The sequence below is a fragment of the Pseudomonas sp. Seg1 genome (assembly GCF_018326005.1).
GTDB lineage: Bacteria > Pseudomonadota > Gammaproteobacteria > Pseudomonadales > Pseudomonadaceae > Aquipseudomonas.
This window is the reverse complement of the sequence record NZ_AP021903.1, coordinates 2,649,186-2,762,365: the sequence shown is the minus strand read 5'-3', so window position 1 is coordinate 2,762,365 and position 113,180 is coordinate 2,649,186. Positions and strand designations below refer to the sequence as shown.

Annotated in this window: 113 protein-coding genes and 1 pseudogene (2 of these 114 cut by a window edge); 54 read left to right on the top strand and 60 right to left on the bottom strand. The window is 59.5% G+C overall.

The window, feature by feature from the left end; translation table 11 throughout:
* A protein-coding gene (locus KI231_RS12355; protein ID WP_213028408.1) for a LysR family transcriptional regulator crosses the window boundary here: on the top strand, positions 1-296 show its 3' portion. The gene continues 598 nt to the left of window position 1, outside the view; 296 of the gene's 894 nt are visible here — the last part of the coding sequence; the start codon falls outside the window, past its left edge; the stop codon is at positions 294-296.
* Here the strand turns inward: KI231_RS12355 and KI231_RS12350 are convergent.
* From KI231_RS12350 to dnaQ, 3 genes are all read right to left on the bottom strand, one after another.
* Positions 262-876 (bottom strand): GNAT family N-acetyltransferase, encoded by a 615-nt coding sequence (locus KI231_RS12350; protein ID WP_213028407.1) that lies wholly within the window; start codon positions 874-876, stop codon positions 262-264. The two genes, KI231_RS12355 and KI231_RS12350, sit on opposite strands and share 35 nt — an antisense overlap.
* Before the next feature lie 14 nt (positions 877-890).
* Positions 891-3,146 carry an Orn/Lys/Arg family decarboxylase gene (locus tag KI231_RS12345; protein ID WP_213028406.1) on the bottom strand — a complete coding sequence of 752 codons (2,256 nt, stop codon included), beginning with the start codon at positions 3,144-3,146 and terminating at the stop codon, positions 891-893.
* Positions 3,147-3,392: 246 nt separating this feature from the next.
* Complete coding sequence (gene dnaQ, locus KI231_RS12340) at positions 3,393-4,151, bottom strand: DNA polymerase III subunit epsilon (RefSeq protein ID WP_103303506.1); 759 nt, start codon at positions 4,149-4,151, stop codon at positions 3,393-3,395.
* 188 nt (positions 4,152-4,339) lie between these two features.
* On the opposite strand from dnaQ, the gene KI231_RS12335 reads away from it, so the two are divergent.
* A complete protein-coding gene (locus KI231_RS12335; RefSeq protein ID WP_213028405.1) occupies positions 4,340-4,645 on the top strand; it encodes a DUF2388 domain-containing protein in 306 nt (101 codons plus the stop codon).
* A gap of 120 nt (positions 4,646-4,765) precedes the next feature.
* Here the strand turns inward: KI231_RS12335 and rnhA are convergent, their stop codons facing one another.
* Entirely contained in the window at positions 4,766-5,236 is a 471-nt protein-coding gene (gene rnhA, locus KI231_RS12330) for a ribonuclease HI (RefSeq protein WP_064390484.1), read from the bottom strand.
* Positions 5,237-5,327: 91 nt separating this feature from the next.
* Positions 5,328-6,086, bottom strand: coding sequence for a class I SAM-dependent methyltransferase (locus KI231_RS12325; protein ID WP_103303504.1), 759 nt, complete (start codon positions 6,084-6,086; stop codon positions 5,328-5,330).
* 66 nt (positions 6,087-6,152) lie between these two features.
* Between KI231_RS12325 and gloB the strand changes: the two genes are divergently transcribed.
* From gloB to fabI, 8 genes are all read left to right on the top strand, one after another.
* Positions 6,153-6,920: a hydroxyacylglutathione hydrolase gene (gene gloB / locus KI231_RS12320; RefSeq protein ID WP_213028404.1), complete on the top strand. Its 768-nt coding sequence runs from the start codon at positions 6,153-6,155 to the stop codon at positions 6,918-6,920.
* Positions 6,921-7,019: 99 nt separating this feature from the next.
* Positions 7,020-8,483: a transglycosylase SLT domain-containing protein gene (locus KI231_RS12315; protein WP_213028403.1), complete on the top strand. Its 1,464-nt coding sequence runs from the start codon at positions 7,020-7,022 to the stop codon at positions 8,481-8,483.
* Between the two features lie 290 nt (positions 8,484-8,773).
* On the top strand, positions 8,774-10,606 hold the full coding sequence (locus KI231_RS12310; RefSeq protein WP_213028402.1) for an extracellular solute-binding protein: 1,833 nt from the start codon (positions 8,774-8,776) through the stop codon (positions 10,604-10,606).
* Positions 10,603-12,444, top strand: a complete 1,842-nt coding sequence (locus tag KI231_RS12305) for an extracellular solute-binding protein (protein ID WP_213028401.1) — start codon at positions 10,603-10,605, stop codon at positions 12,442-12,444. The genes KI231_RS12310 and KI231_RS12305 overlap by 4 nt, the downstream gene beginning before the upstream one ends.
* Before the next feature lie 4 nt (positions 12,445-12,448).
* Positions 12,449-13,522 (top strand): microcin C ABC transporter permease YejB, encoded by a 1,074-nt coding sequence (locus tag KI231_RS12300; RefSeq protein WP_095190979.1) that lies wholly within the window; start codon positions 12,449-12,451, stop codon positions 13,520-13,522.
* 1 nt (position 13,523) lies between these two features.
* Positions 13,524-14,543, top strand: coding sequence for an ABC transporter permease (locus KI231_RS12295; protein WP_095047909.1), 1,020 nt, complete (start codon positions 13,524-13,526; stop codon positions 14,541-14,543).
* 1 nt (position 14,544) lies between these two features.
* Complete coding sequence (locus tag KI231_RS12290) at positions 14,545-16,155, top strand: ABC transporter ATP-binding protein (RefSeq protein ID WP_213028400.1); 1,611 nt, start codon at positions 14,545-14,547, stop codon at positions 16,153-16,155.
* Between the two features lie 19 nt (positions 16,156-16,174).
* Positions 16,175-16,969 (top strand): enoyl-ACP reductase FabI, encoded by a 795-nt coding sequence (gene fabI / locus KI231_RS12285; RefSeq protein WP_007910591.1) that lies wholly within the window; start codon positions 16,175-16,177, stop codon positions 16,967-16,969.
* Positions 16,970-17,215: 246 nt separating this feature from the next.
* Here fabI and KI231_RS12280 read toward each other — a convergent pair whose 3' ends face one another.
* From KI231_RS12280 to KI231_RS12265, 4 genes are all read right to left on the bottom strand, one after another.
* Positions 17,216-18,181 carry a GGDEF domain-containing protein gene (locus KI231_RS12280; protein WP_103303497.1) on the bottom strand — a complete coding sequence of 322 codons (966 nt, stop codon included), beginning with the start codon at positions 18,179-18,181 and terminating at the stop codon, positions 17,216-17,218.
* Between the two features lie 62 nt (positions 18,182-18,243).
* Positions 18,244-18,822 carry a hypothetical protein gene (locus KI231_RS12275; RefSeq protein WP_213028399.1) on the bottom strand — a complete coding sequence of 193 codons (579 nt, stop codon included), beginning with the start codon at positions 18,820-18,822 and terminating at the stop codon, positions 18,244-18,246.
* Position 18,823: 1 nt separating this feature from the next.
* Complete coding sequence (locus KI231_RS12270) at positions 18,824-20,986, bottom strand: xanthine dehydrogenase family protein molybdopterin-binding subunit (protein WP_213028398.1); 2,163 nt, start codon at positions 20,984-20,986, stop codon at positions 18,824-18,826.
* Positions 20,987-20,999: 13 nt separating this feature from the next.
* A complete protein-coding gene (locus KI231_RS12265; RefSeq protein WP_003224136.1) occupies positions 21,000-21,455 on the bottom strand; it encodes a (2Fe-2S)-binding protein in 456 nt (151 codons plus the stop codon).
* Positions 21,456-21,712: 257 nt separating this feature from the next.
* Between KI231_RS12265 and KI231_RS12260 the strand changes: the two genes are divergently transcribed.
* Positions 21,713-22,543 (top strand): alpha/beta fold hydrolase, encoded by an 831-nt coding sequence (locus tag KI231_RS12260; RefSeq protein ID WP_213028397.1) that lies wholly within the window; start codon positions 21,713-21,715, stop codon positions 22,541-22,543.
* Between the two features lie 160 nt (positions 22,544-22,703).
* Here KI231_RS12260 and KI231_RS12255 read toward each other — a convergent pair whose 3' ends face one another.
* Positions 22,704-23,096, bottom strand: a complete 393-nt coding sequence (locus KI231_RS12255; RefSeq protein WP_213028396.1) for a GFA family protein — start codon at positions 23,094-23,096, stop codon at positions 22,704-22,706.
* Between the two features lie 635 nt (positions 23,097-23,731).
* Here KI231_RS12255 and KI231_RS12250 point away from each other — a divergent pair.
* Together KI231_RS12250 and KI231_RS12245 are read left to right on the top strand one after the other, a co-directional pair.
* Positions 23,732-24,094, top strand: coding sequence for a DUF6124 family protein (locus KI231_RS12250; RefSeq protein WP_213028395.1), 363 nt, complete (start codon positions 23,732-23,734; stop codon positions 24,092-24,094).
* A 100-nt stretch (positions 24,095-24,194) separates the two neighbouring features.
* Positions 24,195-24,863, top strand: a complete 669-nt coding sequence (locus tag KI231_RS12245) for a class I SAM-dependent methyltransferase (RefSeq protein WP_213028394.1) — start codon at positions 24,195-24,197, stop codon at positions 24,861-24,863.
* Between the two features lie 140 nt (positions 24,864-25,003).
* Here KI231_RS12245 and KI231_RS12240 read toward each other — a convergent pair whose 3' ends face one another.
* The gene (locus tag KI231_RS12240; protein ID WP_213028393.1) at positions 25,004-25,246 is read right to left on the bottom strand and encodes a transmembrane sensor/regulator PpyR; all 243 of its coding nucleotides are present in this window, start codon (positions 25,244-25,246) and stop codon (positions 25,004-25,006) included.
* A 280-nt stretch (positions 25,247-25,526) separates the two neighbouring features.
* Here KI231_RS12240 and KI231_RS12235 point away from each other — a divergent pair, with 280 nt between their 5' ends.
* The 3 genes from KI231_RS12235 (at position 25,527) to KI231_RS12225 (ending at position 29,546) form a co-directional block, all read left to right on the top strand.
* Positions 25,527-26,051, top strand: coding sequence for a sigma-70 family RNA polymerase sigma factor (locus KI231_RS12235; protein ID WP_103303488.1), 525 nt, complete (start codon positions 25,527-25,529; stop codon positions 26,049-26,051).
* Positions 26,052-26,055: 4 nt separating this feature from the next.
* A complete protein-coding gene (locus tag KI231_RS12230) occupies positions 26,056-27,018 on the top strand; it encodes a FecR domain-containing protein (RefSeq protein WP_249412122.1) in 963 nt (320 codons plus the stop codon).
* A gap of 86 nt (positions 27,019-27,104) precedes the next feature.
* A complete protein-coding gene (locus KI231_RS12225) occupies positions 27,105-29,546 on the top strand; it encodes a TonB-dependent siderophore receptor (protein WP_213028391.1) in 2,442 nt (813 codons plus the stop codon).
* A gap of 13 nt (positions 29,547-29,559) precedes the next feature.
* Here KI231_RS12225 and KI231_RS12220 read toward each other — a convergent pair whose 3' ends face one another.
* Entirely contained in the window at positions 29,560-30,897 is a 1,338-nt protein-coding gene (locus tag KI231_RS12220) for an XAC2610-related protein (RefSeq protein ID WP_213028390.1), read from the bottom strand.
* 148 nt (positions 30,898-31,045) lie between these two features.
* Between KI231_RS12220 and KI231_RS12215 the strand changes: the two genes are divergently transcribed.
* Entirely contained in the window at positions 31,046-31,549 is a 504-nt protein-coding gene (locus KI231_RS12215; RefSeq protein WP_213028389.1) for a VOC family protein, read from the top strand.
* A 35-nt stretch (positions 31,550-31,584) separates the two neighbouring features.
* Positions 31,585-32,418, top strand: a complete 834-nt coding sequence (locus KI231_RS12210; protein WP_213028388.1) for an AraC family transcriptional regulator — start codon at positions 31,585-31,587, stop codon at positions 32,416-32,418.
* Positions 32,419-32,602: 184 nt separating this feature from the next.
* Here the strand turns inward: KI231_RS12210 and KI231_RS12205 are convergent, their stop codons facing one another.
* The 3 genes from KI231_RS12205 to KI231_RS12195 form a co-directional block, all read right to left on the bottom strand.
* Positions 32,603-33,190 carry a LysE family translocator gene (locus tag KI231_RS12205; protein ID WP_213028387.1) on the bottom strand — a complete coding sequence of 196 codons (588 nt, stop codon included), beginning with the start codon at positions 33,188-33,190 and terminating at the stop codon, positions 32,603-32,605.
* A 133-nt stretch (positions 33,191-33,323) separates the two neighbouring features.
* Complete coding sequence (locus tag KI231_RS12200; protein ID WP_213028386.1) at positions 33,324-34,424, bottom strand: polyamine ABC transporter substrate-binding protein; 1,101 nt, start codon at positions 34,422-34,424, stop codon at positions 33,324-33,326.
* Between the two features lie 292 nt (positions 34,425-34,716).
* Positions 34,717-36,156, bottom strand: a complete 1,440-nt coding sequence (locus KI231_RS12195; protein WP_213028385.1) for a purine-cytosine permease family protein — start codon at positions 36,154-36,156, stop codon at positions 34,717-34,719.
* A 324-nt stretch (positions 36,157-36,480) separates the two neighbouring features.
* Between KI231_RS12195 and KI231_RS12190 the strand changes: the two genes are divergently transcribed.
* On the top strand, positions 36,481-36,966 hold the full coding sequence (locus KI231_RS12190) for a flavin reductase family protein (RefSeq protein WP_213028384.1): 486 nt from the start codon (positions 36,481-36,483) through the stop codon (positions 36,964-36,966).
* Between the two features lie 157 nt (positions 36,967-37,123).
* Positions 37,124-38,167, top strand: a complete 1,044-nt coding sequence (locus KI231_RS12185) for an LLM class flavin-dependent oxidoreductase (RefSeq protein WP_213028383.1) — start codon at positions 37,124-37,126, stop codon at positions 38,165-38,167.
* A gap of 112 nt (positions 38,168-38,279) precedes the next feature.
* Here the strand turns inward: KI231_RS12185 and KI231_RS12180 are convergent, their stop codons facing one another.
* The 8 genes and pseudogenes from KI231_RS12180 to KI231_RS12145 all read right to left on the bottom strand — a co-directional run bounded on the left by KI231_RS12180 (position 38,280) and on the right by KI231_RS12145 (position 43,004).
* Positions 38,280-38,771: a hypothetical protein gene (locus KI231_RS12180; RefSeq protein WP_213028382.1), complete on the bottom strand. Its 492-nt coding sequence runs from the start codon at positions 38,769-38,771 to the stop codon at positions 38,280-38,282.
* A 580-nt stretch (positions 38,772-39,351) separates the two neighbouring features.
* A complete protein-coding gene (locus tag KI231_RS12175; protein ID WP_213028381.1) occupies positions 39,352-39,588 on the bottom strand; it encodes a hypothetical protein in 237 nt (78 codons plus the stop codon).
* Positions 39,589-40,008: 420 nt separating this feature from the next.
* A complete protein-coding gene (locus tag KI231_RS12170) occupies positions 40,009-40,443 on the bottom strand; it encodes a hypothetical protein (protein WP_213028380.1) in 435 nt (144 codons plus the stop codon).
* A complete protein-coding gene (locus KI231_RS12165; protein ID WP_213028379.1) occupies positions 40,437-40,877 on the bottom strand; it encodes a hypothetical protein in 441 nt (146 codons plus the stop codon). The genes KI231_RS12170 and KI231_RS12165 overlap by 7 nt, the downstream gene beginning before the upstream one ends.
* A gap of 225 nt (positions 40,878-41,102) precedes the next feature.
* Positions 41,103-41,414 (bottom strand): DUF7957 family protein, encoded by a 312-nt coding sequence (locus KI231_RS12160; RefSeq protein WP_213028378.1) that lies wholly within the window; start codon positions 41,412-41,414, stop codon positions 41,103-41,105.
* 356 nt (positions 41,415-41,770) lie between these two features.
* Positions 41,771-42,039, bottom strand: a pseudogene (locus tag KI231_RS30320) (winged helix-turn-helix transcriptional regulator); the annotation flags it as partial.
* A gap of 27 nt (positions 42,040-42,066) precedes the next feature.
* Positions 42,067-42,324 (bottom strand): hypothetical protein, encoded by a 258-nt coding sequence (locus KI231_RS12150; protein ID WP_213028377.1) that lies wholly within the window; start codon positions 42,322-42,324, stop codon positions 42,067-42,069.
* A gap of 230 nt (positions 42,325-42,554) precedes the next feature.
* Positions 42,555-43,004 carry a winged helix-turn-helix transcriptional regulator gene (locus KI231_RS12145; protein WP_103303469.1) on the bottom strand — a complete coding sequence of 150 codons (450 nt, stop codon included), beginning with the start codon at positions 43,002-43,004 and terminating at the stop codon, positions 42,555-42,557.
* A gap of 175 nt (positions 43,005-43,179) precedes the next feature.
* Here KI231_RS12145 and KI231_RS12140 point away from each other — a divergent pair, with 175 nt between their 5' ends.
* The 5 genes from KI231_RS12140 (at position 43,180) to argE (ending at position 48,301) form a co-directional block, all read left to right on the top strand.
* A complete protein-coding gene (locus KI231_RS12140) occupies positions 43,180-43,998 on the top strand; it encodes an alpha/beta fold hydrolase (protein WP_213028376.1) in 819 nt (272 codons plus the stop codon).
* Between the two features lie 340 nt (positions 43,999-44,338).
* Complete coding sequence (locus KI231_RS12135) at positions 44,339-45,658, top strand: flavin-containing monooxygenase (protein ID WP_213028375.1); 1,320 nt, start codon at positions 44,339-44,341, stop codon at positions 45,656-45,658.
* A 57-nt stretch (positions 45,659-45,715) separates the two neighbouring features.
* A complete protein-coding gene (locus tag KI231_RS12130; protein WP_038367990.1) occupies positions 45,716-46,132 on the top strand; it encodes a RidA family protein in 417 nt (138 codons plus the stop codon).
* A 343-nt stretch (positions 46,133-46,475) separates the two neighbouring features.
* Positions 46,476-47,153 (top strand): DUF1028 domain-containing protein, encoded by a 678-nt coding sequence (locus KI231_RS12125; protein ID WP_213028374.1) that lies wholly within the window; start codon positions 46,476-46,478, stop codon positions 47,151-47,153.
* Positions 47,150-48,301 (top strand): acetylornithine deacetylase, encoded by a 1,152-nt coding sequence (gene argE / locus KI231_RS12120; protein ID WP_213028373.1) that lies wholly within the window; start codon positions 47,150-47,152, stop codon positions 48,299-48,301. Before KI231_RS12125 ends, argE begins: the two co-directional genes overlap by 4 nt.
* Before the next feature lie 18 nt (positions 48,302-48,319).
* Here the strand turns inward: argE and KI231_RS12115 are convergent, their stop codons facing one another.
* Complete coding sequence (locus tag KI231_RS12115; RefSeq protein WP_103303464.1) at positions 48,320-49,231, bottom strand: LysR family transcriptional regulator; 912 nt, start codon at positions 49,229-49,231, stop codon at positions 48,320-48,322.
* Between the two features lie 366 nt (positions 49,232-49,597).
* On the opposite strand from KI231_RS12115, the gene KI231_RS12110 reads away from it, so the two are divergent.
* Entirely contained in the window at positions 49,598-51,013 is a 1,416-nt protein-coding gene (locus KI231_RS12110; protein WP_213028372.1) for a purine-cytosine permease family protein, read from the top strand.
* A gap of 99 nt (positions 51,014-51,112) precedes the next feature.
* A complete protein-coding gene (locus KI231_RS12105) occupies positions 51,113-51,736 on the top strand; it encodes a glutathione S-transferase family protein (protein ID WP_213028371.1) in 624 nt (207 codons plus the stop codon).
* A gap of 6 nt (positions 51,737-51,742) precedes the next feature.
* Here KI231_RS12105 and KI231_RS12100 read toward each other — a convergent pair whose 3' ends face one another.
* Positions 51,743-52,243 carry a winged helix-turn-helix transcriptional regulator gene (locus KI231_RS12100; protein WP_213028370.1) on the bottom strand — a complete coding sequence of 167 codons (501 nt, stop codon included), beginning with the start codon at positions 52,241-52,243 and terminating at the stop codon, positions 51,743-51,745.
* Positions 52,244-52,342: 99 nt separating this feature from the next.
* Between KI231_RS12100 and KI231_RS12095 the strand changes: the two genes are divergently transcribed.
* Positions 52,343-52,981, top strand: a complete 639-nt coding sequence (locus KI231_RS12095; protein ID WP_103303460.1) for a cysteine hydrolase family protein — start codon at positions 52,343-52,345, stop codon at positions 52,979-52,981.
* Positions 52,978-54,555, top strand: a complete 1,578-nt coding sequence (locus tag KI231_RS12090; RefSeq protein ID WP_213028369.1) for an aldehyde dehydrogenase (NADP(+)) — start codon at positions 52,978-52,980, stop codon at positions 54,553-54,555. Before KI231_RS12095 ends, KI231_RS12090 begins: the two co-directional genes overlap by 4 nt.
* 77 nt (positions 54,556-54,632) lie before the next feature.
* On the opposite strand, the gene ptrR is transcribed toward KI231_RS12090, so the two are convergent.
* Positions 54,633-55,511, bottom strand: coding sequence for a putrescine utilization regulator PtrR (gene ptrR / locus KI231_RS12085; protein WP_103303458.1), 879 nt, complete (start codon positions 55,509-55,511; stop codon positions 54,633-54,635).
* 103 nt (positions 55,512-55,614) lie between these two features.
* On the opposite strand from ptrR, the gene KI231_RS12080 reads away from it, so the two are divergent.
* Positions 55,615-57,006 carry an aldehyde dehydrogenase family protein gene (locus tag KI231_RS12080; RefSeq protein WP_213028368.1) on the top strand — a complete coding sequence of 464 codons (1,392 nt, stop codon included), beginning with the start codon at positions 55,615-55,617 and terminating at the stop codon, positions 57,004-57,006.
* Positions 57,007-58,005: 999 nt separating this feature from the next.
* Here the strand turns inward: KI231_RS12080 and KI231_RS12075 are convergent.
* Positions 58,006-59,541: an MFS transporter gene (locus tag KI231_RS12075; RefSeq protein ID WP_213028367.1), complete on the bottom strand. Its 1,536-nt coding sequence runs from the start codon at positions 59,539-59,541 to the stop codon at positions 58,006-58,008.
* A gap of 264 nt (positions 59,542-59,805) precedes the next feature.
* Here KI231_RS12075 and KI231_RS12070 point away from each other — a divergent pair, with 264 nt between their 5' ends.
* Genes KI231_RS12070 through KI231_RS12060 form a run of 3 tightly spaced genes read left to right on the top strand, consistent with a single transcriptional unit; the run spans position 59,806 to position 62,034 of the window.
* Positions 59,806-60,705, top strand: a complete 900-nt coding sequence (locus KI231_RS12070; RefSeq protein WP_213028366.1) for a LysR family transcriptional regulator — start codon at positions 59,806-59,808, stop codon at positions 60,703-60,705.
* Between the two features lie 46 nt (positions 60,706-60,751).
* Entirely contained in the window at positions 60,752-61,348 is a 597-nt protein-coding gene (locus KI231_RS12065) for a paraquat-inducible protein A (protein ID WP_213028774.1), read from the top strand.
* On the top strand, positions 61,345-62,034 hold the full coding sequence (locus KI231_RS12060; protein ID WP_213028365.1) for a paraquat-inducible protein A: 690 nt from the start codon (positions 61,345-61,347) through the stop codon (positions 62,032-62,034). Before KI231_RS12065 ends, KI231_RS12060 begins: the two co-directional genes overlap by 4 nt.
* Here KI231_RS12060 and ydiJ read toward each other — a convergent pair.
* Positions 61,967-64,993 carry a D-2-hydroxyglutarate dehydrogenase YdiJ gene (gene ydiJ / locus KI231_RS12055; protein ID WP_213028364.1) on the bottom strand — a complete coding sequence of 1,009 codons (3,027 nt, stop codon included), beginning with the start codon at positions 64,991-64,993 and terminating at the stop codon, positions 61,967-61,969. The genes KI231_RS12060 and ydiJ overlap by 68 nt on opposite strands.
* A 159-nt stretch (positions 64,994-65,152) precedes the next feature.
* Between ydiJ and KI231_RS12050 the strand changes: the two genes are divergently transcribed.
* Positions 65,153-66,037: a LysR substrate-binding domain-containing protein gene (locus KI231_RS12050; RefSeq protein WP_213028363.1), complete on the top strand. Its 885-nt coding sequence runs from the start codon at positions 65,153-65,155 to the stop codon at positions 66,035-66,037.
* 203 nt (positions 66,038-66,240) lie between these two features.
* Here KI231_RS12050 and KI231_RS12045 read toward each other — a convergent pair whose 3' ends face one another.
* Both KI231_RS12045 and KI231_RS12040 read right to left on the bottom strand, forming a co-directional pair.
* The gene (locus tag KI231_RS12045; RefSeq protein WP_213028362.1) at positions 66,241-66,846 is read right to left on the bottom strand and encodes a DUF6338 family protein; all 606 of its coding nucleotides are present in this window, start codon (positions 66,844-66,846) and stop codon (positions 66,241-66,243) included.
* A 268-nt stretch (positions 66,847-67,114) separates the two neighbouring features.
* A complete protein-coding gene (locus KI231_RS12040) occupies positions 67,115-68,317 on the bottom strand; it encodes an NAD(P)/FAD-dependent oxidoreductase (protein WP_213028361.1) in 1,203 nt (400 codons plus the stop codon).
* Between the two features lie 291 nt (positions 68,318-68,608).
* Here KI231_RS12040 and KI231_RS12035 point away from each other — a divergent pair, with 291 nt between their 5' ends.
* Positions 68,609-69,157 (top strand): RrF2 family transcriptional regulator, encoded by a 549-nt coding sequence (locus tag KI231_RS12035; protein ID WP_213028360.1) that lies wholly within the window; start codon positions 68,609-68,611, stop codon positions 69,155-69,157.
* Positions 69,158-69,231: 74 nt separating this feature from the next.
* Here the strand turns inward: KI231_RS12035 and KI231_RS12030 are convergent, their stop codons facing one another.
* Entirely contained in the window at positions 69,232-69,567 is a 336-nt protein-coding gene (locus tag KI231_RS12030) for a hypothetical protein (RefSeq protein ID WP_103303447.1), read from the bottom strand.
* Positions 69,568-69,767: 200 nt separating this feature from the next.
* Between KI231_RS12030 and KI231_RS12025 the strand changes: the two genes are divergently transcribed.
* Positions 69,768-70,007: a hypothetical protein gene (locus KI231_RS12025; protein WP_103303446.1), complete on the top strand. Its 240-nt coding sequence runs from the start codon at positions 69,768-69,770 to the stop codon at positions 70,005-70,007.
* Between the two features lie 59 nt (positions 70,008-70,066).
* Here KI231_RS12025 and KI231_RS12020 read toward each other — a convergent pair whose 3' ends face one another.
* Positions 70,067-70,264, bottom strand: a complete 198-nt coding sequence (locus KI231_RS12020) for a DUF2188 domain-containing protein (protein ID WP_103303445.1) — start codon at positions 70,262-70,264, stop codon at positions 70,067-70,069.
* Between the two features lie 222 nt (positions 70,265-70,486).
* Here KI231_RS12020 and KI231_RS12015 point away from each other — a divergent pair, with 222 nt between their 5' ends.
* Complete coding sequence (locus tag KI231_RS12015; protein WP_103303444.1) at positions 70,487-70,849, top strand: NUDIX hydrolase; 363 nt, start codon at positions 70,487-70,489, stop codon at positions 70,847-70,849.
* Between the two features lie 3 nt (positions 70,850-70,852).
* Here the strand turns inward: KI231_RS12015 and KI231_RS12010 are convergent, their stop codons facing one another.
* From KI231_RS12010 to KI231_RS12000, 3 genes are all read right to left on the bottom strand, one after another.
* A complete protein-coding gene (locus KI231_RS12010; RefSeq protein ID WP_103303443.1) occupies positions 70,853-71,095 on the bottom strand; it encodes a DUF1652 domain-containing protein in 243 nt (80 codons plus the stop codon).
* Positions 71,096-71,205: 110 nt separating this feature from the next.
* The gene (locus KI231_RS12005; protein ID WP_213028359.1) at positions 71,206-72,105 is read right to left on the bottom strand and encodes a polysaccharide deacetylase family protein; all 900 of its coding nucleotides are present in this window, start codon (positions 72,103-72,105) and stop codon (positions 71,206-71,208) included.
* A 131-nt stretch (positions 72,106-72,236) separates the two neighbouring features.
* Complete coding sequence (locus KI231_RS12000) at positions 72,237-73,184, bottom strand: ABC transporter substrate-binding protein (RefSeq protein ID WP_213028358.1); 948 nt, start codon at positions 73,182-73,184, stop codon at positions 72,237-72,239.
* Between the two features lie 293 nt (positions 73,185-73,477).
* Between KI231_RS12000 and KI231_RS11995 the strand changes: the two genes are divergently transcribed.
* The 4 genes from KI231_RS11995 to KI231_RS11980 all read left to right on the top strand — a co-directional run bounded on the left by KI231_RS11995 (position 73,478) and on the right by KI231_RS11980 (position 76,701).
* Entirely contained in the window at positions 73,478-74,464 is a 987-nt protein-coding gene (locus KI231_RS11995; protein WP_213028357.1) for an aliphatic sulfonate ABC transporter substrate-binding protein, read from the top strand.
* 61 nt (positions 74,465-74,525) lie between these two features.
* On the top strand, positions 74,526-75,368 hold the full coding sequence (locus KI231_RS11990; protein ID WP_213028356.1) for an ABC transporter permease: 843 nt from the start codon (positions 74,526-74,528) through the stop codon (positions 75,366-75,368).
* Positions 75,369-75,415: 47 nt separating this feature from the next.
* Positions 75,416-76,096, top strand: a complete 681-nt coding sequence (locus tag KI231_RS11985; RefSeq protein ID WP_213028355.1) for an SOS response-associated peptidase — start codon at positions 75,416-75,418, stop codon at positions 76,094-76,096.
* A gap of 332 nt (positions 76,097-76,428) precedes the next feature.
* On the top strand, positions 76,429-76,701 hold the full coding sequence (locus KI231_RS11980) for a hypothetical protein (RefSeq protein ID WP_213028354.1): 273 nt from the start codon (positions 76,429-76,431) through the stop codon (positions 76,699-76,701).
* 44 nt (positions 76,702-76,745) lie between these two features.
* Here the strand turns inward: KI231_RS11980 and KI231_RS11975 are convergent, their stop codons facing one another.
* The 3 genes from KI231_RS11975 to KI231_RS11965 all read right to left on the bottom strand — a co-directional run bounded on the left by KI231_RS11975 (position 76,746) and on the right by KI231_RS11965 (position 77,968).
* Positions 76,746-76,895 (bottom strand): hypothetical protein, encoded by a 150-nt coding sequence (locus KI231_RS11975; protein WP_177431380.1) that lies wholly within the window; start codon positions 76,893-76,895, stop codon positions 76,746-76,748.
* Positions 76,896-76,958: 63 nt separating this feature from the next.
* Positions 76,959-77,270, bottom strand: a complete 312-nt coding sequence (locus KI231_RS11970; protein WP_213028773.1) for an AzlD domain-containing protein — start codon at positions 77,268-77,270, stop codon at positions 76,959-76,961.
* The gene (locus tag KI231_RS11965) at positions 77,270-77,968 is read right to left on the bottom strand and encodes an AzlC family ABC transporter permease (protein WP_213028353.1); all 699 of its coding nucleotides are present in this window, start codon (positions 77,966-77,968) and stop codon (positions 77,270-77,272) included. Before KI231_RS11965 ends, KI231_RS11970 begins: the two co-directional genes overlap by 1 nt.
* A 133-nt stretch (positions 77,969-78,101) precedes the next feature.
* Between KI231_RS11965 and KI231_RS11960 the strand changes: the two genes are divergently transcribed.
* Positions 78,102-78,488: a DUF2784 domain-containing protein gene (locus KI231_RS11960; protein ID WP_103303434.1), complete on the top strand. Its 387-nt coding sequence runs from the start codon at positions 78,102-78,104 to the stop codon at positions 78,486-78,488.
* Here the strand turns inward: KI231_RS11960 and KI231_RS11955 are convergent.
* Positions 78,485-79,012 (bottom strand): DUF3087 domain-containing protein, encoded by a 528-nt coding sequence (locus KI231_RS11955; protein ID WP_213028352.1) that lies wholly within the window; start codon positions 79,010-79,012, stop codon positions 78,485-78,487. The genes KI231_RS11960 and KI231_RS11955 overlap by 4 nt on opposite strands.
* Before the next feature lie 224 nt (positions 79,013-79,236).
* On the opposite strand from KI231_RS11955, the gene ppnN reads away from it, so the two are divergent.
* A complete protein-coding gene (gene ppnN / locus KI231_RS11950; protein WP_103303432.1) occupies positions 79,237-80,610 on the top strand; it encodes a nucleotide 5'-monophosphate nucleosidase PpnN in 1,374 nt (457 codons plus the stop codon).
* A gap of 206 nt (positions 80,611-80,816) precedes the next feature.
* Here the strand turns inward: ppnN and KI231_RS11945 are convergent, their stop codons facing one another.
* Both KI231_RS11945 and KI231_RS11940 read right to left on the bottom strand, forming a co-directional pair.
* A complete protein-coding gene (locus tag KI231_RS11945) occupies positions 80,817-82,229 on the bottom strand; it encodes an FAD/NAD(P)-binding protein (RefSeq protein WP_213028351.1) in 1,413 nt (470 codons plus the stop codon).
* Positions 82,230-82,793: a helix-turn-helix domain-containing protein gene (locus KI231_RS11940; RefSeq protein ID WP_213028350.1), complete on the bottom strand. Its 564-nt coding sequence runs from the start codon at positions 82,791-82,793 to the stop codon at positions 82,230-82,232.
* 85 nt (positions 82,794-82,878) lie between these two features.
* On the opposite strand from KI231_RS11940, the gene KI231_RS11935 reads away from it, so the two are divergent.
* The 7 genes from KI231_RS11935 to KI231_RS11905 all read left to right on the top strand — a co-directional run bounded on the left by KI231_RS11935 (position 82,879) and on the right by KI231_RS11905 (position 90,123).
* A complete protein-coding gene (locus KI231_RS11935; RefSeq protein ID WP_213028349.1) occupies positions 82,879-83,814 on the top strand; it encodes a DMT family transporter in 936 nt (311 codons plus the stop codon).
* Positions 83,815-84,065: 251 nt separating this feature from the next.
* A complete protein-coding gene (locus tag KI231_RS11930) occupies positions 84,066-86,984 on the top strand; it encodes a monovalent cation/H+ antiporter subunit A (protein WP_103303427.1) in 2,919 nt (972 codons plus the stop codon).
* Complete coding sequence (locus tag KI231_RS11925; RefSeq protein WP_008085854.1) at positions 86,984-87,328, top strand: Na+/H+ antiporter subunit C; 345 nt, start codon at positions 86,984-86,986, stop codon at positions 87,326-87,328. The genes KI231_RS11930 and KI231_RS11925 overlap by 1 nt, the downstream gene beginning before the upstream one ends.
* Positions 87,325-89,004 carry a monovalent cation/H+ antiporter subunit D gene (locus KI231_RS11920; protein ID WP_213028348.1) on the top strand — a complete coding sequence of 560 codons (1,680 nt, stop codon included), beginning with the start codon at positions 87,325-87,327 and terminating at the stop codon, positions 89,002-89,004. The genes KI231_RS11925 and KI231_RS11920 overlap by 4 nt, the downstream gene beginning before the upstream one ends.
* Complete coding sequence (locus tag KI231_RS11915; protein ID WP_213028347.1) at positions 89,001-89,489, top strand: Na+/H+ antiporter subunit E; 489 nt, start codon at positions 89,001-89,003, stop codon at positions 89,487-89,489. The genes KI231_RS11920 and KI231_RS11915 overlap by 4 nt, the downstream gene beginning before the upstream one ends.
* Positions 89,486-89,764, top strand: a complete 279-nt coding sequence (locus tag KI231_RS11910; RefSeq protein ID WP_007910754.1) for a K+/H+ antiporter subunit F — start codon at positions 89,486-89,488, stop codon at positions 89,762-89,764. The genes KI231_RS11915 and KI231_RS11910 overlap by 4 nt, the downstream gene beginning before the upstream one ends.
* On the top strand, positions 89,761-90,123 hold the full coding sequence (locus KI231_RS11905) for a Na+/H+ antiporter subunit G (protein WP_127926814.1): 363 nt from the start codon (positions 89,761-89,763) through the stop codon (positions 90,121-90,123). The genes KI231_RS11910 and KI231_RS11905 overlap by 4 nt, the downstream gene beginning before the upstream one ends.
* 160 nt (positions 90,124-90,283) lie before the next feature.
* On the opposite strand, the gene KI231_RS11900 is transcribed toward KI231_RS11905, so the two are convergent.
* Entirely contained in the window at positions 90,284-90,724 is a 441-nt protein-coding gene (locus KI231_RS11900) for a DUF3995 domain-containing protein (RefSeq protein WP_213028346.1), read from the bottom strand.
* Between the two features lie 93 nt (positions 90,725-90,817).
* Between KI231_RS11900 and KI231_RS11895 the strand changes: the two genes are divergently transcribed.
* Positions 90,818-91,222: a DUF2946 domain-containing protein gene (locus KI231_RS11895; protein WP_213028345.1), complete on the top strand. Its 405-nt coding sequence runs from the start codon at positions 90,818-90,820 to the stop codon at positions 91,220-91,222.
* Between the two features lie 74 nt (positions 91,223-91,296).
* Positions 91,297-93,429, top strand: coding sequence for a TonB-dependent receptor (locus KI231_RS11890; protein ID WP_213028344.1), 2,133 nt, complete (start codon positions 91,297-91,299; stop codon positions 93,427-93,429).
* Between the two features lie 115 nt (positions 93,430-93,544).
* Here KI231_RS11890 and KI231_RS11885 read toward each other — a convergent pair whose 3' ends face one another.
* From KI231_RS11885 to KI231_RS11875, 3 genes are all read right to left on the bottom strand, one after another.
* Positions 93,545-94,561, bottom strand: coding sequence for an ABC transporter substrate-binding protein (locus KI231_RS11885; protein WP_213028343.1), 1,017 nt, complete (start codon positions 94,559-94,561; stop codon positions 93,545-93,547).
* A 127-nt stretch (positions 94,562-94,688) separates the two neighbouring features.
* On the bottom strand, positions 94,689-94,886 hold the full coding sequence (locus KI231_RS11880) for a hypothetical protein (RefSeq protein ID WP_213028772.1): 198 nt from the start codon (positions 94,884-94,886) through the stop codon (positions 94,689-94,691).
* A gap of 8 nt (positions 94,887-94,894) precedes the next feature.
* A complete protein-coding gene (locus KI231_RS11875) occupies positions 94,895-95,344 on the bottom strand; it encodes a hypothetical protein (protein ID WP_213028342.1) in 450 nt (149 codons plus the stop codon).
* Between the two features lie 423 nt (positions 95,345-95,767).
* On the opposite strand from KI231_RS11875, the gene KI231_RS11870 reads away from it, so the two are divergent.
* Together KI231_RS11870 and KI231_RS11865 are read left to right on the top strand one after the other, a co-directional pair.
* Complete coding sequence (locus KI231_RS11870) at positions 95,768-96,043, top strand: hypothetical protein (RefSeq protein ID WP_103303418.1); 276 nt, start codon at positions 95,768-95,770, stop codon at positions 96,041-96,043.
* A gap of 48 nt (positions 96,044-96,091) precedes the next feature.
* A complete protein-coding gene (locus KI231_RS11865; protein WP_103303417.1) occupies positions 96,092-96,328 on the top strand; it encodes a DUF2789 family protein in 237 nt (78 codons plus the stop codon).
* A 6-nt stretch (positions 96,329-96,334) separates the two neighbouring features.
* Here KI231_RS11865 and KI231_RS11860 read toward each other — a convergent pair whose 3' ends face one another.
* The 15 genes from KI231_RS11860 to KI231_RS11790 form a co-directional block, all read right to left on the bottom strand.
* Complete coding sequence (locus tag KI231_RS11860; RefSeq protein ID WP_103303573.1) at positions 96,335-96,538, bottom strand: hypothetical protein; 204 nt, start codon at positions 96,536-96,538, stop codon at positions 96,335-96,337.
* A gap of 112 nt (positions 96,539-96,650) precedes the next feature.
* The gene (locus KI231_RS11855) at positions 96,651-97,874 is read right to left on the bottom strand and encodes a methyl-accepting chemotaxis protein (protein WP_475231162.1); all 1,224 of its coding nucleotides are present in this window, start codon (positions 97,872-97,874) and stop codon (positions 96,651-96,653) included.
* Positions 97,875-98,479: 605 nt separating this feature from the next.
* A complete protein-coding gene (locus tag KI231_RS11850; protein WP_103303415.1) occupies positions 98,480-98,884 on the bottom strand; it encodes a TraR/DksA family transcriptional regulator in 405 nt (134 codons plus the stop codon).
* A gap of 327 nt (positions 98,885-99,211) precedes the next feature.
* Complete coding sequence (locus KI231_RS11845; RefSeq protein ID WP_103303414.1) at positions 99,212-100,234, bottom strand: ABC transporter permease; 1,023 nt, start codon at positions 100,232-100,234, stop codon at positions 99,212-99,214.
* A 169-nt stretch (positions 100,235-100,403) separates the two neighbouring features.
* On the bottom strand, positions 100,404-101,969 hold the full coding sequence (locus KI231_RS11840) for a sugar ABC transporter ATP-binding protein (RefSeq protein ID WP_103303413.1): 1,566 nt from the start codon (positions 101,967-101,969) through the stop codon (positions 100,404-100,406).
* 70 nt (positions 101,970-102,039) lie between these two features.
* Positions 102,040-102,966: a sugar ABC transporter substrate-binding protein gene (locus KI231_RS11835; protein ID WP_103303412.1), complete on the bottom strand. Its 927-nt coding sequence runs from the start codon at positions 102,964-102,966 to the stop codon at positions 102,040-102,042.
* A gap of 111 nt (positions 102,967-103,077) precedes the next feature.
* On the bottom strand, positions 103,078-104,130 hold the full coding sequence (locus KI231_RS11830; RefSeq protein WP_213028340.1) for a Gfo/Idh/MocA family protein: 1,053 nt from the start codon (positions 104,128-104,130) through the stop codon (positions 103,078-103,080).
* A 160-nt stretch (positions 104,131-104,290) separates the two neighbouring features.
* Positions 104,291-105,151, bottom strand: a complete 861-nt coding sequence (locus KI231_RS11825) for a sugar phosphate isomerase/epimerase family protein (protein ID WP_213028339.1) — start codon at positions 105,149-105,151, stop codon at positions 104,291-104,293.
* A 161-nt stretch (positions 105,152-105,312) separates the two neighbouring features.
* Positions 105,313-106,323, bottom strand: coding sequence for a bifunctional inositol 2-dehydrogenase/D-chiro-inositol 1-dehydrogenase (gene iolG, locus KI231_RS11820; protein WP_103303409.1), 1,011 nt, complete (start codon positions 106,321-106,323; stop codon positions 105,313-105,315).
* A gap of 29 nt (positions 106,324-106,352) precedes the next feature.
* Entirely contained in the window at positions 106,353-108,284 is a 1,932-nt protein-coding gene (gene iolD, locus KI231_RS11815; protein WP_213028338.1) for a 3D-(3,5/4)-trihydroxycyclohexane-1,2-dione acylhydrolase (decyclizing), read from the bottom strand.
* A 48-nt stretch (positions 108,285-108,332) separates the two neighbouring features.
* The gene (locus tag KI231_RS11810; protein ID WP_213028337.1) at positions 108,333-109,154 is read right to left on the bottom strand and encodes a TIM barrel protein; all 822 of its coding nucleotides are present in this window, start codon (positions 109,152-109,154) and stop codon (positions 108,333-108,335) included.
* A 25-nt stretch (positions 109,155-109,179) separates the two neighbouring features.
* Positions 109,180-110,679 (bottom strand): CoA-acylating methylmalonate-semialdehyde dehydrogenase, encoded by a 1,500-nt coding sequence (locus KI231_RS11805; RefSeq protein ID WP_213028336.1) that lies wholly within the window; start codon positions 110,677-110,679, stop codon positions 109,180-109,182.
* 30 nt (positions 110,680-110,709) lie between these two features.
* Entirely contained in the window at positions 110,710-111,519 is an 810-nt protein-coding gene (gene iolB / locus KI231_RS11800) for a 5-deoxy-glucuronate isomerase (RefSeq protein ID WP_213028335.1), read from the bottom strand.
* Complete coding sequence (gene iolE / locus KI231_RS11795) at positions 111,519-112,409, bottom strand: myo-inosose-2 dehydratase (protein WP_103303404.1); 891 nt, start codon at positions 112,407-112,409, stop codon at positions 111,519-111,521. Before iolE ends, iolB begins: the two co-directional genes overlap by 1 nt.
* A 430-nt stretch (positions 112,410-112,839) precedes the next feature.
* On the bottom strand, positions 112,840-113,180 hold the 3' end of the coding sequence (locus KI231_RS11790) for a bifunctional 5-dehydro-2-deoxygluconokinase/5-dehydro-2-deoxyphosphogluconate aldolase (protein ID WP_213028334.1). 1,597 nt of this gene lie beyond the right edge of the window; 341 of the gene's 1,938 nt are visible here — the last part of the coding sequence; its start codon lies off the right edge, out of view — the gene reads right to left on this strand; the stop codon is at positions 112,840-112,842.

Below are 113,180 nucleotides of genomic sequence, written 5' to 3'. Positions count from 1 at the left end.
TGAGCCCGGCGCTGGAAAACAAACTCCAGGCCCTGCGCCCGGCACCGAGCATCCAGACCCGGGTGCAAACCCACCAGATGATGCGCAGCATGGTCGAGGCCGGCGAAGGCCTGGCCATCGTCGACCCATTCACGGCCCTTGGCGCCCGCAGCGCAGGCCTCGATGTGTGCCCGTTGTCACCGGCCGTGCCGATCAGTGTCTACGCGCTGACCTTCAAACACGCACCCACCCCCGCAGCCATTCACACCCTGTTGGCGATCCTCACGGAACAAGCCGAGGCGATGCTGTCGAGTTGACCGCGTGTTCCAGCGGATTATCGAACAATCGATACCAGAACAGCGCCACTTCGGCGGTATTCGGGTCGATGCCGCGGTAACGTAACTGGTCAATACCGCCGATCACGTAGCCACACCGTTCATACAACCGGCAGGCTCCGAGGTTATTGTTCTGGGTTTCCAGCATGATCCCCGGCAACTTCTTCTTGCGGCTCCAGAACTGTGCGACATCGAGCAACGCCTTCGCCACACCGTGACGACGTGCCGGCGCGTGCACGGCCAGTTCATCGATATGGGCAAAGCCGTTCCAGTTGGTGCTGATCACCAGATGGCCGACCGGCTCGTCATCGAGGTAAGCCATGAAAATCGCGCTGTCGGCGGCTTTATGGAAACTGCTGAATTCCTCGGGATCGATGCCGTAGCACTTGCGGTACGGCACGATCGGCGTCACCAGCCATTGCTCGACTGGCTTGCCGATCACCGCGGCACCATAAGCGGTGACTTCAAAACTGAAGTCGCTGCCCCAGATATAAGGCGCAAAACCTTCATCGGCGACCCGCACCGACAGCCCTGGGTATTTCGGATTCATGACCGGTTGCATACTGGGAAAAGTCCTCATTCCTTTACGCAATCGACGGTGTAGTGCCGTCCATTGCCTTCATCTTCATGTTGCAGTCCATGCACATCGGCGACAAAACCGGGAAAGCTGCTATCGAACGTGCGGGCAAATTTCAGGTAATCAATGATCGAGCGGGTCGATTCGGTAAAGCGCTCGCCGGGCATGATCAACGGGATGCCCGGCGGGTACGGCACCAGCATTACCGCAGCAACCCGGCCTTCCAGCTCATCGATCGGCACCGCCTCGACTTCACCGCGCACCAGATGATCGTAGGCGTAAGCCGGTTTCATGGCGATTTCCGGCAGCACCGTGTACATGCGCTTGAGATGTTTGGCGGTGGCATTGCTGCGATAGCAGGCGTGCAATTGATCGCACAGATCACGCAGGCCCATGCCGCGATAGCGCGCGGTGTCTTGCTGTGCGACACACGGCAGGCATGTGGCAAGACTGACGTTGGCGTCGTAACTACGTTTGAATTCCAGCAACTCGGTAAGCAGCGTGCTCCATTTACCTTTGGTAATGCCCATGGAGAACAGCACCAGAAACGAATACAGCCCGGTCTTCTCCACCACCAGCCCGCGCTCCCAGAGGAACTTGCTGACCACGGCGGCGGGGATGCCCTTCTCGCTCAACGCGCCGCCGGCATTAAGGCCCGGCATCACCAACGTGACCTTGATCGGATCGAGCAAGACGTAATCGTCACTGACTTCGCCGAAACCGTGCCATTCGGCGTCCGGCTGCAGCAGCCAGTCCGCGGTTTGCACGCGGTCGATGCCTTCGACTCCCGGCGGCTGCCAGATCGAAAACCACCAGTCATCGGCCGCGATGTGCTGCCGCAGATTGGCCAGCGCACGGCGAAAACTCAGGGCTTCGTCAAAGGTTTCCTGCAACAGAGAGCGCCCGGCCGGGCCTTCCATCATCGCCGAAGCGACATCCAGCGAGGCGATGATGCTGTACTGCGGCGACGTCGAGATATGCATCATGAACGCTTCGTTGAAACGATCCCGATCCAGTTGCCGCGCGCCGCCGTCCTGCACATGGATCATCGACGCCTGACTGAACGCGGCGAGCAGTTTGTGCGTGGAATGGGTGGTGAACACCAGCGGACTGTCTTCGCTGCGCGAGGTGGCCATGCCGTAGCGCCCGGCGAAAAACTCGTGAAACGCCGCGTAGGCGTACCAGGCTTCGTCGAAGTGCAGCACCTCGACACTGTTGCCGAGGTGCTGCTTGATCAGCTCGGCGTTATAGCAGAGCCCGTCGTAGGTCGAATTGGTCACTACCGCAAGCTTCACTTTCGGTGCGCGGCCCTTGGTCAACGGGCTGGCATCGATCTTGGCCTGGATCGATTCGCGGCTGAATTCACTGAGCGGAATCGGGCCGATGATCCCCAGCTCATTACGCTCCGGGCACAGGTACAACGGGATCGCGCCAGTCATGATGATCGCGTGCAACACCGATTTGTGGCAGTTGCGATCCACCAGCACCAGATCGTCGCGCGCAACCATGGAGTGCCAGACGATCTTGTTGGCGGTCGAGGTGCCATTGATCACGAAAAAGGTGTGATCGGCGCCGAAATTGCGCGCCGCCCTTGCCTCAGCTTCAGCAAGCGGGCCGGTGTGATCGAGCAGCGAACCCAGTTCCGGCACCGAGACCGACAAGTCCGAACGCAGCGTGTTTTCACCAAAGAACTGATGGAACGCCTGCCCCACCGGACTCTTGTGATACGCCACGCCGCCGCCATGACCGGGGGTGTGCCAGGAATAATTGGAATCGGCGGTGTGCTGCACCAGCGCTTTGAAAAACGGTGGCAGCAGGCCGTCCAGGTACTTGCGCGCCGCCCGCGCCACTTGCCGGGCGAGGAACGGTACGGTGTCTTCGAACAGATAAAGAATGCCGCGCAGTTGATTGAGTTCGGCCATGGCATCGGCCGGGGCGTTCTCCAGAGTGACCTGTTCGCCCAAGGCAAAGATCGGCAGATCCGGTGCGCGCACCCGCGCCAGGCCGATCAGTTCGGCCATGTTCTGCAACAGATGAGAATTCGTGCTGGCGTCCTCGGCGGCAATCAGCATGCACGCGAGGCCATGATGGGTCGAAGCCACCAGACGCCCTTCGGCGTAATCGGTGGCCGAAACGATACTGAAACCTTCCTGCTCCAACTCCCGGGCGATGCCACGGATACGGTCACCGGCGACCGTGTCGGCCTTGATATCGCGATGGACGATCAACACCGGAAACTTCAAATCTTTGTACATGGGGCTCAGTGTCCTGAGGCGGCGGTTTCGGATCCGCCAATGCACTCAGGGTAGAGGGTTGCAGCGAAAGGCGCGAGGGTGGCCACTTGGCTTCATGCGCCGGCGTACTGCTTTTGTGGCGAGGGCGCTTGCTCCCGCTGGGGCGCGAAGCATCCCCTTCGCACTCTTTCAGACAAAACGGGTGTACAGGTTTTGCGACTGCTTCGCAGCCGAGCGGGAGCAAGCTCCCTCGCCACAGAAGATCTCTCAGGCTTGGGCGTCAGCCTCGGCAATCTGAGTCCACAGCGCCGGGCCACCGGCAGACTTGGCGATTATTTCCAGGCGCACCTGATGCGCCGCCAGCTCTTCTTCCGTGGCACGAATGATCCGGCTTGGCCGACGATCAGCAGGCAAACGACGGATCTCGGTAGCGGAGTTGTCCGCGCCCTCGCCCGAACCATTACCGTCCGACGCGTTGCCGGCCAGCGACAGGCTGGTCTGGCCACCGGTCATGGTCAGGTAAACGTCGGCGAGAATCTCCGAGTCGAGCAAAGCGCCGTGCAGTTCACGGCCGGAGTTGTCGACGCCATAACGTTTGCACAACGCATCAAGGCTGTTGCGCTGCCCCGGGTGACGTTCCCGGGCCATCATCAAGGTGTCGAGGATCGAGCAATGCTGCGTGATGTCGGCGCGATCGTGCTGACCCATCAAGGCGAATTCGTTGTTGATGAAGCCAACGTCGAACGCCGCGTTATGGATGATCAGCTGTGCGCCCTTGATGAACTCGAAGAACTCATCGGCGACTTCGGCAAAACGTGGCTTGCCGACCAGGAATTCGTTGGTGATGCCGTGGACGCCGATGGCGCCTTCATCACTCTCGCGATCCGGTTGCAGATAAACGTGAAAATGCCGGCCCGTCAGGCGCCGACCGATCAGTTCGACACAACCGATTTCGATAATCCGGTGACCATCGGTCACCGGCATGCCGGTGGTTTCGGTATCGAGTACAACGGATCTGGTGGCCATCAGTGCTCAGCTCTCAACGGGTCAATCGTGCAAAAACGCGGATGTTAACACGCCCGCAGGGTGAGTCGCGCACCGCCAGGTGATCGGCGCTCATGCAGTTTTTAACAATCATTAGCAATGTTCATAAAGTCTGCCGGGAATCGACTTGTTAGCGTGCGCGGCTTGTTTCCCACGGATTTGAACGCGTCATGAAGACTGCACAGGTTTTATTGCTGGGCGGCTGTTTGCTGATTGCGCAAGCGCATGCCACCAGTTTCGTCATCAGCACCGACATCACCATGAGCCTGATTCTCAGCTCCAGCAAAGGCACCAGCGGATCGTTCAAGGACGAGAAGATTGTGCTGGCGGCGAAAGATGATGCGGCGGCGTTTGTGGGGAGTGGCGGGGAGATTCGCGGGGCGCGGATGGAGGCGGCGTTTTTGCGGATCAGGGAGGTGCTGAAGGATTCGGAATACACCGACCAGCAACTGGCCGAGGCTATTTTGATTCTGTGAGTCCGCGTTATCGTTCTTCGCGATCAGGCTCGCTCCCACATTGGATCTGTGTCGTGCACAAAGCCCCTGTGGCAGCGGGCTTGCTCGAGAATGGCCGCACCGCAGTACGTCAGGAACGACTCAGGTCTGCTTGTAACCGCGAACTTCATCTACGCCACGATTGGCGAGTTGGTCAGCCCGCTCGTTACCGTGATGCCCAATGTGCCCACGCACCCATTTCCAGGTGACCTTGTGGCGGTTGACCTGCTCATCCAGCTCCTTCCACAGGTCAGCATTTTTTACCGGTTCTTTCGCAGCGGTTTTCCAGCCGCGCTTTTTCCAGTTGGCCATCCACTCGTTGATGCCCTTCATCACGTACTGTGAGTCGGTCACCAGCAGCACTTCGCACGGGCGCTTGAGCGCTTCGAGGCCACGGATGGCGCCGAGCAGCTCCATGCGGTTGTTGGTGGTATTGGCCTCGCCGCCCCACAGTTCCTTTTCGACGCCCTTGCACACCAGCAACGCGCCCCAGCCGCCCGGGCCGGGGTTGCCCTTGCAGGCGCCATCGGTGAACAGTTCTACGGTGTCGACGCTTTCAACGCTTTCGCTCATGCCACTCTATCCAGAATAAATGTGTGCCTCACCGATCACGGATCGACGATAGCCCGGGCCGGGACACACCCGGCCACAAATAAAAGAAGGTTTACGGTTCGATACGGCGACGGTTGACCTTGGCCATCGGCAGCGGAATCAGCTTGCCCATCGGCTCGCGACGTTCCTGACGCAGCGGCCGCAGTCCGACCACGATCTTGCGCGCGACCAATAAATAGAAGCCGCCACCCGACAATTGCCAGTCACCGGCCTTGCGCTCCCAGCCGGCCAGACGGGCTTGCCACTTGGGCGACGCGAGCGGCGGACGATAGCACCCGAAGCGGCGTTTCTCCAGCGCAAAGCCCAGCAGATTGAGCCAGTCGGCGACCCGTGATGGCGAGATGCAACGGGCCTGACGCAAGGCATCGTGGGCGAATACGTGACGCAGGCCCCAAGTGCTCCAGGGGTTGATGCCGATGATCAGCAGATGCCCGCCGGGGCGCACGCTGCTCGCCGCTTCACGCAGCAAACCGTGGGGCGACAGACAGAAATCCAGACCGTGCTGCATTACTACGACATCGGCAGCATGTTCGCTGAGCGGCCAAGCTTGCTCTTCGCAAACGATTTCGACACCGGGCAACGGCGCACCGAGGCGCACATTACGCTGCACTTGCGGCGCTGCCGGCGGGGTTTCGGCGGATGGCCCGTAATGCACCAGATAACCACCAAAGAACCGGCCCAGCTCGTCTTCGAGCATGCGCCGCTCTTCATCGAGCAGAAACTGCCCGAGCGGGCCCGACAGCCATTCGCGGGCGGCGCTGATCAACGCCAGCCAGTCGGGATCGGCCTGAGCGAACGCTTTATCGGTCATGTCATTCTCCAACGCGCCAGGAACTACTAAGATGCGCCAATGTTTTCCGCTTGGCGAATTCCGACGATGATACAGATCAGTGCCCTGCCCGCGTTCACCGACAACTACATCTGGTTGTTACAGGATCACCGCAGCCAACGCTGCGCGGTGGTCGATCCGGGCGATGCTGCGCCCGTCCAGGCCTGGCTCACCGCCCATCCGGGCTGGGTGCTGAGCGACATTCTGATCACCCACCATCACCATGACCATGTCGGTGGCGTCGAACGCTTGAAAGCGGCGACCGGTGCGAAAGTTTACGGCCCGGCCAGCGAAAACATCCCGGCGCGGGACGTGGCCCTCAAGGACAATGACAACGTCAGCGTGCTCGGCTGGGACTTCGATGTCTATGCGGTGCCCGGTCACACCTTGGGACACATTGCCTATTATCACCACGGCCTGCTGTTCTGCGGTGACACCCTGTTTGCAGCCGGTTGCGGCCGCTTGTTCGAGGGCACTCCAGAGCAAATGCATCATTCGCTAAGCCGCCTCGCCGCGTTGCCTGAAGATACGCTGGTCTACTGCACCCACGAATACACCCTGAGCAATCTCAAGTTTGCCGCTGCCGTCGAGCCGAGTAACCCGGACATTGCCGCCCGTCTGGAAAAAGTTACCCAGCAACGGCAGAACGGCGTCATGACCCTGCCCTCGACCCTTGCCCTGGAAAAGCTCACAAATCCGTTTTTACGCACCTCTGAAACATTAGTTACACAAAAAGTGGACGAACGGACAGGCGCTCAAAACCGGGCGCCGAGTGAGGTTTTTGCGGCCCTGCGGGCATGGAAAGATAAGTTCTAAGTGACTCACGGCTTGGTACAAAAATTCTGAATGGTTGACCGCAAGGGGTGCGCTTTCTAGAATCGCCCGACATTTTTGCCCGGAACTTACTTCCAGCCAATGTCGTCATCCATACGTAAGTCCGTCAATTCAGACGCATTGACCCGCCTGGCGCAAGCCATTGCGGTGGCTGTGTCCGCCACGCTGGCGGGCTGTTCCAGCCATGCTCCGCAGACTGAAGCGACGCATACGCCGAATATCGCTGCGCGAGCCAAGCAGAAGCCGATCTGGCTGAGCGAGAAGCCCAGCCCACAGGTTCCCCAGGACATCTGGGAGCGCATGCGCCAAGGCTTCCAGTTGCAGGAAGGCCTGGGCGTAAACCCGCGCATCGAGCAACAGCGCCTGTGGTTCGCCAGTAATCCCTCTTTCCTCGAGAATGCCGGCGAACGCGGCAGTCTCTACATCCACTACATCGTCGAACGCCTCGAAGAACGCAACATGCCGCTGGAACTGGCCCTGCTGCCAGTGATTGAAAGCGCCTACAACCCGATGGCCTATTCCCGCGCCGATGCGGTGGGCCTGTGGCAATTCATTCCTTCCACCGGGCGTTACTTCAACCTGCGCCAGACCCGTTTCTATGATGGCCGTCGCGATATCACCGCCTCGACCACCGCGGCGATGGATTACCTGACCCGTCTGCACGACATGTTCAACGGCGACTGGCTGCTGGCCCTGGCGGCGTACAACGCCGGCGAAGGCACGGTCAGCCGCGCCATCGAACGTAACGAGAAGCTTGGCCTGCCAACCGATTACTGGAACCTGCCGCTGCCGGCGGAAACCCAGGCGTACGTGCCGAAGCTGCTGGCCCTGTCGCAAGTGGTACTGGCACCGGAAGCCTACGGGGTCAACCTCAACCCGATCGCCAACGAACCGTACTTCCAGGTCGTCGAGATCAACCAGCGCATGGACCTGTCCAAGGTTGCTGCCGTTGCCAACATCGACGAAGACGAACTGTTCCAGCTCAATCCGGCGTTCAAGCAGCGCACCACCATCGACGGCCCTCAGCATCTGCTGGTACCAACGTCGAAGGCGCAATTGCTGACGGCCAGTCTGCAAACCATGCGTCCGGAAGAGCTGATCAGCCCGCGTTCACTGAAACCGGTGTTCGAAGGCGCCGATCCTTCGGAAGTGGCGCAGCTCAAGCGCGCCTATCGCGTGAAGCGTGGCGACAACCTCGGTTCCATCGCCAAGGCCAACAAGGTCGAAGTGAAGGATCTGCAGCGCTGGAACAAGCTGACCGGCAAGAACCTCAAGGTCGGCCAGACCCTCGTCATGCAGGACACCACCAAGCGCGCTCCGGCGCGCAAGTCCGGCCGGGTCAACACGGTAATTGCGGCCAACAGCAAAAGCAAAGGCAATGACGACAGCCAGCAGCAGACCCGATACAAGGTCAAACGCGGCGACACGCTATACGTGGTCGCCAAGCGTTTCAACGTTGAGATGCAACATCTCAAGCGCTGGAATCCGGGTGCGGGCAAGGCGTTGAAACCGGGGCAGATGCTTACGGTTTATCAGTCGCGTTGATAAAAGAGCCCCTGAAATTTCAGGGGCTTTTTTATTGCCGATTGTTTTGTGCCAGGCGGAACCCTGTGGCGAGGGGATTTATCCCCGATGGACTGCGCAGCAGTCCGCTTCTTCAAGAGCAAAGAAGGGCTGCTCCGCACCCCATCGGGGATAAATCCCCTCACCACAGAAGTAAATAGGCTCAACATCGCGCAGCGATTAACCAGCCATTAACCCCCGATCTTTTTCCTGTCCAGACAAGCTGTTACTGTACGGCCCACTAAGCCCAAGCCGCCTGGATCGGATCTGACTTGAAGCGTCCCCTCCTCCTGCTCCTGATCAGCCTGGCCTTGAGCTCAACCGCAAGCGCGACGATTACCGAAAGTCACGGTTATGCGCAGTTCGGCACGCTCAAGTACCCGGCCAGATTTACCCACTTCGACTGGGTCAACCCGCAAGCGCCCAAGGGCGGTACGTTGCGGGTGATGGCGTTCGGCACCTTCGATACGGTGAACCCTTACACTTTCAAGGGCACCAGCCCGGTGACCACGCCAAATTTCCTCCAGTACGGCATCAACGAGCTGAACGAGCCGCTGATGGTCGGCACCGGCCAATACTCGCCGTCCGGTGATGAACCGGCGTCCAGTTATGGCTTGATCGCGCAATCGGTGGAGTACAGCGAGGACCGCAGCTGGGTCGTCTTCAATCTGCGCCCCGAAGCCCGCTTTCACGACGGCACACCCATCACCGCCTACGACGTCGCCTTCTCCTACCGAACGCTGCTCAAGGACGGTCATCCGCTGTACCGCACGGCCCTGCAGGAAGTGCTGCGGGTGGACATCCTCAACAAGCAGCGCATTCGCTTCGTGATGAAACGCTCGGGCAATCCGCTGTTGATTCTGCGTCTCGGTGAGTTGCCGGTGCTGCCGCAGCATTACTGGAAAGACCGCGATTTCAAAGCGACCACTTTTGAGCCGCCACTGGGCAGCGGGCCGTATCGCATCACCTCGGTGACACCGGGTCGGCAGTTGATCTTCGAACGGGTCAAGGATTACTGGGGCAAGGACTTGCCGGTCAATCGCGGCAAATACAACTTCGATCGCATGGAAGTCGAGTTCTACCGTGACAGCGACGTCGCCTTCGAAGCCTTCAAGGCCGGCGAGTTCGACATCTACATCGAGCATCAGGCCAAGAACTGGGCCAACGGCTACAACTTCCCGGCGATACGCCGTGGCGACGTAATCAAAGCGCAGATCCCGCATCAGATCCCGACCCAGAGCCAAGGCCTGTTCATGAACACCCGCCGCGCAACGTTTTCCGATGTGAAGACCCGCGAAGCGTTGGGCCTGATGTTCGACTTCGAATGGACCAACCGCGCACTGTTCAGCGACGCCTACAAGCGCACCACCAGCTATTACCCCAACAGCGAGTTTTCCGCGACGGGGCTGCCGGTCGGGCATGAATGGCTGATGCTCAAGCCGTACAAGGAACAACTGCCGGCCAAGCTGTTCACCGAGCCGTTCACCCTGCCGCAAACCGACGGTCGCGGCATTCCTCGGGAAACCATGCGCAAAGCCCTGGCCCTGCTCGCCGAGGCCGGCTGGAAGCTCAACGGCCAGCGCCTGCAAAACGCCAACGGCCAGCCGTTGAGTTTCGAGCTGCTGCTGGTCAATCCGAACCTTGAGCGGATCCTCCAGCCGTACATTGAAAACCTCAACAGCATCGGCATCGATGCACGCCTGCGCACGGTGGATCGTGCCCAGTACAAACAACGCCTCGATCAGTTCGGCTTCGACATGATCCTGATGACGCTCAACCAGACTCTCAGCCCGGGCCTGGAGCAATGGCAGTACTTCCACTCCAGCCAGGTCGGGGTCAAGGGCAGCAAGAATTACGCGGGCATCGCCAATCCTGTGATCGATCACCTGCTCGAACAATTGCTCGCCGCGCAAACCCGCGATGAACAGGTCGCCGCCGGCAAGGCGCTCGATCGCGTACTGCTCTGGCAGCACTACAGCATTCCCAACTGGTACCTCAATTATCACCGTCTGGCCTACCGCAACCGGTTGGCCTTCGTCACCACGCCGCCCTATACCCTGGGCTTGAGCGCGTGGTGGCTGAAATCTTCGGAGAAAGATCAATGAGCCCCATCCGCGCCCTGCTCGTGCAGGCCAGCGGTCTGTTGTTCGCAGGGCTGGCCTTCGCCGCCCCGCAGCACGCCGTGACCCTGTACAACGAGCCGCCGAAATACCCGGCCGATTTCAAGCAATTCGATTACGTGAACGCCGATGCGCCCAAGGGCGGAGTCTTCCGTCAGGCCGGTTTCGGCGGGTTCGATAGTCTCAACCCGTTCATCAGCAAAGGTGTGCCGGCCGATGACGTCGGGCAGATCTACGACACCCTGACCAAGCATAGCCTCGATGAGCCGTTCACCGAGTACGGCCTGATCGCCCGCCAGATCGAAAAAGCCCCGGACAACAGCTGGGTGCGTTTCTACCTGCGCCCCGAAGCGCACTTCCACGACGGTCACCCGGTACGCGCCGAGGACGTGGTGTTCAGTTTCAACACCCTGACCAAAGAAGGTTCGCCGCTGTTTCGTGGTTACTACAGCGATGTCGCCGAAGTCATCGCCGAAGACCCGCTCAAGGTGCTGTTCAAGTTCAAGCACACCAATAACCGCGAATTGCCGCTGATCCTCGGCCAGTTACCCGTGCTGCCGAAACACTGGTGGGCCGATCGCGATTTCAGCAAAGGTAATCTGGAAATTCCGCTCGGCAGTGGCCCGTACAAGGTCGCCGAAGTGAAGGCTGGCCGTTCGGTGCGTTACGAACGGGTCAAGGACTACTGGGGTAAGGACCTGCCGGTCAATCGCGGCTTTTACAATTTCGACGTGATGACTACCGATTACTACCGCGACAACACCGTCGCCCTCGAAGCGCTGAAGGCCGGCCAGTTCGATTACTGGCTGGAAATGACCGCGAAGAACTGGGCCAACGCCTACAACATCCCGGCGGTCACCGAAGGTCGCTTGATCAAGGAACAGATCGCCAACAGCAATCCGACCGGCATGCAGGGCTTCGTCTTCAACCTGCGGCGCCCGGTTTTTCAGGATGCACGCGTGCGTCAGGCGCTCGGTCTGCTGTTCGACTTCGAATGGACCAACAAACAACTGTTCAACGGTGCCTACTACCGCACCCGCAGCTATTTCGAGAACTCGGAAATGGCCGCCACCGGCCTGCCTGATGCCGATCAACGGGCGATCCTCGAGCCGTTCCGCAGCAAGCTGCCGGCGCAAGTGTTCAGCGAAGCCTTCGAGAATCCGAAAACCGACGCCAGCGGCATGATCCGCACCCAACAGCGCGAGGCCTATCAGTTGCTGCAAGAAGCCGGCTGGAAGATCGTCGACGACAAAATGGTCGACGCCACGGGCAAACCGGTGGTCATCGAGTTCCTGCTGGCGCAGACCGAATTCGAACGCGTGTTGCTGCCGTTCAAACGCAACCTCAGCGACCTCGGCATCGATCTGGTGATCCGACGCGTCGACGTCTCGCAGTACATCAACCGTGTGCGCTCGCGGGACTTCGACATGGTGGTCGGCAGCTTCCCGCAGTCCAACTCGCCGGGCAACGAGCAGCGCGAGTACTGGATGAGCGCCGCCGCCGACAAGCCGAGCAGCCGCAACACCATGGGTTTGAAGGATCCGATCGTCGATCAACTGGTCGAGAACCTGATCAACTCCGATTCACGCAAAAATCTGGTGGCCCACGCCCGGGCGCTGGATCGCGTGTTGCAGTGGGGCTATTACGTGGTTCCCAACTGGCACATCAAGACGTGGCGCGTGGCGTACTGGAACCACATCGGCCACCCCAAAGTTTCCCCCAAGTACGACATCGGCATTAACACCTGGTGGGTAAAACCCGATGCGAAACCTGCGGTAGAAGTGCAAAACCAACTGCAAGCCGAACCTGTGGGCACGGAGTAATCAGATGCTGGCGTACATTTTTCGACGACTGTTGCTGATCATCCCGACCTTGTTCGGCATTTTGCTGATCAACTTTGTGATCATCCAGGCCGCGCCCGGTGGACCGGTGGAGCAGATGATCGCCAAACTTGAAGGCTTCGAGGGCGCCACCAGCCGTATTGCCGGCGGTGGTGCCGAGGTGTCGGTGGCCGGCTCGTCCTATCGCGGCGCGCAAGGGCTGGACCCGGCGCTGATCAAGGAAATCGAGCACATGTACGGGTTCGACAAATCGGCCCCGGAACGCCTGTGGATCATGGTCAAAAACTACGCCTCGCTGGATTTCGGCGACAGCTTCTTCCGCGACGCCAAGGTCATCGACCTGATCAAGGAAAAAATGCCGGTGTCGATCTCGCTGGGACTGTGGAGCACGCTGATCATGTACCTGGTGTCGATCCCGCTGGGGATCGCCAAGGCCACGCGGCACGGCAGTCACTTCGACGTCTGGACCAGTTCGGCAATCATCGTCGGCTACGCGATCCCCGCGTTCCTCTTTGCGATCCTGCTGATCGTGGTGTTTGCCGGCGGCAGTTATCTGGACTGGTTCCCTTTACGCGGGCTGACCTCGAACAACTTCGATGAACTGAGCCTGGGCGGCAAGATCCTTGACTACTTCTGGCACTTGGCGTTGCCGGTGACGGCCCTGGTGATCGGCAACTTCGCGACCATGACCCTGCTGACCAAAAACAGCTTTCTCGACGAGATCAACAAGCAATACGTGGTCACCGCCAAGGCCAAGGGGCTGACCCGTCATCGTGTGCTTTACGGCCATGTGTTCCGCAACGCCATGCTGTTGGTGATCGCCGGATTCCCGTCGGCGTTCATCGGCATTTTCTTCACCGGCTCGTTGCTGGTCGAGGTGATCTTCTCCCTCGACGGCCTCGGCCTTATGAGTTTCGAAGCGGCGATCAACCGCGATTACCCGGTGGTGTTTGGCACCCTGTTCATCTTCACCCTGCTGGGGCTGGTGGTGAAACTGATCGGCGACCTCACCTACACCCTGGTCGATCCGCGTATCGACTTCGAAAGCCGGGAGCATTGAGATGAACCTGTCCCCTCTCAACCGCCGCCGCTTCGAACTGTTCAAGGCCAACAAGCGTGGCTGGTGGTCGCTGTGGCTGTTTCTGGTGCTGTTCGGGCTGAGCCTGGGCGCCGAACTGATCGCCAACGACAAGCCGCTGGTGGTGCACTACGACAACAACTGGTATTTCCCGGCGATCAAGCGCTACCCGGAAACCGCCTTCGGCGGCGAATTCCCGCTGGAAGCCAACTACAAGAGCCCGTACATCCGCGAACTGCTCAAGGCCAAGGATGCGTGGGTGTTGTGGGCGCCGATTCCCTACAGCTACCAGAGCATCAACTACGACCTGAAAGTCCCGGCGCCGGCTCCGCCCTCGGCGGACAACCTGCTCGGCACTGACGATCAGGGTCGTGATGTGCTGGCGCGGGTAATTTACGGTTTCCGTATTTCGGTGCTGTTTGCCCTGACGCTGACCGTGTTGAGTTCGATCATTGGCGTGATCGCCGGGGCCTTGCAGGGTTTCTATGGCGGCTGGGTCGATCTGGCCGGGCAGCGTTTTCTGGAGATCTGGTCGGGGCTGCCGGTGCTGTACCTGCTAATCATTCTCGCCAGTTTCGTCCAGCCGAATTTCTGGTGGCTGCTGGGGATCATGCTGCTGTTTTCGTGGATGAGCCTGGTCGATGTGGTGCGCGCCGAGTTCCTCCGTGGCCGCAACCTCGAATACGTGCGCGCAGCCCGGGCGCTGGGCATGCAGAACGGTGCGATCATGTTCCGCCACATCCTGCCCAACGCCATGGTCTCGACCATGACGTTCATGCCGTTCATCCTCACCGGCGCCATCGGCACCCTCACCGCGCTGGACTTCCTTGGTTTCGGCTTGCCGGCCGGCAGTCCGTCGCTGGGTGAACTGGTCGCGCAGGGCAAGTCCAACCTGCAAGCACCGTGGCTGGGTATGAGCGCGTTTGCCGTGCTGGCGCTGATGTTGAGTTTGCTGGTGTTTATCGGCGAGTCCGCTCGCGATGCCTTCGACCCGAGGAAGTGAAATGAATCAGGACAATCTGATCGAAGTACGCGACCTCGCCGTCGAATTCGGTTTTGGCGAGCGTGTGCACCGGGTCGTGGAAGGCGTGAGCTTCGACATCAAGCGCGGCGAAACCCTGGCGCTGGTCGGCGAATCCGGCTCGGGCAAATCGGTGACGGCACACTCGATCCTGCGCCTGCTGCCCTACCCGATGGCGCGTCATCCGGCTGGCAGCATCAACTATGCCGGGCAAAACCTGCTGGGGCTGAGCGAAAAAACCATCCGTCACATTCGCGGCAACCGCATTGCGATGATCTTTCAGGAGCCGATGACGTCGCTGAACCCGCTGCATTCCATCGAGAAGCAGATCAACGAAGTCCTCGGCATCCACAAGGGCCTGACCGGCAAAGTCGCGACCAAGCGCACGCTGGAGCTGCTGGAGATGGTCGGCATCCCCGAGCCTCACAAGCGCCTCAAGGCCCTGCCCCACGAATTGTCCGGCGGTCAGCGTCAGCGCGTAATGATCGCCATGGCCCTGGCGAACGAGCCGGAGCTACTGATTGCCGACGAACCGACCACGGCTCTGGACGTGACCGTTCAGCTGAAAATCCTCGATTTGCTCAAGGAATTACAGGCCAGATTGGGCATGTCGCTGCTACTGATCAGTCACGATTTGAACCTGGTGCGAAGAATTGCGCATCGCGTATGTGTCATGCAGCGCGGTTGCATCGTCGAACAGGCATCGTGCGCAGAGCTGTTCCGTTCGCCGCAGCATCCGTACACTCGGGAATTGCTCGGCGCGGAGCCCAGCGGAGGCCCGGCGAGCAATAAAATCGGCGCGCCGCTGCTCGAAGTCGAGAACCTGAAAGTCTGGTTCCCGATCAAGAAAGGCCTGCTCAAGCGCACGGTGGATTACGTCAAGGCAGTGGACGGCATCAATTTCAGCCTGCCTCAGGGTCAGACTCTGGGGATTGTGGGGGAAAGCGGTTCCGGCAAATCCACGCTGGGTCTGGCGATTTTGCGGCTGATCGGCAGCAAAGGCGCCATTCGTTTTGAAGGCAAGCAGCTAGACTGCCTGACGCAGAACGAGGTTCGCCCGTTGCGTCGGGAAATGCAGGTGGTGTTTCAGGACCCGTTTGGCAGCCTGAGCCCGCGTATGTGCGTCAGTGACATCGTTGGCGAAGGCCTGCGGATTCACAAGATGGGCACCGCCGCCGAACAGGAAGCGGCGATCATTGCGGCATTGAAGGAGGTAGGTCTGGATCCGGAAACCCGGCACCGCTACCCCCACGAATTTTCCGGTGGGCAGCGGCAACGAATCGCCATTGCCCGGGCCCTGGTGCTGAAACCGGCGCTGATCCTGCTGGACGAGCCGACATCCGCGCTCGACCGGACGGTGCAGCGGCAAGTGGTGGAGCTGTTGCGTTCACTGCAAGCCAAGTACAACCTGACGTATTTGTTCATCAGCCATGATCTGGCTGTTGTTAAAGCGCTGAGCCACCAGTTGATGGTGGTCAAGCATGGCCAAGTGGTCGAACAGGGAGACGCGCAAGAAATCTTTGCCGCCCCCCAACATCCGTATACACAGCAGTTGCTGGAAGCCGCTTTTTTGGCACCAGCCACTGCGCAATAACCTGAAAGAGGAGCAACACATGGGTTTTCTCGCCGGTAAGCGCGTACTGATCGTCGGTGTCGCCAGCAAGCTGTCCATCGCATCCGGCATCGCTGCCGCCATGCATCGCGAGGGCGCTGAGCTTGCCTTCACTTATCAGAACGACAAACTGAAAGGTCGTGTTGAAGAATTCGCCCAAGGCTGGGGTTCGAGCCCTGAGCTGTGCTTCCCGTGCGACGTGGCCAGCGATGAAGAAATCGCCAAGGTCTTCGAAGCGCTGAGCAAGAAGTGGGACGGCCTGGACTGCATCGTCCACTCCGTTGGCTTCGCCCCGGGCGACCAACTGGACGGCGACTTCACCGAAGCCACCACCCGTGACGGTTTCCGCATCGCTCACGACATCAGCGCCTACAGCTTCGTGGCCCTGGCCAAAGCCGGCCGCGAAATGATGAAAGGCCGCAACGGCAGCCTGCTGACCCTGTCGTACCTGGGCGCCGAGCGCACCATGCCTAACTACAACGTGATGGGCATGGCCAAGGCTTCGCTGGAAGCTGGCGTCCGTTACCTGGCCGGCTCCCTGGGCCCGGACGGCACCCGCGTCAACTGCGTATCGGCTGGCCCGATCCGTACCCTGGCCGCTTCCGGCATCAAGAACTTCCGCAAGATGCTGGCTGCCAACGAAGCGCAAACCCCGCTGCGTCGCAACGTCACCATCGACGAAGTCGGCAACGCCGGCGCCTTCCTGTGCTCCGACCTGGCGTCGGGCATCAGCGGTGAAATCATGTACGTCGACGGCGGTTTCAACACCACCGCCATGGGCAACATCGAAGAGTGATCTTCGGTTAGCCAAAAAAAAACCCGCCTCTCAGGCGGGTTTTTTGTGCGCCCACAATTCCCGCCACGCCCCAAATCCCCCTGTAGGAGTGAGCCTGCTCGCGATAGCGGTGGGTCAGTCAATGCAAGTTGAACGGGCAGACGCCATCGCTGGCAAGCCAGCTCCCACAGGAATCTGCAGTGAACCGGGACTTTGTGAACACCCGAGAAACCTGTGGGAGCTGGCTTGCCAGCGATGGCGTCCTGGCTAGATACGCTTCAGGGCCTGCTTGTGCGCATACATCGCGCCATCCGCATCCGCCAGCAAGCGGTCGACGCTTTCGTGGCGTTTTGGGTCGTATTCGATCTGACCCACGCTGAAGCGAATCGCATAACCGCGGTGCAACGTAGCATTGCGCTCTTCAAGGATTTCCTTGAGTCGCGCCATGATTGCGGTGGTTTCGATATGGCTGGAACCGGTCAGAAGTGCGACGAATTCATCACCACCGAGGCGCCCGACCACGTCGCTTTCGCGAAAGGCGATGCGCAATACGTCGGCGAAGGTTTTCAACGCGCTGTCACCTTCGGCATGGCCGTAGAGGTCGTTGATCTGTTTGAAATCATTCAAGTCAAAAAACAGCAACGTCGCCGGTTTCTCCAGTCGCGCACAGGCGTCCAGCGCATGCTGGGCCAACTGCTTGAAGCCGCGACGGTTGGACAGCAACGTCAGCTCGTCCATGCTCGCCATTTGCACAGCCGTCAGCTCTTGCTCGGCCATCTCGGCCAGATCCCGCAGCAGTGCGCGCTCTTCTTCGTCGAGGTCACGGGGTTTGGTGTCGATCAGGCACAACGTGCCCATCTTGTTGCCATTGGGCACGGTCAGCGGGTAGCCGGCATAGAAACGAATGTTCGGCTCGCCAGTGACCAGCGGATTGTCGTGAAAGCGTTCGTCCTCGCGGGCATCGCGCACCAGCAGCAGGTCGTCATTGAGGATCGCGTGACCACAGAAGGAAACGTCTCGCGAGGTTTCCGTGGCGTTGAGCCCCACACAGGACTTGAACCACTGGCGATCCTTGTCCACCAGCGTCACCAGGGCGATCGGCACGTTGAACAGGCGTCTGGCCAGCCGTGTCAGCCGGTCGAAACGCTCTTCAGGCGCCGAGTCGAGAAGGTCGAGACCGTGCAGCACTTGGATTCGCGCTGCTTCATTGGCGGGTTTTCCGGGAACCAGCATCACACACTCCATTGGCATCAATGGCCTTTAGAGTAGCGCTAAATGGGCAATGGCTCACCCCATCAACTGCCCGCCACCGGACATGGCCCGCCCGCATCGGCCCAGAGCTTGAACTGGTTCACGAATATATCGTGCGGTACCGGCACCGGCGCGCGCCCTGCCCCGGGGTTCCAGCCCCACAGCACCAGCTTGTCCTCGCTGACGTGTTTGAGCAGCGCGGCAAAATCGCGGTCGCCATTGCTGGAACGATCCTTGATCATCGCGCAGAGTTTGTCTGGCGGCAGGCCGATCCAGGCCATTTTGTGCGCGGCCGGCGGCAGGCTCCAGTGCGGCGCGCCTGGTGGCGCATGGGGCCCGTAACTGGCGGGCGGGTTGCTCTCGGCGTGACAGGTGGCGCAAGGCAAACCGGCGGCGCCCTTGCCGTCCATGCCGCGCACCACGTTCATCGCGTGGGGGATGCCGGCGTCAAACTGCAGCGGCGAATCCCCGGGAATGTGGCAATTCTGGCAACGCGGACTCTGGAAGACTTTTTGAATCGTGCCGAAAGCCTTCAAGGCTTGCTGATCATCGGCGAACAGGTCCGAGGCATAGCCGCCCAGCCCCAGCAAAACTACCGCGCCCAACAGCAGATGTCGTTTCATCTCACACCCCCGACAGTTGCAGTGGCAGTTCGCGCAGGCGTTGCCCGGTCAGGGCGTACACCGCGTTGGCCACCGCTGGAGCCGTCGGCGGTACACCGGCCTCGCCGATGCCGCCGGGTTTGTCGCTGCTCGGTACGATGTGCACTTCGACCACCGGCATCTCGTTGAGCCGCAGCACCTGATAATCGTGATAGTTGGACTGCTTGACCATGCCGTCCTTGAGCGTCAGCTTGCTGTGCAGCGCCATGCCCAGGCCGAAGGTGATGCACGACTCCATCTGCGCGGCGATGCTTTGCGGGTTGACCGCAATCCCGCAATCCACCGCGCACACCACACGGTGCACGCGGATCGCCAGATTGTCCTGGGATACCTCCGCGACCTGCGCGACATAACTGCCGAATGATTCATGCACCGCCACACCGAGCGCGTGTCCGTCCGGCAGCGGCGCTGTCCAGTTGGCCTTCTCCACTGCCAGATTCAAAACAGCCAAATGCCGCGGGTGTTCCTTGAGCAGTGTTCGTCGGTATTCGACCGGGTCCTTGCCCGCCGCCGTGGCCATTTCATCGATCAGCGATTCCATGACGAATGCCGTGTGGCTATGCCCCACGGAACGCAGCCACAGCACGTTGATCCCGGTCTGCGGCGAATGCAGATCGACCTGATGATGGGCCAGACCCTTGACGTAAGGGCTGTCGGCAACGCCTTCGACCGACGTCGGGTCGATGCCGTTCTTGACCATGGTCGCTTCCATCAGCGTGCCGGTCATGATCGATTGGCCGACCAGCACATGCTGCCAACTCTGCGGCATGCCATCGGTACCGAGTCCGATACGCGCCTGATGCAGAAACATCGAGCGGTAATAACCGCCGCGAATGTCGTCCTCACGCGACCACACGGTTTTCACCGGCATCGCCGCGGCTTTCGCCACTTGCACGGCTTCGGCGACAAAGTCCGAAGTCGGGTTGGCGCGGCGGCCAAAACCGCCGCCGAGGAATTCGGTGTGAATCTCGACCTGTTCAGGCTTGAGCCCGGTGATTTTGCCGGCGACCATTTGATCCAGCGTCTGAAACTGCGTGCCGGTCCAGATTTCGCATTTCTCGGCGCTGATCTTCACCGTGCAATTGAGCGGTTCCATCGGTGCATGTGCCAGAAACGGCACGCTGTACTCAACGTCGATCTTCTTCGCCGCTTTGCTGAAGTTGCCTTTTGCATCCCCGGCCTGGCTGGCCGAAGTACCTTGCGAGGTGGCCAGTTTGCGAAAGCTTTCCAGTAGTTTTTCACTGCTTAGCTCCGCATTCGGCCCCAGATCCCAATCGACTTTCAGCGCATCACGGCCGAGTTTTGCTGCCCAGTAGTGATCAGCAATCACCGCCACACCGGTCGGCACCTGCAGCACTTTGTGTACGCCGGGCACCGCCAGTGCTTCGGCGCCTTCAAAGGATTTGACCGTCGCCCCGAACACGGGCGCACGGGCGACCATGGCCGTCATCAAGCCCTCGAATTGCACGTCCATGCCGAACTTGGCGCGGCCGGTGATTTTCTCCGGGGTGTCGAGGCGCTTGGTCGGTTTACCGATGATTTTCCAGTCCTTGGCTTCCTTGAAGGTGATCGACTTCGGATCCGGCACAGGCAGTTGCCCAGCGGCGTCCGCCAGCTCGCCGTAGGTCGCACGCTTGTCGCCAGCAATCACCACGCCCGATTCGGTGCGAATCGTCGAGGGCGCCACGTCGAAACGCTTGGCCGCCGCTTCCACCAGCATCTGCCGCGCAGTCGCGCCCGCCAGTCGATAGCGATCAAACTCCATCCAGGTTGACGTCGAACCGCCGGTAATCTGCATGCCGCCAAACCCGGGCATGCCGTAATCGGCCGCGGATGCGGGCGAGTGTTCGACGCGAATTTTCGACCAGTCGGCGTCCAGTTCTTCAGCAATCAACATGGTCAGGCCGGTCCAGATGCCCTGGCCCATCTCCGAATGGCCGAGCAGCACCGTGACGCTGTTATCAGCGGCAATCCGCAGGAAGGCATTCGGCGCAAAAACCTTGCCCTCGTTCTCTGCCGCAAAGGCAAATTTGTGACCGCCGGGGACGACAAACGCCACCACCAACCCACCGCCCAACACAGCGCTGCCCTTGAGAAAACCGCGACGCGATACAGGACTGTTCATCGTCTATCCCCCATCAGCCAATTTCGGACGCACGCTTCACGGCTGCGCGAATTCTTGGATAAGTGCCGCAGCGGCAGATATTGCCGGAGAGCGCCTGATCGATATCGCTGTCAGTGGGCTTGGGGATTTTCGCCAATAGCGCGGCGGCCGACATGATCTGCCCCGACTGGCAGTAACCGCACTGCACCACGTCGAGTTCGGCCCAGGCTTGCTGCACCGGGTGCGAACCGTCTGTCGACAAGCCTTCGATGGTGAGGATTTTCTGCCCGTGGGCGACGGCGGTGGCCGGGGTGATACAGGCGCGCAACGGCGCCCCGTCAACATGCACCGTGCAGGCGCCGCACTGGGCCATGCCACAGCCGAATTTGGTACCGGTCAGGTGCGCGACATCGCGCAGGACCCAGAGCAACGGCATGTCCGCGGGGACATCGAGCTCCTGATCCTTTCCATTGATATTCAAGGTCAGCATCGGGGAATTTCCTCAGACTCACGGTGTTCTGAAGGGGCGTCGCTGCGGCCACAACAGCCTGCGCGCGCCTCGGCTTATCCCTTTCAGCTAAGCGTAATTTGCGTTTGAAGCCAGACGTTGCGACCACCGGTCATGCAGATGTCGACTTTAATCCTACAGTTGATAACGGCTCTCACCGAGCCAGCCACGCTGCATGAGCGAAACCGGTCCGCGAACACTGCGCGGGTTACCCATCACATTGGTCAGGAGTAGCGAGCATGGGATTTGTCACCACCCAAGACGGCGTCGACATCTTTTACAAAGACTGGGGCCCGAAAGACGCCCCGGTGATTCATTTTCACCACGGCTGGCCACTGAGTTCGGATGACTGGGATGCGCAGATGCTGTTCTTTCTCGGCAAGGGCTTTCGGGTCATTGCCCATGATCGCCGTGGGCATGGGCGATCGAGCCAGGTCTGGGACGGCCACGATATGGATCACTACGCCGATGATGCGTTGGCGGTGGTCAATCACCTGGGCGTGAAGAACGTCGTGCATGTCGGCCACTCCACTGGCGGCGGTGAAGTCATCCATTACATCGCCCGGCATGGACAGGACAACGTTGCCAAAGGCGTGCTCATCAGTGCCGTGCCGCCGCTGATGGTGCAGACCGAAAGCAATCCGGGTGGGTTGCCGAAGTCGGTGTTCGATGGTTTTCAAGCGCAGTTGGCGGCCAATCGGGCGCAGTTTTATCGGGATATTCCGAGCGGGCCTTTTTACGGGTACAACCGGCCGGGCGCCAAGTCTTCGGAAGGGATCATTGCCAACTGGTGGCGCCAAGGCATGATCGGCGGGGCCAAGGCGCATTACGACGGGATCGTCGCGTTTTCGCAGACCGATTTCACCGAAGACTTGAAGAAGGTCACCGTGCCGGTGTTGGTAATGCACGGCGAGGATGATCAGATTGTGCCGTATGCGAACTCGGGGCCTTTGTCGGCGAAACTGCTGCCCAATGGCACGTTGAAGTCGTATCCGGGGTTCCCGCACGGTATGCCGACGACGGAGGCCGAGACCATCAACGCTGATCTGTTGGCCTTCATTCGCAGCTGATATTTGTAATCTTTATGCACAGTCCCCTGTGGGAGCTGGCTTGCCAGCGATGACGGCAGCACACCCAACGTTGATGTGTCTGACAGATTGCTATCGCTGGCAAGCCAGCTCCCACAGGTGTTGTGAGATGACATCCATCTCGGTTACCACAAGGGCTCCATTATTCCTCTGTGCGCCCTGAACTTTCACGATCACGCTCGTAATGGTGAGCCAATGGCAGCGCCGACAGCCATGACTCGCGGCGGATGGTCCAGAGTTCGTAAGTAGGCTTGAACTGATTGGGTTGATCGAGTGAACCGACGTTGACCTCGACTTCATCCGCCGAACGCGTGAACACCGGAGAGCCGCAGCGCGGGCAGAAAAAGCGCCCGTTATAGTCGCGGGTTTCGCCGGTGACCTTCAACGCATCTTCGGGGAATATTGCCGAGGTGCCGAACAGCGCGCCGTGGCGTTTGCGGCAGTCGAGACAGTGGCAAATGCCGACGCGATAGGGCTGACCTGCCACTTCGAAACGGACGTCGCCGCATAGGCAACCACCAGTCAATCGACTCATGTCTCACCTCCACTTCAGAATTTGAAATTACCGATCATCCAGACGACAGCCCTCACCCTAACCCTCTCCCAGAGGGAGAGAGAACTGACCGAGCTGGATGCTCGAAATACGCCGACCTGAAATATCGAGTTGAAATCAGGTTCTGGAGTACATGGAGATCGGCTCCCTTTCCCCCTCGCCCCCTTTGGGGGAGAGGGCTGGGGTGAGGGGGATTCCCACTGACACACCCCAGAACCCAAAGCTCCCGCCATCCAGTATTTCATCAATAAACACAAAGCCGTGATCGCGTTTAAAGCACACAAACCGTTACGCCATCCTCCCTACAACACCTTGCGCCGTTACCTACGCGTGCGCCAGAATCCGCCGGCTTACACGGCTATGGGCCGGGCTATATCGTTTCCCTGTCACTGAAAAACAGTGATCGGGTTTGGTAGCCCGCTTTAAATTGTCGTTGTTGCGACACCTTCGATGCTGTCTCTTTTTTGAGGTACAGCTTTGTATGGTGGGCATGCGTGGGGCTCCTCTGTGAGCGCCGGGTTTCCCAATTTAACCGGTCTACCAACCTGCGCATGGCCGCCACCCGCCGTTTGGTAGCGAGGGTGATGGCTCCCATTTTTTAAATTGGAGCTTTATCTATGTTCAAAATCACGCCAAACCCACCGCCCACCGATCCAATCCCCCACGACCCCGCGCTTGACCCGCAAAAGGTCAAAGAAGCGACTGATCGCGCACTCGACTACTACCTCAAGCCCGAAGACCTGGGAGCTCCGCCAGCATCGCCCAAGTTTCGCCCCGTCTATCTCGTCGACCCCACGCTGGATGACGAAACCCTGCTGGTCGAGGCCTGTGAATCGCTTTCATACGCCCACGCCATGGCCGGCAATATCGCCAACTCCGTAGGTGGCCCGGAGCGCAAACCGTTGCTGGCGCTGCAACAGGTGATCATGTTGAACGAGCTGTTGGTCAATCGATTACTGGATAAGCTACGACTGCCGTAGTCGTTGCCAGACGGATCGCCATGCAGGGCTGGCACGTCCTGCATGGCGATCTTCAATCCGGCGTCCATACTGATTTTTTCAAACCGCATCGGACCACGGCATGCCCTCCCCCGAATCCACCCTTTTGCAGAGCTGGCACGACAACGCCCACGCCTGGATCGAGGTGATCCGCAGCGGCGCGATTGAAAGCCGTCAGCAGGTCACCGACCAGGCGATTCTGCTGGCGATCATGGGCCGACAACCAGCACGCGTGCTTGACCTTGGTTGCGGCGAAGGCTGGTTGTTGCGGGCGTTGGCAGATCGCGGCATCGACGCGACAGGCGTGGATGGCGATGCGACGCTGATCGAGGCAGCGCGTTCCGCCGGAGCTTCGGCGGTGCATGTCGCCACTTATGAGGCGTTGGTCGAGGCGACGGTGGACATCGGACGCGACTACGACCTGATCTGCGCCAACTTCTCGCTGCTGCATCAAGACATCATCCCGTTGCTCACCGCGATGAATGCGTTGCTGGTGCCCGGAGGCGCGCTGGTGATTCAGACGCTGCACCCGTGGGCGGTGGCGGCGGGTGATTATCAGGATAGTTGGCGCGAGGAAAATTTCGCCGGCTTCAAGGGCCAGTGGCAGCCGATGCCGTGGTATTTCCGCACCTTGTCAAGTTGGCTTAATGCGCTCGACATGGCGGGTTTCCGTTTGATCGGACTGCAAGAACCCCAGCACCCGCAGAGCCCGGTGCCGCAGTCGTTGCTGATGATCGCTGAACGCAGATGATGCAGGAATCATCGTCGAGACATGGTCTTGCATACGCCGCGCACTTGTGGGAGCTGGCTTGCCAGCGATGGCATTGGATCAGGCAACCTGGATGTCGGGGCTGCTGCCCTCATCGCTGGCAAGCCAGCTCCCACAGGAATTCAGTGGATGGCGAGTGTGCGGCGGGTCTGATACTGCGCCAGCAGGCGCATGACGTAGCCGATTTTCAGCAAGGTCGGGCCGAGGATGGTCATGGCGTGCATGGCCACCAGCAGCGCGATCGGCATGTTGCCTTGATACAGATAAGCGCCGTAAATACCCGCCAGCAAGACAATCAGGCCAGCGACGAGCACTTTGCTCGACAGGTGCAGAACGTTCAGCGGACTTTCGAAGAAGGTGAACATAGCGCGGTACTCCTGAGTAGGTACAGAAGCCGTTTCAATTCTTGTGCCAGATTTCCTCCCCCATAAAATCAGCTACTTGCGAAAAAAAGAGTCAATTTGACCCAGATCAATAAAAGTCATTTTGACTCACTGAATTGTCATTAAGACTACACAACTCCACGCCCGTCATCCCAACCACCCAAAAGCAAACCAATATCATTTGCACACCATCCGTCCTTTTGCTTTAATCGCGACCCATTCTTATTTAGACCCGTAACGGTCGCTCTGGACGCTTGCTCTGATGACGGTCGCCGACGCCTCTCTCGTGCAGAATCTCTACCTCAGCCATCACCGCTGGCTGCATGAGCTATTGCGTCGGCGCCTTAGCAACGCGATGGATGCGGCGGACCTGGCGCACGACACCTTCATCCGCGTGCTCAAGCGCCCGCAAACCTTCAATGGCGAAGTTCACGAACGCTCCTATCTGGCGACCATTGCCCGGGGCCTGTGCGTCGATCACTGGCGACGTCGGCAACTGGAGCAGACCTGGCTGGAAACCCTGGCCAGTCGCCCAGCGGACTTGCAGCCCTCGCCCGAGCAACAGGCGATCATCGTCGAAACCCTGCACGAAGTGGACGCCATGTTGCAGCGTCTGCCACAGCGGGTCAGCGATGCGTTCATCCTCGCGCAGCTGCATGGCATGCCCTACAAACTGATCGCCGAACAGCTCGGCGTCAGCGAGCGGATGATCAAGAAATACCTGGCTCAGGCGATGATGCATTGCGCCATGCTCGAAGCCGAACTCGATGGTCTGCTGATTGAATAGCCCGGTGAACAAGCTCAGCCACACCAGCCTTGAGCAAGCGGCGCAGTGGTACGTGCAATTGCATGACGACCACGTCGCCGAGCACGAGCGCCTGAGCTGGCAGGCGTGGCTGGCGCAAAGCCCTGAGCATCAGGCTGCCTGGCGTTATGTCGAACGCGTCGGCCAGCGCTTTGCGCCGTTGCAGGGCGATAACGAGGCCCACGCTATCAGCCACACCCTGCGCACCAGCACACGCACCTCGATCAGCCGTCGACAGTCGCTCAAAGGGCTGTTGATTCTCGCGGCAACCGGGCTGACCGGTTGGGCCGCGTGGCGCAGTACGCCGATGGTCGAACGCCTCAGCGCGGATCTGTCGACCGGCACCGGAGAAACCCGCGAGGCCACCCTCAGCGACGGCAGCCGCATCTGGCTCAACGCCCTGAGCGCCGTGAATGTGCGATTTGACGCCACGCAACGCCTGTTGCAATTGCATGCCGGTGAAGTGCTGATCGACACCGCCAAGGAGCTGGGCCGCGCCTTTCTGGTCGATACCGCGCACGGCCGGATGCGCGCACTGGGCACGCGGTTCAGCGTGCGCCAGAACGAGCGCAATACCTTGCTCAATGTCTATCAGGGCGCGGTCGAGGTGCGTAACCAGCAAGGCGCAAGCCTGGTTGTGCAGGCCGGCCAACAACTGGCCTTCAGCATCGAGCGCCTGGGCAACACAGCTCCGGCCAGCCCGTCCCGCGAGGCCTGGCGTCAGGGCCTGTTGCTGGCGGACAACCTGCCGCTGGGCGAGTTGATTGAAGAATTGAGCCGTTATCGCCCGGGGCATCTGCACTGCGATCCGGTCGTGGCGAGTCTGCCGGTGATGGGCTCGTTCCCGCTCAAGGATACCGATCAAGCCCTGCGTTTGTTGGAAGCGGCGCTGCCCATTCGTGTCGATAAAACCTTCAACTGGTGGGTCAGCGTCGGGCCGAGCGTGTGATTTTTTCGGCGCACGGTTCCCTTTTTGCCGGTTCGTTCGGTTGCCCCTCAGCAGCCCCTCTTTTCGTTGATCGCCCCGGGAACTTCATGTTGCGCTCCACCCTCGCCCGCAGCCGTTTCGCCCTGGCCCTGGCATCTGCCTTGCCGGGGGCGTGCGTGTCGATGGCGCTGGCGGCGCCCGCTGTCGATCAAGCGCCAAGGCATCACTACTCCATCGCCGCCGGCCAACTAGTCACGGCGCTCAACCGTTTTGCCGAGCAGAGCGGCGTGTTCCTCGCCGGCCATAACGATCTCGCCGCCGACAAGCGCAGCCCCGGCCTCAACGGCGATTACAGCGTGCGGCAAGCCTTGCAAATCCTCCTCGATGGCAGCGGCCTGCAAGCGCAGCAGCAAAACGGCGGCGGTTTTGTCCTGCGTATCAGCGATACCGCAAGCCCCGTGCAACTGGACGCCACGACGATTTCCGGCAAGCCGCTTGGCGCCATCACCGAAGGCAGCCACGCCTACACCACCGGCCAATCGTCATCGGCCACCGGCCTGCCGCTGTCCCTGCGCGAAACCCCGCAATCGGTCACGGTGATCACCCGCCAGCAACTCGACGACCAGGGCGCCACCGCGATTGCCGACGTCCTGCGTCGCGCGCCGGGCATCAGCGTGCAGAACTACGACAGTGAGCGCTGGGAGTTTTCCAGTCGGGGCGCGCCGATCAGCAATTTCCAGTACGACGGCGTCAATACCGACTACGACGGGGTCTACGATTACGGCACCACCAGCACCGACATGGCGACCTTCGACCGCGTCGAAATCATCAAGGGCGCCACCGGCCTGATGACCGGCTCGGGGGATCCGTCGGCCACGGTCAATCTGATCCGTAAGCGCCCGACGCCAGTGTTCCAGGCGGCGCTGAGTGGCAGCCTCGGTTCGTGGGGTAACGTGCGCACTGAAACCGATATTGCCGGCCCGTTGTCTGCCAGCGGCAACGTGCGCGCACGCTTTGTCGGCGTCCATCAGCAGCGCAGCGCTCACGCCGATCACTACCAAAACACCAAGGACATTGCCTATGGCATCGTCGAAGCCGACCTGACCCCGGACACGCTGCTGACCCTCGGTTTTGACCAGCAGAACACCCGCTCGCGCGGTGCGAGCTGGACCGGGTTCCCGATGTTTTTCAGCGACGGTTCACGGACCCATTTCTCGCGCTCGTTCAACCCGGCCACCGACTGGAGCCGCCGCGATTTCATCAATCAGACGCTGTTCGCCGCCCTCGCCCACCAACTGCAAAACGACTGGACGCTGAAACTCAGCTACGACCGCAAACACCGCGAGCACGACACCCTCCTCGGCTCGGCCAGCGGCGGCAATCCGGACCCGGCAACCGGCGACGGCATGTTTCTGTACATGGGCAAATTCAAGGGCGATGAGGTGCAGGACAACGTCGATATCAACCTCGGCGGGGCGTTCAGCCTGTTCGGTCGCGAACATCAACTGCTTATCGGTTTCATGTCGATGAACACCCGACAGGACAACCCGGTTTACGGCTCGGTCTACCCGCCGCTCAATGGCAGCATTTTTGACTGGCGTGGCGAATATCCCAAGCCCGACATCCCGCAGATCGGCACGGACGCCATCGTTCAGCGCCAGACCGGCGCGTACTTTTCAACGCGCTTCAAGGCCAGCGACGATCTGGCGTTGATCCTTGGCGGACGGGTCAGCGATTTCACCGCCAGCGACCACCTCGACTACCGCGATCCGGCCACAGCGGATGTGCGCGACGGCTACCGCCAGACCGGTGTGGTCACGCCGTACGCGGGCATGGTCTACGACCTCGACGACACCTATTCGCTGTACACCAGTTACACGCGCATCTATCAACCGCAGCTCAGCAAAGACGCCTCGCGCCAGGTCCTCGACCCGGTGCAGTGCGACAGCTATGAAGCGGGCATCAAGGCCGAGTATTTCGACGGTCGGCTGAATGCGAGTTTCGCCGTGTTTCGCATCGAGCAAGACAACGTCGCCGAACAGGTCAGCGGCTTCGACAACGAGGCCGTGTACCGCGCCGTGCAAGGCGCGACCACCAAAGGTTTTGAATTCGAACTGGCGGGCGAGGTGGCCGACGGCTGGAACCTCTCCGCCGGCTACGCCTACAACCATACCCGCGATGCCCACGGCAACCCGGTGTACGCCTCGATCCTGCAAACCACCGCACCGAAGCAATTGATCCGGCTATTCAGCAGCTATCGACTGCCCGGCCACTGGCAGAACCTGACGCTGGGCGGCGGCGTCAGTTGGCAGAGCGAGTTTTTCGGCAACGTGTTCCAACCCGATGCTGGCGAGAACGTGCGCATCACTCAGGACAGTTACTACCTGGTCGATGCGATGGCGCGCTATCGCTTCAACGAGCACCTGAGCACCACGCTCAACATCAAGAACCTGTTCGACAAAACCTACTACACCGGGCTCGGCAACTTCGGCACCGGCTTCTATGGCGAACCGCGCAGCCTGCAACTGACCACGCGTTGGGATTTCTGATGGTGCGCGCCGGTTAGGGTTGCTTCAGATACGTGCCCCGGAAAGCGTCGTACTCGCCATAGGCTTCCACCCACACGGCACCGTCGAGCAGACGTACGCGGTAGAGCGGCTCAGTCACTTGTTTCTGTGCGATCAGCAGATTGCCCGCCAACAATGGCCACTGTTCATTCACCTGACCGGCCGGTTTGTCCGGTTGCGTGACCGCCATCTGCAGGGACGCCACTTCGCTACCCTGCGGATCGCGGGTGATCTTCAATGTCAGCCATGCCGAGCGCTGATCATCGGTCACCATGACGTAGCGTCCTTCACGTTGATCGGCCGCCACCGCGGCGAGTTTCTGCGGCGCAATATGGAACGCGGTCGGGCGCGATTCAACGGAATACGACTTGTCCCCGCTGTGCCAGGTCCCGCCCTGGAAGCCGTTCTCATCGGGTTCACCGTCAATAAACCAGTTGCCGGTAATCGTGCCCTGCTCACTGATCTCATGCAGGGCAATGCCGCCATCGTCGTAAGGTTCGCCGACCAGTCGGATGGGTTTGCCGCTGCCACCGGTGTAGCGCACTTCGCCGACATAGACAGCACCCTGCAATTGCCACCACAACTGGAAAGCGATTTTCTCGTCGAGTTTGCCGCGCAACATCACCGGCGCCTCACCTGTGGGCCCTTCGAAACGACGTTGCGCGACCCACTGACCGCCCTGCAAATTGCGCTGGGTGATTTCGGTGTAGCCTTTGGGCATGAACGGATTGGCTTCGGAGGGCGCCTGCGCCACTTCGATGGTTTCAGCCACGCGCAGCGGGCGCTGATCCTGAACCTGCCAGCTCACACGCTGGCGCCAGCAGCAACCGCTTTTCGACCGGGTGATCAGGCGTTTGCCTGTGCTATCGATCTCGAACATGCCCAGGTTCGGCTCACGGGTCAGCGCGGAGAATGCCTTGTTCGGCATCAGCAGCGGATTCGCCGCATCGAACAGGTAAACGTCGTACGACGCCGCCGCGTAACCACCGTCATTGCCGTTGCGCACGGCCAGATCCTGCTGACCATCGAAATTGAAGTCGCCGAACACCAGCAGCCGCTGATCATCGCAGCGCAGGGTTGGGTCTGCGCCGTCAGTCTTTAACAGTTCGGAAGCGTCGGGCGTTGCGATTGTTTGCAGCACATCGCCGCTGACTTTATCGCGCAAGATGATCTGCGCCGCAACGGGGTCAAAACTGTCTGTCGGCGGCTGCTCGACACGCACGTCGACAAGGTATTTGCCGGCCGGGTCCTGGAGCTGACAGCTCAATGGGGCCGCGCTGGCCGATGCTGTGGCGAACAGGCAGGCGAAAAACAGGGAACGTGGGGCAACCATGATGCGAAGCGTCCTTGCGGCAAAATCGGGGCGGCAAGTCTATCGACAATCCAATGGCGGCGCACTTGTCGATCTACGGCACCGCCAGTCGACCAAGGACTGACTACGCTGTTAATCCTGCGTGTCTAACCTGCCGAGGATGACTGTCATGCAACGTTTTCAAAAACTCACACCGTGCCTGTGGTTCGACGATCAGGCCGAAGCCGCCGCGAAGTTCTACTGCGCGATCTTCGACCACTCGAAAATCACTGGCGTGACCCACTACAGCAAGGTCGGTCAGGAATTTCACGGCAAGCCGGAAGGTGCGGTGATGACCGTCAGTTTCGAACTCGATGGCCATGCTTTCACCGGGCTGAATGGCGGGCCGATGTTCAAGTTCAGCGAAGCCATCTCGTTTCAGGTCAATTGCCAGAACCAGGAGGAAATCGACCATTTTTGGGGCAACCTCTCAGCCGGCGGGCCAGTAGAAGCCCAGCAATGCGGCTGGCTCAAGGACAAGTTTGGCGTGTCGTGGCAGATCGTGCCGGTGGCGTTCATGCACATGATGCAAGATCCGGACACCAGCAAATCCCAGCGGGCGATGCAGGCGATGTTCCAGATGAAAAAACTCGATATCGCCGAACTGGAACGGGCCTTTGCCGGCCAGAGCTAATACACTCGGGCGCTGGCCTGCCGGGAATGACGTTGATGAAACACGCTGCCGCGAAAAACCCTGAAAAAGCCCCGCGCTTCTGGCGCGACGACGCCCTGCCCTTCATCGAGGCGCGGGCGATCGCCGATGGTCGCGAGGTGTGTTACGCCCGGCATTCCCATGCGCATTTTTCGATTGGAGCGATCACCGCCGGGCGCAGCACCTATGTACACGAACAAGCGCAGTTCGAAGTCACGGCGGGCACCGTGGTGCTGATGAATCCCGGTGATGTGCATGCGTGCAACCCGATCGATGATCAGCCGTGGTCGTACCTGATGCTGTACGTCGAGACGCCATGGCTGACCGATCTGCAACATCAACTGGGCTTCAGTGCCGAGCTTGAGTTTCGCCGGTTTGCCACCACTCATCTCGCCGACGCCAAGCTGTTCGGCGATCTGAACGGGCTGTACGAGGTGTTGATCGACGAGCAACAGGACGTCTTGCGCAAACAGAGCGTGGCAGTGGAGTTTTTCAGCGATCTGCAATTGCGCCTGAACCCGGCGCAAGCGCCCGTGCGCGAGCCGAATTTCAAGCTCGAACGCGCCGCCGATTACATCCGCGAACATTGCACGGACCTGCTGAGCCTGGATGACATTTGCCTCGCGGCGCAGCTGTCGCCGTCGTACCTGATTCGCGCCTTCAAACAGTATTACGGGATGACCCCGCATGCGTTTCTGGTGAACCAGCGCATCCAGTTCGCCCGTGGCCGTTTGCGCAGTGGTCAGTTGATTGCCGATGTGGCGCTGGAAGCGGGGTTTGCCGATCAGGCGCATTTTCAGCGCGCGTTCAAACAGCATCTGGCGGCGACGCCGGGGCAGTATCGCGGCTGACCGGAACGCACCGATGTCTGTGGCGAGGGAGCTTGCTCCCGCAGGAGGGCGAAGCGCTCCCAAATCCGCAAGAATGCGCTACATATGGCAGCTCTGGTTGTGCCGGATTGGGGTCGCTGCGCCCTCCAGCGGGAGCAAGCTCCCTCGCCACAAAGGTCAGCGTTGGAGTCAGGGTTGCTCCTCGTCAAGGTAGCAGCAAGTAGATCGCACTCACCACCAACAACCCCGCCATCAGTCGATTGAACAAGCGCATCCCTGCCGGATTGCCCAGATACCCGCGCAAAAACGTCCCGGCATACACCCAGCAGCCCACCGACACATAGCAGATCACCAGATACACCGCCGCAAACTGCCAGACCAGCCGCGCCTCGGCATCGGCGACAAACGCGCCCATCCCGGCCACGCAGGCCAGCCAGGCTTTGGGGTTGAGCCATTGCATCACTGCGCCATAGAGCATCGACGGCGCACGTGCCGAGTCGCCAGTGTTCAGTTGCCCGTCATCGCTGGCGAGTTTCCAGGCCATGAACAGCAGAAATGCCACCCCCGCCAGTTGCACCAGCCGAGTCATGAACGGCCATAGCTTCAGCACTTCATGCAGGCCCAACCCCATCAGCACCAACAGCAGCACAAACCCCAGCGTCGCCCCGGCGACATGCCGCTGACTGGCACGAAAGCCGTACTGCGCACCGGCACTCAGCGCCACGATGTTGACCGGCCCGGGGGTGATGGACGCGGCGAGGGCAAACGCCGCCATCGAAACAATCAGACTCATTGCACACCTTCTTCAAAACGAGGAACAAGGCGCTCAAAGTAACCAGCGCCCTGCCCTCGGGTATTGAAGAAAATCGCCCTGACAGCACAAATCCTTCGTCCACCGACAATACCTTGCAGGATTGTGCTGATGGTTATTTGTCGGACTTGATGCTGGTCCAGACCCGGGTCCGTACGCGCTCAAGCTTCTGCGGCAATGGCTGGACGACGTAAAGGTTTTTCAGCGCTTCGGGGGTCGGTGTCAGGTTGGGATTGCCGGTGATTTCCTTGTTGATCAACGGCATCGAATCCTTGTTCGCATTCGGGTAACCGAGGAAGTCACTGATCGGCGCAATGACTTTCGGATCGAGCAGGGTGTTGAGGAATTCATGAGCTTCGGCGACGTTCTTCGCGCTCTTCGGAATGGCGAAGGTATCGAACCAGATCGGCACGCCTTCCTTCGGCAAACGCCAGTCGACCACCACGCCGTTGCCCGCTTCTTTGGCGCGGTTGCCGAACTGGTAGAAGCTGCCGGAGTACCCGATGGCCACGCAGATATCGCCATTGGCGATGTCTGTCATGTATTTGGCCGAGTTGAAATAGGTCACGTACGGACGAACCTTGAGCATCAACTCCTTGGCTTTTTCATAGTCGGCAGGGTTTTGGCTGTTGGGATCGAGGCCGAGATAATGCAGGGCCAGCGGCAAGATCTCCGAGGGCGAATCGAGCATCGCCACACCACAGGATTTGAGCTTCTCCATGTTCTCGGGTTTGAACACCAGATCCCAACTGTCCACCGGCGCGTCGTCGCCCAGTGCCGCCTTGACCTTGGCCGGGTTGAAGCCGATCAGCACGGTACCGACCATGTAGGGCACGCCGTACTGATTGCCGGGGTCGTTTTTGTCCAGCAGCTTCAACAGTTCCGGATCCTGATGGCTCCAGTTCGGCAGCTTGGTCTTGTCGAGTTTCTGGAACACGCCGGCCTTGATCTGCGTATCAAGGAATTGGTTCGACGGCACCACCAGGTCGTAACCCGAGTTGCCGGTCAGCAGTTTGGCTTCCAGGGATTCGTTGGTGTCGAAGGTATCCCAGGTCACTTTGATGTTGGTTTTCGCGGCGAAATCCTTGGGCACAGACGGCAGGATGTAATCCGCCCAGTTGTACACCCGCAGTTCGCGCTGCTCGGCGTGGACGGCGCTGGCCAGCAGCGTCAGCCCACACACGGTGGCACCCAGAATACGTTTCATCGTGACCATGGTTGTTTCCCCAAAAAGCGGCGTGAGTTCGATCGTTTTTATGTTCTGTACACGGCAGCGGCGTTAAAGGTCGCCGAGGGCAAAAAGGTCTGGCGTCTCGTTATGGCTTTGATTCTTGCTGACAGCGCAAACGGATCACAGTGGGGGATTGGCCAAAAGGGGATCGATGTGGCCAATTTGAATGACCGCCGGAATGCGGAGGACCGGGCGAGCATCACTTGTGGCGAGGGGATTTATCCCCGATGGGTTGCGAAGCGGTCCCCTCAACCAAAGGACACCGCATTCGCAGATTTCACGACTGCTTCGCAGCCGATCGGGGATAAATCCCCTCGCCACGCCCCAACCGCACCGCCCTGCTCTGCTGCGTCTGGCCGCGTGTTGCCAGGCAGTAATACAGCGGAACGGTCACCACCAGGCCGACCAGCCACGACAGATCCGCACCATCGACCAGGTTGGCGTAAGGCCCGACGTACAGCGAGGTATTGGCGAACGGCAGCTGCACGATGATGCCGATGAAATAGGCAATGATCGCGTGCAGATTGAAGCGCCCGTAAATCCCGCCGTCGGCGCGGAAGATCGAGGTGATGTCGTAGTTGCCGCGCTTGATCAGGTAGAAGTCGATCAGGTTGATCGACGCCCACGGCACCAGCACCAGCAACAGCGCGAGAATCAGCCCGATGAACTCGGAAATGAAATCCGCCGACGCCCCGAGCGCCACCACACAGCAACCAGCCAGCACCACGCTCGACAGCACCACGCGCACCTTGATGCTCGGCGTCCATTGGCTGGCGAAGGTCTGGATCGAGGTGATGATCGACAGCACCGCGCCGTACAGATTCAGCGCATTGTGGCTGATGATATTGAGCAGGAACAGCACCATCAGAATCGGCCCCAGCCAACCGGTCGACTGCTTGACCGCGACCATCGCTTCGGTGCCTTCCGGAGTCGCCAGCACGGCCACCGCGCCAAAACTGAACGACAGAATCGTGCCCAGTGTCGCGCCCAGATAGGTGGCCCAGAATGGCTTGGCAATACCGATATCCGCCGGCAGGTAACGCGAGTAATCGGAGACGTACGGCGAAAAGCTGATTTGCCAGATGATCCCCAGCGACACCGTCGCCAGCCAGCCGGACAGGTTGAAACTGCCACGGGTGAGAAAATCCGCCGGCAAGTCATGGGCAAAGATGTAGATGAACCCCGCCAGCAGCGCACTGCCCATCACCCAGGTACCGATGCGATTCAGCGTATGGATGAAGTTGTAACCGATCACGCCGATCGCCGTAGCGGCCAGCGCCCCGATCAGAATACTCAACGGCGCGGGCACTGACGGCGCAATCCCGACGATGGATTTACCGGCGATCACGATGTTGGAAATGAAGAAACCGATGTAGATGATCGCCGCAAAGAACACGATCAACAGCGCGCCGTAACGCCCGAACTGGCCACGGCTCTGAACCATTTGCGGAATGCCCATGCGCGGGCCCTGTGCCGACGCCAGCGCAATCACCACCCCACCGATCATGTGCCCCAGCACAATCGCCAGCAGCCCCCAGAGCAAATCGAGATGGAACACCTGAACCACCATGGCGCCGGTGACGATGGGCAGTGGCGCAATGTTGGTGCTGAACCAAAGAGTGAAAAGGTCGCGGGCCTTCCCGTGGCGTTCCGCGAGTGGGACGTAATCGACCGTGTGATTCTCGATCAACGGATCTTGCCGGGACATCTGGGACATATGCATGAACTCGAGTTTGTCTGTTCTTATCGTTGTATGAAGCCAAACCGGGAGGACGTATTGGTCACCCCTCAGATGGAAACCATATTATGGTATTCCAAACAATTCACAAGACTGATCCGTAGTTTACGGCGCTATCTGATGCGCCATCCTCGCTGATACCGCAGCTCAGCGGCCAGCCGAAAGCCCCATAAACATTGAGTTTCCGACGAACGCGGTACGTTTATCGGTTCAGCTTAAAAGCCCTTGCAAAGATAAAATAGTGGTATACCATCAGACCAACAAACACATAAAAACAGCGTCACAACACCCGAGGATCGTCCAATGATCGATGCGGCCATCTACAAACAAGTCATGGGTTCGTTCCCGTCCGGCGTCACCGTGATCACCACCCTGGATGACGACGGACAGATCGTCGGCCTGACCGCCAGCGCCTTCAGCTCGCTGTCGATGGACCCGGCCCTGGTGCTGTTCTGCCCCAATTACAGTTCCGACTCCTATCCTGTCCTGATCAAGAACAAGCGTTTTGCGATTCACGTCCTGTCCGGCGGCCAGCAAAGCGAAGCCTACGCCTTCGCCCGTAAAGGCAAGGACAAGGCGCAAGGCATCGAGTGGACGTTGAGCGAGTTGGGCAACCCGATCCTGGCCAATGCAATGGCTATCATCGAGTGTGAGTTGTGGCGCGAATATGAAGGCGGCGACCACGCCATCATGGTCGGCGCGGTGAAGAACCTCATCGTGCCCGAACAGATCGCCGGGCCGCTGGTGTACTGCCACGGCAAGATGGGCGCCCTGCCCGTTCTGGCCTGATCAAAACCTCAAGCCCCGCACAAATCAAATGTAGGAGTGAGCCTGCTCGCGATAGCGATTTATCCGATGTCGATGAGTTTTCTGACACACCGCCATCGCGAGCAGGCTCGCTCCTACAGTTTTGTAGCCATAACAACAAAAGATCCGAGGAAGCGTCATGAAATTTTCCCTGTTCATCCACATGGAACGCTGGGACGAAAGCGTCAGCCACCGCCAACTGTTCGAAGACCTGACCGAACTGACCCTGATGGCCGAGGCCGGCGGTTTCAGCACCGTATGGATCGGCGAACACCACGCCATGGAATACACCATCTCGCCGAGCCCGATGCCGTTGCTCGCCTACCTCGCGGCAAAAACCACCACCATCCACCTCGGCGCCGGCACCATCATCGCGCCGTTCTGGCACCCGCTGCGGGTGGCCGGCGAATGTGCACTGCTCGACGTGATCAGCAACGGCCGTATGGAAGTCGGTCTCGCACGCGGCGCTTATCAAGTTGAATTCGATCGCATGGCCGGCGGCATGCCCGCCTCATCCGGCGGCCAGGCCCTGCGGGAAATGGTCCCGGTCGTGCGCGCCCTGTGGCAAGGCGACTACGCCCACGACGGCGATATCTGGAAATTCCCCACCTCGACCAGCGTGCCGAAGCCGATTCAGCAACCAAATCCACCGATGTGGATCGCCGCCCGCGACCCGGATTCGCACAACTTTGCCGTGGCCAACGGCTGCAACGTGATGGTCACGCCGCTGATGAAGGGCGACGAAGAAGTCCTCGATCTGAAGAACAAATTCCAGACCGCGCTGGACAACAATCCTGATGTGCCGCGCCCGCAACTGATGGTGCTGCGCCACACCCACGTGCACACGGCGGATGATCCGGACGGCTGGAAAATCGGCGCGAAAGCTATTTCACGTTTCTACCGCACCTTCGATGCGTGGTTCGGCAACAAGGAAACCCCGGTGAACGGCTTCCTCGCGCCGAGCCCGGAAGAGAAGTTTGCCGGGCGTCCGGAGTTTGAGCTGGAGAGCCTGCATAAGACGGCGATGATTGGTACGCCGGAAGAGATTATTCCGCGCATCAAGTATTACCAGGAGCTGGGGGTGGATGAGTTCAGTTTCTGGTGTGACAACAGCTTGCCGCATGCGGAGAAGAAGAAGTCGCTGGAGTTGTTTATCAAGCACGTGGTGCCGGCGTTTCGTTAAGTCACTGCCGATGGCCAGCCGAAATAAAAAGCCCCGAGCAATTCGGGGCTTTTTATTTTAAATCGGAAAATGCATATTCCTGCCTGCGAACTCAACCACTTTTAAAGCAACATCACACTCGCGCCAATAAATGGCGTGCACGCTCGGACATTTCAGCGTTATCAACCTTGGCCAGCAATTGCAATTTTTCTCTAGCCTTATCGGTACCGATCTCGTGTAAAGCATAAATGCATTTCACACCCAGAGCATGCTCGGAAGCGATATACGGATAGCAGGTCAGCGCCGTCTTGAATAAATAGTCGACCGCCCCAGGGTATCTGAAAACCTTCAACTCCCTTGCAATATCCTCGTGACTGATGTGCCATTCTTCAACGAGTAAGCGGCATAACACATCCGCACAGTCTTTAGTGAAACCGAACACCGCACCGAATATCAGCAAGCATTCCACGCTGTCAGCGTCTTTAATTTCAAGCGCAGTTTCCAGTTCAGCACGCAGGTAATCTTCGGGGATATCCCCACCATTAAATAAAGACTCAAGAAAACAGTCTGTTGAGATCCGATGCGACACCAGATCAATCATCAAGTCCTGCTGTTGTTGATTCATAGCCCGCCTCCGAAAAAACTGCTCCTATCGCCAGATTTCTATTCATATCCAGGAAAATCAGGCGTGATTTCACAAACAACACCCGCTGACGCAAGAATATTTCTAGCCTGTAAGACCTCCTGCGCCTGACCGCTGAATACCAGAGCATCGCCTTGCTGGAGTGTAAGCCTGGAAATCAAATAATTTTGACCTGTCACCTCGGAGACAGCCTTTACCTGGGCTTGATTCCGATAGTCGCCGCGACAGCGAACTTCATACCTGCACCTATCCAGCTGGATGCCGGGCATATTCGTTGTCACTACCGACCAGTCACACTGATCGCATCGTGTTCCCTGGGCACGACCTTCTTCGAAGAAGATCAAATTGCCCCCACACTGCTCGCACTTCACGCCGCAGGATTCATTCATTAGGGGTTACCACAGTCAATAATCCGAAGATTCGCCTCTTCTGCAGATCCGCAACGGCTATACACCGCTCATCGGCTTGAAGTCATCAATGGCTGGTGTTTTACGTCAGTCTTTACTGGATCGGCTTCCTGCACATCAACTCCAGCATAACGTTGCACACGTCGCTTTTTCTATCAAGACGCCCACTGGGTTTTTTCAGGAAACTCGCCACTCACGAAAAAACGAGCCAATTTCATACCGACTCTATCTGACCATTGACCTTTCGCATCCAATGGACACTCCTTTAGAACAGCAATAGTTCCCCTTATTTTATCCAGCCTTATCAAACCCACCTCCACCCCCCGGCCAAACGTATACTCAACATACTCCTCAGTCTCTGCTGTTTTATCCATCTCTATATAAAACGCCATATCGGCTACTCAACTCAACAATTGAAAAATAAATACGCCGCCCCAAAAAATCACACACCCACTTACCTCTATCCCGAACAAGCTTTATATTTCACCAAAACCGAACGACAGGAAAGAATGGCGTCGTCTACGTCATGTAAAATACAAGGCCAAGCTTTGGCAAAGCTCAAAAAAACTTTCAAGTACAGAATCCTTTCAATGGGTCGAACTGAAAGCTTAGCGGGCAGCAAGGCTAAAATGTCGGCAAAATTTTACGTATTTTTTCAGCCAATTATATTGAACTTGGTCTCCCCCCATTTACTCCATGTCTCGACCAGTCTACTCAACTGGAATTTCGCGGATCGTATTGCTTAGCGTTAGGTAGGCGGAAAACGTGGCTATCAATCTCAATCGGAAACCATGCAGGCTTTTTCTCCACATTCACTTCCAATAGAACTCCACGCTACACGAACCACCTCTTGGGTCCAATTGTGAAGATACAGTCCCCCATACAAAATCATAAGCTATTAGAATTTCATTTTTTTTCTGAGGAATACCAAACAGCTCATTTAATAAGGCGTCGTGTTTGATCTTTAGCCCTTCGAGATCACGCCCATCACCACTTATCAATGCGAAGCCAAATTTTTTCAGACAACCTTTGAAAAAACCGAAACTCACATTAACTTGGCGACCTAAAATGCAATGATTCCAACTGGAAAACAGCATCCAGCCATTACCCATATCTATTTCACCATCAAATTTAACACCCTGCTCAACAAGCGCAGTGAACGTTAAATCTTTTCCAATCTCGATATGATCATCTAGATAAACACACCCACTTTTAATATCTTGCCTAAACACAACAGTAGTTAACACAACGAAAACTCCGAGCGAATATGATCCGCCAGCCCAACCAAATCCTCGTACGCCAGTGGGCCAAGTAGCGGTTCGTGAATAGACAAATACACTGCAGCAGCCATATTTGTCATACCGCATTCACTCGCCTCCAACAGCCTTGTGGGAGCGATCATAAAGTTAGTCCCCGGTAGATTTCCGCGTGACCGACCCACAAACGACCATGGCAAAGCCCCCTTGTAGCCATCCACCGCGACCCTCAACTTATCAATTTCATCTTCGGCAACACACTTAAACCTGAAAGCGATGAAAGGGGGAAAAGCAGAATGATCTTCTCGCCGAATTTCATTTCCAACCCACACCTCAGGAAACCTCTGCCGATACCTCCGCCACTCCAAGGCGCCGATATCAGCAATAATATTTAGGAGTTGGCCTTCTTCATTCTCAATCTTCATAGACTAAAGACCCTTTAAATTATTTGAGATTTTGACACCCTCAGGTTTCATCCCTTTGATGTGCTTCTCCCAAACACTTTTAGCAATCGGGTCAAAGAGAGACGGGAGAAAACGGGGACAGACCAGGCTTTTTTGAGTAAATTTGAAAGCCGTAGCCCAACCCCCTTTATCTAAACGTGGTCTGTCCCCATTTACTCCTCACCATTCATCTCTCACTGGGATGACTCATTTCAATAGCTGGCTCGGAACCGCTCTGCCTGTTTGAAAGTCGAGGTTATAACTACCACCATCCCACCTGTAAGCTTTAAGCTGTCCCCCCTCCACAAAAATATGGGTGAATGCCCCCCCATCCGAATCAAAATCAGAACTCACCTGCCAAACTACGTTTCCCACGTTATCAACCAGAAAAATATTGCTTGAGCACTCCTTCGATCCGTATAACGCCTCCTGACCCAGACGATCAAGTAGAACAACACTAAACAACTCTGAAACGGCAATAGCTTTTGAAACTGCATCCATCTCAATAACTCTAGTCATCACAAGGCCCTCGAAACCCCAAAACTTTCACTTGGTATCAGTTCTTCGAGGCTTGGCTGCTGCTCTTCGAGCAAGCGATTCTGACGTTCGCGAATCAGGTCGGTTTCACCAGGAGTGGGTGCAGCGAAAGCACTTTGGACTGAAGGCAGGCACAGCAACGCTACGCACGACCTCGTCACGAGGACGGGTGGGTACATGTTCGATCCCTCGAGACGGAAAGTGACATCACAATAGTGGCGCGATACTAGATGGCCATCATTTTGGCGTCAAACAATCGTTTCGACCTTGCGTCGGGTTTGTATCGAGGATTGAACAATCGGAGCTACCACGGCTCCGCGACGTAGCGCCTTAGCCAATCAATGCTCAACAGCCAGGCGGGTTGCGCCATCCTCCGGTGCCAGCACGCGGCCATCAGCGGCCATCAATTCCAGCTTGCGAATAGGCTGCCGATCCATCGTATCGACCATCACCGAGTCCAGCTCGCCCGGTGTGTACATGACTCGCCGACCCACTGCGACAACGCGACGATCATCGTTTGCAAGGCTTTGCCGCGCTCCGTCAGCACGTATTCCTTATAGGCTCCGCCGTCAGGGGTGGGCACCGTCTGCAGAATCCCCTGCTCCACCGAAACGACAGCCTCACACCTGATCTATCAAAGCTTGCAGACACTTGTAAACTCGTCCAGTGACATGACCGCACCTGCATCACTTTCCGGCAATAGCACATCCGTCACCACGACTGTACGCGCTTCAAAATCAATCACGACATCAAACAGATTAAAAGTGAACTCACGAATGCACACGACCCCGTCGGACTGTTGGGCAGTGAAAATTTCCGTGCGCAACAATTCACAAATTCGCCAGTCAAGTTCCTCATCCAGGAAGCGCTGGAATAGCTCACTTATCATCAAGGTTCAATCATTCTCTTGTAAGTCAACAGTTCGCGATCTCTAACGGTGTAGATCGACTCGTACTGAAAAGAAAGCGAGAAGCGAGTAGTGATGACCTTTACAGTCGCTGACATAAAGTCATCCAACTCTTTTGCGCCTTCTGCCAGTCAAAGAACATCAATAAAAATACAACCATTAAGCCTGGCAACTATCAGGTGAACGTCACAGACAACCGCAACAGACCTCGTCCGTCAATGCTCAACACTCAGCTTGGTCGCCACGTCTTCCGGCGCTAATAGACGGCCATCAGCGGCCATTAATTCCAGCTTGCGAATCGGCTGCCGATGCTTCGCATCGACCATCACCGAGCCCGGCTCACCCGGTGCGTACATGAACTCGCCGCCCCACTGCGACAACGCGACGATCACCGTTTGCAAGGCTTTGCCGCGCTCTGTCAGCACGTATTCCTTATAGGCGCCGCCGTCAGCGGCGGGCACCGTCTGCAGAATCCCCTGCTCCACCAAACTTTTGAGGCGGGCGCTGAGCATGTTCTTGGCGATATCCAGATTCTTCTGGAAATCACTGAATCTGCGAATGCCATCCAGCGCATCACGGACGATCAACAACGACCACCAGTCGCCAATCAGATCCAGTGTCCGGGCGACGGGGCAGGCATTACCCTCAAGACTTTTGCGCTTCATTTCAGGTGTCTCCGGCAAACGACAGTTTCGTGCGGTTGCATCTTACAACTCCTGATGAAAATTGGTTGCGCAAGCGGGCGGGCAAACTTAGCACCTGCGTACAAGTTGTCAGCGGATTTTGCGCAGATAGTGGCGGCTGCTATGCCCACGAATGACCTCAAACGCAGGAGTTTCCATGAGCACGTTGAAGACCAAAGACGGTACCGAAATCTATTACAAGGACTGGGGCAGCGGTAAGCCCGTGCTGTTCAGCCACGGCTGGCCGCTGGATGCCGACATGTGGGAATACCAGATGGAATACCTGAGCAGCCGCGGTTATCGCACCATCGCCTTCGACCGTCGCGGTTTCGGTCGTTCCGATCAGCCGTGGACCGGTTACGACTACGACACCTTTGCCGATGACATCGCGCAGTTGATCAACCATCTGGACCTGCGTGAAGTGACCCTGGTGGGCTTCTCCATGGGCGGCGGTGATGTCAGCCGCTACATTGCCCGCCACGGAAGCGAGCGCGTTGCCGGCCTGGTGTTGCTGGGCGCGGTGACGCCGCTGTTCGGCAAGAAAGCCGACTTCCCCGAGGGCGTCGACAAGTCGGTGTTCGACGGCATCAAGGCTGGCCTGCTGAAGGATCGCGCGCAGTTCATCGCCGATTTCGCCGCACCGTTCTATGGCACCAATCAGGGCCAGAAAGTCTCTGACGGCGTGCTCACGCAAACCCTGAATGTCGCGCTGCTGGCCTCACTCAAAGGCACGGTGGATTGCGTCACCGCGTTTTCCGAAACCGACTTTCGTGCGGACCTGGCCAAAATCGATGTGCCGACCTTGGTGATCCACGGCGACGGCGACCAGATCGTGCCGTTCGAAACCACCGGCAAGCAGGCAGCGGCGCAGATCAAGGGGGCTGAACTGAAGGTCTATGCCGGTGCGCCGCATGGTTTTGCGGTGACGCATGCGCAGGCGTTGAATGAGGATCTGCTGGCGTTCCTTAACCGCTAATAGCGCTCGCGTGTTGCTGCATTTGTGGCGAGGGGATTTATCCCCGATGGGTCGCGCAGCGGCCCCAAAAAGAATGGGCCTACTTCGCAGTCCATCGGGGATAAATCCCCTCGCCACGATAATCACTCAGACATTGCTTTTTTGTACGCAAACTTTGCTATTGCTCTTCCAGGAAATGCCCGTATTTAAAGGCTTTCAGGCCTCTGCATCAGAATTTTATCTTCACATCCCAGCTTAATAATATTTTACCGATATCCCCCTCCTCCCTAGTCTGACCGCAAGCAAAACGGACAAGCCAACAGCGCCCGAATCCAACTGCCTTGCTAGGAAGGATGTAGAGATGACCACTGAAATAATAAAAACAGACACGCTGATCGTGGGTGCCGGCCAGGCAGGCGTGGCCATGAGCGAACACCTGAGCAAACTGGGTGTGCCGCATCTGGTGCTGGAGCGCAATCGCATTGCCGAGCGCTGGCGCACCGGGCGTTGGGATTCGCTGGTCGCCAACGGTCCGGCGTGGCACGACCGCTTTCCTGGTCTTGAATTCGATGACGTCGATCCCGACGGTTTCGCCCCGAAAGAACGCGTGGCCGATTACTTCGAGGCCTATGCGAAGAAATTCAATGCACCGATCCGCACCGGCGTCGACGTCAAAAGCGTGGTGCGCAATGTCGGTCGCCCGGGCTTCACCGTCGAGACGTCGGAAGGCGTGATCGAGGCCGCCCGCGTCGTCGCTGCCACTGGCCCGTTTCAGAAACCGGTGATCCCGGCGATTGCACCAACAGACCAGCATCTGTTGCAGATTCACTCCGCTGACTATCGCAATCCGCAGCAACTGCCTGCCGGCGCAGTGCTGGTGGTCGGCGCGGGTTCGTCGGGTGTGCAGATTGCCGATGAACTGCAGCGCTCCGGCAAGCAGGTTTACCTCTCCGTTGGCGCGCATGACCGCCCGCCTCGCGCCTATCGCAATCGTGATTTCTGCTGGTGGCTGGGGGTGCTTGGCGAGTGGGATCAAGCGGCGATGAAACCCGGCCGCGAGCACGTGACCATTGCGGTCAGCGGAGCCCATGGCGGGCGCACCATCGATTTTCGTGGTCTGGCCCATCGCGGCATGACCTTGGTCGGCGTGACCGAGTCGTTCAACGACGGCGTAGTGACTTTCAAGCAGGATCTGCTCGGCAACCTCACTCGCGGTGATGAGAACTATCTGGCGCTGCTGGATGCCGCTGACGCCTACATCGAGCGTAACGGCTTGGACCTGCCGGAAGAACCTGAAGCACGCGAAACCTATCCGGACCCGGAGTGTGTGAAAAATCCGCTGGCCGATCTGGATCTGGCCAAGGCTGGTGTCACCTCGATCATCTGGGCTACCGGGTTTGCCGTGGATTACTCCTGGCTGCAGGTCGCGGCGTTCGATGACAAGGGCAAACCGGTGCATCAGCGTGGCGTGTCGAGTGAGCCGGGCGTGTATTTCCTCGGCCTGCCGTGGCAGTCGCGGCGGGGCTCGTCGTTTATCTGGGGCGTGTGGCATGACGCCAAACATGTCGCTGATCACATCGCCACCCAGCGCAAGTATCTCGACTATCGCGATGCCGAGCAGCGTGAAGCCGCTCTGCATGCGGGCGCCCAACACAAGGCTGCTGACACCGTCGACGCTTGAATTCCTCTTTCTCCGCGGCGCCGATTGCGCCGTGCATTTATTCGTCAGGAGCTTTCCATGAGCCAGCCCACTCACACCCGTATTCGCATGTTCAACACCAAAGACACCTATCCGAACCAGACGCTGGATAACGATCTGTGCCAGGCCGTCCGCGCTGGCAACACCATTTATGTCCGGGGTCAGGTCGGCACTGATTTCGACGGCAACCTGGTGGGTCTCGGCGATCCGCGTGCGCAGGCTGAACAAGCCATGCGCAACGTCAAACAACTGCTGGAAGAAGCCGGCAGCGACATGAGCCACATCGTCAAGACCACCACTTACCTGATCGACCCGCGTTATCGCGAAGCGGTGTATGGCGAAGTCGGCAAGTGGCTCAAGGGTGTGTTCCCGATTTCGACCGGTCTGGTGGTCTCGGCGCTGGGGCAGCCACAGTGGCTGATGGAGATTGACGTGATTGCGGTGATTCCCGAGTAAATCGACAGACCGCATCGCCGCCATCGCTGGCAAGCCAGCTCCCACAGGTATCGGGGTGTTCACAAAGTCTGTGACACACACAGATCACTTTGGGAAATTGATGTGGTGGCGGTAATTCCGGGGTAAGTCGACATACCGAGTCGCGGCCATCGCTGGCAAGCCAGCTCCCACAGGTATCGGGGGTGTTCACAAAGTCTGTGACATACACAAATTACTGTGGGAGCTGGCTTGCCAGCGATGAGGCCAGCACAGGTACCTCATCCTCCCTGCTTGAAATGCATTTCCCTGTGGGAGCGAGCCTGCTCGCGAAGAGGCCGGGACACACACAACAAGGAGCATAACCATGACTTTTTCCATCGCCGCACGTTGCCCCGAAACCGGCCAGTTCGGTGTCGCCATCAGTTCCTCCAGCATCGCTGTAGGCGCGCGCTGCCCGTGGCTGTTGCCCGGCGTGGGCGCAGTGTCGAGCCAGAACATCACCCTGCCGTCGCTCGGCCCGGAAGTCCTCGCGTTGATGGAACAAGGCCTGGCGCCGGACGACGCACTGGACAAAGTGCTGACCCGCAACGGCTACAGCCAGTACCGCCAGATAACCGCGATCAACCACCTCGGCCAGACCGCACATTTCAGCGGCGCGCAAACCCTCGGTGTGCACAACGCGGTGGCCGGCGAACAATGCGTGGCGGCCGGCAACATGCTCGCCGGGCGTTCGGTGATCGAAGCCATGGTCAGCGCCTTTGAAGACGCTGAAGGCCAGTTGACCGACCGCCTGCTCAGAGCCCTGCACGCCGCCCAGGCACTCGGCGGTGAAGCCGGTCCGGTGCATTCGGCCGCCGTGGTGGTAGTCGGCGAGCGAACCTGGCCGATCGTCAACCTGCGGGTCGATTGGGCTGATGAAAACCCGATCGGCCAGTTGCAGAAACTCTGGGACGCCTACCAGCCGCAGCTGCAGGACTACATCGATCGCGCCCTCGACCCGGCCAAGGCCCCGGGCTATGGCGTCGCCGGAGATGATCGATGAACAGCAGCGTCGAGTTGCTCAAGGCGCTGGTGGGGTTTGACACCACCAGCCGTGAATCCAACTTGCTGTTGATCGAGTTCGTCCGCGATTATCTCGCCCGCTTCGACGTGCCGTGCGCGCTGATCTACAACGATGAGCGCAGCAAGGCCAACCTGTTCGCGACCATTGGCCCGGCGGATCAACCGGGCATCGTGCTGTCCGGGCACACCGATGTGGTGCCGGTCGATGGCCAGCCGTGGACATTGCCGCCGTTCGAACTCAGCGAGCGCGACGGCAAACTGTTCGGTCGTGGCACGGCGGATATGAAGGGCTACATCGCTTGCGTGCTCGCCCTGGTGCCGGCACTGGTGAACGCACCATTGCGCCTGCCGGTGCACATCGCCCTGTCCTACGACGAAGAAGTCGGCTGCCTCGGCGTGCGCTCGCTGCTCAAGGTCCTGGAACAGCGTCCGATCAAGCCGCTGCTGTGCATCATTGGTGAACCCACCGAACTGAAACCGGTGCTCGGGCACAAGGGCAAACTGGCGATGCGCTGTGACGTGCACGGCCACCCGTGTCATTCCGCTTATGCGCCGCTGGGTGTAAATGCCATCGAGTACGCCGCCGAATTGATCGGCGAACTCGGGCGCCTCGGCCAGCAACTGAAAGCGCCGGAGCATCACGACGCACGCTTCGACCCGCCTTACAGCACCGTGCAAACCGGCGTGATCAGCGGCGGCAAGGCCTTGAATATCGTCCCCGCCGACTGTCGCTTCGACTTCGAGATCCGTGCCCTGCCCTCGCAGGATCCCGCTTTGGTCGCCGCCGCGCTGAAAACCTACGCCGAACAACAGCTGCTGCCGCGCATGCGTGCAGTCAGCGAACACGCCGATATCCGCTTCAGCGAATTGTCGACCTATCCGGGCCTGGCCACCGATGCGCACAGTCAGGCCGCCGAGCTGATTGCCGCGTTCTGCGGTTCAAGTGAATTCGGCACGGTGGCGTTTGGTACCGAGGGCGGCCTGTTCGATGCGGCAGGGATTGCCACCGTGGTCTGTGGCCCCGGCAGCATGGATCAGGGCCACAAACCGGATGAGTTCGTCAGCCTCGCTCAACTGCAGGCCTGCGATGCAATGCTGCATCGGATGCTGGCGTCTATCAGCGGCTGAAAACCGGCTCGGCGCTACTCAGGGGTACAGCCGAGCCAACTCCTCCCGACAATGATCGACAAACAACTGCACCGGTTTGGTCAGTTGCACACGTCGCAGCCACGCGGCCGACAATCCCGAACCGGTGACGCTTTCTGCCAGCGGCACGCACACGACTTTCTGGCCATCGTAGGTGTAATCGCTGAACGGTTTGGTCACCAGAATCGAAAAGCCGAAGCCACTGCCGACCATGCCCCGCACCATTTCAATCGACGGTGAGCTGAACACAATGTGCGGGGTCAAGCCGCGCTCTTCAAAGATGCTCACGAAGTAGGTCCGGCTCGGCACCACGTCGAGCAGAATCATCGGTTCCAGCACCAGCTCATGCAGCGAGACTTTCGCCTGCTGGGCAAAGCGGTGATTGGCCGGCAGCAAGGCGTACGGCTGTTGGGGCGGCATCAGTGGCGTGGTTTCGATGGTGCTGTCGAGGTCGTGTTCGAACAGCATGGCCATGTCGATACTGCCGGCGGTCAGCGCCTGTACCAACTCCTGTTGCTCACCGTCGCGAATGCGGATTTCCACCCCCGGCCAGCGTTCCTTGAAGCCGGCGATCAGCCGTGGCAGGTACAGCGGCGCAACCGTTTCGAAACAGCCGATATCGATCTGGCCGGACACCACGTCGTTATCGGCGAGGGCGTTCTGCTCGAACTCGTGGGCCACCCGCAACAGTTCCATAGCCTTGCGATAAAACCGCGAACCACTCGGCGTCAGGGAAACGCCCTGGGCGTGATGACGAATGAACAGCTGCACGCCAAAGCTTTCTTCCAGATGCTTGATGGCGGTCGACACCGACGGCTGGGCGATATAGAGCTTACGCGAGGCCTCGGCAACGCTGCCGCAATCGGCGGTGGTGACGAAATATTTGAGCTGGCGCAGGTTGTAGGCGGCCATGGAACCTCCGGTGGATCAGCCTGACATCACTTTTGTGGCAAAAGGACTCATCTGTGGCGAGGGGATTTATCCCCGATGGGTCGCGCAGCGGCCACACTTTTGACTCTAAAACCAAGGGCCGCTGCGCAGCCCATCGGGGATAAATCCCCTCGCCACAGGACTGTGCAAATTCAGATAAGAGTGAAGACTGAACATACCGGACAGCCCCGCCACGCGCGGCATACTTTTTTTAAGGTCTATAGCAACAAACTTACTAATTTATCTCTCCCGAACCTTTGCACATGATCGCTTCAACAAGAAATGCGCCGTCCGTGTCGGCGCTTACCGAAGTACGTCCACGTACTCATCCTTGCCTTGGAGTTCGTCATGTCCACCTCTGCAACAACGTCCGCACCGCTCATTGAAAAACACACGATAGGATACGTGCCCCCCGAAGATCGCCACGGAAAGGTCAGGGATCTGTTCACGCTCTGGTTCGGCGGCAACATCGCGCCGTTGCCCATCGTCACCGGTGCATTGGGCGTGCAGTTGTTTCACTTGAATCTGGTGTGGGGCATCGTCGCCATTCTGGTCGGTCATCTGGTCGGCGGTGTGCTGATGGCATTGCACTCGGCGCAAGGCCCGCAGATGGGCATTCCGCAGATGATCCAGAGCCGCGCCCAGTTCGGCTCCCTCGGTGCTCTGCTGGTGGTGCTGATTGCCGGCGTCATGTACATCGGCTTCTTCGCTTCCAACATCGTGCTCGCAGGCAAGTCGCTGCATGGCGTGGTCGACAGCGTTCCGGTGCCGGTCGGCATCGTCATCGGCGCCTTCGGTTCGGGGATCATCGGCATCATCGGCTACCGCTTCATCCACGTGCTCAACCGCATCGGTACTTGGGTGCTGGGGATCGGCATCGTCGTCGGTTTCGGCTACATCTTCACGCACATCCAGACCGATGATTTCCTCACCCGGGGCAGCTTCAACCTCTCCGGCTGGCTGGCCACCGTGTCGCTGGCGGCGTTGTGGCAGATCGCGTTTGCGCCTTATGTTTCCGACTACTCGCGTTATCTGCCGGCCGATGTAAAGGTGTCGTCGACGTTCTGGACCACCTATCTGGGCTCGGCGCTGGGTTCAAGTCTGGCGTTCATCTTCGGCGCCGTTGCCGTGCTGGCGACGCCGGTGGGCATGGACACCATGGATGCGGTCAAACTCGCCACCGGCTCCATCGGCCCGCTGATGCTGGTGCTGTTTCTGCTCAGCGTGATCAGCCACAACGCCCTCAACCTGTATGGCGCAGTGCTGTCGCTGATCACCCTGGTGCAGACCTTCGCCTATCGCTGGATTCCGACCGCCAAGAGCCGTGCGGTGATCTCGATCATCGTGTTGCTGGGCTGCTGCTTTGCCGCCGTGGGCGCCTCAAAGGACTTCATCGGTCACTTCGTCGACATGGTGCTGGTGCTGCTGGTGGTATTGGTGCCGTGGACGGCAATCAACCTGATCGACTTCTACGCGATCCACAAGGGCAAGTACGACATCCAGTCGATCTTCCAGGTCGACGGCGGCATCTACGGGCGTTACAACCCGCAGGCCTTGCTGGCCTACGCGATCGGCATCGCCGTGCAGATTCCGTTCATGAACACGCCGCTGTACGTCGGCCCGGTGTCCGCGCACATCAACGGCGCAGACCTGTCGTGGCTGGTGGGGTTGCTGGTGACGTCGCCGCTGTATTTCTGGCTGGCCAATCGTGACAGCGCTTACCGTCGGCGGATGACCAGTGGCAACCTGGCGAGCAGTCTCTGAAATCGCTTCGATGCCCCAGGAAGGCCCGCCATGTGCGGGCCTTTTGCATTGTCCTGTGGTATTTGTTTGCGACCGACGACTACCGGAAAGGGAACTCCAATGCTGCGAATCCTGGGTAAAGCTTCATCGATCAACGTGCGCAAAGTGCTGTGGACCTGCGCCGAATTGCAGATTCCGTTCGAACGTGAGGACTGGGGTTCCGGGTTCAAACCGACCGATACACCGGAGTTTCTCGCATTGAATCCGTGCGCCATGGTGCCGGTGGTTCAGGACGGTGATTTCACTTTGTGGGAATCCAATTCGATCATCCGTTATCTGGTGGCGCGCTATGACGGCACGCACCTTTACCCGACTGACGCGCAAGGCCGAGCGCGGGTCGATCAGTGGATCGACTGGCAGGCGTCGGAGCTGAATCGCTCGTGGTCATATGCGTTTTTGTCGCTGGTGCGCAAGTCGCCGGGCCATCAGGATCGCGCGGCATTGGCCAACGGTATCGAGCAGTGGTCCAACACCATGAAAATCCTCGACCGACAGCTGGAGAAAACCGGCGCCTACATCAGCGGCGAACAGTTTTCGCTCGCTGATATTCCTATCGGGCTGTCGGTCAATCGCTGGTTTGAGACGCCGCTGAATCACCCTGATTTTCCAGCGGTGAGCGCCTACTACGAACGCCTGACTCAACGGCCCGGCTATCGACTGCACGGGCGCAACGGCACGCCATGACGCACACTATTTCGCTTTGAACGCCTCACGCCGCGCCTGCCGTTCGGCGGCGTAGGCTTCTCTCGGTTGGCTGATCAAATCCTCACGGCGCAACGGCTCGCCACAGTGATCGCACAGCGGGCCCAGACCGGCGCTGTGATTGCAGAGCTTGTGGGTCATGTTCACCGCCAGCCCCTCCTCCGGTGCCTTGCACCAGGTTTCGCCCCACTTACGCAAAGCAATGACCACCGGGTAGAACGCCTCGCCTTTCGCGGTGAGGTGGTACTCGTAGCGTTTCGGCCGCTCGTTGTACAAGCGACGCTCGACCAGCCCGTCCGCCTCCAGGCATTTCAGACGAGCGGCGACCATTTGCGGCGTGCCGCCGGTCTGCGCCTGGATCTCGTCATAGCGATGATTGCCCATGAACAACTCGCGCAGAACCAGCACCGTCCAGCGGTCACCGACGATCGCCTCGGCCCGGGCAATCGGGCACAGCGTCTGCGCGGCAGGACTATCGTTTACTGACATCGGGGCTTGCCTCTTTTACAGTTACTATGATTATCATATCTACGAGATGCCGGGACAAGCCCTGCGCACCGATCAATCCCATTGCCGGAGCAAACAGTCATGTCGAACTCTCTCTATCCGCTGGACAGAACCGCTTACCTGCTGGTCGATCCGTACAACGATTTCCTCTCGGACGGCGGCAAGATCTTCCCGCTGATCAAACCGATGGCCGAGGACAACGGCCTGCTCGACAACCTGCGCAAACTCGACCGCGCCGTGCGTGCGCTGGAAATTCCGGTGGTCATCGTACCCCATCACCGCTGGGAGAAAGGCGACTACGAAAACTGGCAGCACCCGACGCCCACGCAATGCAAGATCATGCACATGCACCATTTTGCCCGTGGCGAATGGGGCGGCGAGTGGCACCCGGATTTCGCGCCGAAGGACGGCGACATCGTGGTGCAGGAACACTGGGGCTCCAGTGGCTTTGCCAATACCGATCTGGATTTTCGCCTGAAGCAGAAAGGCATCACCCACGTGATCATCGTCGGCCTGCTGGCCAACACCTGTATCGAGGCCACTGCGCGTTACGCCTCAGAACTGGGTTACCACGTGACCCTGGTGCGCGACGCGACCGCCGCGTTCAAGCCAGAGATGATGCACGCCGCCCACGAACTCAATGGTCCGACCTTTGCCCATGTCATCGCCAGCACCGACGAACTGATCGCCAACCTCAAACCACAGGGTGAAGCGAAATGAGACCGAGCGGCCACCTGCTGATCGGCGCGGCTGATGTGCCCGCCAGCGAAGGCACGATGAAAGCGTTGAATCCGGCAACAAACCAATTGATCGAGCCCGAATTTGCCTTCGGTGGACCCGCGCAAGTCGATCAGGCCGCGACGCTTGCCGATGCAGCATTCGACAGCTACAGCCACACCTCACTGGTCGAGCGCGCGGCATTTCTAGAAACCATTGCCGACAACCTCGACGCCGTTCGTCCTGAGCTGGCGGCGCGCACGGCACTGGAAACCGGTCTGCCGCACGCTCAGTTCGAAGGCGAAGCCGCAAGGGCCGCCACCCAGTTCCGCCAGTTCGCCGACGTGGTGCGCAAGGGTCGCTTCCTGCAATTGGCGATCGACCCTGCGCAACCCGAACGTCAGCCGCGCCCGCGCATGGATCATCGCCTGCAAAAAATCGCCCTCGGCCCGGTGGCGATTTTTGGTGCGAGCAATTTCCCCATCTCTTATTCGGTGGCGGGTGGCGATACCGCGTCGGCACTGGCCGCCGGCGCGACAGTGATTCTCAAGGCACACAACGCGCACCCCGGCGCATCGGAAATCCAGGCACGCGCCATTCGCAATGCCGTGCAGGCCCATGGTCTGCACGAAGGTGTGTTCTCGATGGTGCGCGGCGGCGGCAATGCCATTGGCGAGGCGCTGGTGGATCACCCGTTGATCAAAGCGGTGACATTCACCGGCTCCGAGCAGGGTGGCATGGCCCTCTATCGTCGCGCGCAACTGCGCCCTGATCCGATACCGGTGTTCACCGAGATGACCAGCGTCAACCCGACGTTCATCCTTCCCGAAGCCCTGGCCGTTCGCGGCGCAGAGATCGGTGACGGCTTTATCGAACGGATGCTGGTCAACGTCGGCCAGGCCTGTTTGTGCCCGTCGATTCTGATCGCCATCAAAGGCGCCGGGTTTGAAACGCTGCGCAGCGCCCTGCGCAAACGGGTCAGCGAGGCACCGGCGCGCACGATGCTGACACCGGGCATTCATGGTGCCTACGTGAAAGGACTGGTGGCGATGGAAAGTGCCGGGGCTGACCTGATCGCCGTGGGCACGCCACCCGATGCAACGTTGGACGGTCGCGCGGCATTGCTGGAAGTCGACGGGCAACGTTTGCTCAACGAACCAGCGCTGGCCCACGAAGTGTTCGGCCCGTCGGCGCTGCTGGTTTCAGTCGATGATGAAGCGCAACTGCTGGCGGTCGCCCGCTCGTTCAAAGGACAGCTCAGCGCGGCGATGCATCTTGAAGATCGCGATCTGGGATTGGCCCGGCGCCTGCTGCCGATTCTGGAACGCCGCACCGGGCGCATCGTGGTTAACGCCTTCGCTCATCCGCAGGAAGTGACCTACGCCACTGTCCATGGCGGGCCATTCCCGGCCACCTCCGACAGCCGGTTTACTTCGGTCGGCATGACTTCGATCGAGCGTTTTTTGCGGCCGGTGGCTTACCAGGGGTTTCCCGATGCGTTGCTGCCCGAGGTGTTGCGCGAAGGCAATCCGCTGAATCTACCGCGCAATGTCGATGGGGCACACAGCGCTGTTTGATATGTCCGGTCCTGAATAAGGTTTACAGCCGTTTCAGGACTGGCCAAGAACGCTACGGCCATGACACAACGTGTCAGTTACTCTTCAGCCCGCACGACACCGCGCTCCTCCAGCAAGCGCACGAACATGCTCAAACTGCGCGACACCGTGCCCCGCCGCCACACCAGCCAAGTGGTCAGATAGCGAAAATCCGCCGCCAGCGGCCAGACGCTCACCGTCGCGCTGCCGGGCATGCTCTGCAGCATCTTGCGTGGCATCAACGCCAGACCAGCGCCCGCGCTGACGCAGGCGAGCATGCCGTGGTAGGACTCCATTTCGAAGATCTTGCCGGGCACGGCGGCGTCGGTGCTGAACCATTTTTCGAAGTGATGGCGGTACGAGCAGTTGGAGCGAAAGGCGTAAATATTTTCGCCGTTGACATCCGCCGCGCGCCGCACCGGCGGGTGATTGAGCGGCGCGATCACGACCATTTCTTCTTCGAATGCCGGCACGCCTTCCAGCGTCGGGTGCAGCACCGGACCGTCGACAAATGCCGCCGCCAGACGCCCGGAAAGCACGCCGTCGATCATCGTTCCGGACGGCCCGGTGGACAGATCGAGATCGACTTTCGGATGCAGTTGGTTGTACGCCGCCAGCAGTTCGGGAATGCGCACCGCCGCCGTGCTTTCCAGCGAACCGAGGGGAAAGGCACCCTGCGGTTCTTCGCCCGCGACGGTGGCCCGGGCTTCCTGAACCAGATCGAGGATGCGCCGCGCGTATTCGAGAAAACTCCATCCGGCCGGTGACAGGCGCAAACGGCTTTTCTCGCGAATAAACAGATCGACACCCAGATCCTGCTCCAGCTGCTTGATCCGCGTGGTCAGGTTCGACGGCACGCGATGGATCTGCGCCGCCGCCGCGCTGATGCTGCCGTGCTCGGCCACGGCCTTGAAGATTTCCAGCTGCACCAGATCCACAGTCATTCTCCAATCGTGAAAGAAACGATCTTTATTATTCAGTTTCCAGAAAACAAACGCCACCCTACTCTAGGCCCATCCACTGAACACGCAGGACGACGCCATGAGCCAGATTTCCAGCCAGACCCACGCCATCTCGATCAACCCCGCCACCGGCGAGCAAATCGGCGCCTACGCCTTTGAATCCGCCGAAGCCCTCGACGCCGCCCTGACCCGCGCCGCGTTCGGCTTTGGCAAATGGAAACGCAAGCCGCTGCAAGACCGCTCCCGCGCACTGACTGCGCTGGCCGGCGCCCTGCGTGAAACCGCCGAAGAAATGGCCACCATGATCACCCTGGAAATGGGCAAACCCATCGCCCAGGCCCGTGGCGAAATCGAAAAATGCGCCAAGCTCTGCGAATGGTACGCCGAACACGGCCCGGCGATGCTCGACGCCGAGCCGACGCAAGTCGAAGGTGGCAAGGCGCGTATCGAATACCGTCCGCTTGGCCCGATCCTCGCGGTGATGCCGTGGAACTTCCCGATCTGGCAAGTGCTGCGCGGTGCGGTGCCCGCGCTGATCGCTGGCAACACCTACGTGCTCAAGCATGCGCCGAACGTGATGGGCAGCGCTTATCTGCTGCGCGATGCGTTTACCCGCGCCGGATTTTCCGCCGGTGTATTTGAGGTGATCAATGTCACGCCTGAAGGCGTTTCGACAGCCATCGCCGATCCGCGTATCGCCGCCGTGACTCTGACCGGCAGCGTGCGTGCCGGCATGGCAATCGGCGCGCAGGCCGGCGCTGCACTGAAGAAATGCGTACTGGAACTGGGCGGTTCCGATCCATTCATCGTGTTGAATGACGCTGACCTCGACGAAGCCGTTAAGGCGGCCGTGATCGGTCGCTACCAGAATTCCGGCCAGGTCTGCGCGGCAGCCAAGCGTCTGATCATCGAAGAAGGCGTGGTCGAGGAATTTACCCGCAAATTCGTCGAAGCGACGCGCAAGCTGAAGGTCGGCGATCCACTGTCCGCCGAGACTTACATCGGGCCGATGGCGCGCTTCGATCTGCGTGACGAACTCGATCAGCAAGTGCGCGACACCCTCGAAGAAGGCGCAACGCTGTTGCTCGGTGGCGGTAAATCCGCAGGTGCAGGCAACTACTACGAACCGACTGTGCTGGCCGACGTCACCGATCGCATGACTTCGTTCAAACAGGAACTGTTCGGCCCGGTCGCTTCGATCATCACCGCCCGGGATTGTGCGCATGCCGTCACTTTGGCCAACGACAGTGATTTCGGCCTGACCGCGACGATCTACACCGCCAATGTGCAACTGGCCCAGCAACTGACCAGCGAACTGGAAACCGGCGGCGTGTTCATCAACGGCTACTCCGCCAGCGACCCACGCGTGACCTTTGGTGGCGTGAAGAAAAGCGGCTTCGGCCGTGAGTTGTCGCACTTCGGCGTGCGCGAGTTCTGCAACGCGCAAACGGTGTGGCTGGATCGCAAGTAAAAGCGACACCGAAACCTGTGGAAGCTGCGTGGCCCTTGGATCTCAGTACACCCGTAAACCCTGTGGGAGCTGGCTTGCCAGCGATGGCAGTGGGTCAGGCAAAATCGATGTTGCCCGGGCCGACGCCTTCGCGGGCAAGCCCGCTCCCACAGGGATTTACCGTGGCCCTGGATTTTGAGTACACCCGTGAAACCTTTGGGAGCTGGCTTGCCAGCGATGGCAGGGGGTCAGGCAAAATCGATGTTGCCCGGGCCGGCGCCTTCGCGGGCAAGCCCGCTCCCACAGGGATTTGCCGTGGCCCTGAATTTCAGTACACCCGTGAAATCTGTGGGAGCTGGCTTGCCAGCGATGGCGGTGGGTCAGGCGAAATCGATGTTGCCCGGGCCGACGCCTTCGCGGGCAAGCCCGCTCCCACAGGGATTTGCCGTGGCCCTGGATTTTGAGTACACCCGTGAAACTTGTGGGAGCTGGCTTGCCAGCGATGACGGTGGGTCAGGCGAATCGATGTTGGCCGGGACGACGCCTTCGCGGGCAAGCCCGCTCCCACAGGAATCTGCGGTGGCCCTGGATTTTGAGTACACCCGTGAAACTTGTGGGAGCTGGCTTGCCAGCGATGACGGTGGGTCAGGCAGAATCGATGTTGCCCGGGCCGACGCCTTCGCGGGCAAGCCCGCTCCCACAGGAATCTGCGGTGGCTCTGGATTTTGAGTACACCCGTGAAACTTGTGGGAGCTGGCTTGCCAGCGATGGCGGTGGGTCAGGCGAAATCGATGTTGGCTGGGCCGACGCCTTCGCGGGCAAGCCCGCTCCCACAGGAATATGCGGTGGCTCTGGATTTTGAGTACACCCGTGAAACCTTTGGGAGCTGGCTTGCCAGCGATGGCAGTGGGTCAGGCAAAATCGATGTTGCCCGGGCCGACGCCTTCGCGGGCAAGCCCGCTCCCACAGGGATTTGCCGTGGCCCTGAATTTCAGTACACCCACTCCCACAGGGATGGTGTTATGCCGGTGCCTTTTGCGTCGCCGTGACGTTGCGATCCCTGCTCAACAACCCCAACACCACCGCCGCCGACAGCAACGTGATCACCGTCAGGATGTGCAGCAGATACTGGAACGCCGAGGCGTAACCTTGCACCAGTCGCTCGTTGGCCAGCCCCGGCACGGTGTTGATCGCATGGGCCATGTCGCCGGTGGTGACACGATGCGCCGTTTCGGCAATCAGTGCCGAATCGGCATCGCCCGCCAGCGCATTCGACAGATCGGTGTGCAGCAGTGAAGCCAGGATCGCCGCCACAACCGCCAAGGCAATCCCCTCTCCCGCCACTCGCACGGTGTTGAAGATCCCCGCCGCCATGCCGGCGCGCTCTTTCGGCACCACGCTGACCGATAAACCATCCATCAGGCCCCACGGCAACCCGGCGCCAATTCCGATCAACACCATCGGCACGATAAGCGCGAATTTCGGCTCGCCAACGTTGTACAGGCTCAGCCAGTGCAGGCCTAAGGCAGCCATCAGAAAGCCGACACCGGACAAGATGCCTGCCGAGACAAACCGCGTCATCGACGCGGCAAGCATCGGTACCACCAGCATCGGCGCCGACAACGCCAGCAACAGCAGGCCGGCATCTATTTCACTCAAGCCTTCCACGCCGATGAAGCGCAGTGGCAGCATGACCACCAGCACGATGTAGCAAAAACAGGTGCCAATCGGCAGCACCTGCACACCGATGAAGCGCGGGAAGCGGAACAGGGTCAGATCGAGCATCGGCCGCTTGACGCGCATTTCAACCATCACGAAGGCCACCAGCAAGCATGCCGAAGCACCGAGCAATCCGACCACCCACGGACTGCCCCAACCACTGTCCGGCGCCTGGATCAGACCAAACGTGAACAGCGCCAACATTGAACTGAACAGAACGGTGCCCGGCCAATCCAGACCTTTAGCGTCCGGATCGCGGCTTTCATGCATGCGTGGCAGGCCGAAGACCATGGCGATCACGCCAACCAGCGCGGTGAAGACAAAAATCGCCCGCCAACTGAACGCCTCGATCAGCGCTCCGGCCAGTAAAGGCCCAAACGCCAGGCCAATGCCGAATGTGGTGCCGAGCAGACTGTACGCCCGCGTGCGGGCATGGCCGTCGAACTCCTGGGCCAGCGATGCCGAACCACTGGCCAGTGCCGCCGCACCGGCCACGCCCTGAACGGCACGCAGCACATCCAGCCAGAACACCGAAGGCGCAAGACTCTGCGCAATCGATGCCGCGGTGAACAGCAACATCCCGAACGTGAACAGCCGCTTGCGCCCGTATGCATCGGCCAACGCCCCCGCTGCCATCAGCAGACTGCCGAACGACAACATGAACGCATTGGTGATCCAGGTCAGCGCCGCGGGGCTGCCGCCCAGATCACGGCCAATGGCCGGTGTCGCCACCGCGCCGCCAGTAAAACTCAAAGGAAGTACCAGTGCTGAAAGGCACACGGCTGCGAGGATCAGCAGCTTGTCGCGTGCTCCGCGCTGTTCAACTACAGAAGTCATGAGGCAATCCCTTGTCAAAAGAAAATCATTGCGTGAATACACTGCACAGCGCTTTCGCTGTGGGAGCAGCTTTGCCGCGAAGACCATTCGACCGTCACACTATTTGTCGACTGACACGCCCTCTTCGCGAGCAAGCCCGCTCCCACAGGATCTGCGACTCAGCCGAGGTGCCGGCCCTGCTCGAAAGTTGATGCGACTTTAAGGCCGTGCTACTGATGTGATAATCCCAGCAAAATCGCATGGCTTTGTGAAAGGCATTCACAGATGAAATCCCCCTCAGCGGCAGATCTCTCGGTATTTTTATGCACGGCGCAGCAGTTGAACTTCAGCAAAGCCGCCATCGAACTCGGCCTGACGCCCTCCGCGCTGAGCCATTCGGTGAAGGCGCTGGAAAACAGACTCGGCGTGCGCCTGTTCAATCGCACCACCCGCAGCGTGGCATTGACCGAGGCCGGCGAGCGCCTGTACGCGCGGCTCAAACCGGCGTTTCGCGACATCGACGATGCGCTGGAAGACCTCAACCACTTTCGCGACAAGCCCTCGGGCAATCTGCGCATCACCTGCGGGCGCCAAGCCTGCGAACTGGTGCTGTTGCCAATTGCCAGTGAATTTTTACAGGCGTATGCGGACATTCGCCTGGAAGTCGTCGAAAGCGACGCTCTGCTGGACATCGTCGCCAACGGCTTTGATGCCGGCGTGCGCTTTGGCAATCGCCTGGAGGCAGACATGGTGTCGCTGCCGATCGGCCCGTCGATGCGCTCGGTGGTGGTTGGTTCGCCGGCATTTTTCCAACGCCACGCCGCGCCACAGAAACCCGAGGACCTGCATGACCTGCCCTGCATCCGCCATCGCTTCCCCAGCGGCGCGATGTATCGCTGGGAATTCGAACGGGGCGGCATCGCCGAGGAAATCGAAGTCAACGGCCCGCTGACCCTCGGCGACGTCAGCCTGATGGTCGGCCCGGCACTGCAAGGGTTGGGGCTGGCGTATGTGTTCGAAGAGATGGTCAGCGACCATCTGCGCGCCGGGCGTCTGGTGCAAGTGCTGGCCGACTGGTGCCCCAGCTACCCCGGCCTGAACCTGTATTACCCGAGCCGCCGCCACGTCCCGGCTCCGCTCAAGGCGTTCATCGACTTCGCCCGCCACTTCCCGCCGCGCCTCTGACGGATCAGCGTCTATAGTGATCAGGTCCCTGCGTCGAGCGTTGTCCATGGTCAACACCGAACACCTGATCATCTGCGAGCACTGCGACTGCGTGTACGAAAAAGCCGTGCTCGCCAAGCATCAGAAGACCCTGTGCCTGCGCTGTGGCGGGGTGCTCCAGCGCTTCAATGGTCTGACCGTCGAGCAACGTCTGGCCCTGACGTTCACGGCGGCGATATTGTGGCTGTTCGCCAATTTCTATCCGGTGATGAGCATCAGTATGAAAGGCCTGAAAAACAGCGCAACGCTGTGGGATTCGGTTCAGGCGCTGAGTCAGGGGCCAATCACGTTCATGGCCATGGTCGCGGCCATTTCGATCATCATCGCCCCGGCGTTTCAATTGGTGTTGCTGGCCTGGGTGCTCGGTTATGCCCTCTCTTCGCGACGCGCCCCCGGCTTCAAGTTGTGCATGCGCTGGCTGGAAACCTTGCGCCCGTGGAGCATGCTCGAAGTGTGCCTGCTGGGGGCGATGGTGGCGGTGTTCAAACTCGCCGGGCTGCTCGATGTCTTGCCCGGCATCGGCCTGTTCGCGCTGGCCGTGCTGAGCCTGATGATGATCCGCATTGCCGGCCGCGATATCCGTGAGCTCTGGGACATCCTATGAAACGGCCACCGACTGCCAGTGAACTCAATCTGTGCCTGTGCCACAGCTGCGGGCTGGCCTGTGACATGAGTGATGAGCCACACGAGTGCCCGCGCTGCGATGCGCCGTTGCACCGGCGCAAGACCAATTCCCTGGCTCGCACCTGGGCCTATCTGTTCGCTGCGCTGGCGTTTTATGTGCCGGCCAATCTGCTGCCGGTGATGAATACGGTGATGCTCGGCAACGGCGCCGACAGCACGATCATGAGTGGCGTGCTGGAGTTCTGGGAAGGAGGTGCGTGGGACATCGCGCTGATCATTTTCATCGCCAGCATCGCGGTGCCGGGGATCAAATTTGTCGCGCTGTCGCTGCTGCTGATCACCGTGCAGCGCGACAGTGCCTGGGCGCGCCGGGAGCGCTCGAAGCTGTTCCGTTTTGTCGAGCTGATCGGCTATTGGTCGATGCTCGACGTGCTGGTGGTCGCGCTGGTCGCGGCGCTGGTGAAATTCCAGGCGCTGGGCGACATCGAGCCGCGCCCGGGCATCCTGTTTTTTGGCATGGTGGTGGTATTTACCATGCTCTCGGCGATGAGCTTCGACCCACGCCTGATCTGGGACAACGCCGCGGACGACGAGCCGCTCAGCGACGAACGCCCTCAAGCAGCACCTGCAACGGATGGCGCAACGCCCGATCCGACTGGCGCTTGACCTGGCTGCGGCACGAATAACCGGTGGCCAGTGCCTCGCCCTGCTCCGCCGGCGCATCGACCTGACGCGCCCACGACTGCTCATAGATCACCGCCGAAGTTTCGCGGTTGCGCGCCTCGTGGCCGTAGGTCCCGGACATGCCGCAGCAACCGGTGGCCTGGGTCGCCAGTTTCAAGCCCACGCGCTCGAACACTTGTTCCCACTGCCGAGTGGCGGCCGGTGCGTTGGTTTTCTCCGTGCAATGCGCCAGCAAGCGGAAGGTCTCGGCGCTGCTGTGAGTCGTCTGCTGCGGCATCACTTTGAGCAGCCATTCCTGCACCAAAGAGACTTCCGGGCATTGCTCCATGCCCGGCACTTTCAGGTATTCCTGGCGATAGACCAGTGTCATCGCCGGGTCCAGCCCCACCAGCGGCACGCCGATATCGGCCAACTCACGCAGTTGCCGTGCATTGCGCAACGCCGCACGATTGAACGCCGACAGAAAACCCTGCACATGCAGCGGCTTGCCGTTGGCGCTGAACGGTGCCAGATACACCTGATAACCGAGGCGCGAGATCAGCTCGAGCAGATCCGCCAGCAGCGGTGCTTCGAAGTAACGGGTAAACGCGTCCTGCACCAGCACAACACTGCGCTCACGCTGCGCCGGGGTCAGCGCAGACAAGGTCGCCAGCGTCGCCGGCTGCACTTGCCAGCGACGCAGTGCCGCATGGAAATCGAAGCGGCTGAGCAATGGCACATCGACCATGCCGCCAAGACGCTCCAGCTGCTTGCGGACAAAGGACGCGCCCATCAAACCGTTGTACAGCGCCGGAATCCGCGCCATGTACGGGATGCTGTACTCCAGCGAGGCGATCAGGTAATCCCGCACCGGACGCAGATATCGCGTGTGATACAGCTCAAGAAACCGCGAACGAAACTCCGGCACATTGACCTTCACCGGGCACTGCCCCGCGCAGGATTTGCACGCCAGGCACCCGGCCATGGCGTCATAAACCTCATGGGAAAAATCCTCAGTCTGCGCACGACTGTTGCGCCAGCGCTGCCACAACGTGGTGAAAAACCCCGGCCGGCGGATCGCATCGGACAACACATCGACGCCTGCCTCGCCCTGCAAGCGCAGCCATTCGCGGATCAACGAGGCGCGGCCCTTGGGCGATTGCGCGCGTTCGCGGGTGGCTTTCCACGACGGGCACATCGCGTCGTCAGGATCGAAGTTATAGCAGGCGCCGTTGCCGTTGCAGTGCATGGCGGCGCCGTAGTCCTGCCAGACTTTCTCGTCGATCTGCCGGTCCAGTTCGCCACGCAGGGTCACTTCGTCGATTTTCAACAACGCCGCGCCCGTGTTGGCCGGGGTGGCGATCTTGCCGGGGTTGAACTGGTTGAACGGGTCGAATGCCGATTTCAATGCTTGCAGCGCCGGATACAGCTCACCGAAAAACGCCGGGGCATATTCCGAACGCAGACCTTTGCCGTGCTCACCCCACAGCAGGCCCCCGTAACGTTGAGTCAATGCAGCAACGCCATCGGACACCGGGCGCACCAGCGCCGCTTGCTGCGGATCTTTCATGTCGAGAATCGGCCGCACATGCAACACGCCGGCGTCGACATGCCCGAACATGCCGTATTGCAGACCGTGGCTGTCGAGCAGGTCGCGCAGCTCGGCGATGTATTCGGCCAGATGTTGCGGTGGCACGGCGGTGTCTTCGACAAATGGCTGCGGCCGTGCTTCCCCGGCGACGTTACCGAGCAGGCCGACCGCGCGTTTGCGCATGCCATAAACCTTGTTCACCGCCGCATGACCGACCGCCAGCGTGTGCCCCAAACGTTCAACGGTGAGGTCGCTGCTCAGGTGTTCGACAAACGCCTCGACCCGCCGTTGCAGCTCTTCGGGATCATCACCACAGAACTCGACGAGGTTGATGCCCAACGTCGCTCGCTCGGCATTCTCCGGGAAATACTCGGCAACGCCGTGCCAGACGATGTCCTGCATCGCCAACAACAACACTTTCGAGTCCACGGTTTCGATCGACAATGGCTTGAGCGCCATCAAGGCACGGGCATCGCGCAGCGCATCCATGAAGCCGGCGTAACGGATGTTGACCAGCATCGTGTGCCTGGGAATCGGCAGCACATTCAACTTCGCCTCGACCACAAAACCGAGCGAGCCTTCAGCGCCACACAGCACGCTGTTGAGGTTGAAACGGTTGTCCGCCTCGCGCAGGTGCGCCAGGTCGTAACCGGTCAGGCAACGGTTCAAATCCGGGAAACGCTGTTTGATCAGCTCACCCTGCTCATCAATGATCTGCCGCGCACAACGGTAGACTTCACCGACCCGATCCTCTCGGGCGCACAGCGTTTGCAGTTCACTTTCTTGCAGCGGTTGACCGTGCAGACGTTCACCACCACGCAGAATCATGTCGAGTTCGAGGACGTGGTCGCGGGTCTTGCCGTAGGTGCAACTGCCCTGGCCACTGGCGTCGGTGTTGATCATCCCGCCGACGGTGGCGCGGTTGGAGGTCGACAGCTCCGGCGCGAAGAACAATCCGGCGGATTTCAGCGCGGCATTGAGCTGATCCTTGACCACCCCGGCCTGCACGCGCACCCAGCGTTGTTCGACGTTGATTTCAAGAATGTGATTCATGTGCCGCGACAAGTCGACCACGATGCCGTCGGTCAACGACTGACCATTGGTGCCGGTGCCACCACCACGCGGGGTGATCACCACTTGTTGGAATGCCGGCTCGGCGATCAGTCGTGCGACCCGCGCCACATCGTCAGCGTCCATGGGAAATACAGCGGCTTGCGGCAGGCGCTGATAGATCGAATTATCGGTGGCCAGCACCACGCGGCTGGCGTAGTCGGCGCTGATCTCGCCGCGAAAACCACTGGTTTTCAGGGCTTTGAGGAACTGCTGGTAATCGGATGTCAGAGCGGTAGCGGGCGACAGCTGGGCAATCATCGGTCAGGGCATCTCGGGTCAAAATCAGGCCGTGTGGCGGTGAACAGTTGTACGCAACGAATGATTGCGTCAGGCTCCGCCATCTCATGTTGCCCATGTTCATTGCTGAAGAACGCTGGGACAAGCGTAAATTCGACCCATTATTAATGACTTTTCCGAATGAATCCGCGAACGCTCACCCCTTCCATGTCGTTACTGCTCGCCTTCGAGGCTGCCGCTCGCCATGAAAGTTACACCCGCGCCGCCCACGAACTGTCGTTGACGCAAAGCGCGGTCAGCCGTCAGGTACAGATTCTCGAAAAGATGCTCGGCATGCGCCTGTTCAATCGCGAAGGGCGCAAAGTCGTGCTGACAGATGTCGGGCGCATGTATCAGCGCGAACTGGCTGAAGCCCTTGGGCAAATCCGCAGTGCCACGCTGCAAGCAATGGCGTTCGGTTCCGGCATCCACAGTTTGCGCCTGGCGACATTACCGACCTTCGGTTCGAAGTGGCTGCTGCCGCGCCTCAAGGATTTCTACACCGCGCACCCGGGCATGACCGTGCACCTGCATTCGCGTATCGAAGCCATCGACTTCGACACCAGCGAAATCGACGCGGCGATTTGCGTTGGAGGGGGTGAATGGCCAGGGCTGACATCGCTGCCCTTGCACACCGAGGAACTGGTGGTGATCGCCAGTGCGCAATTGTCGGCCGCTGAGCGCAACGACGCCGAGCAGCACATCGCCGGGCAATTGCTGCTCAATGTCAGCAGCAATGCTCAGGCGTGGGCCGAATGGTTCAGCCATCACGGTTTGCCGCACCGCAGCATGCGCATCGGCCCGAGCTTTGAAATGACCTCGCATTTGATTCAGGCCGTGCGGGCCAACATTGGCGTGGGCCTGGTGCCGCGAATTCTGGTCGAAGATGAGTTGCTCAACGGTGAGTTGCTGCAACTGGGCGAGCCGATCACCAGCCGGCGCAGCTATTACCTGGTGTATCCGCCACGCAATGAAGCGTTGCCGTCGTTGAAGGCGTTTCGGGATTGGTTGGTGGAGACGGTTTGACCGCGGTGTGCGGCAGCGGACCACTAATCCTGGATAACTGCCGCACCAATGAAGCGCCGCTCATAAAGCGGCGCGCCTGGCGTGTTAGCGCTTTGGTGCCGGAGGTGGTGCGCTGGGGCCCTTCAGGTTTGGTGAAGGCTTGCCGTCCGGGCCGACAAAAAGGCGCGCCACGCTGGGAGGCATTGGTTGCGTTGCTCTGGCAGTCATGTCGAACCCCCTGATAGCGGGCTGAATTCAACCCATTGGACCTTCGCGGAATCTATCACCAAATACTCAGCGCCAAAAGACGCCACGGTTCCATCACTTTTCAACCATCTGGGGTTCTGCATCACAAACTGACCTTTGGCGGACTCGGGAGGCCACTCTGCGGGCCAGCCGAAAAGGCGTCTATCATCGGTCAAATGCAGTGTGACCAGACGATGATGCTGCGCGAACGTGCTGAACCACTCACTGGGGTAGGAAGATTGTTTCGTCAGATTTCTGCCACTCAACCACCCGTGCAACTTGCCACTGGTGGCGAGGCGACAGAAAAACAGACCGAGCGAGATTGAAACAACCAGAGCCCACAGTGTTTCTGCCTTGGCACTCCACGGACCAACTGAGATGCCTTTGGTCCCTACCCACAAACATATCCCTCCGATCCCCGACACAGCTCCTTGAATCACAAACGTAAAAATCAAAGCCTGCACAATCTGACCAAATGTATCCGGTCGCCTGAACGCTGTGAGCGAGTAAAAAATCCAGGTCGATAGAAACCCGGGAATCAAGTACTGCAACAGCGGAATTACCTCTTTCACCAGATCATCCATGATCCGCATCTCCTTCAGATATCGAAACAATCCTTCCCTCGCCTCTTTCAAGGGCTGGCGTGATAAAGCCTAGCCGACCCAAGAAAGCCGCCCTCGCACAACTGTCACTTCTCATTGCAGGCGCCGATCTGCGCAAAGCCAGATCAGCGCCGCCCCCTTCTAACGCAGCGACAAACTTGAAAAGCATGCGTCGAGAAGCCTGGTAACAGCCTATTGCGCAGACAAAAAAATCCCGCTCAATGAGCGGGATTTTTCTGCGCAGCATGGATTACGCCACAGGAATCATCGGGTCCGCTGCCGCCAGCGCGCTTGCACGATCAGCCACAGGCGGATAGATCCATTGCGTGTTGATCTGGGTCTTCAACGCCTTGCCTTCCTGTTTAACCAGTTTCACCTGACGGTCCCAGCCTTCGGTGTACACCGCGCCCCAGGCACCGAGGTCCAGGCAGGTGACGTATTTCGGCTGGCTGTACGGCGTCGGGTCGACACCGAGAATCTGCGCCGCGACGTTGTTGCCGGCGTGACGACCCAACGAGATCGCATGCTGGCAAGTCATCAGCGCGTAATTGCCGATGTCGTCGGTGGCGGCGTAGGCGACGTCGCCGGTGGCAAAAATGTCGTCCTGACCGATGACTTTCAGGTGCGCATCGACGTGCAAGCGCCCTTGTTTATCACGCTCGGCCGGGATTTGCTCGGTGAGCGAGCTGGCGCGTACGCCCGTGGTCCAGATGACGGTTTTCGCCTCGATATGCTGACCGTCCGACAGCGTCACGCCGTCGGCATCAACCGACTGTATCGACACACCGAGACGCCATGCAACGCCCAGCTCCTCGCTGGCCTCGACGATGGACTTGCTGATTTCTTCACCCATCGAAGCACCGATCTTCTGCCCGCGATCAACGAGGATGACGTTAATGTCGGCCTGTTCGCCGAGGATTGCGCGCAGGCGCGTCGGCATTTCTGTCGCGGTTTCAATACCGGTAAAACCACCGCCCGCAACTACTACCGTGTTGCGCGCCTTGCTGTCAGGGAGGTCTTTCAGGGCTTTGAGGTGTGCTTCGAGACGAATCGCCGCTTCGATCTGATCGACGTCGAATGCGTATTGCGCGACGCCCGGTGTCGCCGACTGCGCCAGACCACTGCCGCTGGCCAGAACGAGTTTGTCGTAGTGGAACGTCTGTTTCTGACCCGACTGATCGGTGTAACCGACGGTTTGTTCTGCCACATCGATGGCTTGCGCCGCACCCTTGATGAAGTGAACGCCGACTGCTTCGAACAGTTCATGCAACGGTGCAGCCAGTTGATGAGCGTTCGGCTCATAAAATCGCGGACGTACACGCAGCTCCGCCTGAGGCGCGAGAACGGTGATTTCAACGTCGTTGCGGCCATGAAGGTCGACCAGACGCGTAGCACTCAATGCCGACCACATGCCGCCAAAACCTGCGCCGATAACCAGAATCTGCTGCTTCATTGTGTTTCTCCAGAAAACGCCCAGCGACCGTAAGAGAGAAATCGAATTCGTTTTGAGTCAGTCACTGCCAACTCAATAGCGCCGACTTTATTAGTCGGACATATTTCTCACAAGTCAGATTATCCGATAGGTTTGATCGGATTTATCGATGACATCGGCAGCTAAAATCCGGACAAACCGCACAGAGAATGCACTCACAGCCCTTTATTGATGCAGTTCCACCCCTCTCCGCAGATTGCCCACTCGGATCATGGCTGATAACATTTACGACAAATCAAGTCGGACTTACATATGTCTCTTTACAGCGCAGGCGTCGAATACGGCATTCATTGCCTGGCATTTCTGGTCGGTAACGGCGGCGATACTCGTGAGGCCAGCGTGCGTGACCTCGCCGAACTGCAGGGCGTGCCGGTGGAATATCTGGCGAAAATCTTCACCAGACTGGCCAAGAGCAAACTGGTGGTGGCGTCCGAAGGTGTACGCGGTGGGTTCAGCCTGGCGCGCCCGGCCGATGAAATCACCCTGCTCGATATCGTCAAAGCGATCGATGGGCGCAAGAACATTTTCGAATGTCGCGACATCCGTGGACGTTGCGCCCTGTTTGAAGGCAAGCCGCCAGAATGGGCCACCGAAGGCACCTGCTCGATCCACGCCGCGATGATGACCGCACAGCAACGCATGGAAGAGGCCCTCGCCCAACAGACCATTCTCGACATCGCCAGAAAGGTCGGGCGCAAGGCACCAGCAGAATTTGGCCAACAGGTGGAAGACTGGATTCAGGATCGACGCGAGAAAAAAGGCAACTTCGCGACCATCCCTTTGACCGACATTTCCGACTGACCGCCCCGCAAAAAATCGAAAAAAAAGCAGAAACCGCTGATCCGGTTTCTGCTTTTTTGCGCCAGACAAGGGCGCTACAGACAATCACGCACCGATTTGCGCAACGAGCCGGACTTGGCCCACGGCGGCCCCTGATACAACGAAACGCGACTGCCATCCTTGTACTTGACGATATCGAGAATCTCGTCAGCGGTAATGATGCTCGGGGCGGTAATGCGATAGCCGTTGGAAATCGATGTCTGCGACGTTTTCGCCACATCCTGCTGCCACAACGGCAATACACACGCGGCGTAATCCTTCGGCGCCTTGTTACTGGTCTTGCTGACGTTCGGTTCACCCGGCACCAACGATGTCGGCAATGAACAGCCTGCCAACATGGCTAACGCCAGCCCTCCGATCCATATCCGCATGGTGTTTCCTTATTTGTAGAAAGCGTGCTGAAAAAAAAGCGAATGTAACGCCTAACAGGATACACATCCATCGTGGCACCGCGCCCTCGGGGGAGACGGCACAATTTTTCACAACCTTTCTGGCCACTGACAGACGAGCTACACGCTACCCGCAAAAAATCCGACTACTATTTTCTACCGAGAATGTTCTGGAGGTGATCATGCGGCTCAATGAATACGAACACGAACTTCAGCGCGACCTGCAAAGCGTTGCATCGGATCTGCGCTGGTCGGCAGTCGACCTCAAACGCATCGCCGAGCAACTGCGCAAGTCCGGCAACGAGGCGGACGCCCAGGCAGTGCTGAGATCCTGCGAGGTCCTGCAGAGTGATGAGGAGCGGCTGCAACTGTACGCCAAGGAAGTGAAGGCCCGCGCGATCAGTCGAACCAAAGTCCACTGACACTGGCTCGCCCCCAAACAAAAGCCCCGGCCTAAACCGGGGCTGTTCATTGCCGCCATTCAACTGGCCTTGTGACTTTGCGCACACTTCGAGCGTTTTTGGTAACCGGGAAGTGCGGCCGCGTAGGCCAGCGCCTCTTCTCTGCTGGCAAATGACGCCAGCCGATCACCCTGGGTGCACACCCGCCATGGGCCGTTGTTCACGCTGAGCACGTCATAACCGTTCATGTGCATCTTGTTCAGCATCGCAATGCTCACGGTCACCTCCTTTCGCTAACGGACAGGTTCAGCTTCACGCTTTTACCTTACACCCTGTTTTCGCCGCGGTGCCTACCGGGTGTCGTCATGCCTGCCAGTCAGGGGGCTGGCACTTTTCATACAAAAAAAAGCTCCAAACCGAGAAGGAACCTTTAACCAAGGACCCGGCTCGAATATTGCAGTTTTATGACTATTTTGTGACAAGCAGTAATCAGGTAACCGATGAAAGTACGTGCCACCGTCATTTGCGAACAGGATCGACATATTCTCCTGGTGCGCAAACCCCGCTGCCGCTGGACATTGCCCGGCGGCAAGGTCGAGCCCGGGGAAACCCGAGCCGATGCCGCCGTACGCGAATTGCAGGAAGAGACCGGCCTGAATGCCGACGAAATGTTGTATCTGATGGAACTGGAAAGCGGTGGCACGCGGCATCACGTCTACGAGGCATCAGTGCTGAACATTGATCAGGTGCGCCCGCAAAATGAAATTATCGACTGCATCTGGCACCCGCTGAATGCGGTGTGCAACCTCAACACCAGTGATGCGACATTGCGCATCGTCCAGGCATTTCAACGGCGTTTATGAGGACTAACCGGCGAACGCCCGGCGACCCGCGCTCATTTCCGTGCGCAACTCACCAATGAAGTTGGAAATGTCACGGATGGTGACGAGGTGCTCCGGGGAAACGCCATTGAGCAGCAATTCGACGCGTCCGCTTTCTGGCTCATACACCTTGATCTGCAGCAGCCCCTGCGTGGAGGGAACGCAGTCGCACTTGAACGCCGGAAACCCGGATTCGACGATGCGGCAAATCTCGGCAATGGCAAGCATGGACGGACGCCTCGCAGGCGAAGATCAATCGATCCGTAGAGCATAGATGAGCAATTTGTACCGTGCCCGGTACAAAACCGTTAACCCGGTCACAACTTTCACGCAGTCACTCAGTGCGCGTCGTGATCCCAAATCCAGTTCCAGATACCCGGCAGCTGCACTGGCTCCGAGCTTTTTTCCACGGTACGCGCCAACGCGGCCCGTTCCAGATCGGCGTGATCATCGTAGAAAGGCTTGTCCGCCAGCCTCACACCTGTGGCCGCCGCACTATCGAGAAGGATCTGCAAGTATTCGCGAGTGTGCCGCGCGGTGTAACGGTTGAGGTCGTGAAACGTCACCACCACCGGAATCACGCCATCGACGGTCGGAAATTGCCCCAGCGCAATGCGCTCACGAACCTCCGATAACTGCCGCAGCATGTTTGCCCGCCGGCGCGGACTGGCATTGAAGCCCCAGATCTTGCCGTCATTGGCGCTCAAATCGGTGAGTAACACGTGCAGCCCATGCTGTTGATAGGCAGCGAATGTACTTTTGTCGTAGTTCCAGAACGGCGGACGCAACAACGTCGGTGGCGCACCAGTGATGGCGGCGATGTCCGCTGTGCCGTTGGTCAGCGACTCTTCGAGCTCTTGAGGATCGAGCGATCGGTGATTGGTGTGCCAGTGAGTCGCGGTGTGGAAAGCGAGAATGTGCCCCTCGGCAAACTCTCGACGCATGATGCCGCGGCCGATATCGCTGTTGCCGGCCCGGGGCGCACGGGTCTGGACAAAGAACACCGCTTTGATGCCCGGCTGCACAGGATTGTCCTTGAGACTGTCGAGTACGGTGGCCGACGGGTTCCAGAAACTCGAAGCGCTTGGGCCGTCATCGAACGTCAGCAGAAAACGCACGGGGGCTTGAACCTTCAGGCGTGTTTCGGTTTGTGCGGTCATTTCGATGGGCGCGGCGATGCAGCCGGCCAACCCCAACACCATGGCCGCTGCACAAAGAAGTCTGAATCCGGATGTCATGTTTTGCCTTGAGCCCGACCACTGCGGTCATGTTGTCGATTGGCAAAACTCCCTCGCCCTTATCCATCCTTGTGCCCGGTTCTGAGAGCCGAGGCTGGATAAGGTACACAGGGTTTGGTTCCGGCGCTCGTTCAGTGAGCCAGTGCCTGCTGAAAGGAGCTGTCGATAATCCCCGCCGTGGCCAGCGGAGACGGTAGCGCTTTCACTTTAAACAGGAAGTCTGCGGTGCTTTGCAGATCCGTGGCCGCCTGTTGATCCACCGGCCCGACCGTCATGTGCGCCTGGCGCAACCAGTGCCGCGAAACCTCCTGATCGAGATTGGCTTTCTTCGCCCACAGGTCGGCGTACTCATCGGTATGGCTATCGACCCAGGCCCGCGCTTGCTTCAAACGTCCGAGAAAATCGGCGATCGCTTCACGTTTGCTATCAATGGAAGGGGTTGAAGCCGCGATCGCGCTGAGCCCCGGCATCAGATTCTTCGCCGTGAGAATTGGTCGAGCGCCAGAGAAGACAATCTGCTGGGAAATGTACGGTTCCCACACCGGAAAGGCGTCGATGCTGCCTTGCGGCAAAGCGGCAGCGGCATCAATTGGCATCAGTTTGACGAAGTCGACGTAATTCTCCGGCAGGCCACCCTGCTCCAATGCGCGCAAGGTCAATTGCTGGCTCCAGGCGCCGGGCCAATAGGCGACTTTCTTGCCCTTGAGGTCGGCGATGGTTTTCACCGGAGAATCCTTGGGCACCAGCAAGGCAATCGTGTCGGGGTTTTGTCGGGAGACGCCGATCAACTTCACCGGCGCTTGCTTCGCTGCCAGAAACAGAAAACCGGAATCGCCGAGGAATCCCAGATCAATCGCACCGGTTTGCAAAGCCTCCGCCAACGGTGCAGCCGCCTGGAAATGTTTCCAGTCCACGGTGTAAGGCGCGTCTTTCAACACACCGGAAGCTTCCACCGAAGCGCGAATGTTGTAGTAGTTCTGGTCACCGACATGCAGGACCAAAGGCTCGGCAGCGTAGGAAAGCGGCGACGCAAACAGCGCAGCGGTCAACGCGCAACGGAGGAAACGGGAGAGCTTCATGGCGAGTCCTGCAAAGAGAAATTGCATAGAACATAACCCTAACAAATGACCACGTTGAAATTCGATTAAGGCATAAGCTCAGCACCACGGATCTCCACTGTTCGTCCAGCAACAGTGGCAAATCACACTGTTCGCAGAGCAACAGCGACACCTTGGCATTCTTCAATAAACCCCTTGTAAACCGGCACTTCGAGGCACATGGCACAGAGCCTGCAATATTCCATTCATGCAGGAAGCATTCAAAAAAAATATCTTTTTGGACATAAGAACCTGTGCCTTTGCCGGAGCGCCCCATGAAATTGTCATTGCCCTTTTCCCGTCTCAAAACACTGCTCGCCGCCAGCGCAATGGCACTGAGCCTGCAACCGCTGGCCCAGGCCGCCGAAACCGCTCCGGCGGAAGTACACCTGGACTACGCCTATTACTCCCCGGTCAGCCTGGTGCTTAAACATTTCGGCTTCCTCGAAAAAGCCCTACCGCAGAGCAAAGTCAGCTGGGTGCTGAGCCAGGGCAGCAATCGCTCATTGGAGTACCTCAATAGCGGCGGCGTCGATTTCGCCTCCAGCGCCAGCCTCGCCGCCGTGCTGAGCCGCGCCAATGGCAGCCCGATCAAATCGGTGTACGTTTACAGCCGCGCTGAATGGACTGCGCTGGTCGTGCGCAAAGACTCGCCGTACCAGAGCATCGCCGACCTCAAGGGCAAGAAGATCGCCGCGACCAAAGGCACCGACCCGTATCTGTTTACCCTACGCAGCCTGCAACAGGCCGGGCTGAAAAAGGACGACGTGGAATTGGTGCACCTGCAACATCCGGACGGCCGCACCGCGCTGGAAAAAGGCGATGTCGACGCCTGGGCCGGCCTCGATCCGCACATGGCCGCCAGCCAGGTGCAGGCGGGTTCGCGCCTGTTGTATCGCAACCCGGCGTTCAACAGTTACGGCGTGGTCAGCGTTACCGAGCAGTACGCCAAGGAACATCCGCAGACCATCGACACGGTGATCAAGGCTTACGAACAGGCCCGCGAATGGGCGCTGAAAAACCCTGATGAGTTCGCCGCCCTGCTCGCCAAAGAGTCGGGACTGCCGCTGGACGTGGCCAAACTGCAGCTGTCGCGTACCGACTTGAGCAGCCCGCAACTGACCGCCAATGATGTCGTCGCCTCGAAAGCGGCCGCGCCGATTCTGGTCTCCGAAGAACTGGTGCGCCGTGGCGTGAATGTCGATCAAGTCATCAACCAGTTGCTCGACAGCGGTGTGCAGCAAGCCGTCGCCCGCCAGTAATCGAAAAGACTCACCCCGAATCCGCGCGCGTCGCGGATTCGTCGTGAGCGGAGCCATCACCATGACCAGTCACAGCAAAGACCTGCCCGCGCCACTCACAGCGCCGCATCGGCAGCCGCCCATTTTTAACCCATCATGGCAGCGCCGACTCAAAGGCCTCGCCCTGCCGCTGCTGATCGTCATTGCGCTGGAAATCATCGTGCGCGTCGGCTGGTTGCCGTCTTATCAGATGCCGGCGCCGAGCGAGATCGCCCTGACCCTCACCGATCTTGCCGAAGGCGCGCTGTGGAAACACATCGGCACCAGCCTGATTCGCGTGCTCCTGGGCTTTGCCATCGGTGCCGGTCTGGCCCTGGTGTTCGCCGCGTGGGTCGGTTTGAGCCGAGAAGCCGAGGCGTATCTGGAGCCGACCTTCGCTGCGCTGCGCTCGATTCCGAGCCTGGCCTGGGTGCCGTTGTTGCTGCTATGGCTGGGCATCGACGAGACCTCAAAAGTTGTCTTGATCGCCATCGGCGCGTTTTTTCCGGTGTACGTCAACGTGGTTGCGGCGATTCGCAACATCGACCGCAAACTGGTCGAGGTCGGCCACATCTACGGCTTCAGCCGCCTGCAACTGGTGCGGCGGATTCTGCTGCCCGCCGCCCTGCCCGGCCTGTTCACGGGACTGCGCAGCGGCATGAGCCTGGCGTGGATGTTCCTCGTCGCCGCCGAACTGATCGCCGCGACCAAAGGACTGGGCTACCTGCTCAGCGACGGTCGCGAAACATCGCGCCCGGACATCGTCCTGGCGGCGATCATCGTCCTCGCCCTGCTCGGCAAACTCAGCGACGGCTTGCTCGCCGCACTGGAACGTCGCTGGCTGAGATGGCGCGACACGTTCACCGGTCAGGCCGCCAATAAGTGAGCCGCAGAGCCGACTAAGCTGACATCGTCCACCAGGAGATTCAGCCGATGTGCGGAAGACTCTCGCAGTACCGTGGCATTCACGACTTCGTCGCGGTGCTGAGCATTCCCGATGCGTTGATCAATCACGTCGGCGACGCGCCGCTGGCTCGCTATAACGCTGCGCCGACTACCGCGCTGGCGGTTCTCCACCAGCACGATCAGCGTATCTACGCCGACAATTTGCGCTGGGGCTGGCGCCCGCATTGGGCGAAGGACCGTGCTGCGCCGATCAACGCCCGAGTGGAGAAAGTCGCCCACGGGCCGTTCTTCCGGGCGATCTGGCGTCAGCGCCTGATCGTGCCTGTCGACAACTGGTTCGAGTGGGTGGACGCAGAGGATAAAAGCCGACAACCGTGGCTGATCCGTCGGGCGGATCACGGGCCGGTTTTCTGCGCTGGAATCGGGCAATTTCCCACACCCGGCACGGCCCCCCGCGACGACGATGGTTTCGTGATCATCACCGCTGACAGTGCCGGCGGCATGCTCGACATTCATGATCGCCGCCCTGTGGTGCTGTGTGCAGAGTTGGCCCGCGAATGGCTCGATCCTGCCACGCCCGTGGAGCGCGCCGAACAAATGCTGCTGTTCGAGGGTGAAGCTGCGGAGGCGTTCGAATGGCACAAAGTCGACAAAGCCGTGGGCAACGCACGCAATCAGGGGTCGAACCTGATTGCCCAGGTTGCCTAAAAATCCATCGACGGCGCCCGTTCTTTCTGTAGGAACTGCCGAAGGCTGTGATCTTTTGATCTGCAAATCCAAAGTCAATGATCGGAGCCTTCGGCACCGTCTGCAGGCTGATGCGCGATCTTTACAGGGGGTGTTTCAGTCTTGAGACAAGGCTGACAAAACAATCGTTTGAGCGAACTAACCGCCTGTCTGACATTTCAACCGTCATACATACATTTAGTTGCACTACGGATAGCATGCGCGCCGCATTTCCATTTGGCATACCAGTTGACCAAAGAGTCAACAAAACCAGGAATCCCCTACAATTTTAACAAGCCTTGCAGAGAACTAAGTTGCGCGACGATTTTGCAATCAAACAGGCCAACGGCCTGGAGTGTATTTATCTGTCCATGACAGAACGCTTTCAACTCGACTGTTTTATCGGCCACTACATCAAGACTCGAAACCTGCGTTCAGTGCCTGACATCGAACGTATCCTGCGCACCACCCTCGAAGGCTATCCCGGCCAGCCGCCGGTGATGGTCAACGAGCTCAATGCCTGGATCGACAGAACGCTGGGTTATCGGGCGGCACACCCCGATTTCACGCAGTTGGAAGACCTCTGAAACGCAAAAAGCCCCGCATGAGCGGGGCTTTTTGTTTGCAGCATTCAGGGTTTCAAAGGCATTTCCTGATCACGATCAGACAGCTCTCTGCTGTCGTCGTGTTTCCAGGTCTGCTTTTCTCTTCTTTCCTGTTCCTCAATCTCCGCTTCTGTCGGCTCATCGTCATCATTCGGACGCGTTTTCTCGGTTGCCATGCCCACCTCGCTCTCAGAGGAAATCATCTTCCATAAAGCGTAGATCAGTTTTCATCGGACAACTTACAACCACCAACGCAGCAAAAAGAAAAACGCCATGCTCAATAACATGCTCAGTAGCGTACTGCGTGTGTAGATCACCAGTCCGATCGCCACCAGCGAACTAAGCAAATACGGGTTATCCCACTGCAAATTCAGCTGTTTTTCCGGCATGAAGACAATCGGCCCACAGATTGCCGTCAACATGCCCGGCACCGCAAAACCGAGAAACTGCCGCGCGTTACTGCTCAGACGCACCGGCAACCGCGGTTCAAGAAACACATAGCGGTTGAGGAACACCAGCAATCCCATCCCGACAATGACCGCCCAAACCATCATGTGCGCCCCCTATAAAGCTTGTTGCAGATAAACCCTGCGGTCATCCCGGCCAATCCCGACAGGACAAGCGCCGAGCCCCATTGCCAATGACTGAACAACACCGAGCAGAACAACGACACCGCCACGCAGACCACGGTCGGCACGTTGCGCACCACCGGCGTGATCAGGGCAATGAAGGTCGCGGCAATCGAAAAATCCAGGCCCAGATGCTCAAGGCCCGGAATGCTGCTGCCCAGGACAATCCCGGCGAGGGTAAACAGGTTCCACGCGATGTAGAACGTCAGGCCAACCCCCAAGGCATACCAGCGATTGAACTGCTGACGATCATGCTGGCTGGTCAGGGCGAACAACTCGTCGGTGAGCAAAAAACCCAGCCCGATCCGCCAACGTCCCGGCAGCGGCGAAATCACCGAGCGCATGCTCATGCCATACAACAGATGTTGCGAAGTCAGCAGCAGCGTGGTCAGCAGAATCGAGAAGATCCCGGCACCGCCCTTGAGCATACCGATTGCCACCAACTGCGCAGCGCCGGCAAACACGATGCTCGACAAGCCCTGCCCTTGCAGTGGTGTGAGGTTGGCTTCAATCGCCATGGAACCGGCGAGCAGCCCCCACGGCGCAGTCGCCAGAGACAGCGGCATGATCGCCGCAGCGCCGCGAAGAAACGCACTGCGCGGCATAAGTGAGTCAGACATAACGCTTTTCAACCCAGGAAAACGGTCGACGACTGTGCCAGTAAAAACGCCGCCCGGTCTTGAACAATCTTGCGCAATTACCCAGGCCCTGCGCGTAACATAGCGCCACTCACAATTGCGTCAGGGAGACGACATGCTGTACCGAATCGCAGCCGACGGGCTGGTGCTGTTTCATTTGCTGTTTATTCTGTTCGTGCTGTTCGGCGGGCTGCTGGTCCTCAAGTGGCCACGACTGATGTGGCTGCACCTGCCGGCCGCCGCATGGGGCTTTGCGGTCGAGGTGTTGCACCTGACCTGTCCGCTGACCTACTGGGAAAACCTGATGCGTCACGCTGCTGGGCAAACCGAATACGCCGGCGGATTCATCGAGCACTACATCTGGCCGATCATCTACCCGGCCGGGCTGACCCCGGGGATTCAACTGGTGCTGGGTAGCGTGGTCCTGGCGGTCAACCTGCTGGTGTATGGGCGCCTGATTCGCTCGTGGAAACAGCGCCGCGCCCGGCGTATTGCGCTTTAACGCGACGCCGGTTTCAAGGCTTCCAGCCATGCCGGATCAAGGCGTGGCTGGTCGATATCGAGCCCCAGCGCCTGCATCCGCTCTTTGTGTGTTTCGACTTCCCGGTGCAATTGCGCATGATCGCTGGAGTTGCCGTCCAGTTCATGCATTTGCGTCAGCCCCAAGTGATAGAAACGCAACACTTTCATGGCCGTCGGATCATTCTTCTCAACCGCTGCCGTCACCTGGTGCATCACATTGGTGACGCTCATCAGGCTGCGCTTGAGCCGCCAGCTATAGACCGCCGGGGCCATCCACGTCTGGGTCCAGAACCGCCCGCGCAACAGCGCCGCCGTCAACAGAAACGCGACAAACACCCCGCCGACATTGAAGCGCAGGTTATCGCCACCGGGCTCGCCGAACAGCGCCACTGCCGTCGTCGAAAACAACATCGCCAGCACCAAAAACAGCACCGCGATGATCAGTGTGCTGCGCCGGGTCTGCTGGCGAAAGGTGACCGCGTCCATCGGCTGAATCTCGAACATCACTTATGACTTCCTTGAGCGACAAAAAGAGCAACGGAAAAAACTCGCCCGCGCATTATCGCCTCTGCGAAGGATTTAGCTATGCTGGGGCTCCTTTTCATCTTTTCAGCGTCCAACGGGTACATGGCGGTACAGCGCAGATCGTGCCATCTTCATTCATGGATACACACTATTCGGATGCCATTCGCCTGGTTTTGGGATGACATCGTTTTAAGGATCATTGCATGACCCAACGACACGTAATCAATGCCTCGGTCAGCCCGAAAGGCAGCCTGGAAACCCTTTCTCAACGTGAAGTCCAGCAACTGAGCGAAGCCGGATCCGGCAGTACCTACACCCTCTTCCGCCAGTGCGCCCTGGCCATCCTCAACACCGGCGCTCATGTCGATAACGCCAAGACCATCCTTGAAGCCTACAAAGATTTCGAAATCCGCATTCACCAACAGGATCGCGGTGTGCGCCTGGAGCTGCTGAACGCTCCGGCCGACGCTTTCGTCGATGGCGAAATGATCGCCAGCACCCGGGAAATGCTCTTCAGCGCCCTGCGCGACATCGTCTACACCGAAAACGAACTCGACAGCCAACGCATCGACCTGAGCACCTCGCAAGGCATCAGTGACTACGTCTTTCACCTGCTGCGCAACGCGCGCACCCTGCGCCCGGGCGTCGAGCCGAAAATCGTCGTGTGCTGGGGCGGTCACTCGATCAACACCGAAGAATACAAATACACCAAGAAAGTCGGCCACGAACTGGGCCTGCGCAGCCTCGACATCTGCACCGGTTGCGGTCCCGGCGTGATGAAGGGCCCGATGAAGGGCGCGACCATCGCTCACGCCAAACAACGCATTCACGGCGGCCGCTACCTCGGTCTGACCGAGCCGGGCATCATCGCCGCCGAAGCGCCAAACCCGATCGTCAACGAACTGGTGATCCTGCCGGACATCGAAAAGCGTCTGGAAGCGTTCGTGCGAGTGGGCCATGGCATCATCATCTTCCCGGGCGGCGCCGGTACCGCTGAAGAGTTCCTCTACTTGCTGGGTATCCTGATGCATCCGGACAACGAGGGCTTGCCGTTCCCGGTGATCCTGACCGGGCCGAAACATGCCGCGCCGTATCTGGAGCAACTCGACGCCTTCGTCATCGCCACGCTTGGCGAAGCCGCCAAACAGCACTACGAAATCATCATCGACGACCCGGCTGAAGTGGCGCGCCAGATGACTCAGGGCCTGAAAGCGGTGAAGCAGTTCCGCCGCGAACGCAACGACGCGTTCCACTTCAACTGGCTGCTGAAGATCGACGAAGGCTTCCAGCGTCCGTTCGATCCGACCCACGAAAACATGGCCAATCTCAAACTGCACCGCGACCAGCCACCCCACGAACTGGCGGCCAACCTGCGCCGGGCGTTCTCGGGGATCGTTGCCGGTAACGTCAAGGACAAGGGCATTCGCCTGATCGAAGAGCACGGGCCTTATCAGATCCGTGGTGACGCGGCGATCATGCAACCGCTCGATGCGCTGCTCAAAGCCTTCGTCGCCCAGCACCGGATGAAACTGCCGGGCGGCGCGGCATATGTGCCGTGCTATCGAGTCGTGGCGTAACTCTTTCGCTTACCACGCTACAAATGTAGGAGCGAGCCTGCTCGCGATAGCGGTAGATCAGTCACCTTTTATATCGACTGAACCACCGCTATCGCGAGCAGGCTCACTCCTACAGGTTCTGTGGCGTGGCACAAATGGTGTTTACAACCAGAGTCCTGTGGGAGCGGGCTTGCCCGCGAAGAGGCCCCGCTCGACAACCTCAATCCTCAACCTTGCTCAGAGCCCAACCGCGCCGCCAGTGCCTTGGCCTGCAACGCCACATCCGTCACTGCCGTACTCTCCCACCACATCCCGCGCAACGGCGGCCCCATGGCGAACAACCGATTCGCGACCTGCCCGTTTTCGCTCAACACCGCACCGTCAATCGCAGCCGCAATCCCCAATGCCAACGGCCCCGGTCGCACCAGTCCACGGGCCAGCAACTGTTGAGGTAACGGCCTGGCAACACGCCGCCAGTCGTATTCGATCCCGCTGGAGTTGATCAATGCCGCCCCCTCCAACACGCAAGTTTCGGTCTCACCCCGGCGCCGAATGCGAATACGCACACCACCTTCCCCGTACGGCTCGAGCCCTTTGAAAGAAGCCGCATGAATCCGCAGCCGCCCCTCTCCCAGCAAACGCTCAACCAACTGCGCACTCAGCGGCGGCGAACGATGATGATGGCTTTCCCACCACGGCCGCACATGCCGTACTAATTGTCGACGCTGCACGTCAGTTGCCTGACTCCACAATCGAGCGATGTGCACCCGTACCGTGTCCAGCGGCGCCTGCCAATCGATGCCTTGGGCGATAGCATCACGGCAATGCCGGCGCAGTTCGCGTAACAACTGGCGCGGCGAACGAATGTTGAGGTCTTCAGAGAGGAAATCCACCCAGGCTGGCGGTTGCCGGCGCACATGGGGCAGCAAACCATGACGGGAAAACACTTCGATAGGCCCGCGATGCCCGGCCTGTTCCAGGGAGACCACGGCGTCGACCATGGTCAGGCCGGAACCGATGATCAGCACGGTCGATAGCGGATCGAGCTGGCGCATGGCCGCGACGTCCCATGGATCGAGTGCGGCGGCATTCAGGCCGCTGGACTCTTTCTGTGGTGTACGTGCAGCGGGGAACATGCCCGTGGCAAGAACCGCATAAGCACCCCGAATGTGCTGGCCATCATTCAACGTGACTTGCACCGATTCGGCTTCGGTTTGCAGGTCGATGACTTCTGCACAGATATGCTCGACGGTCGAACCGTATTGCTCGCCGACCTTTCGCGCTTCAGCGAGGCGCTGCTGCACGTAGACACCGAACAATCCCCGAGGCGGGAACAGTTCACAGATCGGCACTTGCTGCTCGGAAGACTGCGGCCAGCCTCCAGCAGCAATATGTTCGGTCAGCCATTGCGTCAGATCATCCGGGTTGTCCGGATCAACGCTCATACGCGCAGCATTGCCGTTGAGCGTGTGGCCCAATTCGACCGCGCTGTAGGCTTCGCCGCGACCCAGTTCGGCACGCGGCTCAATAATCAGAATCTTGCGCTGACCGGGCAGACGCAGCAGTTGCACCGCCAGCATCGTGCCACTGAGGCCACCGAGGCCACCGCCGATGATCAGGATGTCTGCGCACTGACACATTCAAATCACCACATTTCGTACGAACCGCGCCGCCACGTCGCCATCATTGCGATAGGCATGCGGCTGATTGCTGGCAAACATGAAAAACTCGCCCGCGTTGATGCGCTGCGGCTGGTCGCCGAGCATCAGCGTCAAGCAACCTTCGAACACATAGATCTGCTCGCTCCAGCCGTCGGCATCCGGTTGTGAGGGGTAGACCTCGCCCGGTTGCAGGCACCACTCCCATTGCTCGACCTCGCGAGTGGCAGTGGCCTTGGACAGCAGCACCGCTTTGCTGCCGGGAATCTTCCCGGCCCAGGCCACTTCATTGATGCGGCTCGGATCACGGGCATCGGGCGCCTGGATCAGATCACTGAAAGCAACGTCGAGCGCTTCGGCAACGCGGTCGAGAGTGGTCAGGCTGACATTCTTTTCGCCGGCTTCGATCGCCACCAGCATGCGCCGGCTCACCCCGGACTTTTCCGCCAGCGCGGTCTGGCTCATGTCGGCAGCATGCCGCAAGCGCCGCACATTCTGGCTGACGTGTTGCAGAACGGAGGCTCGTTGGCTGGAATCTTTGTGCACTATATTGCTCACTCGATGGGGTTGGGCAGTATACTGCGCAACATTTGGCGCATTGTGCGTCGCTCTTTCTCCAGCGTGCAAGGACATGACGTCAGTGAATCGCCCCGACACTCCCCTCCGTTTCTCCCGTTTCAGCAAAGCCGAGTGCGTGCTGGTGCTGATCACCATGGTCTGGGGCGGCACGTTTTTGCTGGTTCAACACGCGATGACCGTCAGTGGCCCGATGTTCTTCGTCGGCCTGCGCTTTGCCGCTGCAGCGTGCATCGTTGCGCTGTTCTCCTGGCGCCATCTGCGTGAACTGACCGTGTTCGAACTCAAGGCTGGCGCCTTCATCGGCGTGGCGATCATGCTCGGTTACGGCTTGCAGACGGTCGGATTGCAAACCATTCCGAGCAGTCAGTCGGCATTCATTACCGCGTTGTATGTGCCGTTTGTGCCCTTGCTGCAGTGGCTGGTGCTCGGGCGGCGTCCGGGATTGATGCCGAGCATCGGCATCATGCTGGCGTTTACCGGGCTGATGCTGCTGTCCGGGCCGTCCGGGGCTTCGCTGAACTTCAGTCCCGGCGAAATTGCGACGTTGATCAGCGCCATTGCGATTGCTGCCGAAATCATTCTGATCAGTAACTATGCCGGCCAGGTCGATGTGCGCCGGGTGACCGTGGTGCAGTTGGCAACGACGTCGGTGTTGTCATTTCTGCTGGTGGTGCCAACGGGTGAGGTGATTGCGGACTTCTCCTGGACCCTGCTGGTGACAGCTTTGGGCCTGGGCGCGGCGAGTGCAGCGATTCAGGTGGCGATGAACTGGGCGCAGAAGAGCGTTTCGCCGACCCGGGCCACGTTGATCTATGCCGGTGAGCCGGTGTGGGCCGGGATTGTCGGGCGGATCGCCGGAGAGCGACTGCCGGCAATTGCTTTGGTGGGGGCCGGGTTGATTGTGGCGGCGGTGATTGTCAGTGAGTTGAAGACCAAGGGTAAGGTTGCTGAAGCAGAGGCTGAACTGGAGCGGGAAACCCAGCGCTGATCCGCAACGTCTTGAGCGCCTGAACGAAAGTCATCGCGGGCAAGCCCGCTCCCACAGGGTTTGTGCACGACGCAAATACTGTGGGAGCGGGCTTGCCCGCGATGGGGCCCTCAAAGACGACGTCCCCCTCCTGAAATAAGGCCAAACACAAATTTTCAGACTACTTTGTAGGATTCTGAGACATCCTGGCGTTTGGTGATCGGGGAGCTGGCACGTATGATGCTTCACAAACTTCCGCAGATTAGAAGCCTATGTCCCTGATAGTTCTACTGCTTCTGCCATTCATTGGCAGCTGTCTGGCAGCGGTGCTGCCACACAACGCGCGTAATACCGAATCCCTGTTGGCAGGTCTGGTCGCCTTGATCGGCACCGTCCAGGTCGCGCTGTTGTACCCGCAAATCGCCCACGGCGGCGTCATCCGCGAAGAGTTCATGTGGCTGCCCAGCCTCGGCCTGAACTTCGTTCTGCGCATGGACGGCTTTGCCTGGCTGTTCTCGATGCTGGTGCTCGGCATCGGCACCCTCGTCTCTTTATATGCCCGCTATTACATGTCGCCGGACGACCCGGTGCCGCGTTTCTTCGCGTTTTTCCTGGCATTCATGGGTGCCATGCTCGGGTTGGTGATTTCCGGCAACCTGATCCAGATCGTATTTTTCTGGGAGTTGACCAGCCTCTTCTCGTTCCTGCTGATCGGCTACTGGCATCACCGCGCCGACGCCCGTCGTGGCGCCTACATGGCGCTGATGGTCACGGGGGCCGGCGGTTTATGCCTGCTGGCGGGGGTCATGATCCTCGGCCATGTCGTCGGCAGCTATGACCTGGACAAGGTCCTGGCCGCCGGCGATCAGATTCGCGCACATGCCCTCTACCCTATTCTGCTACCTCTCATTCTTATCGGCGCACTCAGCAAAAGCGCCCAGTTTCCCTTCCATTTCTGGTTGCCGCACGCAATGGCGGCGCCCACCCCGGTTTCGGCTTATCTGCACTCGGCAACCATGGTCAAGGCCGGGGTGTTCCTGCTCGCACGCCTGTGGCCGTCGCTGTCCGGCAGTGAAGAATGGTTCTATATCGTCAGCGGCGCCGGCGCCTGTACGCTGCTGCTCGGCGCGTATTGCGCGATGTTCCAGAACGACCTCAAGGGTCTGCTGGCCTATTCGACCATCAGCCACCTTGGCCTGATCACCTTGCTGCTGGGTCTGAACAGTCCGTTGGCAGCGGTCGCGGCGGTGTTCCACATCCTCAACCACGCGACATTCAAGGCCTCGCTGTTCATGGCCGCCGGTATCATCGACCACGAGAGCGGCACGCGGGATATCCGCAAGCTCAGCGGTCTGATCAAGCTGATTCCGTTCACCGCGACGCTGGCCATGGTCGCCAGCGCCTCGATGGCAGGCGTGCCGCTGCTCAACGGTTTCCTGTCGAAAGAAATGTTCTTCGCCGAGACCGTGTTCATCAACGCCACCGCGTGGGTCGAAGCCGCGCTGCCGATTGTCGCGACCATCGCCGGTACCTTCAGCGTCGCCTATTCGCTGCGTTTCACGGTCGATGTGTTCTTCGGTCCACCGGCCACCGACCTGCCGCACACCCCGCACGAACCACCGCGCTGGATGCGCGCCCCCGTCGAATTGCTGGTGTTCACCTGCCTGTTGGTGGGCATTTTCCCGGCACAGATCGTCGGTCCATTACTGGCCGCCGCAGCATTGCCGGTTGTCGGCGGTCCCCTGCCGGAATACAGCCTGGCGATCTGGCACGGTTTGAACGCACCGATGATCATGAGCCTGATCGCCATGTCCGGCGGCATCGTGCTCTACCTCTTGCTACGCAATCAGTTCAGACAGGGCCGCTTCAAATATCCGCCACTGGTAGGCCGCTTCAACGGCAAGCGCCTGTTCGAGCGCAGTCTGGTGGAGATGATGCGCATGGCCCGTCGTGTAGAACGTCGACTCGGCACCCGGCGCCTGCAAATGCAACTGTTCCTGATGGTGTTGGCGGCCGTCCTCGCCGGCCTGATCCCGATGCTGCACAGCAGCCTGAGTTGGGGCGACCGGCCGAAGATTCCGGGCTCCATCGTCTTCGTAACCCTGTGGCTGCTGGCGATTGCCTGTGCCCTCGGCGCCGCATGGCAGGCCAAGTATCACCGTCTCGCCGCCCTGACCATGGTCAGTGTCTGTGGCCTGATGACCTGCGTGACGTTCGTCTGGTTCTCCGCACCGGATCTGGCACTGACGCAACTGGCGGTCGAAGTGGTGACCACCGTGCTGATCCTGCTGGGCCTGCGCTGGCTGCCACGACGCATCGAAGAAGTCTCGCCACTGCCAAGCAGCCTGCGCAAGGCGCGTATTCGCCGTTTGCGCGACTTGCTGCTGTCGATTGCCGTGGGCGGCGGCATGGCGCTGCTGTCCTACGCCATGCTCACCCGGCAGACGCCAAACGACATCTCCTCGTTCTACCTCAGCCGGGCCATGCCTGAGGGCGGTGGCAGCAACGTGGTCAACGTGATGCTGGTGGATTTCCGCGGCTTCGATACCCTCGGCGAAATCACCGTACTCGTTGCCGTAGCGCTGACTGTGTTCGCTCTGCTGCGCCGCTTCCGCCCACCGAAAGAAAGCCTGCAACTGCCAGCCCAGCAACGCCTGCTGGCACCGGACGTGGTCACCGATCTGGTCAACCCGCGTTCGGCCAGCGACACCGCGCTCGGCTTCATGATGGTGCCGGCGGTGCTGGTGCGCCTGCTGCTGCCGATTGCGCTGGTGGTGTCGTTCTACCTGTTCATGCGTGGACACAATCAACCGGGCGGCGGTTTCGTCGCCGGACTGGTGATGTCGGTGGCGTTCATCCTGCAATACATGGTTGCCGGCACACAGTGGGTCGAGGCGCAAATGAGCCTGCGGCCGCTGCGCTGGATGGGCACCGGGTTGCTGTTCGCCACTGCTACCGGGCTCGGCGCGATGGTGGTCGGGTATCCGTTCCTCACCACGCATACCTGGCATTTCTCCCTGCCGCTGCTGGGTGACATCCATATCGCCAGTGCGCTGTTCTTTGATATTGGCGTGTACGGCGTAGTGGTCGGTTCGACGCTGCTGATCCTCACCGCCCTTGCCCACCAATCGGTGCGGGGTCACAAGACCGCATCGCTGCCCAAGTCCGTCGCCAGCAAAGGAGCCGTCTGATGGAAGAAGTCATCGCAATCGCCATCGGCGTCCTCGCCGCTTCCGGCGTCTGGTTGATCCTGCGACCACGGACCTTTCAGGTGGTCATGGGTCTGTGCCTGCTGTCGTACGCAGTCAACCTGTTCATCTTCAGCATGGGCAGCCTGTTCATCGGCAAGGAGCCGGTGATCAAGGACGGCGTGACGCAAGACTTGTTGCACTACACCGACCCGCTGCCACAAGCATTGGTACTGACCGCAATCGTCATCAGCTTCGCCATGACCGCTCTGTTCCTGGTGGTGCTGCTCGCCTCGCGGGGCCTGACCGGCACTGACCACGTCGACGGCCGGGAGCCCAAGGAATGATGGCGATGACTCACCTGATCGCCGCACCGATCCTGCTGCCGCTGCTGACCGCCGCGATCATGCTGATGCTCGGCGAACGGCACCGGCCGCTAAAGGCGAAAATCAACCTGTTCTCCAGCCTCGTCGGCCTGTTCATTTCGGTGATGCTGCTGCAATGGACGCAGACCACTGGCGTGCCCGGCTCGATCGGCGTGTACCTGCCGGGCAACTGGCAGGCGCCATTCGGCATTGTGCTGGTGGTCGATCGCCTGTCCGCGCTGATGCTGGTGCTGACCGGGATCATCGGCGTCAGCGCCCTCCTCTTCGCCATGGCGCGTTGGGACGGCGCCGGTTCGAGTTTCCACGCACTGTTCCAGATTCAGTTGATGGGCCTGTACGGCGCGTTCCTGACGGCGGACCTGTTCAACCTGTTCGTGTTCTTCGAGGTGCTGCTGGCCGCGTCTTATGGCCTGTTGCTGCATGGGTCGGGTCGCGCGCGGGTGTCGTCGGGGTTGCATTACATCTCGATCAATTTGCTCGCCTCGTCATTGTTTCTGATCGGCGCGGCGTTGATCTACGGCGTGACCGGCACCCTGAACATGGCCGATCTGGCGCTGAAAATTCCGCTGGTGCCGGAAGCCGACCGTGGCTTGTTGCATGCCGGCGCCGGGATTCTCGCCGTAGCGTTCCTGGCCAAGGCTGGCATGTGGCCGCTTAACTTCTGGCTGGTGCCGGCCTACTCCTCGGCCAGTGCCCCGGTGGCGGCGATGTTCGCGATCATGACCAAGGTCGGCGTCTACACCCTGCTGCGTCTGTGGACGCTGCTGTTCTCCGGGCAAGCCGGGGCGTCGGCGTTCTTCGGCGGTGACTGGCTGATCTACGGCGGCATGGCGACCATGGCCTGCGCGGCGCTGGCGATTCTTGCCGCACAACGCCTGGAGCGCATGGCCAGCCTGAGCATTCTGGTCTCGGCGGGGATCCTGCTCTCGGCCGTCGGCTTCGCCCAGCCGAACCTGATCGGCGCGGCGCTGTTCTATCTGGTCAGCTCAACCCTGGCCCTGAGCGCGCTGTTCCTGCTGGCCGAGTTGATCGAGCGTTCGCGCTCGGCCAACGAGATCCCGCTGGAAGACGAAAGCGAGCTGCTGCCGCGACCGCAGGAATCCCTGCAGCCGCCCAAAGGCATCAACCTCGACGACGAGCAGAAGGCCGTTGTCGGTCAGGTCATTCCGTGGACCATGGCCTTTCTCGGGCTGAGCTTCATTGCCTGCGCCCTGCTGATCATCGGCATGCCGCCGCTGTCCGGGTTTATCGGCAAGCTCAGCCTGATCGGCGCGCTGCTCAATCCGCTGGGATTGGGCACCGGCGCACCGATATCCAATGCCGCGTGGGCCTTGCTGGCGCTGTTGATCCTGTCCGGTCTGGCTTCGTTGATGGCGTTCTCGCGCCTCGGCATCCAGCGTTTCTGGACACCGGAAGAACGCCCATCGCCGCTCCTGCGCAAACTTGAATGCGCGCCGATTTTCCTGCTGCTGGGCTTGAGCATCGCCCTGACCTTCAAGGCTGAACCGTTGCTGCGCTACACCCAGGCCACGGCCGATGCCCTGAACAATCCGCAGCAATACGTGATGGCGGTGCTCGGCACCCGCGCGGTGCCGAGTCCGGAAGCCAAGGCAGCCGTGCTGGAGGTGCAGCCATGAAGCGCGTGTTTCCGGCACCGTTACTCTCCTTGGCACTGTGTGCGTTGTGGTTGACCCTGAACCTGTCGATCAGCCCGGGCAACCTGCTGCTTGGCGCAATTCTGGGATTCTGCGCGCCGTTGATGATGCGCAAGTTGCGTCCGAAACAAGTGCGCATCCGCCGACCGCTGACGATCCTGCGCCTGTTCTTCCTCGTCGGGCGCGATGTTGTGGTTTCCAACCTGATCGTTGCCTGGGGCGTGCTCAACGCCGGTCGCCGCCCGCCTCGCTCGTGCTTCGTCAAAGTGCCGCTGGACCTGCGCGACGCCCACGGCCTGGCCACGTTGTCGATGATCTGCACGGTGGTGCCCGGCACGGTGTGGTCGGAACTGGCACTGGATCGCAGCATTCTCTTGCTGCACGTCTGGGATCTGGATGACGAGGCGCAATTCATCGAGCACTTCAAGAGTGCTTACGAGCGGCCGTTGATGGAGATTTTCGAATGAGCCCATTACTGTCGAACGCGATTCTGCTGACGCTGTTCCTGTTCTCGCTGGCCATGGTGCTGACGCTGGTACGCCTGTTCAAAGGGCCGTCGGCGCAGGATCGGGTACTCGCGCTGGACTATCTGTACATCGTGGCGATGCTGATGATGCTGACCCTGGGCATTCGTTACTCCAGTGACACTTACTTTGAAGCGGCGCTGCTGATCGCGCTGTTCGGCTTCGTCGGCTCGTTTGCCTTGGCGAAATTCCTGCTGCGTGGCGAGGTGATCGAATGAATGCGGAACTGTCTCTGTGGATTGAGATTCCGGTGGCGATCCTGCTGGTGCTCAGCGGCTTGTTTGCGCTGATCGGCGCGATAGGACTGTTGCGGATGAAGGACTATTTCCAACGCATGCACCCGCCGGCACTGGCTTCGACGCTGGGCGCGTGGTGCGTGGCGCTTGCCTCGATCATCTGCTTTTCGGCGCTGAAGTCCGGGCCGGTGGTGCACGCGTGGCTGATTCCGATCCTGCTGGCGATCACCGTGCCGGTGACCACACTGCTGCTGGCCCGGGCGGCGTTGTTCCGCAAGCGCATGGCCGGGGATGATGTGCCGGCCGAAGTCAGCAGCCGCCGCACTGAAAGCGGTAGTTGATTCCGAATCCTTGTGGTGTTGGTGCTGGCCTCATCGCTGGCAAGCCAGCTCCCACAGGGTTTTAGGTGGGGTCCGGTATTTGCGTACACCCACAATCACTGTGGGAGCGGGCTTGCCCGCGATGAGGCCAGTTCAGCAACCACACAAATCCGACCTGACCTCAAACCCAAGCCACTGCCAACAACCCCGCCCCCAACAACGCGCACAACGGCGAATACACCCAGGTATCCAGCCGTGCAAACCGCGAACCCTTCACTTCCTTGAAAAACCCCACCAGATGCGAATCACCAATCGCCCGGGCAAACATCAATAGCGCAATCGCACTGATCAGCCATTGCAACGCCTTGTGATGCACCGCCGGCACGCCCCAGCCGACCCGCAGACACACCAGCGCGGCAATCGCCAATAAAGCCGCAGCCACCACCAACGTGATCCAGCCCGACGGTTTGAACGCCGGTCGCACTGTCGGCACCAGGCCTGCCACCGGAACTTGCGGCACTGCCGCCACCGCCGCCCATTGCCCGCCCAGCGCCCAGTACACATGCACCAGGGCGATTACCGCAAAAACAGTCACCAGCCATTGAGCCAACACAAAGGTCATGGTTGAAATCCTTGAAAGGGATTTGAACAAATCATCCTAGTCGCAATTTTTTCAAGTGCACGACCGATCAGCGGTACGGTAAAGTGCCGCCCCATGAAATTCTCCCGTACCGATCGTTCACTGCTGGCCTGGATGCTTTACTGCTGCGTCCTGTTCAACGTGTTCGCCTGCAGCATCGGTCACGGACAAATGGTCGGGATGCAGCTCAACGGCATCGGTGGTCAGTTCTGTACGGTCGATCCGGCGACTCAAGCGCCGCTCACCAGCAATCCCACCGAAGAAAAACTGCCGACGCTGTCCAAAGCATTTGGCTGCCCATTGTGCTCGACTGGCGGCATGGGCCCGGCGTTCAACTCCAGCCTGACCCTGGCGACCCTGCCGGAGCAACACAGCCCGCCACTGGCCCCTATCTTCAGTGCCGACCTCCCTGCTCGCTTCACCTGGCCCTCCGCCAACCCTCGCGCCCCGCCGCTCGCCCGAGTGACTTTGCCTTTTTGATTTTTCAGCTCACTGCGCCAACGCGCGGCGTTTGCCTGTGCGCTGATTCCTAGACAAGCATTCAGGATTCAACAATGAAACAACTCACTCTGCTGGCGAGCCTGTGCGGCTGCCTGTCCGTTAACGTCTGGGCGCAATCCACCGTAGATCTGGCGCCCATCACCATCGATGGCGAATCCGGCACTGAGCCGGGCCTGAGCCTCGACCAATCCAGCGGCATGGCCTCGCGCCTCGGTTTGAGCGTGCGCGACACGCCCGCCTCGGTCGCCATCGCCAACCGCAACGACATCGAACGCCACGGCGCGCAGAACTTCCAGGACGCCGCCAACACCCTGCCCGGAGTCAACGCCAGCGCACCGCCGGGCTTTGGCGGCTTCGTCTCCTATCGCGGTTTCACCAGCAGCCAGATCACCCAGATGTTCAACGGCATTAACGTATCCGGCGGCCTCGCACGGCCGGTGGACGCGTGGATTTACGATCGGGTCGAACTGGTCGGCGGCCCGTCGTCATTGATCAACGGCGCAGGCTCGGTGGGCGGCTCGTTGAACTACGTAACCAAACTGGCGAGCCGCGATGAACAGGCTGTTGAAGGCCGGGTCAGCTACGGCAGCTACGACACCACCGAAACCGCGTTCGGTCTCAACCATGCGTTGACCGACCCGGGTAGCGACGTGCAGCACTACGCGAGACTGGACGTCAGTCACAACACCAGCAACGGCTACATCGACCGCCAGGAGCGCGATGCCTGGAGCGTGGCGTTCTCGTTGCTCAGCGACCTCACGCCAAACCTGTCGCACACCCTGGCTCTGGAATATCAGGATGAACACGAAGACAGTCCGTACTGGGGCACCCCCGTGCTCAACCCCAAGGCCGGCGAGTTGAAGATCGATAAACACAATCGCTTCAACAACTACAACGTCGAAGACGGTCGCTACGAGCAGCGGACGATCTGGGTACGCTCGATCATCGACTACCGGATCAACGACAGCACCACACTGCGCAACACGCTGTATCACCTCGACAGCCAGCGCGATTACCGCAACCTCGAAACCTACCAGTACAACGCCGACAACTCCGCGGTGAACCGCTCGACGGCCTATCAGGTGCGGCATCAAGGCGAACAGAACGGCAACCAGTTCGAACTGCGTCACGACAACACGCTGTTCGGTCTGGACACGACGTGGTCCGGTGGCTTCGAGTACAAGGTCAATCAGACCACCAACTCGCCGCTCAACATCAAAGGCGCGAGCACGGTGGACCCGAACAGCTATCGGCCCGGGCATTTCTACGATATTCCCGGCACCAATCCCAAGCTGATCAGCGACAAGACCAACGAGGTCACCACCAAAGCGCTGTTTGTGGAAAACCGCCTGGCGCTGACCGACAAACTGTCGCTGCTCACCGGCCTGCGTTATGACGATATCGACCTCGATGTGACCAACCACCGCACCGTCACCGCGACCAATCCAAAGCATCTCAAACGTAGCTGGGAACCGCTGACCGGTCGTGCCGGGTTGACCTATCAGTTCATCCCGTCGGCCAATGTCTACGTGCAGTACAGCACTGCGGCGGAGCAACCGAACGGCACGCAAGACTTCGACGTCTCGACCGGCAAACAATGGGAAATCGGCAGCAAGTTCGACTATCTGAACGGACGCGGCTCGGCCACGGTGGCGGCCTACACCATCGAACGAAAGGACTTCGCCGTTACCGATCCGCTGGACCCGACCAGCAGCATTCCGGTCGGCCAGCAGACGTCAAAAGGCATCGAGATTGCCAGCTCATTGCGGATCACCGACAAACTGCTCGCCGAGGGCAACTTCGCCTGGGTCGACGCGCAGTACGATGACTTCACTGAAAAGAATGCCGCTGGCGTGGTGGTGTCGCGCAAGGGCAACACGCCGACCAACGTTCCGGACCGGGTCGGCAATCTGTGGCTGACCTATGATTTCTCACCGCATTGGCAAGGCGGAGTCGATGCGCGTTACGTGGCCTCGGTGTTTGCCGACAGCGCCAACACCATGACCGTGCCGTCTTACACGTTGTTTGGCAGCTTCCTCAGCTACAAGGTTGATTCGCACACCACCGTCACCGGCCGCGTGCGCAATTTGACCAATGAGGTGTATGCCGAATTCGCGCATGTGTCGCCGGCGTATTACCTGGGCACACCGCGTACCTTCGAACTGGCGGTACAAACCCGGTTCTAAAAGCATCGCTGGCAAGCCCGCTCCCACATTGTTTAGTGTCGTATATACACTTTGTGCCCGACAATAAAACCTGTGGGAGCGGGCTTGCCCGCGATGAGTCCAGCCGCAACGACCTCTATTTCAGCTCAACTGAAACCTTTTCCGCCACATCCTTCGGCAACCACGCCTGCCACACTTCCGGATGCGCCTTCATGAACGCCTCCGCCGCTTGCCGCGGCGCGGTGTGTTTCTCGCTCATCTCCGCCAATGCCTTGTTCAGCGGTTCGATCGGAAAATCGACCTTGCTGAAGAACTCGGCAATCTGCGGATACTGCTTCTGAAACGGCGTAGACACGCCAATCGACAACTTCGACGCCAGCGAGCGTGTCGGTTTCGGGTTGGGATTATCGGCGTCGGTCAGGGTCTTCCACGCCTCGGCATCAAATGGTGGTTCTTCCAGCTGCACCAGTTTGAACTTGCCCAGCAACGGCGTCGGCGACCAGTAGTAAAACAGCACCGGTTTACCCCGACGAATCGAAGAACTGATCTCGGCGTCCAGCGCCGCACCCGAGCCACTGCGGAAATTGGTGAAGTCATCCTGCAACCCGTAAGCCGTCAGCTTCTGTTTGTTGACCACTTCCGACGTCCAGCCAATCGGACTGTTGAGGAAACGTCCCTTGCTCGGGCTTTCCGGGTCCTTGAACACGTCCTTGTATTTTTTAAGGTCAGTGACACTGCGCAAGTCCGGCGCCAGCGGCTTGATGCCTTTGGCCGGGTCGCCCTTGATCACGTATTCCGGCACCCACCAGCCTTCTGTGGCGCCCTTGACCGTATCGCCCAGGCTGACAACCTTGCCCTCGGCCTCGGCCTTGACCCACACCGGACTGCGCCCCGCCCACTCTTCGCCGATGACCTGAATGTCATTGTTGGCCAGCGCGGTCTCTAGGGTGATGGTGGTGCCGGGCAGGGTGTCGGTGGGCAATCCATAGCCCTTCTCGACAATGATCCGCAGGACATCGGTGATCAGGCTGCCGCTTTCCCAGTTCAGGTCGGCAAAATGGATCGGCGCTTGTGCCGCCACGACCGATTGCGCCGAACCCAGCAAAGCGAATGTGGCCACGCTGGCGGCCAGTAACCGTCGAAATCCGTTCATGCATTGCACCTCGTGCTGTTCACAGCAATGGCAGGATGGCCTGAGAGAAGACCGCAAGCCTCTGAATACTCAGTCAACTGACTGTAGACGAGGTTCCTGCTTTTTCAGGGCCTGGGCCCGGACGAGGTTACGAATCAGAATTTTCCTGCAAGCTCTGCAACTCGCGTCTGACCATGCTGGCGTATTCCGCTGGACGCAGCGCGTAGATCTGCGACGCCACCCAACCCAGCCACGCGCCTCTAAATTCGGCCTTCGCCGCGAACAACCGCCTGGCGTCCTCACGCGCGCTGTCGAGGTTCTGCGAATGGAAATCGGCGCGGCTCAAACCACCGATCACTCACTGGCCTTGAAAGTCACCAGCTCGCCCTTGCGCCACTTCGCGGCTTTGGCGGTGACTGCTTTCAGAGTTTTGGTCAGGCCTTCCTGCAATTGCTGATGGGCGGCAAACACGGTCACCACGCTATGACCTTCCTTGAACAGGATCGCATGGCCATCAGCGGTCTCGACGAAGGCGTAATCGCCAATTCCATAGACCGTCAGTTTGATTTCGCGAAAACGGATGTCCATCTTGCCGCCTTCGCGGCTGGGCAAGACCGAGGCGCTGAAATGATCGCCGACCTTGAGCTTGAGCCCCGGCTTGTCATCCACCACCAAGGCACTTTCGGTGTCGATTTCAGCGACATAAATGCCTTCGGCGTTTTGCTCGGTGATGTAAACAAAACGCGATTGGAACAACTTGACCAGCTTTGCACGCAAATCACCCAACACGAACAAAGCATGCATATCGAGATTACTGACTGCCAAAGAAACATCCCCAGATCTGAAAAAACCGCACACGGAAAACGCGCACGGCAAAAAAACGGCCAGGCCGATGGAACTGCGAAATACTCAAAATAAAAACCCGAACCGAGCAGCGAACTCGTTCAACGCGAGGTTTGCAAGACTACGGGATTGTCACTCGCGAAACGCCACCCGATGTCGCCAAAGCTCGAAGGAAAAATCCTTAACGGCTGACAGAGAAAGCTGACTACGAACTTTAGGGAAAATTCGCACGAAAAAAAGCACTTTTCCGACATATCGCTCGCGAAAAATTGCTTTAGATAAGCCCTGTCGTCAACAGGTACTGGCGATTCTAGAGCAGCGATGCTCTTCACGACTACCCGAAACGGCCTGTAATTATCGGCCAACTGATGAAAAGGACTTCACATGTGCACCCTGACTCACTTCGCCATGTCCGCTGACGCCCGACTCAAATCGCCTCTGATCCTGCATGTGACCGATATGAACGATCTGCAGCACCCCGGCGAAAACGCTCAGGCCCCACGCTTTCAAGTGGTGCCGGCGGGCAACGCCTTTTACCACATAAAGGAAAAATCGACCGGACGCGTAAGAGGTTTCCGCGAAGATCACAACGAGGCGTGTGCGCTGGCTCGCTCACTCGAAATGCAAATCGAACTCCTGGCCAGCAGCTGCCTCAGATAAAGAGTGATTGACTGCGCCATACCGGCGCATTTCAGAAAGGAGCACATGATGGATCTGGAAGCTTACAACTTGAAAACACTGTTCGATCAGTTGGGTTTGCCTTCAGAAAGCGCAGATATCGACGACTTCATTGAAGCCCATCCACTGGATGCCGACACCAAACTGGTCGATGCCCCCTTCTGGTCAGAATCGCAAAAGCAAACGCTTGAAGAGTGGATTGGCAAGGACGACGACAGGGCAATAGTCTTCGATGAACTGAACGTACGCATACACGACGGCAAGTAACCCTGATCAGTGCAGGCTGTCCCCAGGCTCAGCCTGCAACTGCGCGAGCCACGCAGCCCTGCACTCTTCGGCCTCATCGCGACTGGCAAACGCGGTGCCGCGCCGCTCACCATTGAGCAACACCACCCAGCAGACGCTTTGCCCCATTGCGCGCAAACCGGCGGGCACGCCACTGCCGATCATCACGGCGACATCAACTCTGCATTGCATGCTGACCTCCAAAATCATTAGCCACCTAACTAAGTCGGCATGTTAATGATTTCCCCAAGGAGGAAACAGCAACGGCCCTGCACAGATTCATTGCATCAACCGTAACAATCGCTCAGCGCGGACCTTCCGGTTTATAGCCCAGACGCAATCCACCCCAATGTCGGCCCTTGATCATGATCGGCACCGACAAGTCATGCATCAGCTCGCCGGTATCACGCGTATAGGTCTGCAACAGCACTGGTTGTTGATGGCTGCCACAGCGAATCCCGGTGCGGTCGGCAAACTTGCGCTTGGTGCGATTGTTGACCGCATCGACCTGGGCATCACCGGTCAACGGCTGGCTGAACGCCTGATTGTGCGTCGGCACATAACCCTGCTGCGTGCAGGCGATGGCAAACACCAGCCCCTCGTGGTGCGGCAACAACGGTTCTTGAATCGCCGGCAGAACCTGATCGGTGTAGCGGTCGAACCGTGTCTGATACTTCGCCGGCTGCGTATTCGGGATCGCCTGATACTGACGATCGAACAGATCCTCGAGGCTGATCCGCCCTTGCTCGACATCCGCCTCAAACCGCGCCGCGATCTGGCTCGCGCCTTCTCGCGCCAAGTCATAAATGCGCTGGTGATAGTCATCCAGACCGACTTCAGCAAGACGTTCGCTGATGGTTTCCGCCTGCCCTTCCATCTGCACCGCCGCTTCGGCGAGTCGACGGGTCTGTTGATCGCTGATCGCCAAATCGCTGCGCATCTGCTCAATGGCTTTAAACAGGCTGTCGAGTTGCTCGCGATTGGTCTCCGCGCCACGGGCGATCTCGCCGACCTGACTTTCCACCCCGGCGGCCAGACGCGCGATGTTCTCCAGATGCTGACCGGTGTGCTCGACCTGTTCGACGCCCGTTTGCAGATCGCTGGACAGCTCACGGATCTGCTCCACCACCTGCGCCGTGCGTTGCTGGATGTCGGCGACCATCTCGCCGACTTCGCCGGTTGCCGACGCCGTGCGTGCCGCCAACCCGCGCACCTCATCCGCCACCACCGCAAAGCCCCGCCCATGCTCACCGGCCCGCGCCGCTTCGATCGCTGCGTTCAACGCCAACAGATTGGTCTGACTGGCAATCGACTGAATCACCAGCGTCACCCGCTGAATGTCATCGCTGCGCAGGCTCAAGGCCTCGATCAATTCACGGCTGGCATTGGCGCGCTGACTGAGCTGATGCATACGCGTAATTGAGTCAACCAGTTCGGTACGTCCCGCCGCACTGCTGTGATGTGCCTCGCTGGCAGCCTCAAGTGCTTCGCGGCTGAGCTGCGAAGTCGCCTGTTCCGTGGCGATCATCACTTCGGCATTGCTGACGATTCGCGCCGCAGCATCGAGTTGCGATTCAAGTTTGCTCGCCAGCTCCTTGACCGAAAACGCCACCCCGGCCGCCGACAAGGCGTTATGGCTGGTGGTGTAAGAAAGGTCTCGGGTCAGTTCGGAAATGGCGCTGCCATTGTCGGCAGGCTGTACATCGGGGAGGGTCCGGGAGCGCAGGCGCGGCAGCCAGACAATCAGCACCGCCAACGGCATGCCAACGTAAAGCGACCACTCACCCAGCGTCATGCCGGCCAACAACAGCATCAGGGCGATGCTTTGCAGGGTCGGTGCGATCCAGCGGTTTTTCGGCAAAAGCACTGGTGCAGGCAGCGCCCCAACCAGAGATCCATCTCTCGTCATATCAACACCCCACGCTTGTTCTCATTGTTGTGGCTGCATTAAACGCCACTACAACGCCATTATCTATGGTCCGTTAGTCGTGGGGCCTGTGGCAGGTCAATGGAACGGCGGGGAATATCGCAGACAAGCAAAAACAAAGATCGCAACCCCGCCAGCTCTGTTCAGGAGCTGCCGAAGGCTGCGATCTTTTCGGGGTGACCCACTTTCATGGGTCGCCTCAGGAATCAGGCCTGACGCTGGTGCTTGTCGATTTGCTCGTGACGCTCTTGAGCTTCGATGCAGTACTTGGTGGTCGGGCTGATCAGCAGACGTTTCAAGCCAATAGGCTCGCCGCTGTCGTCGCACCAGCCAAAGCTGTCTTCCTTGATGCGCTCGAGGGCTTGTTCCAGTTGCGGCAGCATGCGCTGGTCGCGATCGATCGCGTTGACCAGCCAAGTGCGCTCTTCTTCAACCGAAGCCGCGTCCGCCGGGTCAGCCGGGGTGTCCAGGCTTTCGATGGCGATACGGTTTTGCTCAATGCGCTCATGGGTTTCGACTTTCATGTTCTGCAACAGCTCGCTGAAGAAAGCGTGTTGCTCGGAATTCATGTAGTCATCTGCCGGCATGGCCAGCAACTTGTCCTTTGTCATTGATATCTCTATAAAAAAACGTGCATTAAGGCGAATTAGGGAGCGTTCCGGCGAACCGTGTCCGGTCGACGGAAAGGCATCGTTTATGGCAAACGCCACCCGGCACTCAATTTACGAGGGGCGGCAGTCTAAGGCCGACTTGAGGCCTCAGCAACTGGAAATCCAGCAAATTTGTCCGACAAAGCCCGGAAACTGCTCTGATACAGGCTTCACGGCGATTATCGGAGTGCGTTTATAGCAAGAAATTCAGTCGAGCGGCTGTATATAGAAGACAAACGGCTACGCCACACCGATCGGGTGTGGCGCATTTTCGCGATTATTCGGCGCTCAGCGCTTGAGTTTGCGCTTGTTACGGTACTGGTCGATGACCACCGCCACCACAATGATCAAGCCTTTGATGATGTCCTGAATATAGGCATCGACGCCGACGAAGGTGAACCCGCTGGCCATCACCCCGAGAATCAGCGCGCCGATTACCGTCCCGGTAATGCGCCCGACGCCGCCGGCCAGACTGGTACCGCCGATCACCGCAGCAGCAATCGCGTCGAGCTCGTAGGACATGCCCATCCCGGCCTGCCCCGTCGCAGCCCGGGCTGACGCGACTACGCCAGCCAGCCCCGCCAGCAGACCGGCGATGCTGTAGACGATCACCAAATGGCGTTTGACGTTGATCCCCGAGGTCCGCGCCGCCTGCATGTTGCCGCCGATGGCGTAGGTGTACTTGCCGTACTTGGTGTAGCGCAACGCGATGTGAAAGATCACCGCCACCACCAGGAAGATGATCACCGGCATCGCCCCATGACCGATCGCGGTGTAGGAGTCCGAGAGCATGCTGACCGGTTGGCCTTCGGTGTAGTAACGCGCCAGACCGCGCGCCGAAACCATCATGCCGAGCGTGGCGATGAACGGTGGAATGCCGGTGATGGCGATGATGCTGCCGTTGATCGCCCCAGCCAGCAGCCCGACCCCGAGCCCGGCGATCACCGGAATCCACACCGGCAAGTCAGTCAGCGACGGAAACACTGCGCGGGCGAAATCCGACGTCTGCGCCAGACTCGCGGCAATCATGGCTGACAGCGCCAGCACCGACCCGGATGACAAGTCGATCCCCGTGGTGATGATCACTTGAGTCACGCCGATGGCCAGCAGGCCAATGATCGACACTTGCAAAATCATCAGCACCAGACGCTGGGAGTTCATCAGGAAGCTCTGGTCGCGAACGATCCAGCCAAACACTTCGAAGACCAGACCGATACCGATCAGCACCAGAAAAATGCTCAGTTCGGTTGGAAAGCGCCGACGACTCTTGGTCGGTGCCGTTGCAGGCTTGTTTTCCAGTATCGCGTTCATAACCACTCACCCTTCAAATAAAACCCGGTATCGAATACATACCTTTGGATGCAAGCTGCTTTCGTGTGGCGAGGGAGCTTGCTCCCGCGATTGCGCAGCAAGCCCAGGCTTGAGGACCGCTTCGCTGCCCAGCGGGAGCAAGCTCCCTCGCCACAGAGACCGTAAGCTGTCAATGGACCTGGGCCATGCCCGAGGCCAGTTGCATGACGCGTTCCTGGGTGGCTTCGTCGCGGCCGAGGGTGCCCATCAGGTCGCCCTCGTGCATGACCATCACCCGGTCGCTCATGCCCAGCACTTCCGGCAGTTCCGAGGAAATCATGATCACCGCCATGCCTTCGCTGGCTAGCAGGGAGATCAGCCGATAGATCTCGGCCTTGGCGCCGACATCGATGCCACGAGTCGGCTCGTCGAGAATCAAGATCCGTGGATTGGTCATCAGCCAGCGGGCGAGCAAGGCTTTCTGCTGGTTGCCGCCAGACAAGGTGTCGATGCACTGCTCCAACGACGGGGTTTTCACCCGTAGCTTCTTGCACATGTCTTCACACAGAGCGCGCAGGGCCTTTTGCTGGATAAAGCCGTGGCCGGCGTAATGCGGCAGCACCGCCATCTCCATGTTCTCCAGCACCGACAGGCACGGGAACAGGCCACTGAGCTTGCGATCCTCGGTCAACAGCGCGAAACCCTTGTCGATGGCCATGTGCGGATCGGTAATGCGCACCACCTCGCCATCCAGACGGATCTCACCGCTGTCGCTGGGCGTTATGCCGAAAATGGTTTCGGCAACGTTGGTGCGGCCCGAGCCCATCAGCCCGGCGATGCCGAGAATCTCCCCGGCATGCAGGTCGAACGAGACGCCCTGGAATACGCCGTCGAGTTTCAGATCGCGGACCGACATCAGCAGGTCGCCGATCGGCTTTTCGCGCACCGGGAACAACTGGCTCAGTTCGCGCCCGACCATCATCGAAATCAGGCTGTCACCGTCCATGCTGTCGGCCCGTTGCAGGCCGATGTAGGCGCCGTCGCGAAACACCGCCACTTCATCGGCAATGGCAAACACTTCGTTCATTTTGTGCGTGATGTAGATGATGCCTTTGCCCTGGCGCTTGAGGTCGGCAATGATCGAAAACAGGTGCGCGACTTCCTTTTCGGTGATGGCCGAGGTCGGCTCGTCCATGATCAGAATGTCGGAGTCGTAGGACACCGCTTTGGCTATCTCGACCATTTGCCGTTCGGCGATGCTCAGGTTGCCGACCTGCTCCTCGGGATCGAGGTTGATGCGCAAGCGCTCCAGCAGTTGCGCGGTGCAGCGGTGCATGGCGCGGTGGTCGATCATGTGCAGGCCGTTGAGCTGCTCGCGGCCGATCCAGATGTTTTCGGCGATGCTCATGTGCGGCATCAGGTTGAGTTCCTGGTGGATCATCGCGATCCCCGCCTGAAGTGCCGCCAACGGTGTTTCGAAGACCACCGGTTTGCCGCGCAAGCGCAGCTCGCCAGCATCGGGCTGGTAGATGCCGGCGATGATTTTCATCAGCGTCGATTTACCCGCGCCGTTCTCGCCCATCAGGGCCAGCACGGACCCCGGACGTACTCGCAGCTGCACATCGGACAAGGCCACCACACCGGGAAAACCCTTGCTGATGTTGGTGATCTCCAGCAGGTACGGCTCATCGACAGGTGTTGCAGTTGGCTGGATATCCACCAACGAGGTGCTCGAAGCGGTCGCTGAAGCGAACATGTTCAGGTACTCCGTCAGCAAGGTCGCAGCAGCAACCCTGCAGGATTATTGTTGTTATTGAACCGAGGCACTATTTGAAAGTGTCGACGTTTTCCGGCGTGATCAGGCGATAAGGCACCCAGACGTTCTGCTCCACCGTCTCGTTTTTGGCCATCTTCACTGCAGTGTCAATCGAGCCGTCTGCCTGACCTTTGGCGTCTTGAAACACTGACACCGCCATGTTGCCTTTCTTGATCGCGTTCAAGCCGTCCGGCGTGCCGTCGACACCCGCAATCAACACACTGCCCTTCTCGACACCGGCCTGTTGCAGCGCCATGGCGGCACCAATCGCCATTTCGTCATTGTTGGAAACCACCGCGTCGAACTTGCGGCCCTGGGTCAGCCAGTCATTGACCAGGGTCATGCCTTTATCCCGCAGCCAGATGCCGGTCTGTTCCTGTTCGATCTTGATGTTCGGGTACTTGGCCAGCACCTCTTTGACGCCCTTGGTGCGATTGGTGGTGGAGTTGTTGGCGAGGTCACCGAGCAGAATCACGATTTCGCCTTTGCCGCCGAGTTTTTCGGCCAGGTACTGCATCTGCATTTCGCCGGCCTCCAGGTCGTTGGACGCGACCGTGACCACACCTTTTGGCAGCTTGAGATCATCAGGGCGACGGTTGACGTAGACCAGCGGGATTCCGGCTTTTACCGCGGCTTCGGTGATTTTTCGGGTGGCGGCGGTATCCACCGGATTGACCACGATGGCGTCGACCTTCTGGCTGATGAAGCTTTCAACCTGGCTCAACTGCTTGACCACGTCGCTGCGGGCGTCTTCGAATTGCAGCTGCACACCATCGGGGTAGGACTTGGCTTTCTTGTCCATGGATTCGCGCAGGTAAGTCAGCCAGGTGTCATCGAACTGGGACATGCTGACGCCGATCTTCATATCGGCAAGGGCAGCGCCGCTGACAAACATCAAGGACAGGGCCAGCGAGGCAAAACGCAGATGGGTCTTCATGAACTGTCTTTCTCCACATTCTTGTTGGTTTTATGGATCAGTCGTGACGATTTCTGTAGGCAAAATTGACTCTATTGGAATTTATTTTCTATATCAACTCATTTTAGAATTTTATTCCAAATCCATTCCATGGCCCGCAAACGGGCTCAGTTCGACCACCTGACGTTGCTCGAAACTTTGCCGCGCAGCATCCAGAACACGAGTGCTCGCCAGTGCATCACGGGGCTCGACCGGCAATGGGCCGCCAGTCTGTAACGCGGTTTGTAGCTGTAGATAGAACTGCTGCCAGCAACCCCGCTCCGACGGCACGCGCTCGCGTTCGCCAGCGTGTTCAAACCAGCCCCAGCGCCGATGCTCTTCGACACCCCAGCGTTCACCGGCAGATTTTGGCGAGAGCCCGGCCAGCGCTTGAGCCTCTTGTCCGTCGAGGCGATCAATGCTGTAACAACCCAGCGTTCCCGTGACGCGAAAGCGCGGGCCGGGCGAACTTTGCAGGCAACTGCCGCCGAGGTGGGAGACCACCCCGTTGACGTGGGTCAGGGAGACAAAAAAACCGTTATCGCAGGCCTGGTCTTGGTCCTGGTAATCAAGCTCGGCATACACCTGCCTGACCGGGCCGAACAGCAACAACGCCTGATCCACCAGATGGCTGCCCAGATCGCGCAGAAAACCACCGCCGCTGCTGTTGTTCACTGACTGAGGGGAGTAGCGCTCGATCCGCGATTCGAAGCGCGTGACCTGCCCCAGAGCGCCCGACTCGATGAGTTTACGCACGGTCAGGAAGTCCGAATCCCAGCGGCGATTCTGATAAACGCTGAGCCGCACACCCTGGCGCTCGGCCATGGTGATCAGGGTTTGCGCCTGTTGCGCATCGGCGGCGAACGGCTTGTCACTGACAACCATGACCCCGTGTTCGAGGCCATCGAGCACCAGCGCCGGACGGCCCTTCAGTGGCGTGGAAATCACCAACACATCGACGCCGGCCTCGACCAGTTGGCCGATGCTGTCGAACGCGGCTACGCCGGGGTATTCAGCGGCCAGCAATTGTCGGCGCTCCGGGGAGCGAGTCACCACGCCAGCGAATGTGGCACCGGGCAGACTGCTGAGCAGCGGCGCATGAAAAAAACGGCCGCCGTGGCCGTAACCGACAAGTCCGATACGCATGATTCGACTCCTTCTTATTGTTCTGTGAGCCGCTTACTGGGTAAGCGCGACCTGTTTAGGAGCGAGCCTGCTCGCGATAGCGATGTTTTAGGCGACATCGATGCTGACTGGACTGCCGCCTTCGCGAGCAAGCTCGCTCCCACGGGTATTGCGCACTGAGTCAGCGGCAGAGTTCGCTTTTCACCCGTTCGAGCATCATCCGGTTGGATTCATCCGGTCGGTCTTCCCAGGCGAACACCGAGACCGTGGCAATGCCGTCGAACTTGATCTCGCGCAAGGTGCTGAAAAACGCTTGCCAGTCGACCTCGCCCTGCCCGATGTCCAGATGCTGATGCACGGTCGCGGTAACACCCGGCGGGTTGACGATGTAGCGCAACCCCGACGAGGCCTTGTGGTTGTAGGTGTCGGCGATGATCAGGTGGCTGAGTTTCGAGCCGGCATACTTGAGCATCGAGGCAATATCGCCGACGCCGTCGTCGTAGAAAAACGTGTGCGGTGCGGCGTAGAGGTAGTTGATCCAGTCGCGATCAAGCCCGCGAATGATGTCCACTGACTCGTTGTTGCGCTCGCAGAAATCATAAGGGTGGGCCTGAATATCGAGCTGGATGCCTTCGCGCTCGAACTCGGGGATCAACTCGTCCATCGAGCGCATGAACTGGTTCTCACACACCAGCGGGTTGTCCGACTGCCCGGTGAATTCGGTGTTGACCAGTTCGCAGTCCATTTCCACGGCAATCTGGATCACCCGCTTCCAGTTGCGCACGGCGGCAACACGCAAGCCTTCATCGGCGGCGGCCCAGTGGTACATCGGTAATAAGGAAGAGAGTTTGACCCCGGTGTCGCTCAAGGCTTTGCGAAACTCCCTGATCCGCGCCTTGTCGACGCGCGGGGCTTTGTAGAACGGCAGAAAGTCATCGCGAGGCGAGAGTTCGATGTGTTCGTAACCGAGCTCGGCGACCTTGTCGACCATCTTGCCCAGGGACAGATGGCGGTACATGTAGGGATCCAGTGCGATGCGCATCTTTTTCTCCTGATTGTACTTGGCGCCCCCCTCATCCCAGCCTCCCGGAGTGAGAGGGAGCCGACCGGGTGTTTCTCCGGGGGGGCAGCGACCTGAAAGTCCAAAGGAGATCAGCCCCCTCTCCTCGGGGAGAGGGTTGAGGTGAGGGGGTGATCTCAAAATCAACCGTAAAAGCGTGGCCGGTCAGGGAGGCTGACTTTTACTATCTGGCCACTGTTCTGAGCTTCGATGCATGCATCTGCCGCGACGGCGGCGGCGAAGCCGTCCCATGCCGAGGGTCCGCCCACCTGACCGGCGCGCACGCCATCGATGAACGCCTGCAACTCGACGTCATAGGCGCCGATGAAGCGGTCCTTCCAGTCCATCAAAATCGCGTTCGACAGCTTGGCGCCGCTGCGCATTTGCACCTGCTGCGGCTCCGGCAGTCTGGCGATGCCGGTCTCCCCCACCACTTCGCACTGAATGTCGTAGCCGTACTGGCAATTGACGAAAACCTCGACATCGATGCGCGTGCCCTTGGCGGTTTCCAGCAGGACGATCTGCGGATCTTTCAAATGCGCCAACGCCTTGCTCGACTTGCGCGGGAACACCACTTGCACCGACACGTAATCGTCATCAAGCAACCAGCGCAGCACATCCAGCTCATGGATCAGCGTGTCGGTGATTGCCATGTCGGTCTTGTAGTTTTCGCCCACGCTCGGGTTGCGATGCGCGCAGTGCAGCATCAACGGCTCACCGATCTGGCCGCTGTCGATCACCGCTTTGAGCGCGCGATAACCTTCATCGTAAGGACGCATGAAACCAACCTGCACCAGACGCTTGCCGTGGGCAACTTCGGCTTCGACGATCTTGCGGCAACCGTCGGCAGTCACCGCCAGCGGTTTCTCGCAGAACACCGGTTTGCCGGCGGCAATCGCTGCCAGCACAAACTCTTCGTGGCTCGGACCCCAGGAGGTGACGAGGATGGCCTCGACTTCTGGCGCCTTGATCAACGCGTGACCGTCCGGGTAAACCTCGGCAGTCAGCTTCAGATCGGCAACAACCCTGGCCGCTTGCTGCAAGTTGATGTCGGTGACAGCGACGACCTGGCTATTAAGCAAAGTCTGGCTGCAACGACGGATGTGATCCTGGCCGATGGCCCCGGTACCGATAACGCCAAGCTTCAAAGACATGAACATTCTCCATTTCGGGTTCAGGACAATCAGTACTGGCGGGCCTTGGCCAACCGTTCATTTAGGGTTTTCGCCACCGCATCGGTGCGCGCACTGGTGGACACCTGCGCCACCCCGACCCGCCACCACGACAGGTATTTGTGGATCATCGTCTTGGGCAGAACCTTGATATCGATCAGCGTCGATACCGTCTGCAAACGCGCATCGGCCAGCGCTGCCTGCAACGCTTCAACCGTGTTCACCTTATAGCTCTTGCAGCCGTAGGCCGCCGCGCTCATGGCGAAATCCACCGGGACAAAGCCGCCGTCGAGCTTGCCGGTCTCGGGGTTGCGGAAACGGAATTCGGTGCCGAAGCTGTCCATGCCGTGTTCCATCTGCAGGTTGTTGATGCAGCCGAACGTCATGTTGTCCAGCAGCACCACGTTGATCTTGCGGCGCTCCTGAATCGAGGTCGCCAGCTCCGAGTGCAGCATCATGTAAGAGCCGTCGCCGACCAGCGCATAGACCTCGCGATCCGGCTCGGCGAGCTTCACGCCCAGCGCCGCGTTGACCTCATAACCCATGCACGAATAGCCGTACTCGACGTGGTAAGTGTTGACCCCCTTGCTGCGCCAACTGCGCTGCAAGTCACCGGGCAGGCTGCCGGCGGCGGCGACGATCACCGCGTCATCGGCCAGGGTTTCGTTGAGTACACCCAGCACGCGGCTCTGGGTCAGGCACGAGCCGGTCAGCTCGATGAATTCGCGCAGTACGGCTGGGTCCATGTGGTCGTTGATTTCCGGGACGAAATCCTCAGCCTGGTATTCGGCCTGATAAATCCGCTCAACCTCGGCGTGAAGCTGTGCCTTGGCCTCACGCGGCTGATCGCCCCACTCGGCGCGGTAGTCACCGAGAATTTCGCTCAAGGCCTGCAAAGCGCTTTTCGCGTCGGCCAGCAGTTGCACGCCGTCGAGTTTCAGCGCATCGCACGGGCTGATGTTGAGGTTGAGAAACTGCACATCTGGGTGTTTGAACAAGGATTTCGACGCGGTAGTGAAATCGCTGTAGCGGGTGCCGACACCAATGATCAGATCCGCCTCGGGTGCCAGCAGGTTCGCTGCCAGACAGCCGGTTTCGCCGATGCCGCCGAGGTTAAGCGGATGGCTGGAAAGCACCGCGCTCTTGCCCGCCTGGGTTTCGGCGAACGGAATGCCAAAACGCTCGGCGAACGCCTGCAACGCGGCGTTGGCCCCGGAATACTTCACCCCGCCGCCACAGATCAGCAACGGCTTGCGCTTGCCTTTGATCAGCGCCAACGCATCGCCGAGCATGGCTTCGGTGGCCGGCCGGCGTTCGATGCGGTGCACGCGTTTTTGCAGGAAGTAATCCGGGTAATCGTAGGCCTCGGCCTGCACGTCCTGCGGCAGCGCCAGAGTCACCGCACCGGTTTCGGCGGGATCGGTCAGTACGCGCATGGCGTGGATCGCGGCGGTCATCAACTGCTCGGGGCGGTTGATCCGGTCCCAGTATTTGCTCACGGCTTTGAAGGCATCGTTGGTGCTGATGCTCAGATCGTGGAACTGCTCGATCTGTTGCAGCACCGGGTCCGGCTGGCGGCTGGCGTAGACGTCGCCGGGCAACAACAGCAACGGGATGCGATTGGCGGTGGCGGTGGCCGCTGCGGTAATCATGTTCGCTGCGCCCGGCCCTACCGACGAGGTACAGGCGTAGATCTTGCGGCGCAGATGCTGTTTGGCGAAACCGATGGCGGCGTGAGCCATGCCCTGCTCGTTACGGCCCTGATGGACGATCAGGTCGCCGCTGTCCTGCTCCAGCGCCTGACCGAGGCCGAGCACGTTACCGTGACCGAAAATCGTGAAGATCCCGGCGACGAACTTGCTCTGCACGCCATCGACTTCGATGTACTGGTTATCGAGAAATTTCACCAGGGCCTGGGCCATGGTCAGTCTTGTTGTGGTCATGCTTGCACCTTTTCCAAAGGTAAATCCCATTCCCCTGCAAGAGCCGTATCAGGTCAGGGATTTTTGTAGGTGGGCCATGCTGGCGTTGATGGCTTGTTCGATATCCGGCAGACCGTGAACGCTGTCAGCGAACGGTTCGAACGATAGATAGCCGGTGTAACCGGTGCTCAACAGCGTGTCGATCTGCGCCGCGTTACCGAGAATGTCGCCCTCGCCCACCAACACCCGATGGCCATCACGAATGCTCGCCAGCGGCGCCTCGGCATCGTCGACGCCGGAGATATGTACCAACCCGGTCAGCTCGGGGAAAAACTCGTGCTCACTGGCGAGGTGATGGTGAAAGGTGTCATGCACCAGCCGAAACACATCCAGCCCGCCAACCGCCTGGATCGCATCCACCGCCGTACGTTTGCGCCGCAGCGAGCACTCCTCGAACCCCAACGGCTCGATGAAGCCGAGAATGCCGTGCTCACGCAGGATCGGCGCGAGTTCGCTCAACGCCGTGCGCAGGCCAACGGCGCGTTGCGCTTGAGTGCGCATGTCGCCGCTATCGTTCAGCGGGCACATGACCAAACCCTGCGCCCCACACTCCCGGGCATACGCGGCGAGTTTTGTGGCTTGGGCTCGACGCTCGTCATTCCACACATCGAACGGATACAGCGCGTTGATCGACAGCACGCTGATGCCTTTCGCCGCACACAATTCACGGACGGTTTGCGCGGCCGTGCCGTCCTCGATTTCCACGCCTTTGAGGTCATTACGAATTTCGATGGCATCGGCCTTGAGGCTTACCGCCAGATCAATGAACGCGGGCAGGGAAAGCCGTGGCGCGACCATCCGGTTAAGGGCAAAACGCAGGGGCTGAGTCATTCTTGTTGTTCTCCGCGCAGACGAATTATTTGGCAGTCGGCATGCTGAATTCGGGACCTTTGGCGATGCTGTCGGGCCAGCGTTGCATCACGCTTTTGTAGCGGCTGTAGAAACGCACGCCCTCTTCACCGTAAGCGTGGTGATCGCCGAACAACGAGCGCTTCCAGCCGCCGAACGAGTGCCAGGCCATCGGCACCGGAATCGGCACGTTGATACCGACCATGCCGACCTTGATGGTGCGGGCAAACGCGCGGGCGATGCCGCCATCGCTGGTGAAGCAGGAAACGCCGTTGCCGAACTCATGGGCGTTGATCAATGCCACGGCACTGGCGAAGTCCGGCACGCGGACGATGCCCAGCACCGGGCCGAAAATCTCCTGCTGATAAATGCTCATTTCGCTGCTGACCTGATCAAACAGGGTCGCACCCACGAAGAAACCACCCTCGGCCCCCGGCACTGTGAAACCCCGACCATCCACCAGCAACTGTGCGCCCTGGGCCACACCTTCGCTGATAAAGCCCTCAACCTTGGCCTTGTGCTCTGCCGTCACCAACGGGCCCATCTCGCTGTCGCCCTGCATACCGTTACCGACCTTGAGCTGATCGATACGCGGCAGCAGCTTGGCGATCAAACGGTCAGCGACATCGCCCACCGCGACAGCAATCGAAATCGCCATGCAACGCTCGCCGGCCGAGCCGTAAGCGGCGCCGATCAAGGCATCGGCGGCCTGATCGAGATCGGCATCGGGCATGACGATCATGTGATTCTTCGCCCCGCCCAGCGCCTGTACACGCTTGCCGCGTGCAGTGGCTTGCTGATGGATGTACTCGGCAATCGGCGTCGAGCCGACAAAGGAAATCGCCTCGATGTCCGGGTGCTGCAACAGCGCATCCACGGCCGTCTTGTCACCCTGCACCACGTTGAACACACCGTCCGGCAGGCCGGCCTCAGTGAGCAGACGCGCCATCAGCAAACTCGCCGACGGATCACGCTCCGAAGGCTTGAGGATGAAACAGTTACCGGTGACCAGCGCCAGCGGGATCATCCACAGCGGCACCATCACCGGGAAGTTGAACGGCGTGACACCCGCGCACACCCCCAGCGGCTGACGCAGACTCCAGTTGTCGATGCCACCGCCGATGTTGTCGCTGAAGTCGGTCTTGAGCAGATTCGGCGCGCCACAGGCGTACTCGACGATTTCGATGCCGCGAGTGACCTCGCCCTTGGCATCGGACAGCACTTTGCCGTGCTCGCGGGTGATGATTTCAGCCAGTTCGTTATGATGCCGGTCGAGCAACTCCTTGAACTTGAACATCACCCGCGAACGACGCAGGGACGATTGCTCGGACCACGCCGGAAAGGCCTTCAGCGCGGACGCGACAGCCTCTTCCACAGTCTTGACGCTGGCCAGCGCCACTTGCGCCTGCACCACGCCGGTGGCCGGGTTGAACACCTTGCTGAACCGCTCGCCGCTGTCCTGCACCTGACCATCGATGTAGTGGCCGATTACCGGGGCATTGCTCATTGTTATCGTGCTCCGTTCAAACGTGGGAAGTCAGAGATCCAGCAGCCAGCTGTGCTGCGGGTCGTTATGGAACTGCCAGACACGTTTCGGCCCAGCCATGACATTCAGGTAATAAGACTCGTAGCCGTACGGCACGCTGACCGGGTGATAACCCTTGGGCACCACCACCAGATCGCTGTTTTCCACGGCCATGGCCTGATCGATGCTGCGGTCATCGGTGTACACGCGCTGGAACACGAAACCCTGCGGCGGGTTGATCTGGTGGTAATAGGTTTCCTCGAGAAAGCTCTGGTGCGGCAGGTCATCGGTGTCGTGCTTGTGCGGCGGGTAGCTCGACGAATGCCCTGACGGCGTGCGCACTTCCACAACCAGCAGCGAATGCGCCGGTTCGCTGTCCGGCAAGATGTCGCAGACGTAACGGGTGTTGGCGCCTTTGCCACGCACGCTGCGTTTCATCGACTCCGGGCGGATCAGTCGTGGCCCGAGGTTGGTGCTGAGCGAACCGGGGGCGGCGCAGACGGCGATTTGTGCGTCACTCAACGCAGTCACCCGCGCCTGACTGCCGGGCGGCAGGTACGCAGCAAACGGTGATTTGTCTTCGAACACCGATTGCCGGTCGCCTAGATTGTCCCACTCGAATGCGCCCTGCCCCGGCGCCTCGCCACTGATGCTGACCCGGCCGCTGAGCAGCACCAGGCACAACTCCTGATCGCCGGCTGTCACGGGCAGGCTTTCGCCGAGGCTCAGTCGGTAGGCGGCGAAACCGACGTACTGAAGACGTCCCTGTTCCAGCTCGACCACGGTGCGACCATGGGCCTGGCTCTTGACTAGAAGGCTCATCACAAACCCCTTTCGTTGAGCAGGGCGCGCAAGGTGTCGTAGCCCTTTTTTGCGTAGAGATAACTGGGCGCCACTGCCGGGTCCTGTTCGGCCTCGACCACCAGCCAGCCGTGGTAATCGGCGGCCACCAGTACGTCCAGTAGCGCGGCGAAATCAATGTCGCCATCGCCGGGTACGGTGAACGTGCCGTTGATGATGCAATCCGGGAAGCTCCACAGATTATTGCGCGCCAGTTGCACCACCGGTTTGCGCACGTCCTTGAAATGCACGTGGCAGATGCGTTCGAGGTGTTTTTTCAGGACTTGCAGCGGCTCGCCACCGCCCATGTAGCAATGGCCGGAATCGAACAGCAAGCCGACTTCGCTGCCGGTCAGGGCCATGAGTTTATCGATGTCCGACGGCGACTCGACGTAGGCGCCCATGTGGTGGTGATACGCCAGACGCACGCCTCGGGACAAGGTGAATCGCGCCAGTTCAGTGAGTTTGTCGGCGTAGGCCTGCCACGCCTGTTCGCTATGAAAACGTGGCCGCTCGACCAACGGAATACGTTGACCCTGAATCGAATCGGCGACCTCGCCGTACACCAGAACAGTGGCACCGTTCTGCGCCAGCAGCTCGACATGGCTGGCGATGGCGTCGATTTCCTCTGCCACCGAACGTGTCGCCAGTCGGCTCGAATACCAGCCCGACACCAGCGCCAGATCGTAAGGCCGCAGCACGTCACCGACGCCTTTGGCATCCTTGGGAAATTTACCGTTGAGCTCAAAACCTGCGTAACCGATTTCCTTGCCCTCACTCAGGGCCGTGCTCAACGGCGTCTCGCCACCGAGGGACGGCAGATCGTCGTTGCTCCAGGAAATCGGGTTGATGCCAATTCGGATTGCGGGCATGGCTGCACCTTTTATTGTTCTTACCTAACCATTGAATACGACCGTAAACCCTGTGGGAGCTGGCTTGCCAGCGATGGCGTTTCGTCAGTCACCTTCGATGCTGAATGTGCCGCCGTCATCGCTGGCAAGCCAGCTCCCACACGTTCGGTGTGAATGCTTAGCCACGCGCCTTGCGCCAGGCTTCGATCAGTTCGACAAACGTGCCCTGCACCTGGCGGATCAGCGATTCATCATCGATCTCCCCGGGTTGATGCCAATTCGGATTGCGGGCATGGCTGCACCTTTTATTGTTCTTACCTAACCATTGAATACGACCGTAAACCCTGTGGGAGCTGGCTTGCCAGCGATGGCGTTTCGTCAGTCACCTTCGATGCTGAATGTGCCGCCGTCATCGCTGGCAAGCCAGCTCCCACACGTTCGGTGTGAATGCTTAGCCACGCGCCTTGCGCCAGGCTTCGATCAGTTCGACAAACGTGCCCTGCACCTGGCGGATCAGCGATTCATCATCGATCTCGCCGGCCATCCACGCCCGGCTCGGCTCCTGAAAAATCGTCCGCCCCACCGCAAACCCTCGGCACGTGCGGCTGCCGCTGGCCTGCTGAAAGCCCTCGGCCAACGCCGCTGCCGGCGCATTCAGCCCCAGCAGCACCACGCCACGGCAATACGGATCGCGCTCTTCAATCAGTGCATCCAGTTGCTGCCATTCTTCGGCGCTCTGCGCTTCGATCTTCCACCACGCCGGGTAGATGCCGAGGTTGTACAGGCGCTTCA

Excerpts from the sequence above, each read along its gene's own strand:
- KI231_RS11835 (WP_103303412.1), bottom strand. The coding sequence starts at position 102,966 with ATGAAGACCCATCTGCGTTTTGCCTCGCTGGCCCTGTCCTTGATGTTT.
- KI231_RS12315 (WP_213028403.1), top strand. The coding sequence starts at position 7,020 with ATGTCGTCATCCATACGTAAGTCCGTCAATTCAGACGCATTGACCCGC.
- KI231_RS11970 (WP_213028773.1), bottom strand. The coding sequence starts at position 77,270 with ATGGTTTGGGCGGTCATTGTCGGGATGGGATTGCTGGTGTTCCTCAAC.
- KI231_RS12165 (WP_213028379.1), bottom strand. The coding sequence starts at position 40,877 with ATGAAGATTGAGAATGAAGAAGGCCAACTCCTAAATATTATTGCTGAT.
- KI231_RS12045 (WP_213028362.1), bottom strand. The coding sequence starts at position 66,846 with ATGGATGATCTGGTGAAAGAGGTAATTCCGCTGTTGCAGTACTTGATT.
- argE (WP_213028373.1), top strand. The coding sequence starts at position 47,150 with ATGAACAGCAGCGTCGAGTTGCTCAAGGCGCTGGTGGGGTTTGACACC.
- KI231_RS12080 (WP_213028368.1), top strand. The coding sequence starts at position 55,615 with ATGAGCCAGATTTCCAGCCAGACCCACGCCATCTCGATCAACCCCGCC.
- KI231_RS11915 (WP_213028347.1), top strand. The coding sequence starts at position 89,001 with ATGAAGCGCGTGTTTCCGGCACCGTTACTCTCCTTGGCACTGTGTGCG.
- KI231_RS12095 (WP_103303460.1), top strand. The coding sequence starts at position 52,343 with ATGTCGAACTCTCTCTATCCGCTGGACAGAACCGCTTACCTGCTGGTC.
- KI231_RS12205 (WP_213028387.1), bottom strand. The coding sequence starts at position 33,190 with ATGAGTCTGATTGTTTCGATGGCGGCGTTTGCCCTCGCCGCGTCCATC.
- KI231_RS11905 (WP_127926814.1), top strand. The coding sequence starts at position 89,761 with ATGAATGCGGAACTGTCTCTGTGGATTGAGATTCCGGTGGCGATCCTG.
- KI231_RS12300 (WP_095190979.1), top strand. The coding sequence starts at position 12,449 with ATGCTGGCGTACATTTTTCGACGACTGTTGCTGATCATCCCGACCTTG.
- KI231_RS11895 (WP_213028345.1), top strand. The coding sequence starts at position 90,818 with ATGAAATTCTCCCGTACCGATCGTTCACTGCTGGCCTGGATGCTTTAC.
- KI231_RS11810 (WP_213028337.1), bottom strand. The coding sequence starts at position 109,154 with ATGACTCAGCCCCTGCGTTTTGCCCTTAACCGGATGGTCGCGCCACGG.
- KI231_RS12115 (WP_103303464.1), bottom strand. The coding sequence starts at position 49,231 with ATGGCCGCCTACAACCTGCGCCAGCTCAAATATTTCGTCACCACCGCC.
- KI231_RS12140 (WP_213028376.1), top strand. The coding sequence starts at position 43,180 with ATGAGCACGTTGAAGACCAAAGACGGTACCGAAATCTATTACAAGGAC.
- KI231_RS12135 (WP_213028375.1), top strand. The coding sequence starts at position 44,339 with ATGACCACTGAAATAATAAAAACAGACACGCTGATCGTGGGTGCCGGC.
- KI231_RS12275 (WP_213028399.1), bottom strand. The coding sequence starts at position 18,822 with ATGAAACGACATCTGCTGTTGGGCGCGGTAGTTTTGCTGGGGCTGGGC.
- KI231_RS11995 (WP_213028357.1), top strand. The coding sequence starts at position 73,478 with ATGAAATTGTCATTGCCCTTTTCCCGTCTCAAAACACTGCTCGCCGCC.
- KI231_RS11875 (WP_213028342.1), bottom strand. The coding sequence starts at position 95,344 with ATGCATGCTTTGTTCGTGTTGGGTGATTTGCGTGCAAAGCTGGTCAAG.
- KI231_RS11955 (WP_213028352.1), bottom strand. The coding sequence starts at position 79,012 with ATGTTCGAGATTCAGCCGATGGACGCGGTCACCTTTCGCCAGCAGACC.
- KI231_RS11990 (WP_213028356.1), top strand. The coding sequence starts at position 74,526 with ATGACCAGTCACAGCAAAGACCTGCCCGCGCCACTCACAGCGCCGCAT.
- KI231_RS12075 (WP_213028367.1), bottom strand. The coding sequence starts at position 59,541 with ATGACTTCTGTAGTTGAACAGCGCGGAGCACGCGACAAGCTGCTGATC.
- KI231_RS12125 (WP_213028374.1), top strand. The coding sequence starts at position 46,476 with ATGACTTTTTCCATCGCCGCACGTTGCCCCGAAACCGGCCAGTTCGGT.
- KI231_RS12350 (WP_213028407.1), bottom strand. The coding sequence starts at position 876 with ATGCAACCGGTCATGAATCCGAAATACCCAGGGCTGTCGGTGCGGGTC.
- KI231_RS12040 (WP_213028361.1), bottom strand. The coding sequence starts at position 68,317 with ATGAAGCAGCAGATTCTGGTTATCGGCGCAGGTTTTGGCGGCATGTGG.
- KI231_RS12190 (WP_213028384.1), top strand. The coding sequence starts at position 36,481 with ATGATCGATGCGGCCATCTACAAACAAGTCATGGGTTCGTTCCCGTCC.
- KI231_RS12220 (WP_213028390.1), bottom strand. The coding sequence starts at position 30,897 with ATGGTTGCCCCACGTTCCCTGTTTTTCGCCTGCCTGTTCGCCACAGCA.
- KI231_RS12030 (WP_103303447.1), bottom strand. The coding sequence starts at position 69,567 with ATGCGGATATGGATCGGAGGGCTGGCGTTAGCCATGTTGGCAGGCTGT.
- KI231_RS12335 (WP_213028405.1), top strand. The coding sequence starts at position 4,340 with ATGAAGACTGCACAGGTTTTATTGCTGGGCGGCTGTTTGCTGATTGCG.
- KI231_RS11850 (WP_103303415.1), bottom strand. The coding sequence starts at position 98,884 with ATGACAAAGGACAAGTTGCTGGCCATGCCGGCAGATGACTACATGAAT.
- KI231_RS12185 (WP_213028383.1), top strand. The coding sequence starts at position 37,124 with ATGAAATTTTCCCTGTTCATCCACATGGAACGCTGGGACGAAAGCGTC.
- KI231_RS11910 (WP_007910754.1), top strand. The coding sequence starts at position 89,486 with ATGAGCCCATTACTGTCGAACGCGATTCTGCTGACGCTGTTCCTGTTC.
- KI231_RS12060 (WP_213028365.1), top strand. The coding sequence starts at position 61,345 with ATGAAACGGCCACCGACTGCCAGTGAACTCAATCTGTGCCTGTGCCAC.
- KI231_RS12345 (WP_213028406.1), bottom strand. The coding sequence starts at position 3,146 with ATGTACAAAGATTTGAAGTTTCCGGTGTTGATCGTCCATCGCGATATC.
- KI231_RS12050 (WP_213028363.1), top strand. The coding sequence starts at position 65,153 with ATGAATCCGCGAACGCTCACCCCTTCCATGTCGTTACTGCTCGCCTTC.
- KI231_RS12070 (WP_213028366.1), top strand. The coding sequence starts at position 59,806 with ATGAAATCCCCCTCAGCGGCAGATCTCTCGGTATTTTTATGCACGGCG.
- KI231_RS11945 (WP_213028351.1), bottom strand. The coding sequence starts at position 82,229 with ATGTGTCAGTGCGCAGACATCCTGATCATCGGCGGTGGCCTCGGTGGC.
- KI231_RS12240 (WP_213028393.1), bottom strand. The coding sequence starts at position 25,246 with ATGTTCACCTTCTTCGAAAGTCCGCTGAACGTTCTGCACCTGTCGAGC.
- KI231_RS11920 (WP_213028348.1), top strand. The coding sequence starts at position 87,325 with ATGATGGCGATGACTCACCTGATCGCCGCACCGATCCTGCTGCCGCTG.
- KI231_RS11840 (WP_103303413.1), bottom strand. The coding sequence starts at position 101,969 with ATGTTCGCTTCAGCGACCGCTTCGAGCACCTCGTTGGTGGATATCCAG.
- iolG (WP_103303409.1), bottom strand. The coding sequence starts at position 106,323 with ATGTCTTTGAAGCTTGGCGTTATCGGTACCGGGGCCATCGGCCAGGAT.
- KI231_RS11930 (WP_103303427.1), top strand. The coding sequence starts at position 84,066 with ATGTCCCTGATAGTTCTACTGCTTCTGCCATTCATTGGCAGCTGTCTG.
- KI231_RS12210 (WP_213028388.1), top strand. The coding sequence starts at position 31,585 with ATGAAACACGCTGCCGCGAAAAACCCTGAAAAAGCCCCGCGCTTCTGG.
- KI231_RS11825 (WP_213028339.1), bottom strand. The coding sequence starts at position 105,151 with ATGCGCATCGCACTGGATCCCTACATGTACCGCCATCTGTCCCTGGGC.
- KI231_RS12005 (WP_213028359.1), bottom strand. The coding sequence starts at position 72,105 with ATGACATCCGGATTCAGACTTCTTTGTGCAGCGGCCATGGTGTTGGGG.
- KI231_RS12235 (WP_103303488.1), top strand. The coding sequence starts at position 25,527 with ATGACGGTCGCCGACGCCTCTCTCGTGCAGAATCTCTACCTCAGCCAT.
- KI231_RS12015 (WP_103303444.1), top strand. The coding sequence starts at position 70,487 with ATGAAAGTACGTGCCACCGTCATTTGCGAACAGGATCGACATATTCTC.
- ydiJ (WP_213028364.1), bottom strand. The coding sequence starts at position 64,993 with ATGATTGCCCAGCTGTCGCCCGCTACCGCTCTGACATCCGATTACCAG.
- KI231_RS12110 (WP_213028372.1), top strand. The coding sequence starts at position 49,598 with ATGTCCACCTCTGCAACAACGTCCGCACCGCTCATTGAAAAACACACG.
- KI231_RS12025 (WP_103303446.1), top strand. The coding sequence starts at position 69,768 with ATGCGGCTCAATGAATACGAACACGAACTTCAGCGCGACCTGCAAAGC.
- KI231_RS12195 (WP_213028385.1), bottom strand. The coding sequence starts at position 36,156 with ATGTCCCAGATGTCCCGGCAAGATCCGTTGATCGAGAATCACACGGTC.
- KI231_RS11935 (WP_213028349.1), top strand. The coding sequence starts at position 82,879 with ATGACGTCAGTGAATCGCCCCGACACTCCCCTCCGTTTCTCCCGTTTC.
- KI231_RS12035 (WP_213028360.1), top strand. The coding sequence starts at position 68,609 with ATGTCTCTTTACAGCGCAGGCGTCGAATACGGCATTCATTGCCTGGCA.
- iolD (WP_213028338.1), bottom strand. The coding sequence starts at position 108,284 with ATGACCACAACAAGACTGACCATGGCCCAGGCCCTGGTGAAATTTCTC.
- KI231_RS12250 (WP_213028395.1), top strand. The coding sequence starts at position 23,732 with ATGTTCAAAATCACGCCAAACCCACCGCCCACCGATCCAATCCCCCAC.
- KI231_RS12255 (WP_213028396.1), bottom strand. The coding sequence starts at position 23,096 with ATGAGTCGATTGACTGGTGGTTGCCTATGCGGCGACGTCCGTTTCGAA.
- KI231_RS12260 (WP_213028397.1), top strand. The coding sequence starts at position 21,713 with ATGGGATTTGTCACCACCCAAGACGGCGTCGACATCTTTTACAAAGAC.
- KI231_RS12105 (WP_213028371.1), top strand. The coding sequence starts at position 51,113 with ATGCTGCGAATCCTGGGTAAAGCTTCATCGATCAACGTGCGCAAAGTG.
- ppnN (WP_103303432.1), top strand. The coding sequence starts at position 79,237 with ATGACCCAACGACACGTAATCAATGCCTCGGTCAGCCCGAAAGGCAGC.
- KI231_RS12175 (WP_213028381.1), bottom strand. The coding sequence starts at position 39,588 with ATGGCGTTTTATATAGAGATGGATAAAACAGCAGAGACTGAGGAGTAT.
- KI231_RS12090 (WP_213028369.1), top strand. The coding sequence starts at position 52,978 with ATGAGACCGAGCGGCCACCTGCTGATCGGCGCGGCTGATGTGCCCGCC.
- KI231_RS12160 (WP_213028378.1), bottom strand. The coding sequence starts at position 41,414 with ATGACTAGAGTTATTGAGATGGATGCAGTTTCAAAAGCTATTGCCGTT.
- KI231_RS12145 (WP_103303469.1), bottom strand. The coding sequence starts at position 43,004 with ATGAAGCGCAAAAGTCTTGAGGGTAATGCCTGCCCCGTCGCCCGGACA.
- rnhA (WP_064390484.1), bottom strand. The coding sequence starts at position 5,236 with ATGAGCGAAAGCGTTGAAAGCGTCGACACCGTAGAACTGTTCACCGAT.
- KI231_RS12215 (WP_213028389.1), top strand. The coding sequence starts at position 31,046 with ATGCAACGTTTTCAAAAACTCACACCGTGCCTGTGGTTCGACGATCAG.
- KI231_RS12290 (WP_213028400.1), top strand. The coding sequence starts at position 14,545 with ATGAATCAGGACAATCTGATCGAAGTACGCGACCTCGCCGTCGAATTC.
- KI231_RS11860 (WP_103303573.1), bottom strand. The coding sequence starts at position 96,538 with ATGCAATGCAGAGTTGATGTCGCCGTGATGATCGGCAGTGGCGTGCCC.
- KI231_RS11890 (WP_213028344.1), top strand. The coding sequence starts at position 91,297 with ATGAAACAACTCACTCTGCTGGCGAGCCTGTGCGGCTGCCTGTCCGTT.
- KI231_RS11855 (WP_475231162.1), bottom strand. The coding sequence starts at position 97,874 with ATGATCGCCACGGAACAGGCGACTTCGCAGCTCAGCCGCGAAGCACTT.
- KI231_RS11830 (WP_213028340.1), bottom strand. The coding sequence starts at position 104,130 with ATGCGTATCGGACTTGTCGGTTACGGCCACGGCGGCCGTTTTTTTCAT.
- KI231_RS11845 (WP_103303414.1), bottom strand. The coding sequence starts at position 100,234 with ATGAACGCGATACTGGAAAACAAGCCTGCAACGGCACCGACCAAGAGT.
- KI231_RS11975 (WP_177431380.1), bottom strand. The coding sequence starts at position 76,895 with ATGGCAACCGAGAAAACGCGTCCGAATGATGACGATGAGCCGACAGAA.
- KI231_RS12225 (WP_213028391.1), top strand. The coding sequence starts at position 27,105 with ATGTTGCGCTCCACCCTCGCCCGCAGCCGTTTCGCCCTGGCCCTGGCA.
- KI231_RS12305 (WP_213028401.1), top strand. The coding sequence starts at position 10,603 with ATGAGCCCCATCCGCGCCCTGCTCGTGCAGGCCAGCGGTCTGTTGTTC.
- KI231_RS11870 (WP_103303418.1), top strand. The coding sequence starts at position 95,768 with ATGTGCACCCTGACTCACTTCGCCATGTCCGCTGACGCCCGACTCAAA.
- KI231_RS12180 (WP_213028382.1), bottom strand. The coding sequence starts at position 38,771 with ATGAATCAACAACAGCAGGACTTGATGATTGATCTGGTGTCGCATCGG.
- KI231_RS12280 (WP_103303497.1), bottom strand. The coding sequence starts at position 18,181 with ATGCTGGTTCCCGGAAAACCCGCCAATGAAGCAGCGCGAATCCAAGTG.
- KI231_RS12265 (WP_003224136.1), bottom strand. The coding sequence starts at position 21,455 with ATGCTGACCTTGAATATCAATGGAAAGGATCAGGAGCTCGATGTCCCC.
- KI231_RS11985 (WP_213028355.1), top strand. The coding sequence starts at position 75,416 with ATGTGCGGAAGACTCTCGCAGTACCGTGGCATTCACGACTTCGTCGCG.
- KI231_RS11965 (WP_213028353.1), bottom strand. The coding sequence starts at position 77,968 with ATGTCTGACTCACTTATGCCGCGCAGTGCGTTTCTTCGCGGCGCTGCG.
- KI231_RS12295 (WP_095047909.1), top strand. The coding sequence starts at position 13,524 with ATGAACCTGTCCCCTCTCAACCGCCGCCGCTTCGAACTGTTCAAGGCC.
- KI231_RS11960 (WP_103303434.1), top strand. The coding sequence starts at position 78,102 with ATGCTGTACCGAATCGCAGCCGACGGGCTGGTGCTGTTTCATTTGCTG.
- KI231_RS11925 (WP_008085854.1), top strand. The coding sequence starts at position 86,984 with ATGGAAGAAGTCATCGCAATCGCCATCGGCGTCCTCGCCGCTTCCGGC.
- dnaQ (WP_103303506.1), bottom strand. The coding sequence starts at position 4,151 with ATGGCCACCAGATCCGTTGTACTCGATACCGAAACCACCGGCATGCCG.
- KI231_RS11900 (WP_213028346.1), bottom strand. The coding sequence starts at position 90,724 with ATGACCTTTGTGTTGGCTCAATGGCTGGTGACTGTTTTTGCGGTAATC.
- KI231_RS11885 (WP_213028343.1), bottom strand. The coding sequence starts at position 94,561 with ATGAACGGATTTCGACGGTTACTGGCCGCCAGCGTGGCCACATTCGCT.
- KI231_RS12010 (WP_103303443.1), bottom strand. The coding sequence starts at position 71,095 with ATGCTTGCCATTGCCGAGATTTGCCGCATCGTCGAATCCGGGTTTCCG.
- KI231_RS12100 (WP_213028370.1), bottom strand. The coding sequence starts at position 52,243 with ATGTCAGTAAACGATAGTCCTGCCGCGCAGACGCTGTGCCCGATTGCC.
- KI231_RS12325 (WP_103303504.1), bottom strand. The coding sequence starts at position 6,086 with ATGACCGATAAAGCGTTCGCTCAGGCCGATCCCGACTGGCTGGCGTTG.
- KI231_RS12000 (WP_213028358.1), bottom strand. The coding sequence starts at position 73,184 with ATGAAGCTCTCCCGTTTCCTCCGTTGCGCGTTGACCGCTGCGCTGTTT.
- KI231_RS12245 (WP_213028394.1), top strand. The coding sequence starts at position 24,195 with ATGCCCTCCCCCGAATCCACCCTTTTGCAGAGCTGGCACGACAACGCC.
- KI231_RS12270 (WP_213028398.1), bottom strand. The coding sequence starts at position 20,986 with ATGAACAGTCCTGTATCGCGTCGCGGTTTTCTCAAGGGCAGCGCTGTG.
- gloB (WP_213028404.1), top strand. The coding sequence starts at position 6,153 with ATGATACAGATCAGTGCCCTGCCCGCGTTCACCGACAACTACATCTGG.
- KI231_RS12130 (WP_038367990.1), top strand. The coding sequence starts at position 45,716 with ATGAGCCAGCCCACTCACACCCGTATTCGCATGTTCAACACCAAAGAC.
- KI231_RS11865 (WP_103303417.1), top strand. The coding sequence starts at position 96,092 with ATGGATCTGGAAGCTTACAACTTGAAAACACTGTTCGATCAGTTGGGT.
- KI231_RS12200 (WP_213028386.1), bottom strand. The coding sequence starts at position 34,424 with ATGGTCACGATGAAACGTATTCTGGGTGCCACCGTGTGTGGGCTGACG.
- fabI (WP_007910591.1), top strand. The coding sequence starts at position 16,175 with ATGGGTTTTCTCGCCGGTAAGCGCGTACTGATCGTCGGTGTCGCCAGC.
- iolE (WP_103303404.1), bottom strand. The coding sequence starts at position 112,409 with ATGCCCGCAATCCGAATTGGCATCAACCCGATTTCCTGGAGCAACGAC.
- KI231_RS12065 (WP_213028774.1), top strand. The coding sequence starts at position 60,752 with ATGGTCAACACCGAACACCTGATCATCTGCGAGCACTGCGACTGCGTG.
- iolB (WP_213028335.1), bottom strand. The coding sequence starts at position 111,519 with ATGAGCCTTCTAGTCAAGAGCCAGGCCCATGGTCGCACCGTGGTCGAG.
- KI231_RS11805 (WP_213028336.1), bottom strand. The coding sequence starts at position 110,679 with ATGAGCAATGCCCCGGTAATCGGCCACTACATCGATGGTCAGGTGCAG.